At 50.5% G+C, this 115,343-nt stretch carries 104 protein-coding genes, 2 tRNA genes, 1 CRISPR repeat array, 1 riboswitch and 1 other annotated feature (2 of these 109 running past the window's edge); of the genes, 86 read left to right on the top strand and 20 right to left on the bottom strand.

Going from position 1 to position 115,343, the window contains the following annotated elements:
• From SLIP_RS07130 to coaD, 25 genes are all read left to right on the top strand, one after another.
• Window positions 1-372: the 3' portion of a UbiX family flavin prenyltransferase gene (locus tag SLIP_RS07130; RefSeq protein WP_013175603.1), read on the top strand. Its footprint begins 249 nt before the window's first position; the window shows 372 of its 621 coding nt (coding positions 250-621); the start codon falls outside the window, past its left edge; its stop codon occupies window positions 370-372.
• Between the two features lie 321 nt (window positions 373-693).
• A riboswitch (cyclic di-AMP (ydaO/yuaA leader) is annotated at window positions 694-887 on the top strand.
• Window positions 888-1,262: 375 nt separating this feature from the next.
• Window positions 1,263-2,516, top strand: coding sequence for a glutamate 2,3-aminomutase (eam, locus tag SLIP_RS07125; RefSeq protein WP_013175602.1), 1,254 nt, complete (start codon window positions 1,263-1,265; stop codon window positions 2,514-2,516).
• A gap of 97 nt (window positions 2,517-2,613) precedes the next feature.
• Window positions 2,614-3,582, top strand: coding sequence for a polyprenyl synthetase family protein (locus SLIP_RS07120; RefSeq protein WP_013175601.1), 969 nt, complete (start codon window positions 2,614-2,616; stop codon window positions 3,580-3,582).
• A 14-nt stretch (window positions 3,583-3,596) separates the two neighbouring features.
• Window positions 3,597-4,352: a twin-arginine translocase subunit TatC gene (gene tatC, locus SLIP_RS07115; RefSeq protein ID WP_013175600.1), complete on the top strand. Its 756-nt coding sequence runs from the start codon at window positions 3,597-3,599 to the stop codon at window positions 4,350-4,352.
• Window positions 4,353-4,690: 338 nt separating this feature from the next.
• A complete protein-coding gene (gene fdnG, locus SLIP_RS07105) occupies window positions 4,691-7,918 on the top strand; it encodes a formate dehydrogenase-N subunit alpha (RefSeq protein WP_013175599.1) in 3,228 nt (1,075 codons plus the stop codon).
• Window positions 7,919-7,920: 2 nt separating this feature from the next.
• Window positions 7,921-8,784 carry a 4Fe-4S dicluster domain-containing protein gene (locus SLIP_RS07100; protein ID WP_013175598.1) on the top strand — a complete coding sequence of 288 codons (864 nt, stop codon included), beginning with the start codon at window positions 7,921-7,923 and terminating at the stop codon, window positions 8,782-8,784.
• Entirely contained in the window at window positions 8,784-9,467 is a 684-nt protein-coding gene (locus SLIP_RS07095) for a formate dehydrogenase subunit gamma (protein ID WP_013175597.1), read from the top strand. Before SLIP_RS07100 ends, SLIP_RS07095 begins: the two co-directional genes overlap by 1 nt.
• A gap of 119 nt (window positions 9,468-9,586) precedes the next feature.
• Window positions 9,587-10,420 carry a formate dehydrogenase accessory protein FdhE gene (locus SLIP_RS12095; RefSeq protein ID WP_013175596.1) on the top strand — a complete coding sequence of 278 codons (834 nt, stop codon included), beginning with the start codon at window positions 9,587-9,589 and terminating at the stop codon, window positions 10,418-10,420.
• A 49-nt stretch (window positions 10,421-10,469) separates the two neighbouring features.
• Entirely contained in the window at window positions 10,470-10,655 is a 186-nt protein-coding gene (gene tatA / locus SLIP_RS07085) for a twin-arginine translocase TatA/TatE family subunit (RefSeq protein WP_013175595.1), read from the top strand.
• A gap of 11 nt (window positions 10,656-10,666) precedes the next feature.
• Complete coding sequence (locus SLIP_RS07080) at window positions 10,667-11,350, top strand: precorrin-2 dehydrogenase/sirohydrochlorin ferrochelatase family protein (protein WP_013175594.1); 684 nt, start codon at window positions 10,667-10,669, stop codon at window positions 11,348-11,350.
• Entirely contained in the window at window positions 11,326-12,639 is a 1,314-nt protein-coding gene (gene hemA, locus SLIP_RS07075) for a glutamyl-tRNA reductase (protein ID WP_013175593.1), read from the top strand. Before SLIP_RS07080 ends, hemA begins: the two co-directional genes overlap by 25 nt.
• Window positions 12,611-13,543, top strand: a complete 933-nt coding sequence (hemC, locus tag SLIP_RS07070; protein ID WP_041432840.1) for a hydroxymethylbilane synthase — start codon at window positions 12,611-12,613, stop codon at window positions 13,541-13,543. Before hemA ends, hemC begins: the two co-directional genes overlap by 29 nt.
• A gap of 5 nt (window positions 13,544-13,548) precedes the next feature.
• Window positions 13,549-15,072 (top strand): uroporphyrinogen-III C-methyltransferase, encoded by a 1,524-nt coding sequence (cobA, locus tag SLIP_RS07065; RefSeq protein WP_013175591.1) that lies wholly within the window; start codon window positions 13,549-13,551, stop codon window positions 15,070-15,072.
• Between the two features lie 17 nt (window positions 15,073-15,089).
• Window positions 15,090-16,262, top strand: a complete 1,173-nt coding sequence (locus SLIP_RS07060; protein ID WP_013175590.1) for a radical SAM/SPASM domain-containing protein — start codon at window positions 15,090-15,092, stop codon at window positions 16,260-16,262.
• Window positions 16,263-16,274: 12 nt separating this feature from the next.
• Window positions 16,275-17,249, top strand: coding sequence for a porphobilinogen synthase (gene hemB / locus SLIP_RS07055; RefSeq protein WP_013175589.1), 975 nt, complete (start codon window positions 16,275-16,277; stop codon window positions 17,247-17,249).
• A gap of 227 nt (window positions 17,250-17,476) precedes the next feature.
• Complete coding sequence (gene nirJ2 / locus SLIP_RS07050) at window positions 17,477-18,496, top strand: putative heme d1 biosynthesis radical SAM protein NirJ2 (RefSeq protein ID WP_013175588.1); 1,020 nt, start codon at window positions 17,477-17,479, stop codon at window positions 18,494-18,496.
• Window positions 18,483-18,947: a siroheme decarboxylase subunit alpha gene (gene ahbA / locus SLIP_RS07045; RefSeq protein ID WP_013175587.1), complete on the top strand. Its 465-nt coding sequence runs from the start codon at window positions 18,483-18,485 to the stop codon at window positions 18,945-18,947. Before nirJ2 ends, ahbA begins: the two co-directional genes overlap by 14 nt.
• Window positions 18,940-19,401, top strand: coding sequence for a siroheme decarboxylase subunit beta (ahbB, locus tag SLIP_RS07040; protein ID WP_013175586.1), 462 nt, complete (start codon window positions 18,940-18,942; stop codon window positions 19,399-19,401). The genes ahbA and ahbB overlap by 8 nt, the downstream gene beginning before the upstream one ends.
• Before the next feature lie 25 nt (window positions 19,402-19,426).
• On the top strand, window positions 19,427-20,719 hold the full coding sequence (hemL, locus tag SLIP_RS07035; protein WP_013175585.1) for a glutamate-1-semialdehyde 2,1-aminomutase: 1,293 nt from the start codon (window positions 19,427-19,429) through the stop codon (window positions 20,717-20,719).
• 26 nt (window positions 20,720-20,745) lie between these two features.
• On the top strand, window positions 20,746-21,531 hold the full coding sequence (locus SLIP_RS07030; RefSeq protein ID WP_013175584.1) for a CheR family methyltransferase: 786 nt from the start codon (window positions 20,746-20,748) through the stop codon (window positions 21,529-21,531).
• 277 nt (window positions 21,532-21,808) lie between these two features.
• Window positions 21,809-22,564, top strand: a complete 756-nt coding sequence (locus SLIP_RS07025; protein WP_013175583.1) for an electron transfer flavoprotein subunit beta/FixA family protein — start codon at window positions 21,809-21,811, stop codon at window positions 22,562-22,564.
• A gap of 19 nt (window positions 22,565-22,583) precedes the next feature.
• On the top strand, window positions 22,584-23,537 hold the full coding sequence (locus SLIP_RS07020; RefSeq protein ID WP_013175582.1) for an electron transfer flavoprotein subunit alpha/FixB family protein: 954 nt from the start codon (window positions 22,584-22,586) through the stop codon (window positions 23,535-23,537).
• A gap of 104 nt (window positions 23,538-23,641) precedes the next feature.
• A complete protein-coding gene (locus SLIP_RS07015) occupies window positions 23,642-25,771 on the top strand; it encodes a heterodisulfide reductase-related iron-sulfur binding cluster (protein ID WP_013175581.1) in 2,130 nt (709 codons plus the stop codon).
• A gap of 389 nt (window positions 25,772-26,160) precedes the next feature.
• On the top strand, window positions 26,161-27,000 hold the full coding sequence (locus SLIP_RS07010; RefSeq protein ID WP_013175580.1) for a 3-hydroxybutyryl-CoA dehydrogenase: 840 nt from the start codon (window positions 26,161-26,163) through the stop codon (window positions 26,998-27,000).
• A gap of 110 nt (window positions 27,001-27,110) precedes the next feature.
• Window positions 27,111-27,608 (top strand): pantetheine-phosphate adenylyltransferase, encoded by a 498-nt coding sequence (gene coaD, locus SLIP_RS07005; RefSeq protein ID WP_013175579.1) that lies wholly within the window; start codon window positions 27,111-27,113, stop codon window positions 27,606-27,608.
• A 19-nt stretch (window positions 27,609-27,627) separates the two neighbouring features.
• Here coaD and SLIP_RS13020 read toward each other — a convergent pair whose 3' ends face one another.
• From SLIP_RS13020 to SLIP_RS06975, 6 genes are all read right to left on the bottom strand, one after another.
• Window positions 27,628-28,500: a peptidoglycan-binding protein gene (locus SLIP_RS13020; RefSeq protein ID WP_013175578.1), complete on the bottom strand. Its 873-nt coding sequence runs from the start codon at window positions 28,498-28,500 to the stop codon at window positions 27,628-27,630.
• Window positions 28,501-28,836: 336 nt separating this feature from the next.
• Window positions 28,837-28,923 (bottom strand) — tRNA-Leu (locus SLIP_RS06995).
• 113 nt (window positions 28,924-29,036) lie between these two features.
• The gene (locus tag SLIP_RS06990; RefSeq protein WP_013175577.1) at window positions 29,037-29,789 is read right to left on the bottom strand and encodes an SIMPL domain-containing protein; all 753 of its coding nucleotides are present in this window, start codon (window positions 29,787-29,789) and stop codon (window positions 29,037-29,039) included.
• A 20-nt stretch (window positions 29,790-29,809) separates the two neighbouring features.
• Window positions 29,810-30,841, bottom strand: coding sequence for a zf-HC2 domain-containing protein (locus SLIP_RS06985; RefSeq protein ID WP_013175576.1), 1,032 nt, complete (start codon window positions 30,839-30,841; stop codon window positions 29,810-29,812).
• Window positions 30,819-31,418: an RNA polymerase sigma factor gene (locus tag SLIP_RS06980; protein WP_013175575.1), complete on the bottom strand. Its 600-nt coding sequence runs from the start codon at window positions 31,416-31,418 to the stop codon at window positions 30,819-30,821. The genes SLIP_RS06985 and SLIP_RS06980 overlap by 23 nt, the downstream gene beginning before the upstream one ends.
• Before the next feature lie 140 nt (window positions 31,419-31,558).
• A complete protein-coding gene (locus SLIP_RS06975) occupies window positions 31,559-31,972 on the bottom strand; it encodes a hypothetical protein (protein WP_013175574.1) in 414 nt (137 codons plus the stop codon).
• A gap of 257 nt (window positions 31,973-32,229) precedes the next feature.
• Here SLIP_RS06975 and SLIP_RS06970 point away from each other — a divergent pair, with 257 nt between their 5' ends.
• Both SLIP_RS06970 and SLIP_RS12395 read left to right on the top strand, forming a co-directional pair.
• Window positions 32,230-34,374 (top strand): ATP-binding protein, encoded by a 2,145-nt coding sequence (locus tag SLIP_RS06970; RefSeq protein WP_013175573.1) that lies wholly within the window; start codon window positions 32,230-32,232, stop codon window positions 34,372-34,374.
• Window positions 34,375-34,646: 272 nt separating this feature from the next.
• Complete coding sequence (locus tag SLIP_RS12395; protein WP_013175572.1) at window positions 34,647-35,252, top strand: magnetosome magnetite crystal formation protein family; 606 nt, start codon at window positions 34,647-34,649, stop codon at window positions 35,250-35,252.
• A gap of 32 nt (window positions 35,253-35,284) precedes the next feature.
• Here the strand turns inward: SLIP_RS12395 and SLIP_RS06960 are convergent, their stop codons facing one another.
• Window positions 35,285-35,497 (bottom strand): hypothetical protein, encoded by a 213-nt coding sequence (locus SLIP_RS06960; protein ID WP_148216540.1) that lies wholly within the window; start codon window positions 35,495-35,497, stop codon window positions 35,285-35,287.
• Between the two features lie 81 nt (window positions 35,498-35,578).
• Between SLIP_RS06960 and SLIP_RS12390 the strand changes: the two genes are divergently transcribed.
• The 3 genes from SLIP_RS12390 (at window position 35,579) to SLIP_RS06950 (ending at window position 37,312) form a co-directional block, all read left to right on the top strand.
• Window positions 35,579-35,683 carry a copper amine oxidase N-terminal domain-containing protein gene (locus SLIP_RS12390; protein WP_083761985.1) on the top strand — a complete coding sequence of 35 codons (105 nt, stop codon included), beginning with the start codon at window positions 35,579-35,581 and terminating at the stop codon, window positions 35,681-35,683.
• Between the two features lie 89 nt (window positions 35,684-35,772).
• Window positions 35,773-36,981 carry a zinc ribbon domain-containing protein gene (locus SLIP_RS12085; RefSeq protein ID WP_013175570.1) on the top strand — a complete coding sequence of 403 codons (1,209 nt, stop codon included), beginning with the start codon at window positions 35,773-35,775 and terminating at the stop codon, window positions 36,979-36,981.
• An 88-nt stretch (window positions 36,982-37,069) separates the two neighbouring features.
• Window positions 37,070-37,312 (top strand): DUF433 domain-containing protein, encoded by a 243-nt coding sequence (locus SLIP_RS06950; protein ID WP_013175569.1) that lies wholly within the window; start codon window positions 37,070-37,072, stop codon window positions 37,310-37,312.
• A 78-nt stretch (window positions 37,313-37,390) separates the two neighbouring features.
• On the opposite strand, the gene SLIP_RS06945 is transcribed toward SLIP_RS06950, so the two are convergent.
• From SLIP_RS06945 to SLIP_RS06935, 3 genes are all read right to left on the bottom strand, one after another.
• Window positions 37,391-38,185 carry a radical SAM protein gene (locus SLIP_RS06945; protein ID WP_242649088.1) on the bottom strand — a complete coding sequence of 265 codons (795 nt, stop codon included), beginning with the start codon at window positions 38,183-38,185 and terminating at the stop codon, window positions 37,391-37,393.
• A gap of 476 nt (window positions 38,186-38,661) precedes the next feature.
• Window positions 38,662-38,737, bottom strand: a tRNA-Lys gene (locus SLIP_RS06940).
• 178 nt (window positions 38,738-38,915) lie between these two features.
• A complete protein-coding gene (locus SLIP_RS06935) occupies window positions 38,916-39,452 on the bottom strand; it encodes a hypothetical protein (RefSeq protein WP_013175567.1) in 537 nt (178 codons plus the stop codon).
• A gap of 331 nt (window positions 39,453-39,783) precedes the next feature.
• Here SLIP_RS06935 and SLIP_RS06930 point away from each other — a divergent pair, with 331 nt between their 5' ends.
• From SLIP_RS06930 to SLIP_RS06910, 5 genes are all read left to right on the top strand, one after another.
• The gene (locus tag SLIP_RS06930; RefSeq protein ID WP_013175566.1) at window positions 39,784-40,623 is read left to right on the top strand and encodes a DegV family protein; all 840 of its coding nucleotides are present in this window, start codon (window positions 39,784-39,786) and stop codon (window positions 40,621-40,623) included.
• A 22-nt stretch (window positions 40,624-40,645) separates the two neighbouring features.
• Complete coding sequence (locus tag SLIP_RS06925; RefSeq protein ID WP_013175565.1) at window positions 40,646-40,942, top strand: phasin family protein; 297 nt, start codon at window positions 40,646-40,648, stop codon at window positions 40,940-40,942.
• Between the two features lie 68 nt (window positions 40,943-41,010).
• The gene (locus tag SLIP_RS06920) at window positions 41,011-42,654 is read left to right on the top strand and encodes an ABC1 kinase family protein (protein ID WP_013175564.1); all 1,644 of its coding nucleotides are present in this window, start codon (window positions 41,011-41,013) and stop codon (window positions 42,652-42,654) included.
• Window positions 42,655-42,877: 223 nt separating this feature from the next.
• On the top strand, window positions 42,878-43,321 hold the full coding sequence (locus tag SLIP_RS06915; RefSeq protein ID WP_013175563.1) for an NUDIX hydrolase: 444 nt from the start codon (window positions 42,878-42,880) through the stop codon (window positions 43,319-43,321).
• Window positions 43,322-43,353: 32 nt separating this feature from the next.
• Window positions 43,354-43,899: a macro domain-containing protein gene (locus tag SLIP_RS06910; RefSeq protein WP_013175562.1), complete on the top strand. Its 546-nt coding sequence runs from the start codon at window positions 43,354-43,356 to the stop codon at window positions 43,897-43,899.
• Between the two features lie 99 nt (window positions 43,900-43,998).
• On the opposite strand, the gene SLIP_RS06905 is transcribed toward SLIP_RS06910, so the two are convergent.
• On the bottom strand, window positions 43,999-45,282 hold the full coding sequence (locus tag SLIP_RS06905) for a serine hydrolase (protein WP_013175561.1): 1,284 nt from the start codon (window positions 45,280-45,282) through the stop codon (window positions 43,999-44,001).
• 200 nt (window positions 45,283-45,482) lie between these two features.
• Here SLIP_RS06905 and SLIP_RS06900 point away from each other — a divergent pair, with 200 nt between their 5' ends.
• From SLIP_RS06900 to SLIP_RS06850, 11 genes are all read left to right on the top strand, one after another.
• Entirely contained in the window at window positions 45,483-46,856 is a 1,374-nt protein-coding gene (locus tag SLIP_RS06900) for a 4Fe-4S binding protein (RefSeq protein ID WP_148216538.1), read from the top strand.
• Entirely contained in the window at window positions 46,853-47,524 is a 672-nt protein-coding gene (locus SLIP_RS06895) for a methylenetetrahydrofolate reductase C-terminal domain-containing protein (protein ID WP_013175559.1), read from the top strand. The genes SLIP_RS06900 and SLIP_RS06895 overlap by 4 nt, the downstream gene beginning before the upstream one ends.
• Complete coding sequence (locus SLIP_RS06890) at window positions 47,511-48,419, top strand: methylenetetrahydrofolate reductase (RefSeq protein ID WP_013175558.1); 909 nt, start codon at window positions 47,511-47,513, stop codon at window positions 48,417-48,419. Before SLIP_RS06895 ends, SLIP_RS06890 begins: the two co-directional genes overlap by 14 nt.
• 326 nt (window positions 48,420-48,745) lie before the next feature.
• Entirely contained in the window at window positions 48,746-49,750 is a 1,005-nt protein-coding gene (locus tag SLIP_RS06885) for an NAD(P)-binding protein (RefSeq protein WP_013175557.1), read from the top strand.
• Window positions 49,751-49,846: 96 nt separating this feature from the next.
• Window positions 49,847-50,059 (top strand) — a binding site (T-box leader).
• A gap of 65 nt (window positions 50,060-50,124) precedes the next feature.
• A complete protein-coding gene (locus tag SLIP_RS06880; protein ID WP_013175556.1) occupies window positions 50,125-50,631 on the top strand; it encodes an Lrp/AsnC family transcriptional regulator in 507 nt (168 codons plus the stop codon).
• Entirely contained in the window at window positions 50,628-51,824 is a 1,197-nt protein-coding gene (locus SLIP_RS06875) for an aminotransferase class I/II-fold pyridoxal phosphate-dependent enzyme (protein WP_013175555.1), read from the top strand. Before SLIP_RS06880 ends, SLIP_RS06875 begins: the two co-directional genes overlap by 4 nt.
• Before the next feature lie 107 nt (window positions 51,825-51,931).
• Window positions 51,932-52,408 (top strand): hypothetical protein, encoded by a 477-nt coding sequence (locus SLIP_RS06870; protein WP_013175554.1) that lies wholly within the window; start codon window positions 51,932-51,934, stop codon window positions 52,406-52,408.
• A gap of 88 nt (window positions 52,409-52,496) precedes the next feature.
• The gene (locus SLIP_RS06865; RefSeq protein ID WP_013175553.1) at window positions 52,497-54,095 is read left to right on the top strand and encodes an MBL fold metallo-hydrolase RNA specificity domain-containing protein; all 1,599 of its coding nucleotides are present in this window, start codon (window positions 52,497-52,499) and stop codon (window positions 54,093-54,095) included.
• Between the two features lie 270 nt (window positions 54,096-54,365).
• Window positions 54,366-55,541, top strand: coding sequence for a DnaD domain protein (locus tag SLIP_RS06860; RefSeq protein ID WP_013175552.1), 1,176 nt, complete (start codon window positions 54,366-54,368; stop codon window positions 55,539-55,541).
• A gap of 178 nt (window positions 55,542-55,719) precedes the next feature.
• Window positions 55,720-57,081: a replicative DNA helicase gene (locus tag SLIP_RS06855; RefSeq protein ID WP_013175551.1), complete on the top strand. Its 1,362-nt coding sequence runs from the start codon at window positions 55,720-55,722 to the stop codon at window positions 57,079-57,081.
• Complete coding sequence (locus tag SLIP_RS06850; protein WP_013175550.1) at window positions 57,078-57,416, top strand: hypothetical protein; 339 nt, start codon at window positions 57,078-57,080, stop codon at window positions 57,414-57,416. Before SLIP_RS06855 ends, SLIP_RS06850 begins: the two co-directional genes overlap by 4 nt.
• Window positions 57,417-57,557: 141 nt before the next feature.
• Here the strand turns inward: SLIP_RS06850 and SLIP_RS06845 are convergent, their stop codons facing one another.
• A complete protein-coding gene (locus SLIP_RS06845) occupies window positions 57,558-57,974 on the bottom strand; it encodes an Hsp20/alpha crystallin family protein (RefSeq protein WP_242649152.1) in 417 nt (138 codons plus the stop codon).
• 297 nt (window positions 57,975-58,271) lie between these two features.
• Between SLIP_RS06845 and speE the strand changes: the two genes are divergently transcribed.
• The 5 genes from speE to yyaC all read left to right on the top strand — a co-directional run bounded on the left by speE (window position 58,272) and on the right by yyaC (window position 63,247).
• A complete protein-coding gene (speE, locus tag SLIP_RS06840; protein ID WP_013175548.1) occupies window positions 58,272-59,117 on the top strand; it encodes a polyamine aminopropyltransferase in 846 nt (281 codons plus the stop codon).
• Window positions 59,118-59,185: 68 nt separating this feature from the next.
• On the top strand, window positions 59,186-60,934 hold the full coding sequence (gene iorA, locus SLIP_RS06835) for an indolepyruvate ferredoxin oxidoreductase subunit alpha (RefSeq protein WP_013175547.1): 1,749 nt from the start codon (window positions 59,186-59,188) through the stop codon (window positions 60,932-60,934).
• Window positions 60,934-61,548, top strand: a complete 615-nt coding sequence (locus SLIP_RS06830; protein WP_013175546.1) for an indolepyruvate oxidoreductase subunit beta — start codon at window positions 60,934-60,936, stop codon at window positions 61,546-61,548. The genes iorA and SLIP_RS06830 overlap by 1 nt, the downstream gene beginning before the upstream one ends.
• A gap of 16 nt (window positions 61,549-61,564) precedes the next feature.
• Entirely contained in the window at window positions 61,565-62,668 is a 1,104-nt protein-coding gene (gene hisC, locus SLIP_RS06825; protein WP_013175545.1) for a histidinol-phosphate transaminase, read from the top strand.
• A gap of 6 nt (window positions 62,669-62,674) precedes the next feature.
• Window positions 62,675-63,247 (top strand): spore protease YyaC, encoded by a 573-nt coding sequence (yyaC, locus tag SLIP_RS06820; protein WP_013175544.1) that lies wholly within the window; start codon window positions 62,675-62,677, stop codon window positions 63,245-63,247.
• Between the two features lie 48 nt (window positions 63,248-63,295).
• Here yyaC and SLIP_RS06815 read toward each other — a convergent pair whose 3' ends face one another.
• Together SLIP_RS06815 and SLIP_RS06810 are read right to left on the bottom strand one after the other, a co-directional pair.
• Window positions 63,296-63,541, bottom strand: a complete 246-nt coding sequence (locus SLIP_RS06815) for a spore coat protein (protein ID WP_013175543.1) — start codon at window positions 63,539-63,541, stop codon at window positions 63,296-63,298.
• Window positions 63,542-63,554: 13 nt separating this feature from the next.
• Window positions 63,555-63,743 carry a hypothetical protein gene (locus SLIP_RS06810; RefSeq protein WP_013175542.1) on the bottom strand — a complete coding sequence of 63 codons (189 nt, stop codon included), beginning with the start codon at window positions 63,741-63,743 and terminating at the stop codon, window positions 63,555-63,557.
• A gap of 121 nt (window positions 63,744-63,864) precedes the next feature.
• On the opposite strand from SLIP_RS06810, the gene SLIP_RS06805 reads away from it, so the two are divergent.
• A complete protein-coding gene (locus tag SLIP_RS06805) occupies window positions 63,865-65,232 on the top strand; it encodes a WD40 repeat domain-containing protein (protein WP_013175541.1) in 1,368 nt (455 codons plus the stop codon).
• A gap of 79 nt (window positions 65,233-65,311) precedes the next feature.
• Here SLIP_RS06805 and SLIP_RS06800 read toward each other — a convergent pair whose 3' ends face one another.
• Window positions 65,312-65,536 (bottom strand): hypothetical protein, encoded by a 225-nt coding sequence (locus SLIP_RS06800; RefSeq protein WP_013175540.1) that lies wholly within the window; start codon window positions 65,534-65,536, stop codon window positions 65,312-65,314.
• A gap of 226 nt (window positions 65,537-65,762) precedes the next feature.
• On the opposite strand from SLIP_RS06800, the gene SLIP_RS06795 reads away from it, so the two are divergent.
• Window positions 65,763-67,694 carry an NAD(P)/FAD-dependent oxidoreductase gene (locus SLIP_RS06795; RefSeq protein ID WP_013175539.1) on the top strand — a complete coding sequence of 644 codons (1,932 nt, stop codon included), beginning with the start codon at window positions 65,763-65,765 and terminating at the stop codon, window positions 67,692-67,694.
• A gap of 90 nt (window positions 67,695-67,784) precedes the next feature.
• Here the strand turns inward: SLIP_RS06795 and corA are convergent, their stop codons facing one another.
• Window positions 67,785-68,765 carry a magnesium/cobalt transporter CorA gene (gene corA, locus SLIP_RS06790; RefSeq protein ID WP_013175538.1) on the bottom strand — a complete coding sequence of 327 codons (981 nt, stop codon included), beginning with the start codon at window positions 68,763-68,765 and terminating at the stop codon, window positions 67,785-67,787.
• Between the two features lie 270 nt (window positions 68,766-69,035).
• Between corA and SLIP_RS06785 the strand changes: the two genes are divergently transcribed.
• The 11 genes from SLIP_RS06785 to SLIP_RS06740 all read left to right on the top strand — a co-directional run bounded on the left by SLIP_RS06785 (window position 69,036) and on the right by SLIP_RS06740 (window position 79,889).
• Entirely contained in the window at window positions 69,036-70,976 is a 1,941-nt protein-coding gene (locus SLIP_RS06785) for a transglycosylase domain-containing protein (RefSeq protein ID WP_013175537.1), read from the top strand.
• Window positions 70,977-71,142: 166 nt separating this feature from the next.
• The gene (locus tag SLIP_RS06780; RefSeq protein WP_013175536.1) at window positions 71,143-71,985 is read left to right on the top strand and encodes an MBL fold metallo-hydrolase; all 843 of its coding nucleotides are present in this window, start codon (window positions 71,143-71,145) and stop codon (window positions 71,983-71,985) included.
• Between the two features lie 30 nt (window positions 71,986-72,015).
• Entirely contained in the window at window positions 72,016-74,472 is a 2,457-nt protein-coding gene (locus SLIP_RS06775) for a Lon protease family protein (protein WP_013175535.1), read from the top strand.
• Window positions 74,469-74,780: a hypothetical protein gene (locus SLIP_RS06770; protein ID WP_013175534.1), complete on the top strand. Its 312-nt coding sequence runs from the start codon at window positions 74,469-74,471 to the stop codon at window positions 74,778-74,780. The genes SLIP_RS06775 and SLIP_RS06770 overlap by 4 nt, the downstream gene beginning before the upstream one ends.
• 64 nt (window positions 74,781-74,844) lie before the next feature.
• The gene (locus tag SLIP_RS06765; protein WP_013175533.1) at window positions 74,845-75,054 is read left to right on the top strand and encodes a B-box zinc finger protein; all 210 of its coding nucleotides are present in this window, start codon (window positions 74,845-74,847) and stop codon (window positions 75,052-75,054) included.
• A gap of 33 nt (window positions 75,055-75,087) precedes the next feature.
• On the top strand, window positions 75,088-75,321 hold the full coding sequence (locus SLIP_RS06760) for a hypothetical protein (protein ID WP_013175532.1): 234 nt from the start codon (window positions 75,088-75,090) through the stop codon (window positions 75,319-75,321).
• The gene (locus tag SLIP_RS06755) at window positions 75,291-76,061 is read left to right on the top strand and encodes a hypothetical protein (protein WP_013175531.1); all 771 of its coding nucleotides are present in this window, start codon (window positions 75,291-75,293) and stop codon (window positions 76,059-76,061) included. The genes SLIP_RS06760 and SLIP_RS06755 overlap by 31 nt, the downstream gene beginning before the upstream one ends.
• Before the next feature lie 66 nt (window positions 76,062-76,127).
• Window positions 76,128-77,822: a methyl-accepting chemotaxis protein gene (locus SLIP_RS06750; RefSeq protein WP_013175530.1), complete on the top strand. Its 1,695-nt coding sequence runs from the start codon at window positions 76,128-76,130 to the stop codon at window positions 77,820-77,822.
• Window positions 77,823-78,099: 277 nt separating this feature from the next.
• Window positions 78,100-78,273, top strand: a complete 174-nt coding sequence (locus tag SLIP_RS12385; protein WP_013175529.1) for a DUF2197 domain-containing protein — start codon at window positions 78,100-78,102, stop codon at window positions 78,271-78,273.
• A 12-nt stretch (window positions 78,274-78,285) separates the two neighbouring features.
• Window positions 78,286-79,056: an alpha/beta hydrolase gene (locus SLIP_RS06745; protein WP_013175528.1), complete on the top strand. Its 771-nt coding sequence runs from the start codon at window positions 78,286-78,288 to the stop codon at window positions 79,054-79,056.
• A 263-nt stretch (window positions 79,057-79,319) separates the two neighbouring features.
• A complete protein-coding gene (locus SLIP_RS06740) occupies window positions 79,320-79,889 on the top strand; it encodes a TVP38/TMEM64 family protein (protein ID WP_013175527.1) in 570 nt (189 codons plus the stop codon).
• 15 nt (window positions 79,890-79,904) lie between these two features.
• Here the strand turns inward: SLIP_RS06740 and SLIP_RS06735 are convergent, their stop codons facing one another.
• Together SLIP_RS06735 and SLIP_RS06730 are read right to left on the bottom strand one after the other, a co-directional pair.
• The gene (locus SLIP_RS06735) at window positions 79,905-80,774 is read right to left on the bottom strand and encodes a CBS domain-containing protein (RefSeq protein ID WP_013175526.1); all 870 of its coding nucleotides are present in this window, start codon (window positions 80,772-80,774) and stop codon (window positions 79,905-79,907) included.
• A gap of 114 nt (window positions 80,775-80,888) precedes the next feature.
• Window positions 80,889-81,248, bottom strand: coding sequence for a hypothetical protein (locus SLIP_RS06730; RefSeq protein ID WP_013175525.1), 360 nt, complete (start codon window positions 81,246-81,248; stop codon window positions 80,889-80,891).
• Window positions 81,249-82,224: 976 nt separating this feature from the next.
• Here SLIP_RS06730 and SLIP_RS06720 point away from each other — a divergent pair.
• The 19 genes from SLIP_RS06720 (at window position 82,225) to SLIP_RS13115 (ending at window position 111,383) form a co-directional block, all read left to right on the top strand.
• The gene (locus SLIP_RS06720) at window positions 82,225-82,890 is read left to right on the top strand and encodes a hypothetical protein (protein ID WP_013175523.1); all 666 of its coding nucleotides are present in this window, start codon (window positions 82,225-82,227) and stop codon (window positions 82,888-82,890) included.
• A gap of 45 nt (window positions 82,891-82,935) precedes the next feature.
• The gene (locus SLIP_RS06715; RefSeq protein WP_013175522.1) at window positions 82,936-84,198 is read left to right on the top strand and encodes a hypothetical protein; all 1,263 of its coding nucleotides are present in this window, start codon (window positions 82,936-82,938) and stop codon (window positions 84,196-84,198) included.
• 1 nt (window position 84,199) lies between these two features.
• Entirely contained in the window at window positions 84,200-85,774 is a 1,575-nt protein-coding gene (locus SLIP_RS06710; protein WP_013175521.1) for a Cas10/Cmr2 second palm domain-containing protein, read from the top strand.
• On the top strand, window positions 85,767-87,014 hold the full coding sequence (locus SLIP_RS06705; protein ID WP_013175520.1) for a type III-B CRISPR module-associated Cmr3 family protein: 1,248 nt from the start codon (window positions 85,767-85,769) through the stop codon (window positions 87,012-87,014). Before SLIP_RS06710 ends, SLIP_RS06705 begins: the two co-directional genes overlap by 8 nt.
• Window positions 87,007-87,855 (top strand): type III-B CRISPR module RAMP protein Cmr4, encoded by an 849-nt coding sequence (gene cmr4, locus SLIP_RS06700; protein ID WP_013175519.1) that lies wholly within the window; start codon window positions 87,007-87,009, stop codon window positions 87,853-87,855. Before SLIP_RS06705 ends, cmr4 begins: the two co-directional genes overlap by 8 nt.
• Window positions 87,848-88,270, top strand: a complete 423-nt coding sequence (locus SLIP_RS06695) for a type III-B CRISPR module-associated protein Cmr5 (protein WP_013175518.1) — start codon at window positions 87,848-87,850, stop codon at window positions 88,268-88,270. Before cmr4 ends, SLIP_RS06695 begins: the two co-directional genes overlap by 8 nt.
• On the top strand, window positions 88,267-89,277 hold the full coding sequence (gene cmr6, locus SLIP_RS06690) for a type III-B CRISPR module RAMP protein Cmr6 (RefSeq protein WP_013175517.1): 1,011 nt from the start codon (window positions 88,267-88,269) through the stop codon (window positions 89,275-89,277). Before SLIP_RS06695 ends, cmr6 begins: the two co-directional genes overlap by 4 nt.
• 4 nt (window positions 89,278-89,281) lie before the next feature.
• Window positions 89,282-89,800 carry a 3'-5' exonuclease family protein gene (locus tag SLIP_RS06685; protein WP_013175516.1) on the top strand — a complete coding sequence of 173 codons (519 nt, stop codon included), beginning with the start codon at window positions 89,282-89,284 and terminating at the stop codon, window positions 89,798-89,800.
• Window positions 89,801-89,882: 82 nt separating this feature from the next.
• The gene (locus SLIP_RS06680) at window positions 89,883-91,529 is read left to right on the top strand and encodes a Sec20 domain-containing protein (protein ID WP_041432824.1); all 1,647 of its coding nucleotides are present in this window, start codon (window positions 89,883-89,885) and stop codon (window positions 91,527-91,529) included.
• 340 nt (window positions 91,530-91,869) lie between these two features.
• On the top strand, window positions 91,870-93,588 hold the full coding sequence (gene cas8a1, locus SLIP_RS06675) for a type I-B CRISPR-associated protein Cas8b1/Cst1 (RefSeq protein ID WP_148216536.1): 1,719 nt from the start codon (window positions 91,870-91,872) through the stop codon (window positions 93,586-93,588).
• Between the two features lie 15 nt (window positions 93,589-93,603).
• On the top strand, window positions 93,604-94,695 hold the full coding sequence (gene cas7i / locus SLIP_RS06670) for a type I-B CRISPR-associated protein Cas7/Cst2/DevR (protein WP_013175513.1): 1,092 nt from the start codon (window positions 93,604-93,606) through the stop codon (window positions 94,693-94,695).
• Window positions 94,696-94,712: 17 nt separating this feature from the next.
• Complete coding sequence (gene cas5b / locus SLIP_RS06665; RefSeq protein WP_049765026.1) at window positions 94,713-95,420, top strand: type I-B CRISPR-associated protein Cas5b; 708 nt, start codon at window positions 94,713-94,715, stop codon at window positions 95,418-95,420.
• Between the two features lie 33 nt (window positions 95,421-95,453).
• Window positions 95,454-97,736 (top strand): CRISPR-associated helicase/endonuclease Cas3, encoded by a 2,283-nt coding sequence (locus SLIP_RS06660; RefSeq protein WP_013175511.1) that lies wholly within the window; start codon window positions 95,454-95,456, stop codon window positions 97,734-97,736.
• Complete coding sequence (gene cas4 / locus SLIP_RS06655) at window positions 97,717-98,256, top strand: CRISPR-associated protein Cas4 (RefSeq protein WP_013175510.1); 540 nt, start codon at window positions 97,717-97,719, stop codon at window positions 98,254-98,256. Before SLIP_RS06660 ends, cas4 begins: the two co-directional genes overlap by 20 nt.
• A 28-nt stretch (window positions 98,257-98,284) precedes the next feature.
• Window positions 98,285-99,295 carry a type I-B CRISPR-associated endonuclease Cas1b gene (cas1b, locus tag SLIP_RS06650; RefSeq protein WP_013175509.1) on the top strand — a complete coding sequence of 337 codons (1,011 nt, stop codon included), beginning with the start codon at window positions 98,285-98,287 and terminating at the stop codon, window positions 99,293-99,295.
• 5 nt (window positions 99,296-99,300) lie between these two features.
• On the top strand, window positions 99,301-99,567 hold the full coding sequence (gene cas2, locus SLIP_RS06645) for a CRISPR-associated endonuclease Cas2 (protein WP_013175508.1): 267 nt from the start codon (window positions 99,301-99,303) through the stop codon (window positions 99,565-99,567).
• A gap of 24 nt (window positions 99,568-99,591) precedes the next feature.
• Entirely contained in the window at window positions 99,592-99,789 is a 198-nt protein-coding gene (locus SLIP_RS06640; RefSeq protein WP_013175507.1) for a hypothetical protein, read from the top strand.
• Complete coding sequence (gene cas6 / locus SLIP_RS06635) at window positions 99,786-100,562, top strand: CRISPR-associated endoribonuclease Cas6 (protein WP_013175506.1); 777 nt, start codon at window positions 99,786-99,788, stop codon at window positions 100,560-100,562. Before SLIP_RS06640 ends, cas6 begins: the two co-directional genes overlap by 4 nt.
• Before the next feature lie 213 nt (window positions 100,563-100,775).
• A CRISPR array of direct repeats spans window positions 100,776-110,902; the repeat unit is 30 nt; unit sequence GATCCAATCGAACCATAGTGGGATTGAAAC.
• A 235-nt stretch (window positions 110,903-111,137) separates the two neighbouring features.
• On the top strand, window positions 111,138-111,383 hold the full coding sequence (locus SLIP_RS13115; protein ID WP_423218583.1) for a DUF6431 domain-containing protein: 246 nt from the start codon (window positions 111,138-111,140) through the stop codon (window positions 111,381-111,383).
• 14 nt (window positions 111,384-111,397) lie between these two features.
• Here SLIP_RS13115 and SLIP_RS12595 read toward each other — a convergent pair whose 3' ends face one another.
• Entirely contained in the window at window positions 111,398-111,514 is a 117-nt protein-coding gene (locus SLIP_RS12595) for an ATP-binding protein (protein ID WP_423218568.1), read from the bottom strand.
• On the opposite strand from SLIP_RS12595, the gene SLIP_RS12080 reads away from it, so the two are divergent.
• The 3 genes from SLIP_RS12080 to SLIP_RS06620 all read left to right on the top strand — a co-directional run bounded on the left by SLIP_RS12080 (window position 111,482) and on the right by SLIP_RS06620 (window position 114,994).
• Window positions 111,482-112,519, top strand: coding sequence for a type II TA system antitoxin MqsA family protein (locus SLIP_RS12080; protein WP_049765025.1), 1,038 nt, complete (start codon window positions 111,482-111,484; stop codon window positions 112,517-112,519). The two genes, SLIP_RS12595 and SLIP_RS12080, sit on opposite strands and share 33 nt — an antisense overlap.
• A gap of 368 nt (window positions 112,520-112,887) precedes the next feature.
• Window positions 112,888-114,387, top strand: a complete 1,500-nt coding sequence (locus tag SLIP_RS12075) for a stalk domain-containing protein (RefSeq protein ID WP_013175503.1) — start codon at window positions 112,888-112,890, stop codon at window positions 114,385-114,387.
• Between the two features lie 298 nt (window positions 114,388-114,685).
• Complete coding sequence (locus SLIP_RS06620) at window positions 114,686-114,994, top strand: hypothetical protein (protein ID WP_041432819.1); 309 nt, start codon at window positions 114,686-114,688, stop codon at window positions 114,992-114,994.
• A 126-nt stretch (window positions 114,995-115,120) separates the two neighbouring features.
• Here SLIP_RS06620 and SLIP_RS06615 read toward each other — a convergent pair whose 3' ends face one another.
• Window positions 115,121-115,343, bottom strand: the 3' portion of a protein-coding gene (locus SLIP_RS06615) for an ATP-binding protein (RefSeq protein WP_049765023.1). Its footprint extends 107 nt past the window's final position; the window shows 223 of its 330 coding nt (coding positions 108-330); its start codon lies beyond the right edge, outside the window — the gene reads right to left on this strand; it ends in the stop codon at window positions 115,121-115,123.

Genomic DNA, 115,343 nt, shown 5'->3' with positions numbered 1-115,343 from the left:
CCGGCCAGTGGTTCTTTCCGGGTGCGAGGCATGATAATCGCCCCGTGTTCTATGTCTACTCTGGCGGGGATAGCTAACGGTCTTTCTGCGAACCTGGTCCAAAGAGCAGCAGATGTGGTGCTTAAAGAGCGACGCCCGTTGATTATGGTTCCTCGCGAGACTCCTCTCAGTGCTATACACCTGAAAAACATGCTGGAATTGGCCCGGCTAGGCGCATCAATAGTTCCGGCTATGCCGGGTTTCTACCACAAGCCGCAGAGTATCCAGGACCTAGTAGATTTCGTGGTCGGGAAAGTACTTGACCTTTTGGAAATAGATCACGATTTGTTTCGGAGGTATGAAGGTGGCAGTTCTTCGGGAATTAAGAATTAAGAATTGAGAATGAAGAATGAAGAATGAAGAATGAAGAATGAAGGACTAGTGCTCTGGGGCGAATGCGAAAACGTTTTTTGCCTGGGGTTTTGTCGGCCTCGCCTAGCGTTGAGGACCGGAACCAAGAATTTGTTGGTTTTGACACGTGAGGCGGGCTTATGGTAGATTAAAACTAGCGTGGATGTTTGTCTGGAGTGTAAGCCATTGTTTCTATGTCGATGCCAAATCGACATTAAAGACCTTGGGAGGCAGCAGGAGGTAGGTAAGGCTTAATCGCATCGGTTCTTTGCTGATAACGTTCAATCGGATATAACTACAAAGCTTGTCTGATCGCTGAGTCTTCTTCGTTAGAAGAAGAGCGGGGGAACCATTTCATGTTTGGGGTGAATCCTTGCGGGCACCGGCTCGAACGGCAGGAATTCTTTGAAACGGCTAAGCGTTCGGCCAAAGCAGGGTAGGGCTATCCCTGAGCCCGAATCCGTCAGCTAACCTCGTAAGCGTCATTTGGGGGAGACAAGGTCGTTTATCCCATGAAGACCAAAGGTTTCCTTTGGCCTTTTTGCTCTTAAAGAGGGAGGAGCGTTGCTTGCTGAATTATATTTAATAAGCAGTTTACGCGCTCCTTTTGCCGAGGTACTTTAATCCCTGTATTCTGGCCTCTGTCTTTCACATCCGGTTTTCCTCGAGCGATCATTCGATGATTTACATAACATAACGTCTAAGTAGATTTCCCCCAATATTCTCGCTTACATGAAACGGTGTTTTATCGACACCGGAATATAAAAATAGTGAAGTACTTTTGTAACAGGAACTCGTACGATCCTGAGTGGTAATAGATTACATAAATGGAAAGACATCGGAGTTGAGATGACCTTGGTAGGGAGGGATGAATGATGCCGAAAAAAACGGTTATGGAAGCGGAAATGTCACGGGCCATGGCTCGTGCAGCGGAGTTAAAACAGGATGCCCTGGAGTATTTGAAGGTACGCGACCAGATTCCTTGCGGGATGTCGCCTGAGGTTCAAGCTTGGGTCCAAGTGCGGAAACGAAGAATACTCCAGGTTTTGGGTGGAACCGAGAAGGATTGGAATAACTGGAAGTGGCACATGCGTAACCGCATCAATGACGTAAGTGTTTTGACGAAGATACTGGATATCTCAACTTTTGAAAGCAGGGGTATTACCAAGGTTGGGAGAACGTACCGGTGGGCAGTATCTCCTTATTACCTTAGCTTGGTCGGAGATGACTACCTAAACAACCCTGTTTACCTGCAGGCGGTACCTGACCCCAGGGAGTTGTTGCCAAAGGGCGAATTGGATCCAATGGACGAAGCGGGAACTTCGCCTGCCCCGCGTATTACCCGGCGTTACCCGGACCGGCTAATAATCAACGTAACTAACCAGTGTGCCATGTTCTGCCGTCACTGCCAGAGAAGGAGGAATATAGGTGAAATCGATCAGCATGCTAGCAGGGAGGATGTTCGAGCTGCTCTACACTATATCTCGGGCAACCCCGAGATCCGAGACGTGTTGATCACGGGGGGTGATGCACTGCTGTTGAGCGACAGGACATTGGACTGGATCCTTACGGAGTTGGACAGGATTCCCCACGTGGAGATTAAACGCATCGGAACCAGGATTCCGGTCACCTTACCGCAGAGGGTTACTCCTGAGCTCTGCGAAGTGATCAGCAAGCATCCTCCCATATATGTCAACACTCAGTTTAATCACCCGCTGGAAGTTACTCCTGAGGCTAAACAGGCTTGTGACATGCTCGTTCAAGCCGGGGCTGTTTTGGGCAACCAGGCAGTTCTACTGCGTGGAATCAACGATTGTCCTGTTGTCATGAAGAAGTTGAACCATGAGCTTTTGCGTATACGGGTACGTCCTTACTATATATTCCATCCTAAAGCGGTGCGCGGCACCAGTCACCGCTGGGTAAGCATCGAGAAAGGGCTGGAAATAATGGAAGCATTAAGGGGACATACTTCGGGATTGGCGGTGCCAACCTATATAATCAATGCTCCGGGCGGATTTGGCAAAATACCGCTTATGCCCCAGTATCTTTTGAAGTTGGAACCGGATAAAGCCGTAGTCCGGACCTGGGAGGGCAGGATAGTTGAAGTACAAAACTGCTGCTTCTAAGTAGGCTAATCAGAACAGGTTTTGGTTGAGGGACTTGTCTCAAAACTATATAATTAGACTGGCTATCTCATATTAAGTCAGTCTAAGGAGCAAACGCATGAATTCCCTGGATTTATTTCGGGACATAGAGCCACAATTAGAAAAGGTCGAACAGGAGCTGGTAAGGGCCATTACTACCGAAATATCCCTTCTTAAAGAGGCTTCCGTGCATTTGGTGAAGGCCGGTGGGAAACGTCTCCGACCGGCATTCGTGCTTCTTTCTGGAAGTTTTTACTCTTCCTCACTTGATGGATTGATTCCCTTAGCTGTTGCCCTCGAACTCGTGCATATGGCTACCTTGGTTCATGATGATGTGATCGATAATTCCTTCACGCGTCGCGGTCAGAAAACGGTAAAGGCGTGTTGGGGTAACCGCGTATCCCTGTATTCCGGCAACTACATCTTGGCAAAGTCGTTGAGCCTCATCGCGGCCTATGAAAGGCCGGATATAATAGATATCCTGGCGACGGTCAGCATGAAGGTCTGTGAAGGAGAAATCATCCAGATGCTCAGCTGTTTTGACGTGGGACAGGGCTACAAGGACTACCTGCGCAGGATCGAGCGCAAGACAGCGTTGTTGATGTCGTTGAGTTGCCAGACAGGCGCGCTGGTCGGTGGGGCTCCGGCGGACAAGGTTACCGTTTTGAGGAGGTTCGGTTACTACCTGGGAATGGCTTTTCAAATCACGGACGATGTCCTCGATTTTGTAGCCAGCGAAGAGGTACTGGGAAAGCCAGTGGGAAGCGATATCAGGCAAGGGATAATCACTCTTCCGGCTTTGTACGCCTTGCGCGAAGGGAAAGATAGTCAGCTCTTGGCCTCGATTTTGTGTTCACCGGAAAGGTGTAAGAATGAGGCCGAGGATGCCATCGATATGGTATTGTCAAGCGGCGGAATTGATTACGCTTTAAAGGTAGCCTGTTCATACGCGGAGAAAGCCCGTTCTCTTTTGAAATCTCTTCCCGATGTACCGGCGAGAAATGTCTTAGACCGGATAGCGGAATTCGTTGTTACTCGTGATTTTTAGAAGGAGGCTTACTGGTGTTCAAGAAGCTTACTCCAGATGAAAAGGTAACATTAATGCGCCACTTGGAAGACCTGCGCAGGGCCCTGCTGGTATCGATCATAGCCATAGTTATCGCCGCGTTTGCGTCCTTTTACTACAGCGATCAAATACTGGCCATAATCCAGAAACCTTTGAAAGATGTGGGCATGGGGCTGAGTTTGGTGTACATCGGCGTAACAGAAGGATTTTTTGTCAAGATGAAATTATCGCTTCTTGCCGGGCTGGTCATCGCATTCCCGGTTGTGGCGTGGGAGCTCTGGAGCTTCATTGCTCCTGCCCTTTACCCCCAAGAGAAACGATACGTCTATACCCTGTTTCCGATTATTCTGGTGTTGTTTGTAGCCGGTGTTTTATTTGCTTATTTTACCCTACTAAAGATGGTTTTGGCTTTTATGGTCTATATCTCCGGTGATCTCAAGCCGATGATTACAGTGGACAAGTATCTTTCTTTTGTTCTTACGCTTACTATTCCGTTTGGACTGGTCTTTGAACTGCCGGTTATCGTGTTCTTCTTGACCAGAATAGGGATCCTCCAAGCCAGTACGTTAGCACGTAATCGGAAATATGCCCTTCTCGCTATTTTCATCGTCGCCGCTGTTTTGACTCCGGGTCCTGACCCGGTTTCTCAGACCATGATGGCAGTGCCTGTCTATCTGTTGTACGAGATAAGCATATGGGTTGCTAAACTGGCGCGGCCCAAAAACAAAGGAGCAGTTGTCGAAACTAGTTGAGATCAGCGTTTAGATTTGGGGAACCAGCTGTTACGTTGAGACAAAAAATCTAATTAATTCTTGTCTCCGAAAGAAGGAATTATTGTCGTAACGTAGAATAAGTGAGAAGATGTGCGTTCCCTTGAATCCCTAAGGTCGGTGTGTGGTGTATAACGAGTTCTCAGGTAAAAAGCCTCTTGTCAGGGGGGGTGAGGAAAGGACGGGAGGGGCTTTACCATATAGTGCCGCAGTGATCAAAGCTTATAAAACACCGTAAACACCGAGGTAACGGCCCCAACAGGCATCAAGCTACTGACAGTTGGGGGCTACTCACAACTGAAGAAAGGAGAGACTAAGGCGTGAAGGTTACGCGGAGACAGTTCCTGAAGATAACCGGAGCAACTGCAGCGACCTTCGCCGTTGTAGACCTGGGGTTTAACCTGAAGGTAGTGGCAGCCGAAGTCAAGGAGTTCCGCATCAAGGATGTGACTCCCATGCCGACGATCTGCCCGTACTGCGCTTCTGGTTGCGGACTTCTGGTCTACTCGGAAAGGGATGCTTCAGGTAATTACGTCAAACTCCTAAGCGTTGAAGGAGACCCAGATAACCCCATTAACCGGGGAGGGGCCTGCGCCAAGGGAGCTGCTCTTTTCAACCTGCGGGAGATCTATGATGAAGCTACGGGGAAACAGGTGCCTAATCCCAAGAGGGCAACTAAACCTTTGTACAGGGCTTCCAAGAGCGACAAGTGGGAAGAAAAGGATTGGGATTGGATACTAGACGAGATAGCTAAGAGGGTTAAAAAGACCCGGGACGAGAGCTTTATTTATAAGGAAAAACTGGAAGACGGTACCGAGATAATCGTTAGCCGCACGGAAAAAATCGGGTCGATGGGAGGTTCAGGCCTGGACAACGAAGAGTGCTACCTGTTGAGCAAGCTGATGCGGGCACTCGGAGTCGTTTATCTTGAAACCCAGGCCCGTATCTGACACTCGTCCACGGTGGCAGGTTTGTCACCATCATTCGGACGTGGTGTTATGACCAATCATGTAGTAGATATTAAGAACTCCGACTGTGTGCTTATCATCGGTGGTAACACGGCGGAAAACCACCCGATAGCCATGAAATGGGCTTTGAAGGCTCGTGAGGAAAGAGGGGCCAAGATCATCCATGTCGACCCGAGGTTTACCCGCACTTCGGCTGTAGCCGACATCTATGCACCTCTGCGTTCGGGAACAGATATAGCTTTTATCGGTGGGATGATCAAGTACGCGCTGGACAACGAGCTGTATAGCAAAGAGTACGTGTTAAACTACACCAATGCGTCTTTTATAGTAGCTGACACTTACAACTTTGATCCGGAGACAGGATTGTTTTCCGGCTACACGTTCGACGAGCAAAAGAAGATCGGGCAGTACGACCAGAAAATGTGGGATTACAAGCGAGACGAAAAAGGTATGCCCCTGAAGGATCCCACTCTGACCGATCCGCGCTGTGTATTCCAGCTTTTGAAACAGCACTACAGCCGGTATGATATCGACACCGTGTGCAGGATCACCGGTACTCCCAAGGACAAGTATCTAGAGGTTCTCAAGACGTACTGCGCCACTGGTGCTGTCGACAAAGTAGGCACCATCCTGTATGCGATGGGAACCACCCAGCATTCGGTGGGCAGCCAGAACTGTCGTATTTATGCTATCCTGCAGTTACTCCTGGGCAACGTAGGCCGGCCGGGCGGCGGGGTCAACGCGATGCGCGGGGAAAACAACGTGCAGGGTGCTACCGATATGGCCTTGTTGAACCACTACATCCCTGGATATGTAACCTGTCCGACCAACACCGCCGATCACAAAGATCTTCTGGCCTTCTTGAAGAAAGAAACCCCGGGGGCGGCCAAAGTCGCGGCTACTAACCTGGACGAGTTCAGGGCTGCAGTAGCGGCAGGGATACCGAACTCCGGTTTCCGCATCAACACCTCCAAGTGGGTAGTGAGTATGCTGAAAGCCTGGTGGGGCGATGCTGCTACTCCAGATAACGACTTCGCTTATCATTATCTGCCCAAGCGCGATGCCAAGAAGAACTACTCCCATATGGGGATGTTCGAGGCCATGTACAACGGCGAACTGGATGGACTGTTCATCAACGGTGGTAACCCGATCGTAGGCGGGCCTAATGCCAACAAAGAACAGATTGCACTTACCAAACTGAAGTGGCTGGTTGTACTGGATCTTTGGTTGCATGAAACGGCAGAGTTTTGGTCCTACACGGCATGGGAGAGGCCGGTAGAAAACGATAAGGTTCCTAAGCTGAAGCCTTCTGATATTGAGACCGAGGTCTTCTTCTTACCTGCAGCCGGTGTTTACGAGAAGGAAGGAACTGCTTCCAATACTGGACGGTGGATGCAGTACCGCTGGAAGGCAGCTGACCCGCTGGGCGAGTCTAAGCCTGACCTGTGGATAATCAACGAGCTGGCCAAGAGAATTAAGAAACTTTACGAAGGCAGTACCAAGCCTCAGGACGAGCCTATCACCAAGCTCGTATGGGGTCCGTACGGTGAAGGCGAAGAGCCCGAGCCCATCAAGGTTGGTTTGGAGCTAAACGGCTATACTGTGGCCGATGGTAAACCGGTAGAGAACTTCACCAAGCTGGCTGATGATGGCAGCACGGCTTGCGGATGTTGGGTCTATTCTGGCTGCATGACAACTAAAGAAGACGGTTCCTTGGATTACAAGCCGATGTGGAGGAACAACACCGACAACTCCAAGACCGGTCTAGGTCTGTTCTCCAAATGGTCTTGGTCTTGGCCGCTGAACCGGCGCATAGTTTACAACCGTTGTTCAATTCGGCCTGATGGAACTCCATGGCCGGGCGATGAGGCAAGAGCGTTGTTCAAGTGGGATCCGAACGCGCCTGGCGATCCCAAGAAGCCTGGCACCATGGGAATGTGGGTAGGAGATGACGTGCCCGACTTCAACAAGTATCTTGCTCCTACAACCGAGCCGTGTGCTGCTATTCCGTACCTGATGCGGCCAGAAGGGGTTGCATGCCTGTATTCAACAAATGGCATGAAGGATGGCCCGTTCCCCGAGCACTACGAGCCATGGGAAAGCCCGGTAACGAAGAACCTTTTGAACGGCAGCCAGTTCAACCCCGTGGCCAAGGCCTGGGATCCCGACAAACGAGGTGTAGCGGACAAGTTCCCGATCATAGGTACAACTTATCGCGTCACCGAGCACTGGCAGACCGGAGCCCTTACCCGTAACCTGCCGTGGCTGGCAGAACTTATGCCCAATATGTTCGTAGAGATCAGCGAAGAACTGGCAAGGCTGAAGGGAATCAAGAACGGGGATAAGGTCATCGTCTCTACTACCAGAGGCGACATCAAGGCCGTGGCATTCGTCACCAAACGGTTAAAACCGTTTATTATCGACGGCAAAGAAGTTCACCAGATCGGTATGACCTGGCACTACGGCTTCAAGGGTTATGCCAAAGGGGACCCGGCCAACCGTCTCACGCCGCATGTGGGCGACCCGAACTCGATGATTCCCGAGTATAAAGCCTGGCTGTGCGATGTAAGGAGGGCGTAAGGATGGCGAAGCTGATAAAAGTCATAGACGTTACCAAATGTACCGCCTGCCGGGGCTGCCAGGTTGCATGCAAGAACTGGAACCAGAATCCAGCAGTCATCGAACCCACGAACAGTTACCAGAGCCACAAGGACACCAACGCCGAAACCTACACTCTGGTAAAGTTCACCGAATACGTGGATCCGGCGAAAGGTATCCAGTGGCTGTTCAGGAAACACCAGTGCATGCACTGCGACGAGCCGGCGTGTATGGAAGTTTGCCCGCGGCAAGCTTATTCCAAGAACGAATGGGGAGCCACGGTTCACGATCCCAGCCGCTGTATCGGTTGCCAGTACTGCCACTACGCGTGCCCGTGGAACGTTCCCAAATACCTGAAGCGGGAGGACATCGTTACCAAGTGTACCCTGTGCGCCAACCGGGTTCAGGCCGGGTTGGAATCAGGGAAGTTCAAGGCATATCCATTGAGCGACTGGCCCGAGCAGGGACAGGCAGCCGAACTGGGGACTTACGTACCGGCATGTGTCAAGACCTGCCCTTCGGGAGCCCTGCGGTTTGGGGAAGAGTCCGAGCTGTTAAGCTACGCTCACGAGAGGGTAAAGTACCTGCGGGAGAACGGGTATCCTGAGGCTACCCTTTACGGAGCCGGGTACGCTAACGTGGTGTACGTTCTAGGTTACAAGCCGGAGGTTTATGGATTACCGGCAGAACCGAAGACACCTGGTCAGATTGGTTTCTGGCAGAAGATAGTACAGCCTTATATAGGCTGGTTGATACCGCTGGCCTTAGGGGCCTCGGTGGTCAGCTTCTTCACCACCCGGTTCATAGCGGCCAATGAGGGCAAAGCCGAAGAAGGGGGGCATGAGTGATGCAGTGGTTGGTACCGTACAAAGAAGACGTACCTCGGGTAGAACGTTTTAACCTGACTGCCCGTATAACCCACTGGGGCCATACGGTAACCTACCTTCTGTGCCTGTTTACCGGTCTCATCCTCTTCGTGGATGGGGCGGACTGGCTGGCTGCTATATTTGGCGGTTACCGGGGAGCTGGGTTGGTGCACCGTATCGCGGCTGTGGGTATGACCATATTCGTGATTTACGGTGCGGTGTTCGGCATCAGGGGCTTAGGGAAATGGATTATGGACCTGTTCCGGTTCGGGGTAAATGATATAATCTTCTTGGTCCTCTTCCCGTTAGAGTTCTTCGGGTTCAAGGTGAAGATGCCGCCCCAGACCAGGTTCAACGGTGGTGAGAAGGGTAACTCGATAATCACCCCTACGTGTGTTCTACTCTTAATGCTGAGCGGGTATATCATGTGGTTCCCGCAGATATTCCCGGCCTGGCTGGTGAGCATATGCTACCCGGTTCACGACCTGGCCATGATATTCTCGGCCTTCATGGTGTGCATGCACGCTTACCTCGGTTCCTTCCACCCGGGTTCGGGCGAGTCTTTCTGGGGAATGTGGAAAGGAACGGTCAGAGCCGACTGGGCGGAACATCATCATAAGATCTGGTATGACGAAACCTACGGGGAAAAAGCTAAAGCTAATTAAATTATCACTACCAGCCTTGATAAAGAAGAATGGGGGGGGAAGCCCCCCTTCTTCCTTTACAAAGCGGGGCCTTTCTGGGATAATATCATCAAGTTCAGTACCGCTAGGGGAGTGTGAGTATGGATAAGTCGGTTCCGGTAACCTTACCGGAAGGGTTCGTAGAGTTTTACGAGGATGTGGAAAGCTGGCAGAACGAGTTATTTTTTCGTCTTAAGAAAAAGACAGACTCGAAAAAAGTCGATGCAATACCTTTACTGAAACGTGAGGACCGCCCACTTTTAGAATTTCTGGATTTTGAAGTCGATCTTACAGAATACCGCGAGGCATTTCTAAGTTTTGCTCAGTTGCTTAAGGATAAAAGAGAAAAGGCATCACTTTTTGTGGACCGAATTATGGATATCAAAGATGAACTAGATTATGGCGAACTGTTGACGCGGGCATTAGAAAATGATAAGAAGTACTTTTCCGGGCTGGAGAACGAAACAGGGGTTCCAGCAAGTATCATGACCATGATTAGCCAGCATGCAGTACGCCCATTCTTGCGGGTATTTGCTCTTCCCTACGAGCAATCGATACGCGAAGACGAATCGCTGGGGTGGGGCAAAGGGGTGTGCCCTGTGTGCGGAGCTATGCCGAGCATATCGCGGGTTCGGGCTACTGATGGCAGGCGTTTCCTCTTCTGTGAAGAATGTTTTACGGAGTGGGAACACCGCTACCTGGCTTGCGTCTACTGTGGAAACTCGGAGCCTTCTACCATCAAGTATTTTGTGGTAGATGGTGACGACGCCAATCAGGTCTTTGTTTGCGAGAAGTGTAAAGGCTATCTGAAGAATTATGATGAACGGAGGGGCAAAGCCCGCACCGATTTGTTTATTACCAACATTAAGACCATTTATTTGGACTTGCTGGCAGAGCAGAGAGGGTATGGACGCCGGGAAACCGACTTCAATTAAAATTAGCTGAAGCGGGGATATCGGCAAGTGATTTGGAGGAGGTCATTTGATGTTTGGGCTTATCGGCAACATTGGTCCATGGGAATTGCTACTAGTTCTGGTCATAGTCCTAATAATTGTCGGACCAGGGAAACTCCCACAGGTCGGACAAGCAGTGGGCAAGGCCCTTGGAAATTTCCGGAAGGCAAAAGATCAAGAGTTTGAAGAGCAACTTCAAGATAAAAGCGAGAAATAGGATTCGGGGTCTTGAGGAAGACCCTTTTCCGTGGTGAGGACGTGTACGGCACGAAACATTTGTTCCCAATCTTTCTAGATATTCAAGGTCGCGAGTGTTTGGTCGTAGGCGGCGGGGACGTGGCTCTGCGTAAGGTTAAGAGCCTTCTGCAATGTGGAGCGAGGGTCAAGGTTGTAGCCCCGGAAATGGCATCGGGGGTTCAGACGCTGGCTGGTGAGCCCGGATTGACCATGATCCGGAAGGGGTTCGAGGAGACAGACCTCGACGGGGTTTTTATGGTGTTTTGTGCCACGGACCAAGACGAGGTAAACGCGTCCATTGCCCGCCTTTGCGAAAGGCGGGGGATACTCGTAAACGTTGTAGACAAACCAGAGGAATGTACCTTCATAGTGCCATCAGTGCTCAGGAGGGGACCCTTATCCATAGCCGTATCAACTGGGGGTAATAGCCCCTTGTGGGCAAGAAGGGTGCGGGAGCTACTGGAGTCGGTTATTACCGATGAATACGGTGAGTTTACGGAAATGTTAGGGGCTGCTCGTGACCTCGTTAAAAAAACGTATCCCGATGATATTGCCCGGCGCCAGCAGGTTTTTCAGAGTCTTGTTGATTCGGATATATTTCAATTACTCCGGTCCGGTCAGAAAGAGAAAGCAAAGGAGCGGATGGAACAGTGTATATTCTCCTTACCGGGCTAAACCACCGGACTGCTCCGGTCGAGGTCAGGGAAAGGTTGGCATTTGCCCAACCGGTTCCGAGGGAAGTTTACGAAAGCCTTGCAAGGAACGAAGAACTGCACGGGATGGTGGTCCTTTCCACCTGCAACCGTACCGAGGTTTATGCGACGGTCAAAGACATAGGCGAAGGAGCTCAAGTACTGGAGAGGTTTTTGGCCGAGAGGGCGAAAATGACGGTTGAAGAACTTCGGCCCTATCTTTATCAACCCAACTGTTATGATGCAATCGGGCACTTGTTTCGGGTAGCTGCTGGGCTTGACTCCATGGTGATCGGAGAGACTCAAATACTGGGCCAGGTGAAAGATGCTTATGTGCGAGCCGTGGAAGTCGGGGCCTCAGATGGGATTTTGAACACGCTTTTCCAAAAAGCGCTGCACGCGGGTAAGAAGGTGCGGACGGTTACGGGGCTTGATCGACATGCGGTTTCAGTCAGCTATGCTGCGGTTGAACTTGCCAAGAACATCTTCGGCACACTGGCGGGCAAGACTGTTCTCGTGATCGGGGCCGGGGAGATGAGCGAATTGACGGCAAGGTATCTGGTAGATAACGGTGTGTCTACGGTAATTGTTTCCAATCGGTCTTACGATCGGGCTGTTTGCTTGGCCGAGAAGATGCAAGGCAAAGCAGTGCATTTCGATGAGTTGCCCCAGTGGTTGGCACTGGCTGATATAGTTATAAGCTGCACTGCTGCCAACCACTATGTCATAAAGTACGAAGCTGTTGCCCCGGTTTTGCAGGAGAAGGTCGGGAAAAAGACGTTCATGATCGACATCGCGGTTCCGCGCGACATAGACCCGCGAGTTGGCACCATCGAGGGGGTGCACCTGTATGACATAGACGACCTGGAGAAAGTAGTCGACGCTAATCTTTTACAGCGTAAGAAAGCAGCCCGTGAGGCTGAACGGGTGCTGGAGCAAGAACTGAAAGAGTTCAACGACTGGCTTGACACGCTGTATGTGATTCCAGTGATCAAGGCTTTAAAGGAAAGAGGGGAAGCTATCAAAAGGGCTGAAGTGGCCAGGGCTTTGAACCGCTTGGGTAAGGTTAGCCCGCGCCAGGAGAAGGTTATAAACGCTTTGGCGAGTTCCATAGTTAATCAATTGCTGCATTTTCCCATAATCAACTTAAAGGAGGCCAGTCTTACCAATCAGGGGCATTTATATGCGGAGATAACTAAGAAACTATTCGAGCTTGAGCTTGAGGATGAAGGGAACAACGCTCATGGCAGTGAAGGTAAGAATAGGGACTAGAGGAAGCCGCCTGGCTTTGTGGCAGGCCAACTACGTGGTAAAGAGGCTTCGTGATTGTTTTCCAGGGCATGAGTTCGAGATTACTGTTATCAAGACCAAAGGAGACAAGATAACCGACGTGGCTCTGTCCAAGATCGGGGACAAGGGCCTTTTTACTAAAGAAATAGAAATGGCTTTATTGAGAGAGGAAATAGACATTGCTGTGCACAGTCTGAAAGACCTCCCAACCACATTGCCGGAAGGAATCAGGTTAGCGGCGGTTTTAGAAAGGGAAAACCCTCTGGATGTCTTGCTTTCCTTCAAGGGGTACAGCTTGTCTGGGTTGCCGCGGGGGGCTCGCATCGGCACTTCCAGTTTAAGGAGAACAGCTCAGCTGAAACGGCTGCGGCCGGACATCGAAACGGTTAACCTGCGGGGTAACGTGGAGACCAGAATCAGAAAAATGGAAGACGAGGGGTTAGACGGGATTGTCTTGGCTTATGCTGGGGTTAAACGAATGGGTTTCTTACACCTGGTAACGGAGATCTTGCATCCGGACCAAGTGATTCCAGCGGTTGGACAGGGAGTCATCGCCCTTGAGATAAAGGAGGATGGAAAGGTAGCGGAAGAACTGGTTAAGCCCTTAAATCATCAACCCACCTGGGCAGAAATAACAGCTGAAAGGGCATTCTTGAAAGCTATAGAAGGTGGTTGTCAGGTTCCTTGCGGTTGTCACGCGTCTTATCAAGAAGGATATTTGACGGTAGACGGCCTGGTAGCATCGCTGGATGGTCAGGTCGTGTATCGTGACCGCGTAAGCGGCTCGGAGGCTTTCGCCCAGCAACTGGGAGAGGAATTGGCGAGGCGGATTCTAGCTATGGGCGGAGGTTCTTTACTGGAAACAGTGAGGTGTATGGGGGATTAGAGATTATGTCAACTGAAGGAATGGTATACTTAGTAGGCGCAGGGCCGGGTGACCCTGGGCTTTTTACTATAAGAGGAAAGCAGTGCCTGGAGCGAGCGGATGTCGTAATCTACGACCGACTGGTAAGCATGAGGATACTCGGGTATGCGCCTGCAAAGGCCGAGATGATATACGTGGGCAAGGCTTCCAGTGAGCACACGCTGACCCAGGACGAGATCAACCGTTTGCTGGTTGAAAAAGCTCAGCAGGGAAAGACGGTAGTCAGGTTGAAGGGGGGAGACCCGTTCGTTTTTGGACGCGGTGGTGAAGAAGCTTTATACTTGAGAAAGCACGGGGTTCCCTTCGAGATTGTGCCTGGGGTTACTTCAGCAGTGGCGGTTCCGGCTTATGCGGGTATCCCGGTTACTCACCGCGAGATGACATCGACCTTAGCCATCGTAACCGGGCACGAACGGCCGGACAAAGATGCTACTTCTGTACAGTGGGACCGGATCGCGACCGGGATAGGTACCTTGGTCTTCCTTATGGGAGTAGAGAATCTGGCTCACATTGTCCGAAATTTGCTGGCATATGGTAGAGATAGTGGTACGCCTTGTGCCGTCATCCGGTGGGGGACGCTGCCGGAGCAGGAGGTCGTAACCGGAACATTGGCTGACATCGAAAAGAAGGTGCAAGAGGCGAACCTTCTACCCCCTGCTATCTTAGTGGTGGGGGAGGTGGTGCAGCTGAGACAGGAGCTTATGTGGTTTGAGAACAGGCCTCTCTTCGGGAAGCGCATTGTGGTTACCAGATCAAGGGAACAAGCCAGCCGGTTGTCGTCTATGATTGAAGCTTTAGGCGGGCATGTCGTTGAGATTCCGACCATCAAGATAACTCCCAGTGCAGACATGTCGCCTCTTTACCGCTGCTTCGATGTGATCAATACCTATCACTGGCTCATATTTACCAGTGTAAACGGCGTGCAGATATTCTTTGATGAGATGCTGAAGTGCGGGAAAGATATTCGGGACTTAAAAGGCTTGCACATCGCGGCCATTGGTCCGGCTACAGCCCAAGCCCTGAAAGAAAAGGGTTTGGTAGTTGATGTTGTTCCAGAAGAGTTTCGAGCCGAAGGCATCGTCAGGGATATGAAGGGCCGGATCAGACCTGGTTCAAAAGTGTTGTTACCTCGTGCGCGCGGGGCCAGAGATGTGCTTCCCGAGGTTCTGAGGGATTGGGGAGCAGAAGTTACGGAGGTGCATCTCTATCAAGCGCTTACGGAAAAAGTCGCACCCGAGCACCTGGAAGCCTTACTTACGGGACACGTCGATGCGATAACTTTTACCAGTTCGTCTACGGTCAAGAATTTTGTTAAGATATTGGGCGACAAAAACATAGAAGAGGTAACCCAGACTGCCAGGGTCGTTTGTATCGGACCAGTAACCGCAGCTACCGCCCAGGAGATGGGGATGAGGGTAGATAAAGTAGCATCAGAATACACTGTTCCAGGTCTGGTGCAGGCCTTGGTAGAGATGTTTCAAGAAAGTTAGGGAGGTTTCAAGATTCGATGATAGGGTTTACTAAGCTCCTATGCGGCACGGCGACAGTATCCGAAGTGATTAAGTGCCGGGCCGAGGGTACAGCTCCTCCCCAGTTGCTTCAGTTTTCGGACAGCTCGCGCCCGTTGGTGGTCTGGAATACGACTAATCGTTGTAACCTTCGCTGTCGTCACTGCTACATCAGTGCCGAAGATCGCAGGTTCGACGACGAGCTGACTAGTGGGGAAGCCCGGGAGTTCATTCGGGATTTGGCACAGATGAAGGTGCCGGTGCTCTTGTTTTCGGGGGGAGAACCTTTGCTACGTCATGACATCTTTGAGTTAGGGCACCTGGCAGCTGAGTTGGGACTGAGGCCAGTTTTGTCGTCTAACGGCACCCTGATCACCGGCAAAGTGGCGAAACGGATCAAAGACGCCGGGTTTCAATACGTGGGTATTAGCATCGACGGTGCTCCTGGCACGCACGACTACTTTCGGGCCAGAGAAGGAGCTTTTGCTGAGGCTCTGGCGGGGATTCACGCTTGCCTTGCCGAAGGGGTTAAAACCGGTATTCGTTTTACGGTAAACAAGTGGAACCAGAAAGACCTGCCGGAGATTCTTGACATAGTGGCACGGGAAGGCATCCCCCGTTTCTGCATGTACCACCTGGTTTATGCGGGGCGAGGGGCCGAGATTATGGCAACAGACACCTCAGCTGATGAAAAAAGAAGGATACTAGACCTGCTGGTCGAAAAGACCCTTGAGTTACACGCCATGGGGGCGGAGGTGGAGATACTCACGACCGACAACCATGCTGACGGTGTGTATCTCAAGAACTATATAGAGAAACATTATCCACAACGTGCCCCAGAGGTATTGACCTTGCTCGATATGCACGGAGGCTGTTCGGCGGGGACCAAGTTTGCCAATGTCGACCCTCGGGGCAATGTACATCCGTGCCAGTTCTGGCAAGATTATAATCTGGGTAATGTCCGTGAGACGCCTTTCAGCCAGTTATGGACTGGAGATGACCAGCTTCTCGTACAACTGCGAAACAAAAGGGTTCACCTGAAAGGCAAGTGCGGACGCTGTCAGCATAATTCTGTCTGCGGGGGGTGCAGGATTAGAGCAAGGGCTGCCCACGGTGACGTGTGGGCTGAAGATCCGGCTTGTTACCTCGAAGAAGACGAGATAAATGGCTAGGGGGGATGAGGGTTGGCTTTTCCAATCACACGGATGAGAAGACTGCGCAAGAACGAAGCTTTGAGACGTATGGTACGTGAAACCAGTCTATCGGTGGATGATTTTATCTACCCGTTGTTCGTGGTTTACGGGGAGAACAAAAAAATTCCCGTCACATCCATGCCCGGGGTTTACCAGCTTTCATGCGACATGCTCGAGAGCGAGATTCAGGAGACGGTGGACCTTGGCATCCCTGCTGTCCTGCTCTTCGGGATACCTGAAAACAAGGACGCGGCAGCGAGTTCGGCTTACGATGACAACGGTGTGGTACAGCAGGCGGTGCGGCTCATCAAAGACCGCTGGCCAGAACTCCTGGTTATTACCGACGTTTGCTTGTGTGAATACACGGATCACGGGCATTGCGGGGTAGTCACAGGCACAGGAACGATCGACAATGATGCCACCCTTGAGCTACTAGCCCAGGAAGCCCTGTCTCATGCCAAGGCTGGAGCTGATATAGTGGCGCCTTCGGACATGATGGACGGACGCATAGGATATATTCGGGAAGCTTTGGATGCGAGCGGTTTTGCCGACACCGCGGTGATGGCATACGCAGCTAAGTATGCTTCGGGCTTTTACGGGCCTTTTAGGGAAGCGGCAGAGTCGGCCCCCCAATTCGGCGACCGCAAGACCTATCAAATGGATCCGGCTAACAGCCGGGAGGCTTTGCGCGAAATCGAGCTAGACCTAGCTGAAGGGGCGGACATCATCATGGTTAAGCCGGCCCTGGCATACCTGGATGTTATCGCTCGGGTTAGAGAGCGGTTCAATCATCCCCTGGCTGCCTATAACGTCAGCGGAGAGTATGCTATGGTGAAGGCGGCTGCGGCCAACGGATGGTTAGACGAGGAAAGGATAATGATGGAGGTGTTGACCGCGATCAAGCGGGCTGGGGCTGATATCATCATTACCTACTTTGCCAAAGAAGCGGCGCGCTTGCTAGGGTGAACAGCGTTTTTAATAGACGCAGAGTAACGCAGATGTTCGCTGAAAATGTTTGTTGACTTCGATAAATCACTGTATTGGGTGAATCAAGGGTTTCCTCAGGTTTTCGACTGCAAATGGAGATGCCGGGATAACCCGAACAACGTTGAAAGGTAACTGATTCATCTTCAGATTTTATGCGGATCAGCGCTTGTTAGTGGTCTTAGAGTCCGACTTGGGAGGAACAGTTGATGTTAGTTTCCTGGAACACTACCAATCAATGTAACATGTTTTGCGACCACTGTTACCGGGATGCCGGTCTCAAGTTGAGTGAAGAGCTAAATACTGAGGAAGGCAAAGAGCTTATCCGTGAGATAAAAAAAGCCGGTTTCAAAATCATGATCTTTAGCGGTGGTGAACCGTTGATGAGGCATGATATTTTCGAATTAGGGGATTATGCACGCCAGCAGGGGCTGAGGCCGGTCTTGGGGACGAACGGTACACTTATCACCAGCGAGGTGGCGACGAAGCTGAAAGAAGCTGGATTTGCCGCCTGCGGAGTGAGCCTTGATAGTTTGGATGCGGCGAAGAACGATTCTTTCAGGAAACTGGAAAATGCTTTTAACCTTACATTGGAAGGTATCGATAATCTGAGAGAAGCCGGGGTTCCGTTTCAGATACACACCACGGTTATGGACTGGAACGTGGGCGAGCTCGAAGCTCTGACCGATATGGCGGTCAAGCTGGGAGCGGTTGCACATCACATTTTTTTCTTGGTACCTACGGGGCGTGGGTTGAACATCGAAGAGGAGGCTCTAAGGGTCAGGGAATACGAGCAAACCTTGGCTCGAATAATGGAGAAACAGAAATCGGTTGATATTGAACTGAAACCGACCTGTGCGCCCCAGTTTATCAGGGTTGCGGACAAGAAAGGCATCCCCGTGAGGTTCAGCAAGGGATGTTTGGCGGGTATTTCCTATTGCATAATAAGCCCTCGTGGAGATGTGCAGCCATGTGCTTATCTGGATCTTCGACTGGGCAATGTGCGGGAAACACCGTTCAGCCATATCTGGAACGAAAACCCGGTATTGCAGGAACTCCGAACCATGGATTACAAGGGCAAGTGCGGTATCTGCGATTACAAGGCTCGGTGCGGCGGTTGCCGGGCTCGGGCATATTACTACAGCGGTGGAGATTATATGGCTGAGGATTCGTGGTGTCTGTACCGCCCGCGCGAGACGAAGGAGCAAGAAGCGTATGGACAAGGTTGACAGGAAGATATTAGAGGTTGCTCAGCAAGAGTTTCCTTTACAGGTCAGGCCTTGGGCAGAAATAGCCGCTGAGATAGGAATCAGCGAAACCGAGCTGTTAGACAGGATACGTAAGTTGAAGGAACTCGGGGTGATAAGGAGGATCGGAGCGGTTTTTGATTCGCGTAAGCTCGGGTTTTACTCCACGCTCTGTGCAGCCAAAGTAGATCCTAAAAAATTAGAGGAAGTTGCAGCCTATATAAATACGTTTCCAGGGGTTACCCACAACTATGAGCGGGACGACGAGTACAACTTGTGGTTTACTCTGACTGCCAGTTCTTCAGCCGAAGCTGAGCGACAATTACGGGATATCGAAGAGAATTGCGGGATTAAGATCATGCGTCTGCCCGCCCGCAAGGTATACAAGATTGAAGTGGTGTTTAACATGGATGGGGCGGAGGATAATGGATAGCTGGGTAGAGACCTTGATAAAGCGGCTTCAGGGAGATATTCCTCTGGTTACGGAACCGTTTGCCGAAATCGCGCAAGAAACAGGACGGTCTCAACAAGAATTAATAGGAATCATAACCAGACTCAAACAGGATGGGGTTATCAGGCGTTTTGGCGCTATTTTGGGCCATCGGCAAGCCGGGTTTGCTCACAACGTTTTGGTTATGTGGGAAATACCGGAGAATATGGTAGATGAAGCAGGGAAATACATGGCTTCTTTTCGCGAGATCAGTCATTGTTATCTCCGGGAGACTCCAGACCACTGGCCATATAACATGTATACGATGATTCATGGCCGGAGTGAAGAGGATGTGAACAAGGTAGTAGCGGACATAGCTGCCAGGTTTGAACCTTCTCGTTATCGTCTGGTCAGGAGTGTAAGAGAATTCAAGAAGACAAGTATGACCTACTATTAACAATTGAGAAAGAGGGGTGCAGGGGATGGCGGCTGGACCGAATTCCCTTTTGCTTTGGGAGGAAGCCAAGAAGTATATCCCGGGAGGGGTGAACAGTCCTGTTCGCGCTTTCCGGGCAGTGGGGCAGGATCCCTTGTTTATTGCCAGGGCCAATGGGGCCAGGGTCTACGACGTGGATGGGCGAGAGTACCTGGACTATGTTTGTTCCTGGGGGCCCCTAATCCTCGGGCATGCCAATCCGGAGGTGGTGAAGGCAATTGCGGCAGCAGCTGCCGACGGCACCAGTTATGGAGCCCCTTGTGAGAAGGAAGTGAAGCTGGCTGGTATGATATGCCAGGCTTTTCCCTCTATCGACAAGGTAAGGATGGTGAATTCGGGGACGGAGGCAACCATGAGCGCCATAAGGCTGGCAAGGGCGTACACCGGTCGCAGCAAAATAGTAAAGTTCGAAGGCTGCTATCACGGGCATGCTGATAGTTTCTTGATCAAGGCCGGCTCCGGGCTACTGACTGCTGGCATTCCTATAAGTCCGGGGGTACCGGAGGACTTTGCCCAGAATACTCTGGTAGCCGAATACAACCATCTCGATTCAGTAGAAGAGTTGTTTGATCAGAACCCGTTCGAGATTGCGGCTGTCATAGTAGAACCGGTGGCAGGCAACATGGGCCTGGTTTTGCCCCAGCCCCAGTTTCTGTCTGGTTTGCGGGAGATTACTCAAAGGTTTGGGGCTTTGCTTATATTCGATGAAGTCATAACCGGCTTCAGGGTTGCTTATGGCGGGTTTCAAGATGTAATCGGAGTTAGGCCAGATTTGACGTGTTTGGGTAAGATAATCGGCGGCGGGTTGCCGGTAGGAGCCTATGGGGGTAGGGAAGACATAATGAATTTGGTGGCCCCAGAGGGACCGGTGTACCAAGCAGGAACGTTGTCAGGAAACCCCTTGGCCATGGCAGCGGGTATCGCAACCCTTGAACGACTTCAGGACGGGAGTATTTACAAGAAACTGGATGAGTTAGGCCGGGTTCTGGAAGAAGGAGTACGCTCAATTCTAGCCGATAAAGGAGCAAAAGTTGGTCTGAACCGACTCGGTTCGATGTTTTCGTGGTTCTTTACCGAAGAGGAAGTTCGTGACTACCCGAGCGCACTGACCTCTGATACAGCTCTTTATGCCAGGTTTTTCGCGAGCATGCTTTCACAGGGCATAACTTTGCCGCCTTCGCAGTTCGAAGTCTGCTTTATTTCAGCCGCTCACACCAGACAGGACATCGCATTTACCTTGGACGCTTTTGTTAGGGCTATCGATGAAGCGGGTGTTTAGGAAGGGGAAGGTCTAGTTTGAGCTTAATGGAGGAGAACCTGGGATGGGACTGGTTTATTAAGAAGTTCCATGAAAAAAGCGGGATCGATCTCGCCGCATATAAAAGACCGCAGATGGAGCGGCGGATAGGAAGCTTCATGCGGTCGGTGGATGCCCGCAATTACGCTTCTTTTATAAAGGTATTAGAAAACGATCCTGTTGTTTACCGAAAATTCTTGGATCACCTTACCATCAACGTGTCGGAATTTTTCCGGAACAGCAACCACTGGGATATTTTGCGGAAAGACATCATGCCCGCACTTATCCGGCAGCGTGCTCAGGTGCGCGCTTGGAGCGCCGGTTGTTCAACTGGTGAAGAACCTTATTCCTTGGCGTTACTTTTTCAAGAACACTTTCCGCAGAGATTCGAGAAGATATTGGCCACGGATATAGATCAGGATGCTTTGGAAAAAGCTAAAACCGGGTTGTACTTGCCGAAGTCACTGCAGGCGGTTCCGCAGGCTTGGGTTAAGAAGTATTTTGAAGAGGTTAATGGATACTTTCGCATCAAAGACGAATTAAAAAACTGCGTTCGCTTTGAAAGACATGATTTATTGAAAGACAGGTATCCCTCTAACATGGATCTTATTCTATGCCGCAATGTAGTTATCTATTTCACAGAAGAGGCTAAAGAGAAATTATACCGCCGCTTCGTAGATGCACTGCGCCCAGGAGGGGTACTGTTTATAGGGAGTACTGAACAGATATTCAAGGCTAGGGAGATAGGTTTGAAAAGCGTGGCGACTTTTTTCTACGAAAAGGCAGCGGATTGACTCCTGGACCTATGGGCATTCAGTTAGATTGAGGTTTGGGGCATACCTAGAAAAAAATTTCACTTTCCGGCTGAGAACAAAGAGGAAATATGAAAAATCTATAGAAGTATTTGTGATGGGTGATTTCTGCTTCGGGCTTCGTGCCGGTGGCAATGCTGAGGCAAGAATATATAAACTCTTGTGGGGGTGATGCCTTTACACATTGGCTTAGGGATTCTGGGGGCACAAAGGGAACGCGAGTAGAGTACATCTCACAAAGAAAGAAGGAGGAATGACCTTGAAAGTTCTGGTATGTGTAAAGCAGACATTTGACACCGAAGCCAAGATCGAATTAAAGGATGGCAAGATTTCTGATGCTGGTATTAACATGATAATCAATCCCTATGACGAGGTAGCTGTTGAAGAGGGCATCAGGCTGAAAGAAAAAGGCATAGCTAAAGAGGTAGTAGTAGTCTCGGCTGGTGCAGACAAGGCTATCGAGGCTATCCGTACTGCACTTGCCATGGGAGCCGACAGGGGAATTCTTATTCAGCAGGATCTGGCTGCTGACGAATTTGCACGGGCCAAGGCTCTGGCGAAAGCCATTGCTGACGAGGGTGCAAACCTGGTTTTGGCCGGACACGTGGCCGCAGACGATGGGTCTTCTCAGGTACCGACCAGAATCGCTGAGATTCTTGGCTGGCCGCACATCAATGTCGCGACTACTCTGGACATAGCTGACGGAAAAGCTACGTGTAAGTGTGAAGCAGATGGCGGAACTACCGTGATCGAGGTAGCCCTCCCTGCTGTCATCAGCACCCAGGTGAGTTTGAACGAGCCTCGTTATCCTTCCATGAAAGGAATAATGCAAGCTAAGAAGAAACCGGTCAGCACCGTGGCTGCCGAAGCCGTCGAATCCAAGACCAAGGTAGTCGAGTACTCGTTGCCTCCTGCTAAGGCAGCTGGCAAAAAGGTTACCGGCGAGCCGGCTGACCTGGCCAAAGAAATCGCTAACTTCATCAAGAACGATGTTAAAGTCGAAATCAAGAAGTAGGTAAAAGGAGGGTAACTGAATGGCTGGAACATGGGTATTTGTCGAACAAAGGGATGGGAACGTTCGTAAAGTCACGTATGAAATGCTCAGCGAAGCCCAGAAGTGGGGCGATGAGGTTTCAGCAGTAGTTTTTGGCAAAAACGTGGCCGGGCTGGCTCCTGAGTTTGCCAAGTACGGTGCGGCCAAGGTTTATGTTGCTGATGCGGATGTTTTTGCTCAGTACAATACCGGAGCTTTCGTAGCACAGATGGCAGCGATGATTGCTGAGTACAAACCCAACGCGGTTCTGTTTGCCCACAGCTTCAATGGCAGAGACATGGCTTCAAGGCTGGCCCAGAAGCTGGAATTAGGTCTGGCTACTGACTGTATAGCGGCTGACATCAGCGCGGGCAAGGGTGTTTTCACAAGAGCTATCTATGCCGGTAAGGCTTTGGCCAAGGTCGAAGTGGCCGGGTCTCCAGTATTGGCGACGATTCGTCCTGGCGTTTGGTCACCGGCTGAGAAGGCTGCTGCAGGAGAAGTCGTCAATGTAGCAGTGGCTGCGGGTGCTGGGGACGTATACCAGAACGTGAAAGAGTTCATCCCCAGCGTGTCGGCTAGACCGGAGCTCACCGAAGCTGATGTCGTGGTATCGGGCGGCCGCGGCTGTAAAGGACCGGAAGGTATCGCCCTGGTCGAACAACTGGCTGACCTCATGGGAGCGGCGGTCGGCGGGTCTCGTGCTGCCATCGACTCCGGATGGTTGCCCCATGAACTGCAAGTCGGGCAAACCGGTAAGGTAGTCAACCCCACACTGTACGTGGCAGCGGGTATTTCTGGTGCCATTCAGCACTTGGCCGGAATGTCGTCTTCCAAGTACGTGGTTTGCATCAATACCGACGAGGAAGCTCCTATCTTCGGTATTTCCGATCTGGGAGCAGTCGGCGACCTGTTCAAGGTTATCCCCGCTTTGATCGATGAGCTCAAGAAGTAGTCGTCTATCATCTTGAGCGGCGAGGAAATGAATGGCTGGATATGCGTGGCTTAAGTCCCCATATCCAGCATTCATATTGATAAAACTGGGGAGGGAATATTTGCATGATTTTCGGTTACGAACCATTAGAGGTCTACGAAGTACCTATGCGGGTAGTCGGGGCCAATGTTCCCTACGAATGGTTGATTTATATCTTCATGTTTATCCCCTTAGCAGTGTTTTGTTATGGACTCTACAAGAGGATCAGGGTTTGGCTGCTGGCTAACGGCAGGATCAACCGGGCCGACAACTTCTGGAGCAGGTTATGGTCGTTGATCAAGTACAGCTTTGGCCAGGCTAAGGTAGTCAAGAAACCGTTGGCCGGTTGGATGCACTTCTTCCTGTTCTGGGGGTTCCTTGTACTGTTCCTGGCAGCAGGAGTCGACGCTATGCACTTCTGGCTGCATTGGCCTAAAGTTGAAGGTGGCGCCTATATCGGTTTTTCATGGATAGTTGACGTTCTAGGTTTTCTGGCGATGATAGGTATTATTGTTCTGGCCTTTATCCGCTATGTTCAGAAGCCTGACCGTTTGAACGATACTAAATCGTCAGATGGGTGGGTCATTTTCCTCATTTTCGCTATCCTGTTTACCGGGTTTCTGATTGAAGGATTGCGCATCGCGGCTCAGATTAAGCTGGCTACCAGGATCGACGAGATCCTTTACGAGGCCAAAGCCTCACCGTTCGGCTGGATGTTCGCTCACCTGTTCTCCGGTATGTCACTGGACGGAGCACTGGTATGGCACCGCTTGCTGTGGTGGTTCCACATGACCTTGGCCTTCCTATTCATAGCTCTGGTTCCGTTCACCAAGCTGTGGCACATCTTTGTTAGCATGGTAAATTACTTTACCAGGGATATGGGGCCAAGTGCCTGCCGTATGGTTTACAACATTGAAGAAGCTGAGAGCTTCGGCGTAGAAAAGATCGAAGACTTCACTTGGAAAGACATCATAGACCTTGATGCCTGTATCCGCTGCGGGCGTTGTCAAGAGAACTGTCCTGCTTATCTAACCGGCAAGCACCTCAATCCTAAACTGACCTTGATTCAAGCTATGAAGCAGCACTGGGATGCCAAGGCTCCTTACCTCATAGCCGCTAAAGATGCCGGGCATCATGCTGATGAGGCAGCGGAAATGGCCATGACGGCAGAGGCGGATGAGGTAAAACCGGTCATGGAGCAGAACCTTATCTATGATGTCGTCACCACAGATGTTATTTGGGACTGCACCAACTGCCGTGCTTGTATGGAACACTGCCCGATGTTCATCGAGCATATTCCTAAAATAATCGAGATGCGGCGTAACCTGGTAATGTGGCAGGGTGACATGCCGGGTGAAGCCCAGATGGCGTTCACTAACATGGAGCGTAACTACAACCCGTGGGGCGTAGGCTTTGCCAACCGGGCCAACTGGTTGAACGAGCGCAACGTCAGAGAACTGGTCAACCTGGTGCCTGAGGACGGAGAGGAATTCGAATATCTTCTCTTCGGCGGCTGCGCGGTTGCATTTGACGACCGTTACAAGAGGGTCGGGGAAGCTCTAGTTCGAGTAGCGGCTCAAGCCGGGATCAAGCTTGGTTACCTGGGTACTGAAGAATACTGCTGCGGCGATTCGGCGCGCCGTTTGGGCAATGAGTATCTGTATCAGACCTTGGTCAATTCTAATATCGAGTCATTCAATAATTACGGGGTCAAAAAGATTATTACTCCGTGTCCTCACTGCTACAATGCGCTGAAGAACGAGTACCCGCAGCTTAACGGCAACTATGAAGTGTATCATTCTTCCGAGTTCCTTGCCAAGCTTATAGCTGAAGGGAAGATCAAGCTGAATAAGTCCATCGGGGCTAAGTTGACTTACCATGATTCTTGCTTCTTAGGCCGTCACAACAAGGTTTACGATGAGCCCAGGGCCGTTATTAAAGCAACCGGGTGCAACCTGGTCGAAATTGAAAGGTCCCGGGAATACGGTTTCTGCTGTGGCGCCGGTGGAGGCCGGATGTGGCTTGAAGAGCATGCAGTTGAAGGGTACAAACGTATCAACGATACCAGGACTGATCAACTGCTTGAACCGAATCCGGAGATGGTCATCACTAACTGTCCTTTCTGCCTGACGATGATTAACGACGGGGTAAAAGGAGTAGAATCCGAAGCCAAGGTACTGGATCTTCCTGAATTAGTCTGGCAGGCAATGCAATAGAAGGTAAGGTGGAAAGGTAAAAAGAGGGATCCGCTTTCGGGTGGATCCCTCTGCCGTTTTTTGGGGCTTTGGGAGAACCGGCGGGAAAAAATTGTGGAGTCTAAAGAAGGAATTCACAAAGCAGCGTAGAATTTGAGTTATTGTGACTGCAGAAATGCGGAGCAGGTACGGTTCCGGATTTCGGGGAACTTAAGGCAGAGGCTGCCATCGAGATGATAGATAACAGCGGCCAGCAAGGTCGGGCCAACTGCTCTGCACATACACCGACGGTTGTCGGACTGTGGCGATATTCTGCAGGAAAGGAGGGGAGTGAGGAAAGCAGACACTAAGGTAGAACCGGGGCTAGGTAGAGATATCATAGTTAATTTGGGGTAGGGAGGTAACGAGAAATGAAAATAATGGTTTTAGGCGCAGGTACTATGGGAGCTGGGATTGTTCAAGTCGCTGCTCAAGCTGGGTTCGAAGTAATCGTACGTGATATTAAACAAGAGTTTGTTGACAATGGTATAAAAGGCATCGACAAGGGTCTCAGCAAAATGGTCGAAAAGGGCAAGATGAGCGCAGATGACAAGAACGCGGTGATGGCCAGGATTAGCGGTACGGTCGACATGGCTGCGGCCAAAGATGTGGATGTGGTAATTGAAGCTGCTATCGAGAATATGGACATCAAAAAAGCGATTTTCAAGGAACTGGACGAGATCTGCAAGCCTGAATGTATCCTGGCTTCTAACACATCAGCTCTGAGCATAACCGAGATAGGAGCAGCAACCAAGCGGGCAGACAGGGTAATAGGCATGCATTTCTTCAACCCGGTACCGGCAATGAAGCTTATCGAGATTATCAAAGGGGCTTCTACTAGCCAGGAAACTTTTAATACCATCAAGGATCTTTCAATTAAGCTGGGCAAGACCCCGGTTGAGATCAACGAAGCTCCTGGCTTTGTTGTCAACCGCCTGCTTATTCCAATGCTGAACGAAGGTATGTATGCCGTCATGGAGGGGGTTGCAAGCCCCGAGGACGTGGATACCTCCATGAAGCTCGGAGCAGGGCATCCTATGGGTCCCCTCGCTTTAGCAGACATGATTGGGCTAGATATATGTTTGGCTATCATGCAGACTTTGCATCGCGAGTTTGGCGATGACAAGTATCGTCCTTGCCCGCTCTTGGTTAAGATGGTCCGTGCAGGGAAGCTGGGGCGTAAGACCGGAGAAGGTTTCTTTAAGTATTAGGAACGAAACTAAAAGGGCCTGCGTGTGTCACCAGGCCCTTTTTTTATCGTTATCAGCACGTGCTCAGTGGATAGACTATTTGTAGGGAACAGATTTGGGGGAGGATCGCGGTGAGGATTGCAGTATATCCAGGCAGTTTTGATCCCTTTACTAAAGGCCATGTAGATATCCTTGAACGAAGCAGTAAGCTGTTCGACCGCATAATAGTTGCTGTTGTTTCTAACGTCCACAAGAAGAGCCTGTTTACCCTGGAAGAGAGGGTGGACATGATCCAGGAAGCGACCAGACACGTCCCCAACGTTGAGGTTGACTGGTTCAGCGGACTGGTTGTCAACTATGTGAAGGAAAAAGGAGCCTGTGCGATTATCAGGGGACTACGTACTGTAGCCGATTTCGAGTATGAAATGCAGATGGCCATGATGAATCGATATCTTTTGCCGGAGGTCGATACCGTTTTTATTATGTCAAGCAGCGATTATTACTACATAAGCTCATCGGGAGTGAAAGAAGCCGCGCTTTTAGGTGGCCCAGTCAGCGGCTTGGTCCCTCCCAACGTAGAACAAAGATTGAAAGAAAAATTAACCGAACTGCGAAAAGAAGCAAGATGACTGGCTTCGGTTGACTTTCTTAATCAGGCAATACGTAGACTTTGACGTTCTGTATTCCCCAATCGAGTGCTTCGCTATGAGTGTCGAAACACAGATCGATTCTATTTCCCTTGATTGCGCCACCCGTGTCCGCGGCAATAGCCTCGCCGTATCCTTCAACGTACAATCTCGTTCCTAACTTGATTACGGTAGGATCAACGGCTGCTATACCGCGCCCGAGAGGCAAGCCTAAAGCCGAGGGGCGCCCGCCCCAAGGGTAGTTACACTGGTTACAGGGGCAGTAACCGGTAGCCTTCATGTCAAGTACTTGGATATACCTCATAGGCTCACTTCCTCCACGACTGGATACAACCGAAGAATGGGTTTCTTTATATTGCGCTAAGGCCTGCCTGGTCAGAGGCCCGACAATGGCGTCTGCTTCAAGGCTATTTGCTTTTTGAAAGGCCAGAACTGCCTTGCGAGTTTCGGGACCGAATTTGCCGTCAGCGTCGCCAGTCAAGTATCCTCGCTCTTTCAGGGTCTCCTGAAGTCGAGTAACATCGGCACCGGTGCACCCTTCGAATAACAAACGAGGCTGATAAGCGTCTAAGGCCCTGCGAGTCTCGGGTCCGACAATGCCGTCCACCCTGCACGCGTTTTCCTGTTGTAAGGCGAGCACGGCTTTCTGGGTTTTCACACCAAATTTTTGGTCGGCAGGACCGCAGTAATATCCTTTCAGATTAAGGGTGTTCTGCAGACGAGCGACATCCTCTCCCTCGCAACCTACGTATAAATTACGTTGCTGAGTCTGAGCCAGTGCTTGTCCCGTCAAAAAAAACCCCACAAACAAAAACGATGCCAAACATAAGCCTAAAAGCCAACCTATGTAACGGTCAACCTGTCTTGTCTTCATCAGGGTTCCTCCTCTCACCCGCATGTTTTCCTATGTGTAAAACCACAATCGGTATTGTAAGTCTACCTTAAGTCGATTAGAGCGGACAACCTTGGTATCATAGCCTGTGAGCTACAATACAAAGCAGGCGGGTAATGGTGAGCTCTCTTGGACCAGATTTGGCGTGAGATGTTCACTGAGACGTATTCATCAAAGGGTGGAATTATTATGAAGCGTGATGAAAACACAAAACGTTAAAAGGCTATGGATTGCAGCATGAATTACAATAAATAGAATTTGTGAGCGAAATACAATAAAAAGACTTCCGGAATAATTGTCCGGAAGTCCCGATTTTCTTGGTGCGGCAGAAGGGACTTGAACCCCCACGGCCTTGCAACCACTAGATCCTGAATCTAGCGCGTCTGCCAATTCCGCCACTGCCGCCTGTCGTCGGTTTTTAGGCAAGGCTGAGCTCTGCCTGCAAACATAATTCTAGTATACACCCAAAACCTTTGTCAAGCTGTTGTAGTTGGCCCTGTAGTAGCGGCACAACAAGGCTACTTGAGTTCGAAGGTTATGTTTACAGTTGCGGTAACTTGCAGCTTGCCAGGCTGGATAGGAACATCACCGGCGCCGTAACCGCTCGTCGCTTTCAATGCCTGGAATGGCGGCGAGGGGTTATAACTGCTGGTGCTTTCAGTCACAGAAACAACGCGTCCCAACTGCACTCCCAAAGCCGCAGCTATGGCCTGGGCTTTAGCGTTTGCCTGCTGGCACGCCTTCTTAAGTGCCAGGTTGACTGCTTGTGACGAGTCTTGCTTCTCGTATGAGATGCTAACTACTTCGTTGGCTCCCGTCTTTAACGCGCTGTCTACAATTTTTCCCAAACGGGCGAGATCCTGCACGGTCACGGTGATTTCATTACGTACCTGATATCCGACGATGACCGGGGGTCTGTCTTTGTCATTTTCCCCGGGATAGGAATATTGCGGCCAGACCGAGAAATTGCTGGTTTCGATCTGGTCGGATTTGATGCCGTCATCGGTCAGGGCGGCGACGACTTTATTGGTAGCAGCTGTGTTCCGATCTAGAGCTTCAGCCAGCAGTTTATCCGTAGTGACAACTGCCAAAACTACTTTGCCTTCATCGGGGGCTACAGAAACAGTTCCAAGACCCGAAACGACCAAGGTCGGAGTGGGCGGGGTGGTCTCGGCGGTGGCTGGTGCAAGCTGGGGTTGACATAAACCGATGAACACTAACAACGCAGTCAACAATAGCGTAGTGACCGTCAGCCTATGAAACTTTCTCATCGATACCCGACCTCCTTTTCTCATTTGCAGCTACCGGCGATGTGGGCCAGCTCTTCTACAGGCAACGTGCCGCTTACTTCTACCCGATAGCACTGGTCATCGACACACACGGTACAGCTTACCACAGACTCATTGTTTTGCACTCCAGCTGCTTCAGACCTGTTTTGTTGCTTGGTCTCGGCAATGCTGCTCTTCGTTGTCGTTTCCGGCACCGGTTCTGAACCGCTGTCGGACAAAGTATTTATTTCGCTCGGAACGAGGGGGGGTGTTTCCTTATCACCTCCTGTTGGACGGACCAGCACGTGGATTTGGGATCCGTCCTCAGTTGCGTAAGTAAGGCTGAGGGTACCGGTGGTGTCACTTTCTGCCTTGGCCAAAGAGTACCCCGCGGGAATGTAATAGGGATGCACGACGGTAAAGCGACTCGCCATATTTGTCGGTAACGCCTGAGAGGCGAACGAAGGTGCGCTCCGACCATTGGTGCGCAGATCGGTTGGTGTCCGGCCGTAGTCCGGGGTATTGAGCTGGGGCTCTGGATTCGCAGTTGTTTCGGCTTCGCCAGGCACGGCCTTTCGTTCTCGAACACCAGCGGTTAGTTGTTGAGCCTCTGGAGACTGTCCGGATCCTACCGAGATTGACTGAGTTGCCGACTGCTTGAGATGGGAGGGACTTTGTCTGGATTTGAATACTGACGGAACCGGCGATTTAACTATCAACGCCAACAACATAAGGACAGCCACTATTCCACCCACCATCCGCGGATTGAAAAGGCCTAACAGTTTTGAAAATCTGTCCCTTACCGTGCGCGAGCCGTACGCCGCTTTGCCGCAATGCTCGGTGACACGGAGCATGACTTTTTGGTAAAAGTCGCTGCCAACAGGCGGGATATCGTCGCTGAGGCGAAGAACCTCGGTTTCCATGCTAGTTATAGCGAAGTTATTGCGGCAGCTCGGACAGTTCTCTAGGTGTTTTTCAATCTGTGAACGTAGGTAAGGGTGAAGCCGCCCATCGCAGAATAGGTACAGCATTTTATCTACTTGCTGACAATTCATCGCGCTGTCTCCTTTCATCCCGACGTTCCAGCAGCACCTTGCGAAGGGATTTGCGAGCCCGATGCATTTTAACCTCTACGTTTTCCCGCGTGATACCTAAGGCGTCAGCTATCTCCTGGTTAGACATATCCAGTTGATAGCGAAGAATCAGCATTGCTCTGTAACTTTCCGGCAACTGAAGCAGTGCTTCTTTGAGGTCTAGTTTCAGTTCCTCGCGGTCGTAAACCACAGCCGGGTCGTTATAATCGATGTTGAGGAACGGGTCTGCCCGATTGCTAATATTATCCTCGAAATTTACCAAAACCACCTTCTTCTTTTTGCGCAAACGGGTAATACAGGTATTGACAGTGATCCGCTGAATCCAAGGAGCAAAGCGCCGGGAAGTATCGAACTGGTAAAGCTTTTGGTAAACGGTAATGAAAACTTCCTGAGCAATGTCTTCGGCTTCTTCCCGCTGGTTGGTCATGCGGTAGGCGATGGTGAACACCTGCCGCTGATATCTATGTACTAACTCTTCGAAAGCCTGTAGGTTTCCTTGCACAGTTTCGTGGACCAGCCTTTCATCGCTAGGAGCCACTCTTCTTGCCTCCTCACAACCCGTTCATTAATGATTACGGGAACGAACAGTCAAAGCTTACACCGGAATAAAAATACTGCCTGTACAGGCAGTTTACCATATAACGTCAATTGTTTGGTGGCTGAATTCCAATGGAGTCCTTATAATCGAAACCGGGTTTCCAGTGTTCGGAAACATCCTAACAGATAGTGGGCGGCAAAGAAACTATAGGCCAGGCATCCGACCTGAATAGCAAACGGCTTGCCGAAGCACAGGAATCCGAGTACGGTAAGGGTGCAGGCGGCGCAGGCACCAAACCCGAATTGGAACGCGGCTCCTCTCCACCGAGGACAGTCTCCACCAACATGGCAGTATAGAATAAACAGCCAGGTCATTCCTAATAGGTTCATGGTCATGAAAATAAAGCTGAAGTCTAGTTGAAACCACATGAAAACAACAAACACCAAGCCCGTTAAACCCAGCTTTAAATGTATATCTTGGGCCACCAGGTTCCAAAGGTATGCATGAGGCAAAATGTTGTCGTGGCTATAAGGGGAATCCCAGCGTCTATTCACGATTCGAGTTCTCCTTGAGCTTAATCGGTATCCTTGTATCTAGGTTGGTCCTTTTTCTGTTCTCCTATTCCGCCATCTCTTACCATCAAAAAGAAGCGCACTCACTTCTTTCGCGAAACCGACGATACAGAGACAGATGGGGGCCTTACCTGCCCAAACGTGCCACCGCAAAGTCGCAAGAGCAAAAAGGAAAGAGCTGGTCTTTCTCGAATAATTTTGGCAAAAGGAATTCCAGATAGATTCTGAGAGGTGGCGGGATGATCCGGGTAGAAATGCTGGGCCGTTTTAGTATTCTTGCTCCGGATGGAGAGGTTTCCCTTCCCACTATCAAGGTACGCATGCTAGCGGCGTACCTTTTCTGGCAACAGGGTTCATGGGCCAGACGGGAACTCTTACGCGGCATGCTTTGGGGTGACGTTGACGAGGATCGGGCAGCGAGGAACCTCCGCACGGCCTTGTATCTGATGCGACGAGCCTTGGCCACAACGGGTACCCCGGATAACCTCTTGGAAGTTAGGCGAGACGCGGTGCGTGTGGTGGCCCGGCCGGACTGCATGGTGGACGCACGGCTTTTCGAGCACAAGGCCTTAGCGGGATTGCGGGAAAATGACTGGGAAGTAGAACTGTTGATGGAAGCCGCTTCCCTTTACCGGGGACCGTTTCTCGAGGATCTGGATGCGGAATGGAGCCTTCCTGAGCGCCGACGTTTGGCCGACCTGTACTTAGCCGTCCTCCGGGCTCTGGTGCATCGCCTATCTGCTTTGAGTTTCCACGAAGCAGCCGTTTCTTATGCTACCCAGTGGTTGACTGCGGATCCCCTTGACGAAGCTGCTCACCAGACCCTGATGCGCCTCTACGCGACCTTAGGTCAACCCAGACGAGTATTAGAACAGTTCGAGCAATGTCGAGAGGTGCTCAAAAAGGAACTGGGCGTCTCGCCCAGTGACGTTACTGTGGATCTCGTACACAAGCTGGTACCAAACGGCGAAGAGAGTTCCACTACGCGCTCGCAGAAAAGCGCTTCCAGCCGAAGGCCAACAAATTCCGGCATCGGTAGCCGAGAGTTGGAAGAGTTACCCATCGGGGAAAGGCTTTCTACCGATCCTTTACGGAATGCCCGGTTGCTTCTAGTTTCCGGCGAGGCAATGGCCCTGATGGGAGAAACGAAAGAAGGCATCAAATCGCTGGAAAAAGCTTTGACCTTTTTCGACCGTTTTAGTATCCTGGCGGCCAGGGCTCGCCTGATGCTGGGAGAAGCTCTGATATGGCTTTCAATCCCCCTGACCCCTAAATTGGACAATTCGTTGCGTGATAAAGGATTACGTTACATAGAAGAGGCCCTGCAGTATTACAGGGCTAACGGACCGCCTGCGGACCTGGAGCGGGCCTTGCAGCTAGGGGCGCAGGCCTGCTGGCTAGCAGGCCTGAACAGCCGGGCGGTGGAACTGGCCCAGGAGGGGTTAAGTCTGGCCGTAAAACTAGGAGATCGGGAAGCCGAAGGCCGCTTGGCAGCTGTGCTGGCCATATGTCTTCGGGAGAAACATCGCTTGGCCGAAGCGGTAGCGGTTTTCGATCGGGCGCTTCAAAGCATACCTTATATGGGCACCCCTTGGGAGATACTTTGGATGATTTTCCAACGAGGGATACTTTCATACATCATCGGCGATTTAGCTGAAGCAGAACGCTTTCTGCAGGAAGCGCTGACTATAATCCGAGCCACTACCTTCCCGTCCTTAATGGTGAAGGTGGGGGAATGCATGACCAGGTCGATGATGATTGTGGTCTTACATTACCAGGACAAACCCTCGGAGATGGACGGGTTTCTAAAACCGGAAATGGACAAATACAACCCGGAGCCTTTCGTATATCTGAACACGCTGTTTGCAGCGAGCGAGGCACGCCGTTCTCTCTTGCCAGGTGTAGAGGGATGGCTGCGGGCGCGGCTACTTAACCTTCCTAGCCCAATGATCGCTTGTACCATCCGTTCGGTTGTGGAAGAAATGCTCGCTGCGGGGCTATTCAGGGAAGCAGCTCGCTGGGCCGGGGTGGGAATAAGATTGGCTCGCATTCGAGAATGGGGGGCTTTTGAGGCATTGTTTTACTGCCACAGATCGGTAGCTTTGCTCAAGCAGGGGCAGCACGCAGCAGCGGCGGTTTGCCGGAAGCGGGTCGAACAATTGGCCGATCCGTTTGACCGCTGGACTCGAGCCTGGCTCGCCCGGGTTGATGGCTTGCTCTCCTGGGCGCAGGGCCAACCCGCAGGGGCCAGACTGTACTTAGGAGAAGCCAAACGTCTTTTCCTGAGAATCGGTAGTCGATACGATGCGCGCCAGGTCCAAAACGACCTGAGGAACATATCAAAAAGTGTCGATGTCACCTCTACTTTTTCAGACGAGTTCTAGTACGGTATTGTGGCCAAACAATTAACGGTGAAAACGGCAGGTTTCGTTGCGGTAGAGTCAGGAAACCTGCTTTCTTGTTTTTGTAAGCCAATCAGGTGGATGGATAATCCTCGTTTTTGACGTTTTTTTGACGATCATTCATTTATTCTGAAAATGTATGGGTTTATATGTGCTCCCTAAGGCTCGGGGTTCATTGCTGTATGGTTGTTACCGTTTCCCGAAGACTAAAAAAACCGTTAGTTGGATAGCGGGTTTTTAAGAGGAGGGGGAAGATGTTCTGCGGTCAATGCGGTAAAGAAGTGACGCCAGGTGCACGGTTCTGCGCCGAGTGCGGAGCGCCATTGGATCAGCCCTCAACGACTTCGTATTCGTCGGTTTTGGGGGAAAACACTTCTCAAAGGGAAGGACCGCGGCACCCGGTTTCGGCAGCGCCGGAACCAAGTAACGCCGGATTATCTGATGAGGAGGCACCGACCGGTCCTCTCGGGTCCGAACAGGAAACGGGGACTCAACCGCCGGTAGGGGGAGCCGGAACCGATACCGGCCTTCCGAGAAACCTGGCGGCACTCTTATCTTACGTTCTGGGCTGGCTCACCGGACTAGTGTTCTACTTTATCGAAAAAGATTCCTTTGTTAGATTTCACGCCATGCAGTCCATTCTCGTTTTCGGAGGCATTACAGGGATATACGTCATTGTTTCCATCTTGTTTCCATTAGGGTTGTGGAGGATATGGGGCATCGTTCACGTCTTTACAAGCTTGCTCTCGCTATTGTCCGTTATCCTGTGGGTGCTTCTTATGGTGAAGGCTTACCAGGGAGAACGGTATAAGCTACCGTATATCGGTGATTTGGCAGAGCAGTATGCAGAAAAACGGTGAACAGGGAAGCAAGTTGGTACAACTGCACTGCGTTAGGAGGGATCCAAAGTTGGTTTCTTTCCCACATCACGGGCGAGGTTTTGTTGGATAGTTATTTTAACAGTGCTTGCCATTACTATCTTTCCAATCGGGTATTCACCCATGGCTATCGCCCAGTCTCCGGTTAAACGGCAGGTACTGATTAACGATCCGTCATTTGTAATGCTCACCGCCATATCGAATCCATCAGGGCAGCCAGACATCACCTATAACCTCCAGGTGAAGGCCAACGACCGGGCCTGGCCGGTAGAGGTTTCGCATTTCTCGTTCGATAACAGCCAGCCGTTGTGCTTAATGGCCGCACTCTGGTCCCCCTGCGCTTTGTCAGCGAAGCTCTGGGGGCCGAGGTCAACTGGAATGCTGCTACGCGGACTATTTCTATCATGCCTTAGTTGGAGAGGACCTAAGAGCCCATTGAAACATATAAATAGAGCGAGAGTAAGAACAATCGTGAGTGATTTTGGATAGGGGGTATTTTCATATGTTCTGCCCACAATGCGGTGCCAAGGCTGACACAAGGGCGCGCTACTGTGTGAACTGCGGATCGCCTTTACCGGCCGGGGAAGCGCAAACCTTGGCTGACGAGGCTACTTCCCTCGGGTCTGAGATTGTTACTTCCAACGGCTCTATCAATTCTGGCACACTTGATAGTTCTGGTTCTCCTGAAGTTACAACTTCAGGCCATGACGGCGGGGGCACGACACCTCCTAGGGCTAATGTTTCAGCTGTAGGCTTATTCTTTCAGACATTGCCGTATGTTTTTCTACGCATCATAGCGTACCTGGCATTTGCCCTGGTTTTACTGGTCTTTTTGGGCTTGATGGGTGCCGTAGGGTTACTAACAGCTCGTTTCTTTCAGAGCGCAGGGCTACCGCTCGCGGTAGTTGGGTTGATTGCCTTCATGGGCGCATGGGCACTAGCTGTTTTGGCCCAGAGGTATGTCTTGTATTTAGTAAGAATCGCTCACGTTGCCGTCATCACCGAAGTTGTTACCAAAGGTCGTTTGCCAGAGGGCACTAATCAAGTCGCTTACGGAAAAGAGAAGGTGCTTAAGCATTTCGGTAGTGCGAGCGCCCTGTTTGTGGTTGATCAACTGGTTGCAGGAACGGTGCGGCAGGTTCTCAACTGGCTGACTCAGGCAGCCGGGTGTCTAGCGAACATTCCGGGTTTGGGCCTGATCATTGGGATCCTGCGCCGAATTCTGAACCTGGCGGCTACCTATATCGACGAGGCCGTGATGAGCTATATCCTACGCCGCGAAGACGAAAACGTATACCAGGCGGCCTGCGACGGGGTCGTGCTGTATGCCCAGAGCTGGCGGCAGCTTCTGGGCACAGCCACCTGGTGCGTGCTGATTGTGACCTGTATTTGGGTGGTGAGCTTCCTGTTGATACTTTTCCCCCTCCTGGGAGTGGCTAAGGGCCTAACTCCGGAACCCGGGTTGCAAGCTCTTTATGGTTTTGTTGGACTATTGGCCGCGTTCGTTCTGGCAAACGTAATAAAATGGGCCTTGATTGACCCTATAGCTACTGTTGGAATGGTACTTACCTACAATCGGGCTATTCAAGGGCAAGTGCCATCTCATGATCTGCGGGCTACTATCAACAGCGTATCCGGTCGATTCAGGGAACTCGTGCACAAGGCCACCTCCACTCCTCCAGGGGATTCCGGACCTCCGGTAAGTGGGTAACGGGAGAATTTACTTCCCAGATGCTCAACGTCTTGTGTATTGCTTACGGTCGTGGTAGTATGGAACCGCGAAGGAGGGATAGGAAGCAATGGACAAGTACCACGGTTTGGTCGTCTCGGACCCAAGAGTGATGATGGGCAAACCGGTGATTGCCGGGACACGCATTACCGTGGAGCTTATACTAGAAAAGCTGGCCGCAGGCGAAACGGTGGAACAAATCTTAGATGCCCACCCTCGGCTTACCAGGGAAGCGATCCGAGCCGCTCTGGCCTTTGCAGCTGAGGCCTTACGGGCGGACGTTGTTTACCCCATAGGTGAGACGTCCAAATGAAATTCTTTTTTCGGGCTTCAGGGCACTTGCTGCCAAATGTACTCTGGGTAATTTCTCTAAATCCTGTCTCCCGAGGCCTTACCAGAGCGAAAACATCGCCCGATCCATTCGGAGGGCACGGGCGAACTCGACTACGTGGGCGTATTCTTCACGGCGGATCCTGCGGGCGAGCTCCGGATAGTGCGAGGTCCTATACGCTGGGTGGTACTGAGCCATGATATTGACGACGGTGTTAGGAGATATATCTTCAGCCAAGAACTTAAGGACAGCTTCCGAATCGGCCAGGTTGTTTGGAAGGACCAGGTGCCGTACCAAGAGTCCTTTTACCGCCAATCCTTGGGAATCGAATCTAAGATCTCCAACTTGGCGGTGCATTTCCCTGATCGCGGCCTTAGCGACATCGAAGTACGAGCGGCACCCTGTGTATTTTCGAGCTTTTTGATTGTCGGCGAATTTGACGTCTGGCATGTAGATGTCGATGATGCCGTCCAATAGTTTCAAGGTGGCTACATCTTCATACCCACCTGTGTTGTAAACCAGAGGAACCGCCAATCCTTTGGGCACTGCCAGACAAACTGCCTCCACGATCATGGGAATAACGTGGGTGGGTGACACTAAATTGATATTATGGCATCCCCGACGCTGCAGGGAAATCATTATGTCTGCCAGGGCTTCGGTTGTTATTTCTTCTCCTTCTCCCAACTGGCTTATTTCAAAGTTTTGACAAAAGACGCACCTCATTACGCAGTAAGTGAAGAATATGGTTCCAGAACCTTTAGATCCTACGAGAACGCTCTCTTCGCCGAAATGGGGACCGTAGCTGGCCACAACGGGGTTAGAGCCTGTACGGCAAAAGCCCCGTTCTCCCGCCACGCGGTCCACTTCGCAATGGTGGGGGCAGGTATTGCAGCAGCGAAGGCGGCTTTTAAGCTCCTCAACCCTGGCCCGCAACTCGCCGGTACGGTATAGGTTTAGGTATCCGGCAGTAAACAGCTCTTTCTTGCTAATTTCAATCAGCCCCTTTAGAAGTAAGTACTATAACTATTATTTTTTACCCTGTGAGTCCAGCAGATCCGAGGTTATTTTTAAATCGGCTTTTCGAGAAAGTAGCTGTTATTCCCAGTCAATCTGCCGGCAACTTGTTTTGGGGAAGTTGAAAGCATCGCGTGAAAAGGTGTCAATAGAGGAATTCTTCGACTATTTCCTTGAAGGGAGGTGTTGCCGGTGACGAGGCTTAATTGTCCTCATAAAAAATCGCCTCCATTTTCCCATGAAGGCGACTTTTTTGATAACAGGTTACTATACATATCTTAACTCCGTGTTAAACACACAAAGCCTATTGTTGGAATTGGTGGGCCATGAGGGAGTCGAACCCCCAACCTTGTGATTAAGAGTCACCTGCTCTGCCAATTGAGCTAATGGCCCACACCACTAAGCTGCAGAGACAGTATATCATAAAGGGATAATTCTGCGCAAGACCGTGTACCTAACTTTGTGTTTTACTAATATGTGTTGCCGGCACCTTGCTACAGTTCAATCAAAGCGTTTTTCGGAACGTGGACTGCCTCGGTGTTGCGCCAAATCACTACGGGTTAGTAGCGGTTTAGTGTCCTGGATCCCGGCTAACCACTATTCTGGTCACCACGCCGTCCTGGCAATGAAAGGTTATGGTTCCTTGGCCATATGACCCGTAAACCAAGTCGTAGTCGACATCGTTTCCTTCCAGCATAACCTTTGAATAGTGCTCCCCATAGGCCTGAATAACTTTATCAATTCCATCACCTATTTGGATTCCCCGGGCAGTATAAAAACCGGGACGGGTAGTATCGAAAATCCACACCGTATCCTGCTTTTTAGGGAATCTGAGGCGGAAATCTCTGCTTGGCGGCTCATACACGGTGCTCATTCCCAAGAACCGACCTTTTCCAAAGTCCCTTTCTACCCTGGTCAGGGTATCGGTTCCGACTCGAATAACCGCTGTCCCGTTTCTGATCGAAAAATCGTTTTCGTGTAGCTGTAGAGCTTCTTGGGCGTATTCTACGTGGGCTGTCGGGCTGGACAAAGTGATGCATAGCCCCGCTATCACTGCTATGAGCAGCAAACCGACAACCAACCAGCCTTCTCGTTTCCGGGTGTTCATTGCTTGCCTCCTATCGTGAGTTTATATAGTGCTTCGCCGCGGCAAAGGGCGATTCCTTCACTACCAGAACAGAACTTGCTGGAAAATCGGAGAAGGCACCGGAGAAGAAGGTATTTATACCCCGGGGGTCTAATGTCTAATATACAAACCGTATACTGAGAAGCTGATCCCAGGTTATCATGGGAGGGGTTGCTTGTTCTTTGGTGGGAATTATAACGATCTACCGATTACACATTGTAATTGACAGACTATGGGTATTGGCGAATAATTTTTAGTAGTGTCAGTGACTCCCGGTTCTGCCGTGGTTACGGGAGAGGAGAGGGGTAGAGATGTGGCTATTGTCGTGGTTACCGATAGCACCGCTTATCTTCCTCAGGCAGTAATAGATAGTTACCGAATTAAAGTGGTTCCGCTGAACGTTACGCTGGGGATGGAGGTTTTTAAGGAGGGAACAGTTTACTCCAACCGCGAGTATTACCGGCGTCTCCGATCGGAAAAAATCTTTCCTACAACGTCTCAGCCTTCTACCGGTGATTTTTACGAGGCGTTTTCCCAGACTGATCCAGGGGATACTATACTGGGTATTTTTATTACGAGTAAGCTTTCGGGCACTGCTCACACGGCGGAAATGGTCAAGGGGATATTTCCTGACCGTAGGATTTTTGTGGTGGACTCACGATGCACTGTCCTGGCCATGGCGTTTCAGGTATTGAGGGCATGCGAGATGGTGAAGACAGGCTTTGCGATAGAGGACATCCTGGATGAATTGAAGAGGATACAGAGCCGTTTCGGCATATACTTTATAGTCGATGATTTGGAATATCTTTTTCGAGGCGGTAGACTGAGCAGGGTTGGGAAGCTGGTCGGCAATATACTGCAGATAAAGCCAATACTGTTCATTTCTCTTGCTACTCAAGGGGCCATTCAAGTTTACGACAAGGTTAGGACCAAGATCCGGGCTTTGGAAAGGATAGTAGAGGATTTCCGGCGGAGACTCGAAAAAGGGTTGATTGAAAAAGTGGGTGTTTGCCATGTCGACTGTCCAGAGGACGCGGCCCACCTGCAAGCGCGAATAGAGGCTTTGTGGGGGGCACCCGTACCGGTATACGAAGTAGGGCCGGTTATAGGGTCACACGTAGGGCCGGGTGCGATGGGAATATGTTATTACTAGTATTTTAGAGAGGGGTGGCACTGTGAATTGGTTGCGTAAGGCTATGTTTTTAGGGCTGGGAATGCTGTGCGTTGCTAAGGAGACAAGTGAAAGGATTATCAACGAACTGGTAGCCAAGGGCGAGGTCAGTGAAGAGGAAGCTAAGAAGTTTGTGGACGAGCTTTTGCAGAAAGGAGAAGAATACCGCCAGGAGGTCAAGGGGTTCATTCGCCAGGAGGTTGAGAAGCTCAGGGGTGAGCTGGGATTGGTGACCAAGTCTGAGATCGACGAGATTAGGGAGCGATTAGATACTCTCGAGAGAAAAGTTGAGAGCCAGTGAGGACGGACAGCTATCTGTCCGTCTCTTTTCTATTCTTTTATCGGTCGATGCGGTAGGGAGGTAAGTAGTTGAGAATCAAGCATTTGAATCACATGCAGCGTTACCGACAAGTGTTGAACATACTGGGTCGCCACGGTTTCGGGTTTGTGTTTGACCGCCTGCCTGTCAGGAATAGAAAGTCTAAAGAAACGCGGAAAGACACGTACCTCACAGGCCCAGAAAGATTACGTTCGGTTCTAGAACAACTAGGTCCTACTTATGTGAAGCTTGGGCAACTCCTCAGTACCAGGCCTGATCTGATACCGGCAGAATACATAAGGGAGCTGGAAAAACTGCAGGACAGCGTGCCTCCTTTTCCGTTTAAGCAGGTGCAACAGGTCTTGGACGAAGAGGGGTTGAGGACGGAGGATGTTTTTGCCTCTTTTTCCGAGGAGCCACTGGCTTCTGCCTCGATAGGACAAGTCCACGAAGCGATTCTAAAAACCGGAGAAAAAGTGGTGGTCAAAGTACAACGCCCGGGGATCGGCAAAATCATTGAGAACGACCTGGAAATCCTCTATGAACTGGTCGGGATGTTGGAGAAGCACACCAAGTGGGGGCGACTGTATCAGCTTACCGACATACTGGACGAGTTTGCCAATGCCCTGCGCAAGGAAATAGACTTTGCCCAGGAAGGTCGCAACGCTGATAAGTTCAGGGAGAACTTCCGTCAGAATGCAAACGTGCTTATTCCCAAGGTGTATTGGGAGTACACTAGCCGCCGGGTGTTGGTATTGGAGTACATCGGCGGGGTTAAAGTATCGGAGTTTGAGCAGCTGATACGGGCTGGTTTTGATCTGAAGCGAGTTGCAAACCACATTGTGGAGGCTCTTTTCCAGCAGATATACGAGCACGGGTTCTTTCACGCTGACCCGCATCCTGGAAACATTGCCATTGCTCCAGGAGAGAAGGTCATATTCTATGACTTCGGTCAGGTAGGGACTGTGGACGAGGTGTTGATCGAAAGGTGCATGGACCTGGTCATGGCCATGGTCCGTTACGATGTAAACGGGGTTACACGGGCTTTGCTTCAGGTAGGTATTGCTACCCGTCACGTTAACCGGGAGGAATTACGACGGGACGTGTCTCGCCTGCAACAGAAGTATTACGGAATGCCCTTTTCCCAGATTCACGTGGGAGAAGCCCTGGGGGAGTTGGTGCAACTGTCTTTCAAATACCAGGTAAGGGTTCCGCCCGAGCTTTCTTTGATGGTTAAGATGATGATGACCATCGAAGGGTTGTTGAGCCGCCTGGATCCCGGTCTCAGCGTTGTTGAAATCGCTGAGCCTTACGGGAAGGCTATTCTTAAAAAAAGGTTTTCTTTGGACCGTATCAGGCAAGAGGCTTCAGAAGTCTTACTGGATCATTATATGGCTGCCCGCAACTTGCCCCGAGAAATAGAGTCGATTATGAACATGTTGGAAGAAGGGGAACTGAAGCTGAAGTTGGAACACACTAATCTGAACAGGGTACAGACGGTGCTCGATATCATATCGAACCGTATTTCCCTTTCAATTATTATCGCCTCGATCATAGTCGGGAGCTCGCTGATAGTTGCGGGCAACCGAGAAGGCTTTATCCCCGGAGTGCCATTGGTGGAGATCGGTTTTGCGACTGCTGTTGTGTTAGGTTTGTTTTTGGCGTACTCGATATTGAAAAGTGGCAGGTACTGAGTCAGGGCTTGTTGTTAAGCATTACATTTTCCCTCGGAAAGGGCCTTAATCAGTAACAGGCGGGACAGGGGAGAGCGTTATCGAACCTGGTGCTTTTGTTGTGGGCAAGCTTAATGCGAGCCCTTTTTTATGGAGACACGTGTGGATTTTCGACGGTAGCTCCGGGATAGTTTGAGGGTGTATCATAAAAATTGAGGGACTTTACGAGGGGGATGCGGTTGCTTTGATTAAGATAGGGGTAGGAGCCTTGGTGTTAGATGAAAACAGGCGAGTGGTTCTGGTTAAGCACGGCTACAGGAGTTACTGGTACGGGAGGTGGATTCTTCCGGGAGGGATGCTTGAGCCGGGCGAAACCTTGGTCGAGTGTGCCCGGAGGGAGGTGAGAGAAGAGACTGGACTGGAGGCTGAAATAGGGGACCACCTCATAACCTTCGAGCGCGTGGTTAAGGATAAAGACGGCGTCCGTCTACATGTCGTTTACATCGATTTTTGGGCTTATACTTCTTCCCGTGACTTGGTTCCTGGGGATGATGTCAAGGAAGCGATATGGGTTCCGGTTCAAGAGCTGAGTTACTACTATCAGGAGTTGCATCCCGACACCCGCGTCATACTTGAAAAAGCGGGGTTTATAGACAGGGGTGGGATACCAGGCCGTATGCTGAAGTGACGTAAATTCTACTGAGGGAAGGGTGGTAAAGGGTGGTTTCTTGGCAGATTGGAAATAACGTGCTGGAAATCGTACAAGGGGATATCACCGAACAAGATACGGATGCGATTGTAAATGCTGCTAATTCCCGGCTCGCACCGGGGGGAGGAGTCTGCGGTGCGATTCACCGGGCCGCAGGTCCAAAGCTGGCCATGGCTTGTGCTCAGATCGGCGGCTGTCCCACCGGGGAAGTGAGGGTGACTGAGGGCTTCAATCTGAAAGCCAAGTATGTTTTTCATGCCGTAGGTCCGGTTTACCGGGGAGCACCTGAAGATGCCGAGCTCTTGGCTTCCTGCTACCGGGAGAGTTTGAAAAAAGCCGTGGAAATGGGTCTTGCCAGCATATCCTTTCCTGCCATCAGTACCGGAATTTTCGGGTACCCGATACGGGAAGCTGCAGAGGTAGCCTTGAACTGCATTGCCGAGTTTCTTCGGACCTGTTCCGCCGGGCTTAAGGTTCGCATGGTCCTTTTCAGCAAACCGGATTTCGAGGTTCACCGCGAGGTGCTACATCATTTAATGTCAGGCCGAGAAGGATAAGGAGAGAAGCAGCACTTATACAGGAGAGTGGAAGTAAAACTAGCGTATTTGATAACGTGAACTGTTTCAACCGTGGCAGAGGGCAGTCGATAACGGGCGTCATCTGATACGCGCGGTCCTTGACCTGCTACTGACAGATCTACCTCTTGCCCTTTGACGGTTTTTAGCCACGGTTACAAGAACCCACAGGACGGCAAAGGCCAGGCTCAGGCGCAACCACCAGCCGGCCAGCCCCGGGGGAGGAGCGGGCCAGGCCTGACGGTTGACTACCGGCACCTTGCCAACCACCTTGCCCTTTTCTTTGAATATCATTTCTCCAACCTGAGTTCCTGAGGGGAAAGGACCGTGAACTGAATTCAGGTGCAGCTCTCCCACCGGGTTCGACTTGGTTCCTGTACTCACGACTATGGTCAAGTCTCTGGCAGCCACGAGGTCAATCTTCTTATTTTTCTCGACTTGTAGCACCGAAACCAACTGGTTCTTTTTGGCGAGTCGGAGGCATTGAAAATGGCTGAACCCGTAATCCAGCAGAGCTATGGCATCTTGTTCGGCTACGGATCCGCGCGGTTCGTCTAGGACAACCGCTATAAAAGACTGGCCATTGCGGGTAGCTGAAGCGATGAGAGTGTTGCGGGCTTCAGTCGTGTACCCGGTTTTCACCCCGTCTGCTCCCGGGTATTTCCACAACAACTTGTTTTGATTAATCAAGGTAGTTTGCCAGTCTTGACCGTTCCAGGGACGGGTCTTGGTGGCCACTATTTTTCGGAAGTCCGGGTTTTGCAATGCAGCGCGGGCAATCACGGCCAAGTCCCGACTGGTAGTGTAGTGATTGGGGTCAGACAACCCGTTAGGGCTTACAAAATGAGAATTTCTGGCCCCGAGAGCAGCCGCTTTCTCGTTCATGAGGCGGGCAAAGCCTTGCTGTGAACCGCCAAAGTGTTCTGCTATAGCCAATGCAGCATCGTTGCCGGAATTCAAAAGCATTGCATATAGGAGGTTCTCGAGGGTTGCCTCTTCACCTTCTACCAGGTATACCCTGGTGCCTTCTACCCGGGGCGGGTTAGGGCCCACCTTTATCTTATCGTTCAAGTCCCCTCTTTCGAGAGCGATTAAAGCAGTCAATACCTTGGTCAGACTTGCTGGAGCCATGCGCTGATCAGGATTCTTGGCCCATACGATCTTACCGGTAGTAGCTTCCATCAGCACGCAAGAAGGAGCCTGAACCTGAGGATTCTCGCTGGCCAACGCGAGTTTGGGATCGAAGCCCAAACTCAGAACCAAGCAAATCAATAAAACGCCAAAAGGGATGGTTCTCACTTTGCATGGTTGTTCGACCCTGAAAACAGTTTCATACTTGAAGAGAAATCGAATCCGGCCCAACATTTCCCGTTACGGACTCCTTTCTGATAACTGGTGTCATGCCGGTGCGCGGCTCGTTTAATTATAAAGGTTGATGACAAGGGTTGAAAAGCCAGTTTGTGAATATTCTCATATTGCTTGCCCGCTAGGAACGCTTGTTTTATGATTATATAAGCTAACATCCAGGTGAGGCGATACCATTGGGTTACTATGAAGAACACAAAGTGAACCCAAGAGTGTTGGTTTGGGGTGGCAGCCAGCGGGCGGAAAAGCTCGCCCGGGCCATAGCCAATCAGCAGCCCGTGGTTTGGGCTTATCGAAAGCCTGTGCCCTTTTCAGGGAGAACTGTCGGGATTCAGACAATATGGGACAAGGATTTGGCCTATCTCAAGGGGAAAATAGGCCGCTTTACTGTGGGCTTGAAAGGGACGGAGGTTGAAGGGGTAGAGGTAGGAGCGGTGATATTAGTTCCGGATCCATCCCGACCGGTGTTGAATTTTCCAAGCTGTCATGAAGCAGCGGGCTACTCGGTCTTGGTTGCCCTTATGGGGGTATCCAGGAGAACATATTCGGAAGCGTTGCCTGAAGTGCTGAAACTGGCCGAGAGAAGCCGGGTATGGGTGGTAACCGATGATATTCAGACAAGTTTCGACGGAGGAGAAGACCTGTATACGGAAGCTCGTCGCAGGGGAGTCGTTTTCGTACGCACAGATCGGGTTCCGTCAACAATTCCGATACCAGGGCTGGGGAGAAGGATTGAAGCTACGGTTTTTGACCGGGATTTAGGGCGTGAAGTGTGTCTGGAGGCCGACTTTTTGGTAGCTCCGGTTTGGGTACTGGGCGATGACATGTCGGTATACTTCAGTCGGTTGGGTTTGATGGATTTTGACTGGGGCGATTACCCAGGAGGAACCAACCGGGAAGGAATATATATCTTTCCAGACCCGGAGGGGTTCATGACTGAGGCGGAGGAAGAGACCGTTATCCAAGCCCTGGCTGCGAAAGTAGCAGTACTGGCCCGGGGGCGTATGCGGGGGGAGAAACGGTTCGAGATAAATGCAGAGCGGTGTGCATATTGCCTCACCTGCTACCGGAACTGCCCGCATATGGCCATAGAGTTTCGGCGGGATGACCGGTACGCAAATCTTTATGGAGAAGCTTGTTTCATAGATGATTTGTCTTGTCGGGGTTGCGGGCTCTGTTACGCCTTATGCCCGGCCCAGGCGATAACTGAGATTGGTACGGAATCCCTGCCAAAAGCGAAGCCGGCGATACTGGCTTGTGAAAACGCGGCGGGGCTAGTTTTGAAACAAGCGGGGACAAAGTACGAATACCAGCTGTTCCCTTGTGCCGGCGCTATCGGCGAGAACGAGATGCTGCGAGTTCTGGCGGCCAACGGCGGGAAAAGGGACCTTTGGATAGTGACTTGCATTAAGGACAAGTGTGAGCACGGGCATCAAGACATGAAACTCCGAGGCAGAGTAGAAAGGCTGAATAAACTGCTGGCGAGACTGGGGATTGAGGCCCGGGTAAACCTGATGCGAATGTCGGCCGCGAACAGCCTGTCTAGGTTTGGGGTAACGGGGGAGAGAACATGATTGTCGGGCAACAAAAACCGGTGGAGGATTTAATCGCAAAACTGCAAGGCTATCACAGGATACTGGTCTTGGGATGTGGCGGGTGCGTAACTGTTTGTCAAACCGGAGGGGCCAGGGAAGCGGAAAAAATGGCCCACCTTTTGCGGATGGCATTGGGCCCAGACATCGAGATAGAGTGGGACAGTGTCGCTCGCCAGTGCGAGTATGAATTTTTGGATCCGGTGCGAGAAAGGCAGGAATCGTTTGATGCCGTTTTGTCTCTCGCCTGTGGGGTTGGGGTGCAGGCATTGGCAGAAGTCCTACCTGTGGTACCGGTCATACCTGGGTTAAACACGGTTTTTGCCGGGATGCCGGTGGCCGACGGGGTGTGGGAGGAGCGATGCCAGGCTTGCGGTGACTGTATCCTCGACCTAACCGGAGGCATCTGTCCGGTAGCTCGGTGCTCCAAGAGTCTGCTCAATGGTCCCTGTGGTGGTTCCCAAAACGGGAAATGCGAAATATCGGATACGGTAGATTGCGCCTGGCAATTGATATACGATCGGTTAGAGCGGCAGGGACGACTGGAGGTCTTGGAAAAACTGGTATTGCCTAAAAACTGGTCTAGGAGTCGGGATGGAGGCCCGCGCCGGATGATGAGGGAGGGGGTGGAGCCGCATGGCGAGGAGTAACTTGGAAAGAGTCATAATTGGCGGCCATTTCGCAGTAACAGCCGAGATCGGCCCTCCCAAAAGCTGTAACGCGGATTTCGTTCGCAAAAAGGCCAGGGCTCTGAAAGGGTATGCGGATGCTTTTAACGTTACCGACAACCAGACTGCCATCGTGAGGATGTCGAGCATCGCTGCCGGAGTAATAATCCAGAGCGAGGGGCTGGAAGCCGTTATCCAGATGACCTGTCGCGACCGTAACCGTATTGCCCTTCAGTCAGACGTGTTGGGAGCCGCTGCCTTGGGGATAAAGAATATCCTTTGCTTAACCGGGGATCACCAGAGTTTTGGCAACCACCCGGAAGCCAAGAACGTTTTTGACCTCGATTCCATCCAGTTGTTGTATGCGGTAAGGAACATGCGAGATCACGGACGGTTCATTTGCGGGGAAGAAATGAAGGTGCGCCCGGATATGTTCATAGGATGCGTAGAGAACCCTTTTGCCGACCCTTTCAAGTTCCGGGTCATCCGGCTAAAGAAGAAGGTGGAGGCAGGGGCCGAGTTTGTGCAGACCCAGTGCGTTTTAGAGATGGGGCGGTTTCGCGAGTTCATGAAGATGGTGGTTGAACAGGGGCTTCATGAACGGGTCGCGATACTGGCCGGGATCATGCCGATAAAATCCGCGAAAATGGCCAGATACATGCAAAAGAACGTGGCCGGCATGATGGTTTCGGAAGAGATCTGCCGGCGATTGGAAGAGGCGAAAGATGTGGAAGAAGAGGCTATAAGAATTGCGGTGGAGCAGGTCCAAGAGGTCCGTGAGATTCCCGGGGTCAGGGGTGTACACCTCATGGCTGTGGCGTGGGAAGAGGTTATACCGGAAATAGTCAGCAGAGCGGGGCTCTACCCGCGTCCGTAAGTAGAACCACAGATGGACACAGACCCGGCACTCAGCTCAAGCTTTGATAGATGAATATCGTTATCGAGAGAAGCTGGCACGTTGCACAATTTCGGCCAGCTGAGTGCCGGGCTGATATGCACAGATGGGCTTACGCTCACAAAAACATTTCTGGTTGTTTATTCTTGTAGTGTGACACAGCGAAGGGCGTCCTGAGAGTTTTCTGTTTGAAGCAGGCTACCCGTACAGATCGGTCAAAGGAATAGCGAAAAATAATAATAAATCAGTGTTAATCTGTGGCTATCTGTGTTTATCTGTGGCTAGAAAAAGGTTTTAGGTGATTGCGTATGCCGGAAGTGCTCATCATAGGAGGGGGAGTGGCCGGGTTGGAGGCTGCTCTTACCCTGGCCGAGCATGAAATCGAATCGGTTATAATTGAGAAAGAACTCCGCTTGGGGGGCAAGGCTTCTTTATACAACTGCAAGGCGGTTGATGGTGTGTGTCAGGCCTGTGGGGCCTGTCTTGCCGGGCAGAGGGTTCGGGCAGTGGAGGAACAAGAACTGGTCAAGGCTCTAGTCGCTGCAAGAGTGGCCGGGATGAGAAATTTACAGGACGGCCTTGAAGTAGACGTGGAGACTCCAAACGGACGTTTGACCTTTCAGGTACGAGGCATCATCGTTGCGGCAGGAATTGACACTTTTTCCCCAGCACTGCGGGCCGAGTTCGGTTATTCCCACCTGCCAGGGGTGGTTACCGCTCTGGAAATAGAGGGCATTATCCGCGAATCCCCGGAAATTCTGGGGGAAAGCCCTCGCTTGGCCTTTATTCAGTGCTTTGGGTCGAGAGAAGTAGGAGCCGGTGTTCCGTACTGTTCGCGAGTATGTTGTTTATATGTACCCAAGCTGGCGGGGCTCGTGAAGGGGGAGCTACCTGGGAGCCGCGTCGATATATATTTCATGGACCGGCAAAGGTATGAGGCTTTGTATCGGCCGAAGACCTCATTTTGCACCCATATTCGGGCTATGCCGTCTAAGGTTCACCTCATGGGTAGTAAGGAATTGGAGGTTATCTATGATGACCCCGAGACCAGAAAACCGACAGCAAGAAGGTATGATTGGGTAGTATTGTGTCCGGCCCTGGTTCCTGGGAAAGACCTCCCAAGCTTAGCGTCGTTGTTAGAACTTGGAACCGGCCGGGGCGGGTTTTTGCAGGTTGGAGCGGGAGGTACTACTAACCGAGACCGGGTCTTGGCTGCCGGTGCGTGCACGGGTCCCATGTCCATAATAGAAAGCATTGCTAGCGGTCGCGCTGCTGCCGGAAAGATGGCTTCCGAGCTGAGGCGACAGAGATGACTGAGAAAATTTAGGCCCGGGGAAAAAGTTTTTTTACCTGTTGACGGTACAAGCGGCCAAGTGTTAGTATTAATTTTAACATTAGAGCAGAATACAGCTATCACGATGAATGGGAGAGTAGTCGGCAAACCTTCATCCCAGAGAGCCGGGCCAGGTGAGAGCCGGTATGAGGTTGCAGATGAAAGCCCCCCAGGAGTGCCGGTGAAACCGGGGTCAAGGTCAAGCCGGACGGCAGCCCACCGTTAAAGGGTAAGAGCGGGCTTGTATGCCAATCAGGGTGGTACCGCGGGAACAACTCTCGTCCCTTGTCCGGATGAGAGTTTTATTTTTTATAGAGGGGTCGAGACGCATCGATCAAGGAGGTAACAAGTAAGATGAGCGTTGAGCGCGACAGGGAGATCGAACGTAAGATACTGAAACTGTACGAGAAGGACGCAACTGCCAGCCATCAGCGGATCGCGACCATGTTAGGTGTGTCCGAGGAAGAGGTAAGCGAGACTGTTGCACGGTTGAAGAAGGAAAAAATCATTCTCGGGTACAACGCAGTCATAAATTGGGACAAATGGGGAGACAACGGGGTAACAGCCATGATCGATGTTAAAGTCACCCCGGAACGGGGGGTTGGTTTTGACAGCATCGCGGAGAGGATTTCTCGATTTCCGGAAGTGAGATGCGTGTATTTGATGAGTGGGACTTATGACCTTTCGGTGGTAGTGCACGGCGAAAACTTAAAAGACATCGCTATGTTTATTTCCGATAAGCTGGCTCCTTTAGACGGAGTCCAGAGTACCGTAACTCACTTTGTTCTCAAACGCTATAAACAGGACGATTTCTTGCTGAGTGATGAAGAAGAAGACCGGAGATTGGTGGTGAGCCCATGAAGAGCATGAAAAAGTATGTTGCCGACACTGTAAGTTCGATTCCGCCTTCAGGTATCAGGCGGTTCTTCGACCTGGTTTCGCAGTCACAGGGGGTTATTTCATTAGGGGTAGGAGAGCCCGATTTCGTCACCCCTTGGCATATCAGAGAAGCTTGCTGTTACTCTTTAGAAAAAGGTTATACCATGTACACATCTAACCAGGGACTGTTGGAGTTGCGGGAAGAGATTGCAGCCTATATGTATCGGACCATAGGTGTCAGGTACGATCCTGAAGAAGAAATACTGGTGACCGTCGGGGTTAGCGAAGCGGTGGACCTGGCGTTAAGAGCCTTGATTAACCCGGGGGACGAGGTCTTGATACCGGAGCCTTCTTACGTGTGTTATGGTCCGATTACCTCTCTGGTTCACGGCAAGCCAGTAATGCTAAAGACTACGGCCGAAAACGAATTCAGGCTTACGCGCGAACAGTTGGTGGCTGGCCTGAGCCCGCGGAGCAAGGTTTTGGTACTCCCGTATCCCAACAACCCCACCGGGGGCATCATGGGATGGCAAGACCTGGCTGATCTGGTAGACGTGATCGTAGACAATGATCTCATAGTGGTGTCGGACGAGATTTACGGCGAACTGACGTACAACGGCAGGCATGTATCCATAGCCTCGTTACCCGGTATGAGAGAAAGGACCATCGTGTTGAATGGTTTTTCCAAGGCTTTTGCCATGACCGGGTGGAGAATAGGTTACGCTTGCGGAGACGGTGACCTGATAGCGGCCATGAACAGGATTCACCAGTACAGCATGCTGTGTGCTCCTATCATGTCGCAGATGGCAGCTATCGAAGCTCTGCGTCACGGTGAACATCAAATGAGGGAAATGATTCAAGAGTATGACTACCGGCGCAGAGTGATAGTGAAAGGTATGCGCGACATCGGCCTGGACTGTTTTGAGCCGCGGGGCGCCTTTTATATTTTCCCCTCGATTCGGGGAACCGGCATGAAAAGCGAAGAATTTGCCGAGAGGCTGCTGATGGAAGAAAAGGTAGCGGTAGTTCCGGGAAACGCTTTTGGCGAGTCGGGAGAGGGCTTTGTCCGTTGTTGTTATGCTGCGAGCTTGAATAACATCGAGGAGGCCATTGAACGGATGGGCAGGTTCGTGGAAAGGAACAGGATAAGGGCAGCCGAATCGGGGCGGAGATAAGTCGAATGACCTTGAATAGTGCGAGATAAATGTGATATTAGACAGGAGGATTACCGGCTAAACAGATAGAACCCCTCTTAGTGTAAAAAGCAAAGGGGGTTCTATTTATGTTCTTAGAAATGAGTGCCCAAGAAATAGCTCTTCTTTCGAAGTTCAATCTCCTTCACCCTCAGACCAAGCAGGAGATTCAGGAGTACATGAATTACACCCTTTTCAGACAGTACCAGCGTGAGCTTTACAATGCGTTGCTTGCCAGCGCTGCTATCAGCAACGGGCTGAATCAGATCGTGCGCATGTGTGAGCGCGAAGAAACCGATGCCGAAGAGATTTTAACCAAGCTAAAACAGGTGAAGTTCTATTTTTATCAAACATACGAAAGAGTAAAGACTAAATATGAAGGAGTACTCGTGGCCATACATGCTGAAGACAGCCTGCTTGATTTGGGGAGGATTGGATTTGAAAATATTTTGGAAGCCATATACTCTAACGACAAGCAACAGGTGAGAAGAGAGACCGAAGAGTTTATAGGAATGTTGAGAAAACTGGCCAACCGCGGTGACAAAAGAAGGATAGTAGCCGTTTGACGTTGAAAACACTATAAGAAAACCAAACAGGCAGGTTGAATGCTTAGCAGATGAGAATACTGCCTACCTAGCAGAAGGAGAGAAGCGGATGAAGCTGAGGTTTTTGGGAGCGGCGCGAACTGTAACCGGTTCTTTTTTCTTTATGGAAGTGAACGGCATAAGATTTGCCATAGATTGCGGCATGTTTCAGGGAGGCAAAGAGGTAAGAGAAAGGAATTATCAGAACTTCGTAATAAATCCCAGAGATCTAGAATTTTTGATCCTTACTCACGCTCACATCGATCATTCCGGTCTTATTCCCAAATTGTGCAACTTAGGGTTCAAGGGTCCCATTTATTGCACGTACGCGACTGCAGAACTGGCAAGTATCATGCTGCCCGACTCGGGGCATATTCAAGAGATGGAAGTCGAGCGAAAGAATCGTGGTTTGACAAGGGCAGGGAAACCGGTTCTGCGTCCTATATATACCGTGGAGGAAGCTGAGAAGTGCTTATCCCAGTTTAGACCTGTCAACTACGACGAAATGATTTCTCCGGTCAAAGACATTCAATTCCGGCTGCGGGATGCCGGACATATTCTGGGGTCGGCATTGGTTGAGTTGTGGGTAACAGAACCACAAGGGACTATTAAGGTGGTCTTTACCGGGGATATAGGCAGGGTAAATCAGCCTTTCGTAAAGGATCCAACTCCCATCGAAAACGCGGACTACCTGGTTATGGAGTCTACTTACGGGAACCGTTTGCACCAGCAAAACTTTGACCGGCAGGATATGCTGAGAGAGGTCATACAGTACACGATGGCTAAAGGAGGAAATCTCATAATCCCGTCTTTTGCCGTCGAGCGGACTCAGGACCTCCTTTTCGATTTAAGCGTTCTCTACCAGAAAGGGGAACTCTCACCTGATATCCCGATCTACATAGACAGTCCTTTAGCCATTGCTGCTACGGAAATATTTAGAAAAATGGTGGCAAGTTGGGACGATGAAACCAGGCTTATGCTTTACCAGGGTAAGGACCCCCTGGATCTGCCGAATCTCAAGTTTTCCCGTACCGCCCAGGAGTCAGCCAGGTTAAACGAGACGTCGGGGGGGACAGTCATTATTTCCGCTAGCGGGATGTGCGATGCCGGACGAATAAAGCATCACCTCAAGCACAACCTATGGCGGCCGGAGGCCACTGTACTGTTCGTGGGGTACCAGGCTGAGGGCACTCTGGGTCGCCGGATTCTTGATGGCGAAAAGCTGGTTCGCATTCATGGAGAAGAAATAGTGGTGAAAGCCGACATCAGGGTGATAGAGGGTTATTCTGCGCATGCTGACCGCATAGGCCTCCTTTCGTGGCTCAAGCATTTCAAGAACATGCCAAGCGGTGTTTTCCTGGTACATGGCGAGGAGGATGCACTGCTATCTCTAGCTGAAGCGGTTCGGAAAGAATTAGGTCTTCGGGCTGCAATACCCAACTGGCTTGACGAAGTGGAACTTGTTCCTCGGGTGGAAAGCAAGGCAATGGGGGTTGAGGCAGGACTGGCGGACCAGAAAGAGCATCTAAGCGAGGCTCTACAGGCAGAGGAAATGTACCTCAAGGTCAGGTTAAAACTAAACGAAATGTTCCAGCAACACTGGCAAAGAGGAGATTACCAGAGCATAATCGAGTATCTCAGCAAGATAGATAACACCTTTTCCACCTGAGTCCTCCGGGTACGGGCATGTTTTCTCGGTGTCTTCGATGTTGCCGGTGATTATTGGCTCGGGCGAAGGGGGACTGGTCATTAGGCGAATAAATTTAACGAAAGTCATGGCAGACAATGGGCGATTAGGAACCAATCACACAGCTGAATTTTGTCTTTTTTTGTAGCTATTCTGCGGTTGTTGGTACATGTCTGCTGTGCTATAATGCACCTACCCAGACATAAAACGAGGAACTGTAACGTGTGAGTTGTGCCTTCAGGAGGATGGATTATGGGCGCTACGGACGCCACAATGGAGTTGCTGCGGTGGGGGTTTGTACAGATACCTGCCGCGCTTTATTATTATGCAGGAGAATTGGACTTGGACGCCGAAGACATCGGCATTTTAGGAGCATTCTTGTACACGTATTGTTGCCGTTCGAAGCCGCTGTGGCAGAGAGGACTTGAAATCGGGCAGGTTATGCAGTGTTATCCTTCACTGAGCAAGAGCAAACTTGCTTGGAGGCTGTCAAAATGGGTTAGGTTGGGATTGGTCGAAGTCGAAGAATCGACATTAGGTGGCGAGTTTAGAACGAGACGGGTTTTTCTTGAGCCTCTTTGGAGCAAGCTCGAGGAAATGGTCATAAGGGATCATCCTGAACTTGATAGCCTTGGATGGCGAGAAAAAGAGTTGTTGCGGCAGGAACTGCAAGCCAAGAACCAGCGGGTTCATGAATTGGAAAGGTTGCTGGAAAGAGGAAGGGCTGGGCTGGACCAGATTTCAAGCACGGCGAACAAAGAACTTAGAGTGGTTATCGATTTCATCGAACAGAAAACCGGGAATCTGGTTAGTCCGGAGATGTATAAAGAAGCAAACCGATGGCTGGATGAGCTAAAGTGTCGTCCAGAATACGTTATCATGATGCTGGAACTGTGCTTTGAGAGAAAGATATACAATCCACGCGAAATCACGGCCATTGCTAGGGGGCTAAGGGAGGCTTCTATCTCTAACTTGGGCGGGATGGAGGACTATTTCCGGCGGATAGTAGACAAGCCTGGTTATTCGCGGTCGCGCTGGCAAGACTTTGCGGTCGAGATGGCCGAGCTCGGCAGCTTTACCGGAATTGATATGCAGGCCGAGGCCAGGAGAAACATGTACGAAAAATGGAGAGTGCAGTGGGGCTTTTCCCACGAGGTGATCATGAAGGCCGGAGAGATCATGTGCCAGCGAACCAGAAGCGGTGGTCTCGAATACATGGACCGGGTACTGGCCAACTGGAGGGAGAAGGGCATTACCACGCCGGAAGAGGCAGAAAGAGAAACCAGTGAGTTTAAAAACCGCAAGCAGAAACGGGATTCTCATGCCAGTGCACCCAAGACGATGAGGACTGCTAAAGACAAGGATGAGGTCGAGATATTCGTAGTTCCGCAGGTGCTGGAGGAATTGAAGAGCAAAGTTCCAGGATAGCCTGCATCTATCGGGGATGAAAAGCAAGGACGATATGGATAGAAAGAGAGTCCCGCCCAGCGGGACGTTTTTATCATTGTTGCTCTACTTCTACGTCTTGAAATCAGTGACCATCAGCGAAAATCTGTGTTCGTCTGTGGCTATTCAAAGTTGCCGTTTTTAGAAGGGGATACGGGAGATGGCGGTAAGACGATTTGTGCCGGAAGAAAGGCTCTCCGACCTGGAGAGCGAACGCCGGGTTATATCTGCCATGTTGCACTCCGAGGAAGCGTGTATTGAGGCTTATGACTCGCTGAAGATGCAAGACTTTTACCACCCTAAACACCAGGTGGTATTTGAGCTGGTATGTAGCCTGTATGAACAGGAAATACGGCCGACCTATGTCGAGCTGCTTAAAGAAGCCCATAAACTGAACCTTTTTCGTGATCCCCGTGATATTGAAGAGCTGAAATACATAGTCGAACACTTTATCGATGATGAAAACGTCCGCTACTGGATTAAACGGGTAAGGGATAAGTCACGGCTCCGTAAATTTGAAGCTTTTCTGCGCCATTACTACCAGGTACTGATAGAGCGGGAAGTCGACGATGTCGAGCAATTGCTCATGGAAGCCGAAGGAGATCTGACTAATATTACGGCACTTGAAGTCGACGACAAGGTGGATACGCCTTACGACCTGGCTAGCCTCAGTTACCAAGAGGTAGAAAGGCGGTTTCTGAGGTATAAGGAAATTCAGGAAAAACACCGCGGGGTCATACCGTTGGACGGGCTCACTACCGGGTTTGACACGCTGAATCACATTACTTTAGGATACAAGCCCGGAGATTTGATCATAGTAGGAGCCCAAACCGGTCACGGGAAAACGGCTTTTGCTCTCCACACTGCCCTGGCAGTGGCGGTAAGGCAGCACCACAACATTTTGTACCTGAATACCGAAATGAGCCGGGTACAGATAGCCTTGCGTTGGGGTTCTATCCTTTCTAACATCGAGCAAGACCTTATCCGTCGCGGCGACCTGACGGAGAGCCAGCTGTCGAGGGTTCTGCAGGGATATTCCCTTTTACGGGAAAGTGGGTTCTACTCGTATCCATGCCCCAATTTGACCCCCGAAAAAACCATATCTATAGCCCGTAAATTCAAGGTGCAACACGACATAAAGCTGATGATCCTTGACTATGTGGGCAGGATGGACAAGATAACCAACAACTTAGCAGAATGGCAGGTTTTGGAACAAATTGTCAAAGCCCAGAAGATGTTAGCCCAGAACCTCAATATTGCCGTAATGTGTCTGGTTCAGTTAAATGAGGATGGTACACTTCAGGGGGCTAGACGGATGAAGAACGAATGTGACCTCATGCTGAAGCTCCTTCCCATTTCCAGGGAGGAGATGGAGGAAAACGAAGAGCTCAAAAAATATAAACGGGCTAACTATTACCTCTACATCGACAAGAATAGGGACGGCATCGGCGGGGTGTATATTCCGATCTACTTTGATAAGGCCAGGCAGACCATGCACGATGCGGAGAGGGTTTCCCTGTGACCTGGGGATTAACGAACCGGAGGAAACAGATTCAGGCCGAATTGGCAACTCTTATATACGAGTGTCACACCCAGGGGCGATTGTCGCCCGAAGAGATGATGTGTCTCTTGGATATCTTGGCGGCGCTTTTGGATCAGGGTGACACGGAACTGGCTAACCTTTTACGGAGGTGGGCAAGCAGCGGAATGGGGGAGAAGGACGCGCTCGACATAAACGAGATCATCAGAGTGACTTTGGTCAATACCGACTGGAAGGACGCGTTTGCACGTGCTAAAGGATTGGAATTGATTCGAGATTTGGTGTCAGAGCTGGAAAAGGAAAAGGAAAAGGGGTAGGGTAAGCAAGCCCTATCCCTTTTTTGTTCACAAGAGCCTGGTGACCGAAGACTCTCTTGACGACTTTCGTATAAAACGTCCGCGTGTTGTCGCCAAGACCCCGAAAAGGCGTGTTTGTTTATCGGCTAACTTTGGCTACGGTTACTGGATTTGCAGTTTCTTAGCCCGGCTGCGGTACTCTTTAGTTTTCGGGATCCTCACCTCCAGGATACCGTTGCGATAGGAGGCAGTGCTGCCTTCGGTGCTGATATAATGGGGCAAAGGCACGGTTCGGTAGAACCTGCCAAAATAGCGTTCCGACCTGTGGATGCCGTGATCCGATATGTCTCTTGTTCGTTTTATTTCCCCTGAAAGGCTCAGCTGGTTGTCGGTTATGGAGACGTCGATATCGTCTTTGGATTCAACGCCTGGTATCTCGGCGGAGACAACGATCTCGTTGTCGGTCTCGTACATATCAATTCGGGGAAGCTGGGTCGTTCGCGGGAAATCGAACATGTTTTCCAGTTCCATAGCCAAGTTGCGCCAGGGTAGGTTTTCCCTGAAGGGACTCCAGCGCATTAACGACACGTTATCACCTCCTTTGAGTCTTGAGCTTGTGATTAGTTTTGCTGGCGAAAGACTAAAATATTCGCTAAAATCGGAGGTAAGTTGCAGGATTAACACCGGTGAATGTCTAAGAAATTCTACCAACAATTACTGTAAAAAGAGCGGGCTGCGTCGCGCTCTTGCGTGGGCAGGGGCAACAGGCGGGATAGTCTTTTGATATCGACAAACGGTGGATCGAATTCACCAGCGACAGAGTAATTGCAAGAGAAACCGTCGCGGGCTTGTATTCATAGGGAAAGGGGTGATGGCATGGACGCTTGGTTGCACGAGGGGCATACTAAAGGGTACACGGTGAGCTGGCGCCTGCGCGACGTGATTCATGTAGAGAAAACGCCTTACCAGGAGCTAGCCATTGTGGACACCTATGAATGGGGCAAGGCTTTGGTGCTAGACGGGTGTATTCAAACCACCGAGGTAGACGAGTTCATATACCACGAGATGATCACTCACGTGGCAATGATGGCCCATCCCGAACCCAAGAGAGTGTTGATAATAGGTGGTGGAGACGGAGGGGTATTGAGAGAGGTTCTCAGGTATGATTCGGTTGTAGCGGCGGACTTGGTGGAAATAGACGCACGGGTTGTCGAGAATTGCCAAATTTATTTGCCTGAAATTGCCTGTGGCTTTTCGGATCCCCGGGCTAACATCATCATAGAAGATGGTTTACAATACGTTAAGAAACCAGAAAGGAAGTACGATGTAGTCATCGTGGATTCGTCAGACCCCGTAGGTCCAGCGGTAGAGTTATTTGGGGCTGCCTTTTATCAGGATGTATGCGCCATCATGGAAGAAGACGGGATCATGGTGGCCCAAGCAGAATCTCCGCTTTTTTTTAGAGACACGTTCGTACAGGTATTTTTGAATATGCGCCAGGTATTTCCCATCGCGCGTGTTTATCTGACCTCTGTACCCACGTACGTTAGCGGTTACTGGGCGTTCGGCGTGGGCTCCAAGAAGTACCGGCCAGAGGAAGTTGCAGAAGGGCGCCGTACGGTGGGCGGATTAAAGTGGTACACACCCGATCTTCACCGTGCAGCCTTTGTTCTGCCCCGCTCTGTCAAGGAAAGCCTTGAAACCGCGGCTGAGGCTAGATGAGGACAGATTATCGAATTGGTTGGAGAAGGTCGGCGAAGAAGTATAAGATGAGGATTAGGGGGAGCACGATGAGAAGATTGATGATCGGCAACGAAGCTATTGCTAGAGGAGCATATGAGGCCGGGGCCACAGTGGCTACCGCTTATCCGGGTACGCCCAGCACCGAGATACTGGAGTTTTTCAGCAGGTACGATGGGGTGTACGCGGAATGGGCTCCCAACGAGAAAGTGGCTTTCGAGGTAGGTTGTGGAGCCTCCATTGCCGGGGCCCGTACCTTGGTGGCTATGAAACACGTCGGAGTAAACGTCGCGGCTGACCCGCTTTTCACTTTTGCTTATACAGGGGTAAACGGCGGTTTGGTCTTGGTGTCTGCGGACGATCCGGGGATGCATTCCTCGCAGAACGAGCAAGACAACCGGGGATACGGTAAGTTTGCCAAGCTGTTGGTTGTTGAACCTTCAGACAGCCAAGAAGCTAAAGACTTTGTTTTTTCGGCTTTTGAGCTGAGCGAGCGGTTTGACACCCCGGTTATGTTGAGGATTACTACACGCCTGGCCCATTCTCAAAGCATGGTGGAGGAGGGCGAGCGGCAACAGGTTGATCTGAAACCTTATACCAAAGACGCTGCCAAATACGTCATGTTGCCGGGGCACGCCCGGTTGCGCCACCTCGAGGTTGAAAAGCGGATGGCTGCCTTGCGTGAATACGTGGAGGAGAGCCCTCTAAACCGGATAGAGTGGGGAGATCGAGCCCTCGGTATCGTTACCAGCGGGGTGGCTTACCAGTACGTGAAAGAGGTTATGCCCGAGGTATCGGTTCTTAAACTGGGTACGGTCAACCCTTTGCCCGAGCAACTGGTACGTCGGTTTGCAGCCGAGGTTGACCGTTTAATCGTGGTGGAAGAATTGGAGCCTGTGATGGAGGAGCAATTGAAAGCATGGGGGATCAAGGCAGAAGGCAAGAATTTCCTCCCGCGTACCGGTGAGTACAGCCCAGAACTCTTGGAAGAGAGATTACTGGGGAGAACTACGAACACTGCTTACACGCTGGATACGACGGTGCCCGCCAGGCCACCCCTGTTTTGTCCGGGATGCCCGCATCGGGGAGTCTTTTATACCCTGGGCCGGATGAGATTGACTGTTTGCGGGGATATCGGTTGTTATACTTTGGGGGCACTCAAACCCTTGGCTGCCATGGATACCACCATCTGTATGGGAGCGAGCATAGGCGCAGCCCTGGGTATGGAAAAGGCCCGGGGACCCGAGTATGCCCAGAAAACAGTGGCGGTGATCGGCGATTCTACATTCGTGCATTCAGGTATCACCGGGCTCATCGATGTCGTGTACAATCGGGGAATTTCTACTGTGTTGATTCTAGACAACGGGACCACGGCCATGACCGGTCACCAGCATCACCCGGCGACTGGCCGCACCATCGACGGGGTAGAGACGGCAAGGTTGGACCTGGAGGCGGTTTGCCGGGCAGTCGGGGTACAGAGGGTAAGGACCGTGGACCCACTGGACTTGAACCAACTGGAAGCAGCCTTGAAAGAAGAGCTCATTTCTGGACAGCCTTCGGTTATCATCGCCAGGCGACCTTGTGCCCTTCTCCCTGATGCCGGTCTGGGAAAAAAGATGTACTACGTGGACGAGGAGGCTTGCAAAGGATGCCGGCTGTGCATCAAGATAGGGTGCACTGGTATTTATTGGATAGAAGAAGAAAGAATAGCCAGGATTAATCCCAACCTCTGCGTTGGGTGTGGCCTTTGCGCTCAGATATGTAAGCTGGATGCCATCCTGGAAGGGGGTGGGCGGTAATGGCAGGGCAAGCGGTTACCAGTGTCATGATAGTTGGGGTCGGTGGGCAGGGCACCTTGCTGACCAGTCGGGTTTTGGCCCGGGTGGCCGTAAAATTGGGACATGACGTCAAAGTGTCGGAGGTTCACGGAATGGCCCAGCGAGGAGGGAGTGTGGTCAGCCAGGTCCGGTTCGGGCCTAAGGTTTATTCCCCGATCATAAAACGGGGAGATGCCGACATCGTTTTAGCGTTTGAGAAGCTGGAGGCGGCCCGCTGGTTGGGATACCTCAAACAGGGCGGGTTGCTGATAATAAACGATGAGAGGGTGGATCCTCTCCCGGTCATGAGTGGAGAGGCTAAGTACCCCGAGGACATTGCTCAAAAGTTGTGTCAGGTTGTTCCCAACAGCGTGCTGGTCGATGCTACTGGGATTGCCGTGGATTGCGGTAGTGCCAAAGCGGCCAACATGGTCTTAGTGGGCCTGTTGAGCTCGGTTATGGATATAGACCCCGAATTGGTAGAAGAGGCTATTCGCGAGTTGGTTTCGCCAGCTGTTTTGGACCTGAACCTGCGCGCTTTCCATGAGGGCAGGGCTTTTTGGGGTAACAGGGCTTCGACGGCCTATATCGGTTGATTAGGGGGAAGGCTAGATGGCAGGATTTGTCGAGAGAAACGCACGCAAGGAAGTATTTTCATTAAAACCTTATGTTCCGGGAAAGCCCATCGAAGAAGTGGAGAGGGAACTAGGCCTCAAAGACATCGTAAAAATGGCTTCCAACGAAAACCCGCTCGGACCGTCTCCCCGGGCTAAGGAGGCGGTTATCAATGTGGTCGAGGACCTGAATATTTATCCCGACAGTAATTGTTTTTACCTGAAAAAGAAACTAGCGGAAAAATTCGGCTGCTCGCAGGATTGCTTTATGATAGGCAATGGATCGGATGAACTTTTGCGATTGATAACGGAAACTTTTGTGCAGCCGTCAGATGAAGTGATTTACGGGGATCCTTCCTTTTCGGAGTACGAATTCATGACCCGCATCATGGGAGGCATGGTGAAGCCGGTTCCTCTGCAGGATTTCACCTACGACTTGCAGGCCATGAAGGCGGCTGTGACCGAAAATACTAAGATAATCTACGTGTGTAACCCTAACAACCCTACGGGTACCGTGGTTACCCGTCAGCAACTGGAGAGGTTCATGGATGGTCTGGATGAGGATATCCTGGTGATTTTCGATGAGGCTTACTACGAGTATGTGGATGACCCCGGGTTTCAGAGTGGGCTCGAATACCTCGACCGCGGCTACAACGTCATCGTTTTGCGGACGTTTTCAAAAATATACGGGTTGGCTGGCTTGAGGATCGGATACGGGATTTCTACGCCGGAGATTGTCGCTGCCGTGAATAGGGTCCGGGAGCCCTTCAACGTGAATCTGGTGGCCCAGAAGGCAGCTGTGGCGGCCTTGGAGGACGAGGAGCACCTGACAAGAAGCCGGGAGATAAACCGGCAAGGCAAGGAATACTTGTACCGAGAGTTGCAGGCAATAGGCTTACGTTATGTCCCAACGCAGGCCAATTTCATTTTTTTAGATACGGGGCTGGACTGCCGGCGGGTTTTCCAAGGGCTGTTGATGCAAGGGGTAATAACCCGGACCGGGGATATTTTCGGCTATCCTACTTACATTAGGGTAACTATAGGTACCGATGAACAAAATCTCCGGTTCATCTCCAGTTTGAAGCGGGTTCTGGAGGGTTAGGCTTGCATGACGGTCGTCTTCAAGAAGAAGTACTTCGAACCCGAGGCGGTTTCGGAGTTGGCGAAGGCTCTAGATACCTGTCTTCCGAAAGAAGGCGAAGTCGTGTTCATATGTATAGGTACCAATAGGAACATCCTCGATTGTTTGGGACCTATGGCAGGGACCATGATTAAGGATAAAGTACCCGAACTCGCGGTTTACGGCACTTTGGACGAGCCGATACACGCTCTGAACATGATAACAGCTTTGCGAAGTATCCGCAATCGTCACCGGGGAGCGGTTGAGGTGGCCATCGATGCTTCTTTGGGAAAGCCGGAGGAAGTCGGGGTGATTCAAGTTAGGTTGGGTAGCTTGACCCCGGGCAAGGCGGTAAACAAACGCTTGCCAGCTGTAGGTAGCGTAGCTGTAACCGGCGTAGTGGCCGCAGCCAACGACGAAGAAATAGGCTACGTAAAGACGGTGTCAGGGAGCATTGCCCCCGTGTATTACATAGCACGTACCATAAGCAGGTCTGTATTTGCCGTGAAAGAAGTGTTGCTGGCGCGGGCCGCACCCGAAGAAGGATGTGAAGAAGGCTGACGGTGATCGTCAGCCTTTATCCTCACGGATGTATTTGTTTGCGGTTGGCTAGACCATGATTTGAGAGCGTATCTGCTGGATATCCTGCATGCTGGCGGGTTGGGCGGGGGTGTAGAACCCTTTTTGGGCAGCTGCTTGGTACAGCCGGTATTGAAAGTCTTCGTCAGAGTTGCGTATCTGCTGGATAGTCTGCCTCAGTTGGGGGTTGGAGGTTTCTGAGATGACACGTTCATAGTTTAACAGGCTGCTCTTAACCATAGAAAGAACGTCATTCACCATGTCTTTGTCTTTCATCGTTTCATCTCCTTTATTGCAAGAATGAAGCTAGTTTTTGCTTGGTATTGCGGGCCGACTGGGACGATTGTTGGAACATCTGCTTGAACTCGGGATCAGTGCATTGCTGGGCATAGGTTTCTAGTTTCTTACATGCGGTATCGTGGGCACTGATGAGCTCTCGCAGGTTTTGTAGTTCCATCTGATTAAGGTGGTGAGTCATCGACTTTTATTCCTCCTTTCGTTTTTTGACCATCAGTAGTTTTTCCATTGAGATAGAAAATATTCGTCTGCTTTAAGCTTGGTAATGTATCGGCAACGGTGAGGGAGAGAGGGGAACTGCTGTGAATAGAAACTACGAGGAAAAGCTTTTGTGCAGCCTCAGATACCCGCTGCATTCATTATGTATTAGTCCAGATCGGAGAAGTGTAGCTTTTGTTGCAGGAGGAAGCGGGCGGGAAACGGTTATGCTTAATCAAAGGGAGCTCAAGACTACCGAAAAAGTGATTTCGGGTAGCCTTGTTTTCAGCCCTGATAGCCAGAGAACTGCCTTTGTTGTCAGAAGGGGAGATGGCCAGGCGGTAGTTGTGGACGGCAAGGAGAAAAAGGTTTACCAGGGTATTCTGGAAAACAGCCTGGTTTTCAGCCCTGACAGCCGCAGGCTTGCTTTTGCGGCTCAGGCAGATGAAGGACAGTTTATAGTAGTGGATGGTAAAGCGAGAAAGTATTATGAGGGGATTCTCCAGGGGAGCCTGGTGTTTAGTCCCGACAGTAAAAAGATAGCGTATGCCGCTGCCGTTGATGAAGAATGGCGGTTGGTAGTCGATGGCCGAGAAAAACTGGTCTGTGACGGGGTCGCGATGGGCACGGTCCTTTTTAGTCCCAACAGCGCTCGGATTGCTTGCGCTGCCCAGTTTGACAACAAGTGGTCAGTGTGGGTAGATGGGAGGTCGCAGTCTCTATACAACGCCATCGGCGGGAGTTCGCTCGTTTTCAGCCCCGACAGCCAGCACCTGGCCTACGCGGCTCTGATCGGCAGTAAACGGGTCATGTTGGATGGCAGGTATGCTCCCTGGCCCGGCAACAAACAGCTGGTTGTCCTGGACGGGGTGGAACAAAAGTATTATGACGCGGTAGCAGGTGACAGCTTGACTTTTAGTCCCGATAGCCAACATCTCGCTTATGCAGCCCAGGAAGGATTCGAAATAGTAACGGTCGTCGATGGTGCGGAGATAGGAAGGTATCAGGGCATAGGCGGAGAGACCATGGTCTTCAGTGCCGACAGCCGACACCTCGCTTTTGCGGTCAAAAAACAAGATAAATGGCTGGTAATCCTCGATGGTAAGGAAGGACCTGCTTATGACGGTATACTGAGGGGAAGCTTGATCTTTAGCCCTGACAGTAAACATTTAGCCTACGCCGCGCAAAAGGGAGAGAAAATCGTGATAGTAGTGGATCACGACGAAATAGCCGGGTATGATGCGGTTACTGGAGAGAGCCTGGTTTTCAGCCCTGACAGCAGCCACCTGGTATGGGCAGCCCAAGACGGGCACAGGCAGTATGTTGCGGTTGACGGGGCACCTGGTCCAGAGTATGCAGTGGGGTTTACCACAAAGGGACGTGGTATCGTGTTCGATTCCCCCACGCGGTTTCGCTACCTGGCGATCAAGGATAAAACCCACGTGTGCTTGATTGAGGAATCATTGCCATAGACGTCGATATACTGTAACCGGTTGAAAAACACAGAGACATTGATCAAAGCATAAACCTGCGTTAATCGGCGGCTGATTTCTAGAATGGCCAGTCGGCGATGTTTTTGGTAACCTCGATTTCTGATGGCTCCATCAAGCGCAGCATGGATTGGGGTATGAGGAAGCTGCGGGCCCGGTTCTTGATGAATACTAAAAATATAGGGTCGTCAGGGGTGTAATTGCCCCTTCTGCCAACGATCTTTCCGCTCAGGCCGTTGAAAGGGTGTCCGGATTTGCTGACCACCACCAGGTCACCTAGATCCATGGTTAATTCTCCCTTCTTTCATGAAAGCCCGCTCGCTGGCATTTCCGGCCAGAAACGGGCTGCTTGCAATACCCGCCGTTTTTAAACTACAGGCCGGTGCAAGCTGCTTAGGACAGGCTCCGGAAGACGACCGAGAGCCGATGTCATGGTTTGATTATACCACATTAATGCCAACTGTTTCGAAGGTATTGAGGGGGGTAGGGTAAAGTCTAGGGCAGGTGAGGATATGACGGGGTTAAAGTATTTGTTCCGGTCCGGGTTAATCGGTAGCCTGGCCGTCAGCAACCGGGTATTTCTGCCGGCGATGATCAGCGGTTTGGCTGGTGTAACAGGGGAGGTTAGCCCCGAGATGCTCGCTTATTACAATGCTCGGGCCCGCAGCCAGCCTGGAGTAGTGGTGGTAGAGATTGCGTGCGTTGATGCTCCTACTGGGAAAGCGGCCTTAAACCAGCTTCGTATCGATCATCCGCGATTTCTGCCGGGTTTGAGGCGGCTGGCCGAAAGGATAAAGAGCTGGGGGCCTTGCGCTTTCATTCAATTGCACCATGCCGGGCGGCAGACCACTCTGCTGGCGACGGAAGGGCAGACTCCCTTATCACCGTCCGCGGTTCCTGACCGGTCATCAAGGTACATCTGTAGGGAGATGAGCCTGGAAGATATTGAACTCATAAAGGACAAGTTTATAAAAGCGGCCGGGTTAGCGGTACAAGCGGGGTTTGACGGGGTCGAGATCCATGCAGGGCACGGGTATCTTCTGGGACAGTTTCTTTCACCGCACACTAACCGTCGCCAGGACCGGTACGGAAGGGATGCCACCGGCAGGGCGCGTTTGATTATGGAAATAGTGGATGGGATAAAGGCCGCATGCCCCGGACTGGTAGTTGGGGTTCGCTTTAACGTCGCGGATTTCGTTCCCGGGGGCATCGAGCCGGACGAAGGGGTTTATTTGGCGCAACTCTTGGAATCGGCGGGGTCCGATTACCTTTCCGTCACCGGGGGTACCCACGAATCGGGGCTCACCACGGTTGAACCGGCCTCCTTTCCGGAAGGCTGGAGGATGCGCTTGGCGGCCAAGGTAAAGAAGGCGGTATCGGTTCCGGTGGTGGGAGGGGGTGTGATACGTCACCCTGAATACGCCGAGCAGGTCCTGCGAGAAGGCTGGGTTGACTACGTGTTCATCGGGCGAGGCCAGCTGGCTGACGGAGAGTGGTTGACTAAGGCTAGGTTACAACAAAGCGACCGGATAAGGCCGTGCCTGTCCTGCAACACCTGTATTGCCCAGTCTTTCTATCACCTTGCCGTCACCTGTACAGTCAACCCCTACATAGGGCGAGAAACATGGCTGAACCGCCCAACACAAACCTCATGCCCGAGAAGGGTGGTAGTGGCCGGCGGCGGACCCGCAGGCATGGCGGCTGCCGCCTTATTGGCGGCCAAGGGGCATCGGGTCACTTTGATAGAAGCCAAGCAAGAATTGGGAGGGATGTTGACTCCGGCTTCGCGGGTTCCTCACAAAAGGCGATTGGCCGAGTTTAGGGACTACTTGGTGGGCGAGTTAAAGAGACGCGGGATAGACATCAGGTTAGGGCAGAGGGTTACTCCCAAACTGCTCAACCAGCTTCAGCCCGAAATAGCGGTGGTAGCCACGGGGTCAGTTCCAAGGCCGTGCCCCGGGTTGGCCCCAGGGGAGAATGTGGTCCAGGCTGTGGAGGTTTTGGCCAGTGGTGAACTGGTCAGAAACAGGCGAGTGGCTGTTGTTGGCGGCGGGGCTATAGGGTGCGAAACCGCTTTGTACCTCGCCAGGCACAAGAACCGGGTAATAGTATTAGAAGCTGGTGAAAAGCTGGCTCAAGGCCTTAATCCCATGAGCCGGCGGGATTTACTGGACGGTCTGGATGCAGCGGGCGTAGAGAAGGTTACCGGGTGCGTTGTGGTTGAAGTGAAAGGAGACATCGTAAGAGCCCGGGATTCTTGCGGCAGGATCTTTGATATTGAGGCTGAACTGGTGGTACTAGCCGTGGGGCTCGAACCATACAACCCGTTAAGTAGCATGCTCCGTACTTCGGTGCCCGAAGTTTATGTTATCGGGGATGCGGTTAAGCCGCGAAACATAGCTGCTGCCATCTTTGAAGCCGAGACCCTGGCTAGAAGGTTATAGCGGACTGAGCCGGGTTTGGCAGATAGTGCCCAGGAATAAAGCGCAAGAAAAAGGGTTCTGGACATCTCGCGTTCCGGAACCCTTTTTCGTTTATATCCAACGATTCCGCCGGAAAATAAACAACATAAACCCGGCCAGCAACCCCATGCCTCCGAGGATGTGCCAGAAATACATGGGATTGTCTTGAAGAGGTATGTGGACGTTCATCCCGTACAAGCCGGTGATGAAAGTCAAGGGGATCATGATTGTAGATACGATAGTCAAGACCCTCATGACCTCGTTGGTACGCGTGTTGACGATAGAGTAATAAATTTCCATCGAGCTCGTGACCAGGTCGCGGAAAGTGTCAACCGAGTCCAAAATACGGTCTAGGTGGTCTATTACGTCCAGATAATAAGGTTTGTTCTCTTCGCGGATAATAAATGGGTAACGTCCATGCATATTGGCGAACAGTCTTCTCTGTGGCAGAAGAACCTTGCGCATAAGGAGTATGGTACGGCGCAATGCTAGCATTTCTTCGTTTATTTCGTGATGAGCACTGGTGAATATATCGTCTTCCAATTCATCGATACGGTCGGCCAGTCGTTCGATGATAGGAAAATAATCGTCTACGATGTTGTCAATTATGCTGTACAAAAGGTAATCAGGACCTCGATTCATGAACTCAGCGCTGTACCGGGAAACGCGCGCTACCTTACCAACTGCCCATAGAGCTACCGGATGTATGGTTACTATATAGTTCGGGCCTAAAAAGACGTCGAGTTCGATGCTGGCTATTTCTTCTTCGTCGTCACTCGCTTCTTCATAGTAGCGGAGGGCATGAAAAACAAAAAAGCTGTAATCGTCGTAGCGGTCGATTTTGGCCCGAGGGTTTTCCTGCAAGCAGTCTTCAATGGCCAGGGGGTGAAAGTTAAAAACCTGGCCCACATACTTAAGCTCTTCTTCGGTGCAGTCATAGATATCTATCCATAACAGGTTACATGGGGAACTGAGCAGGGCATCTTTATCTGCCAAGTCGACGTCATGGTACATAGCATTCTCGGCGTGGTTATAAAAGTAGGTCTTGATCAAAGGGGTACCCCTCCTTTCTATCGGAGGGTCCGGCTCACGAGGTGGTAAAACGCGACCCTCCTGGTTTGTAGATTGAGGATGGTATAAAGCTGTGCACATTTTCGCCAGGGTATGGGATCCATCTTACCACCGCCCTTTGCTGTCGAGAATAGTCTTAGCCCATAACCAATATACGGCGGGCATGTAGCCTTGTCAATACGGCCCATCTGCTAATTCAGTAGGGATAGAGTTTTTTCTTCCTGGGAAAATTAGGCATGAGGTGGATTGACGGTGCGGAAGATTACGCTATGGCTCGTGATGGTTCTGAGTGTGGTGCTGAGTGCCGGTTTTACATGGAAACTGCCTGAGCTTAACGTTCCTCAGATGTCTATAATCTATGACATTAATGGGAGAGAAGTAAAAGGGATATACCAACAAAACCGCATCAGCGTGGGGTTGAATCAGGTGTCCCCCTACCTGATTGACGCGTTTATCGCGGTCGAGGACAAGAACTTTTACCGGCACCACGGTATTGATCTAGGGGGGGTCCTGCGTGCTTTGCTCGTTGATTTGCGTGAATTGCGGGTGGTAGAAGGAGGTAGCACCATAACCCAGCAGACCGCGAAGAACCTCTTCTTGACCCAGGAGAGGACCTTAACCCGGAAGATAAAGGAGCTCTATTACACTTTTTTACTGGAGAAGCAGTACACGAAGGATGAGATACTGGAAATGTACCTCAACACCATTTATTTCGGCAACGGGGCGTACGGGGTGGAGGCCGCCGCCCGTACCTATTTTGCGAAATCGGCGTCGGACCTGACCCTGGCTGAAAGCGCACTTTTAGCAGGGATACCTGCTCGTCCCAGCCGTTTCAACCCGTTTGTAAACCCTGAAGCCGCTAAATCCAGGCAATCGGTCGTTCTCGAGCGCATGGTTGAAGAAGGAAAGATAAGCGAGGAGGAGGCGAAACGAGCTCTACGCCAACCACTTCAGTACCGCAGGGCCAGGTTCATCAAAGGGGATGCCCCTTATTTTGCCGACATGGTTATAGATTACCTGGTCAAGAAGTACGGGGCCCGCATGGTTTACCAGGGCGGGCTGAAGATATACACTGGTTTAGACCTGGATATGCAGGAAGCGGCGCAAGAAGCCTATGACGACACCATGAAAGATAAAGACAAGGACCTACAGGCGGCTTTGGTGGCGGTTGACGCCAGGTCAGGGTATATAAAGGCCATGATAGGGGGGAGGGATTTTGCTCAGAGCCAGTTTAACCGGGCCATCAACGCTTACCGACAGCCCGGTTCCGCTTTCAAGCCATTTTTGTATTCGCTGGCCATAGAAGAGGGGTACACTGCGGCCTCTACCTTTACCTGCGATTGGGTCGAATTTCCACAGCCTGACGGTACGGTATACCGGCCAACTGACTATGGCGACCAGCCCTACCACTACCGGGACTTCACTCTAAAAGAAGCCATAATGGTGTCGGATAACGTGGTATCGGTCAAACTGAACAACAGCGTTGGCCCGAAACGATTTGCAGAATGGGCGAAGAAATTCGGTTTCAGCGGTAAGATCAGACCCGTGCTTTCGCTGGCTCTCGGCACATCTGAAGTAACCCCTTTGGAGATGGCGTCGGCTCTCACCGCTTTTGCCAACGGCGGCGTTAGGGCTGAACCGGTAGCCATCATCAAGGTGTTGGACCGAAACGGACAAGTGCTTGAAGAGCACCACCCGCGACAGTCCAGGTTGGTCTCGCCCGAAAACGCATACATAATAACAGATATGCTGGAAGGGGTATTAGAACCGGGAGGCACCGCTTCTCACCTGAAAAGCTTGGTGGGGAGACCGGCGGCGGGGAAAACCGGGACCACTCAAGAATACCGGGACGCCTGGTTTGTAGGTTATACCCCACAGCTGTCGTGTGCGGTATGGGTCGGTTACGACACCCAGACCAGAACCGTAGACCTGCCTGGAGGGCGCATTGCGGGTCCTATCTGGGCAAACTTTATGCGAAAGGCCTCCGAGAAGCTTCCGGTCGAATACTTCCCCGTTCCGGACGACATCATTAACATTAATATCTGCATGGATACTGGATTGGTGGCGACGGAATCCTGTCCTAGGGTAATGAAAGCGGCCTTCGTCAAGGGGACAGAACCGAACGAAATGTGTTACGTTCACCAGTCTTGGTGGGATCTGATTCCAAACACGGCTATTGATTTTGAGCCATAAAAAGGGGAAAATAGTTACAGTTTTGACGCTAGGAAAAGATAAGATGCTCGACCTAAGCCTTGATCCGTCAGTTCATCGTTTAGCAGGAAATGTTCGGGCAACTGGATAATTAATCACCTATTCACGGAAAAAGCGGGCGAATTAGGGGCAAGAAGGGGGGAACGGGATGCGGGTCACGGTTACAATTTTGGTGGAAAACACCACCCCAGATTCACGACTGGTAGGGGAATATGGATTTGCAGCTATGGTGCAGGTGGAGGACTATCGTTTCCTATTCGATACCGGTTCTAAAGATGCCTTATTTGTCAATGCCAAAAGGATGGGTGTGGACCTGGACTTCTTAGACGACATCGTGATCAGCCACGGGCATTTCGATCATACCGGGGGCTTGGAGGCCTTGCTCAAGATGCGGGGCGGGCGGCGGGTTATTATTCATCCCGACGCGTGGTTACCCAAGTTCGTGGCAGGCCTGCCCGGTTTCGACGAGCCCCGTTTTATAGGGATGAGGGTTACCAGAGAAGAGGTGGCGAGGCTCGGCAGCACTATTGTCGAAAATTCTTCGGCGTACGAGCTGAGGCCAGGGGTACTGGTATCGGGAGCAATTCCCCGTACCAATTCTTATGAAGACACAGGCGGGCAGTTCCTGCGTCGCAGGAATGAAGCCGATGACTACGAGACCGACCTATTGGTCGATGACCAGGCTGTAATAATAGACCACCCCGAAGGGCTGGTAGTAGTTAGCGGGTGCGCTCATTCGGGGCTAATCAACACCTTGGAGTATGCCCAAAAGCTGACAGGGTGTAGCAGGATCCAGGCATTCATAGGAGGAACTCACCTTATGTCTGCTGGCGAGGAGAGGCTAGAGAAGACTTTTCGGGCTTTAGAGTCATACGATATACAAAGACTGGTCGTTGCCCATTGTACCGGCTTCTACGCGGCAGCTCGGCTGTACGGGCATTTCGGGAACAAGGTGAAAAAAGGGGAGACGGGATTCCATTTTAAGATATAGGGTTGGTAAATGAAGGCGTTTTGAGGAGGGGTGACTACACTGAGTAAGCTGAAACCTAAGGATTTGAGGAAACTGTGCGATCCTAAGGACTTCCCATTCGCATCGACAGCAGAGCTTGAGCCTCTTGAAGGAATTATTGGGCAGGAGAGGGCAGTCAAATCGGTTGAGTTTGGTTTGGACATAAAGAGCGAAGGCTACAACATCTTTCTTGCCGGCATCAGCGGCACCGGGAAGGTTACCCTGGCGAGGAACCTGGTTGAAAAGAGAGCACAACAGGACCCTGCTCCCTTCGATTGGTGCTACGTTTTTAATTTCCGCAATCCCGATCGCCCGCGGCTTCTGCAGTTACCGGCAGGGAAGGGCAGGCGACTCGCTCGTGATATGGACCGGTTGGTTAACAACCTGCGCAAAATGATTTCTAAAGCCTTCGAAAGCCAGCATTTTGAGATGCACAGAAACAGAATTCTAGGAAGTTTCCTCGATAGCACCAACCTTATGTATCAGAAACTGGAGAAAATGGCCCAAGCTGAGGGGTTTACTATTTCCCGCAGCCAGCACGGGATAAGCACTATTCCGCTGCGAGACGGGAAACCGCTGGACCAGGAGGAGTTTGCCACCCTCGATGACGAGACCAAACAAGAACTGCTGGAGCGGAGCAAGGCCTTGCAGGAAAAGATAAACGAGGCTATGCGCGAATACAAGGAACTCGAGCGGACCGTGAGGGAGAAAATGCGGGTGCTGGAGGTAGAAACCGCGCGTAGTGTGATGGTTCCATACTTCGCGGCGTTATACGAGACTTACCGGGAGCATGCTAAGGTTATTTCTTACCTAGAGGAGGTTCACCAGGACGTGCTGGAGAACCTGGAGTTGTTTGCAGGACAACAGGAAGAGATGCAGTTTCCGGCCGCACTTTTTCGCCGTATAGACAAAAAGGCCGCATTTAAAAGGTACAAGGTCAATGTGCTTGTAGATAACGAGGGACGGGACCACGCGCCTGTCGTTTACGAGACAAACCCTACTTACGCCAACCTCTTTGGCACCATCGAGTACGAGAGCGAATTCGGCATACTGTCCACTGATTTCACACGGGTTCGGGCAGGAGCAGTTCACCGCGCCAACGGAGGGTACCTTATCCTGCACGTGACCGATCTTTTTAAGAACTTTTTTGTTTGGGATACCCTGAAAAGGGTTCTCAAGAACCGGGAGATAACCATAGAGAGCGTTTTGAAGACTTTTAGCGTAACCAGCTCGGAAGTACTGGAACCGGAACCCATGCCGGTCGAAGTCAAGGTGATTCTCATCGGAGAACCGTTAATGTATTATCTCCTGTACACCTATGACGAGGAGTTCCGCCAGCTTTTCAAGATCAGGGCAGACTTTGAAGTGGAGATGCCCCGGACCGGCGAGCACGTTTCCAAATACGCCCAGTTTGTGAGTTGCGTGGTTAGGCGGCACGGGTTGCGCCATTTTACTAGAGAAGCGGTAGCCAGGCTGGTCGATTACGGCACCTGGCTGGCTGAAGATCAAAAGAAACTAACCACGTTGTTCGACCGCATAAACGACATCATTTTTGAGGCCAACGTATGGGCTTCCCGAGAAAAATGCGAGCGCGTAGAAAAGCGGCATGTTCAAAAAGCGATAGACGAAAAGCGTTCCCGCTCTGACCTTTTAGAGGCCAAAGTCCTGGAACTCATAAGTGAGGGAACGATCATAATAGACGTTCACGGGGAGGCAGTCGGGCAGATCAACGGTCTGGCTGTGTATTCGTTGGGCGATTACTGGTTTGGCAAACCATGCCGCATAACCGCCCGCACCTTCATGGGTGAGAAAGGTGTAATCAACATCGAGCGGGAAGTGCGGATGAGCGGGAGCATACACACCAAAGGGGTCTTAACCTTGGCAGGATACCTGGGGGCCCAATACGCCCAGGACAAACCGCTTTCCCTATCCGCCAGCTTGACTTTTGAGCAGACGTACGAGGGGATCGAAGGTGACAGCGCTTCGGCCGCGGAGCTGTTTGCCATACTTTCCAGCCTTTCGGGAGTTCCTATCCGGCAGGGGATAGCGGTGACCGGCTCTATTAACCAGAACGGAGAGATCCAGCCCATAGGAGGCGTAAACCAGAAAATCGAGGGATTTTTCAAGGTATGTAAGCTAAAAGGACTGGATGGGCGTCAAGGAGTTATCATTCCCAAGCAAAACATAGCTAACTTGATGCTGCCGGATGAGATAGTAGACGCAGTTAGGAAAGGAAAATTCTCGATCTGGGCCATTGGCCATGTTAACGAGGGCATCGAGATACTGATGGGAAAACCTGCCGGTAAGAGGGAGGCAAATGGAGATTTCACTAAGGACAGTGTCCATTACCTGGTTGACCGGCAGTTAGCTAAGTGGGCTGAGCGCAGGACCAGGGGCATTGGCCGCCAGGGACAGGCAGAAGTTTTGCCCCGAGGAAGACGGATCCGGCCAAGGAGGGAAGGGAAATGAGCAGGCGATGGGGGTGGGCCTTCTTAGCGTTGGTACTCTTGACGGTTGGAATAGTGGCTGGTTGGAGCATGGAATGGAATGGACTTATCAGCAGCGATCAAGCCGACGAACACAAACCATTGATAAAAGTGGAAATTCACTTCAGCGATGGGTCGATGCTGGTCGGCTACGTTAAAGAACTCGGCGTGTCAAAGGAGGGCACGGTTTATGTAGGCGGGTCATCAACCAACTACCTTTATGATGCGGGAGGTCATGTCATAGGGGTATTCAATTATAGCCACGTGTCGTACATGAAAGTCATTAAATGACCCATCCACGGTTATAATTTAGATTACGATTAAAGAAAATATAGGAAAGAAGAAGGAAAAATGGATGAAACGTCGAAGCCAATCTGTTAATAGCATAGATTTGATGGCGGGCATGCTCCTGATTTGTGACCAGCACCCGCAAAGACAGGCTTTGCGCAAATGCTTAATGTGCGGGGTTCTGATGTGCTCGGAGTGCATGGCTTTTGGTCTGCAATTCGGGCTTATCATGTGCGAGGATTGTGTTGGGCGGTTGCTGGTGTTGTCTTGGAGCTAAAAGCAAAAGACTGTTGCTGGAAGGAAGGCTTACATGCAGGATACCTGTTCGGGTTGGGATTGGCTTAAAAGCAGGGATTATGAAAAGGCTGTGCGAGATTTTCACGCCCGCATTAGTGGTGGAGGAGGCGATTTTTCCGACTATTGGGGTTTAGGAAAGGCTTCCTTTTTTGTTGCCGAGGAGCGGGGAATGGCTCGGCAATACCTGAAGGAAGCTCTTTCTTTGGCACTGAAGGAGTGGAAAGAGGGGGGATTCCATATGACATAGTTGAAGCGATTGAGAAGGATTTGGACCGGGCCGAAGGTAGCTCAGGGGAACGGATTCTTCAGCGTGGGCGGGAGTACATTCTGGGACTCCTTCGCTTGACCGGGGCCATGCCTTTGCCGGATGCTGTGGCTGGGGTGGAAAAGCTGGCTAACCTTAAGCTCGTGCCGTGGTGGGATCGGTTGTTGGAGGAAATAGAACGAGATCCAAGACTCATCATTTCATCCGGAGATATCGTACACCTGCCGGAGGTTAAAGACCCGCTCTATATTTTGGAGGCTAGAAAAAAGTATGAAGTGGCCTTTTCTTTCGGCATGGACGATCTGGCGCGCGCTTTGCACTTTGATTTGTGGCAGGAAGTGAAGCAAGGCTTGGAATCTGTTTTGAACAGCTTCAGCGGTGGCAATCTCAAGAGCGAACAGGTGATACGAATCGCGTTGAATAGCCGTACCCTTAGCGAATTGCTACAGCAGATGGATCTTCTGACCCGGATGTACGATCTAAGGTATGTCATGAGCAACTGGTACCGTGTTCTTTACAACCTGTGGGTTCAGATGCCGAGATGGGAATTCGGTTTCAAATCGCTGGCTGAGATCGATGCCGACGATATGCTGTTGGGTGAAATAAAGGTGAACGACGTGGCCAGGATTTTAGGGCTTGTAGCCGATGAAGAGGGCAATCTGTTCTGCCCGAAGTGCGGGGAGAAGGTAGCACTGGCAGAGGCACATCATCACTTGTCGTAGGTTTTGCAACACTGGTTGTGATGGAAAGTAGCGGGCGTATATCGTGGGAGAGGGGAGATTACGAGAATGAGGCTCAACGTGGGAACCAGGTTGATGCTGGTTTTTACTCTCGTCATCGTTATAGTTACGGGGTCTATAGCGTATTACGCTTCTACCGCCTTTAAGAACGAGATAATAAAGGCGGCCGAACAAAAGCTCGATTCCGACCTGAATATGGGGCTCGAGTTGCTGGATCAAAAGTACCCCGGGCAGTGGTCGATCGGTTCTGATGGCAAGCTCTACAAAGGCGATGTTTTGATGGATGAGAATTTTGAGATAGTCGATCTAGTGGGGGAAAAGACCGGGGATACCTGCACCATCTTCAAAGGAGATACCAGGGTTTCGACCAACGTCAAGGCCAACGGAGTGCGGAAGGTGGGTACTCAGTGCGCTCCTGAGGTGGCACAAGCGGTTTTGAAAGAAGGGCAGAAATTCGTGGGCGAAGCCGACGTGGCCGGTACCCGCAACCTGACTACATATGTTCCTCTAAAGGACGCCCAAGGCAAGATCATCGGAATGTTTTACGTAGGGGTTCCGGCTACCCCATATGACGAGATGGCTGGGCGCTTGGCCCGGAACATGCTGTGGGGCACTTTGATCGGTATCGTGCTTGCCGGTGTGGCTGCTTTCCTTCTGTCGCGCAGTGTTGCTGGTCCCTTGCAAGTGATTGAGGAGAGCATACAGCGGGCTGCGGAAGGCGACTTGACGCGTAAGGTTGAAATGGATGCAAAAGACGAGATCGGGAGAGTTGGAGCCTCACTCAACGTGATGATCGATAAGATATCTTCGGTCATCGCCCAGACCCAGAGGTTGGCTCAAAACGTCGCCGGGGTTTCGGGGCAGTTGAAGAAGAGGTCAGATGCCAGTGCCCGTCTCATGGAGCGGATGAGTGCCAGTTGCCAGGAAATGGCGGATAACGCGGTCCTGCAGATGGATATGGCCCAGCAGACCCGAGATATAATAAAAGAGATGTCGGCCGGTATTCAACAGGTGGCCGTTGGAGCTCAGGAATCGTCGAGCGCTTCAGTGCAAGCCAGTAAGACAGCGGAAGAAGGCGGAATTCAGGTCGAGCAAGTGGTGCGCCAGATGGAAGTAATAAGCAGCACGGTAAATTCAACGGCCGGTATCGTCCAGGGTTTGGGTGAAAAATCGCAGAGGATCGGGGAGATAGTCGACGTTATCACCGGTATTGCCGAGCAGACTAACCTTCTGGCTCTTAACGCTGCTATCGAAGCGGCTCGAGCAGGAGAACAGGGGCGTGGGTTTGCGGTCGTAGCCGAAGAAGTTAGAAAACTCGCCGAGGAGTCGGCAGAAGCGGCGAAGAAGATAGCGGTGTTGATAGGCGAGATCCAGCAGGAAGCTGGGCGCGCGGTAAAAGCGATGGATGACGGGACCCGGGAGGTAGCAAACGGTATCCAGGTTGTGGCTAAGTCCGGGATGGCCTTCCAGGGCATTATCGATGGGATCAAGAAGATATCCGAACACGCTCAAGAGGTCTCGGCAGCCAGTGAAGAAATGGCAGCGGGAACAGACACGGCCCTGCAGGCGGTTAACCGGACGGCTGAAGTGGCCCAGAAAACGGCTGAGGCTGCAAAGCAGGTAGACACTCTGGCGGGAGAGCAGCTGGCGGGACTGCAGGAGGTCAACGCCTCGGCCGAGGAATTGAACCGGGTAATTGCCGAACTGGAGAAATCTATCGAACTCTTCAAGGTAGCGGGTTAAAAACCGGGTCATCGGGCTATGGCACCCTTCCGGCACGACCGGCGGGTGCCTTTTTCGTTGAGAAGCCGCTCTCCAAAACCTAGGCCCTAGCCAGGCGTATAGAAAATGACGCGCGAGAGCCCTCAAGGAACCGTTATTTTGCGAATATCGTCAAAAATGTCTGATATTCGTTGTAAATCTGTGTAAATCCGCATTAATCTGTGTCTATAAGTGACTATTATTTGCCCGCGTCGATTACAATTAGGTAGGAGAGGAATTGTGAAAGGGGGAGCGTTTGATGCCACTGGTTACTCGTTGTGCCCTGTGCGGGAAGAAATATGAGATTGCAGAGGATAATCCGGCCTACCAGAAGCTAGTTGCTAAGCCTTCCAGCACTTACATCTGTGACATGTGCAAAAACCGGGTGAGGTTCGAGTCGGAAGACCAGCAAAAACCGAAGAAGCCGATGTGAGAGGTGAAGGGGATGAGTTGGGATAAGGTTTTCATCCCCAACCGGGAAGGGAAAAGGTTAGCGGCTCTGGTTTTTGAGCCTGAGGATAGGGCTAGGTGCCTGGTGGTGGCCGCTCACGGCTTTCGCGGGAGTAAAGAGAACGGAGGCCGGATCTACAGCCTGGGCCAGAAATTGGCTGAACGCGGAGGTAGTCTCGTGGCCTTCGATTTTGCCGGTAGCGGTGAAAGCGAGGGGGACTTTACCCAGGTCACCTTGTCAGGGCAGGCAAACGACCTGAAGGACGTGGTTGACTGGGCGTGCTCCCGGGTTGATAAGCCGCTGGTGCTCCTGGGACGGAGTTTTGGCGGTAGCACTACTTTGGTCGAGGCCAGTAAAGACGAGCGTGTGAGGGGTGTCGTGTTGTGGTCAACCCCGGTTTTTCTGGTAGAGACTTTTTCGGCGATGATGCCGGAGCAGTTCGAAGCCATGAAGAAAGGGCTGGAAGTGAGTATAACCGACGATTGGGGAGAGTTTAGGCTCGGGCCCGGTTTTGCGGCTGATTTATATAACCATAATATGGTAGAATATATTAGCGGGCTGAGAGACCGCCCGGTGCTCATCGTGCATGGGTTGAAAGACGAGGTGGTGAGCCCGCAAAACGCCCGGTTTTTGGGCGAGGCCTTGAGAGAGAATGCGGAAGTTCACCTGGTCGAAGGAAGCGACCACAGGTTTACCACCAGCCACGAAATCAGAGAAAACCTAACCCTGGCATGGCTGGAGCGGCATTTCCTGAAAGAGGCTTAGAAAACAGTATTATCCATAGCTAGAGGCAGGCATTTCTCCGCGTATACTGTTAGCGGGGGAATCAGCTTAAGCGTGGCCAGGCAACTATCCGAAGAGGCCCCCCTCGAGTTGGAAATTTAGCCTGCCTGCCACTGCTTGAGTCTTCGTCGGTTTCCGTTTTCCTAGTATTCTGAATTTATTCTGAATTTATGCCAACGTTGCCGGGAAGCGGGATAAGACCTGACCTTGTTGCAAGCTGTATCGTTGGAGGAGTCAAAGAGCCTGTGATTGAAAGTTTCAGCATGGCTGAGGTTACAAAATACATTAACAATTTCCATGCCCTGGCTCCGGGAGTGGCTTTTGGGCTTTTTTTTATTCAGGCGGTTTTCCCCGTATTCCCTTACGTTATTTTGGCTGGGGCCGCGGGGATGCTTTTTGGTTTTTGGGAAGGCTTTCTTTTAGCCTGGCTGGGAGCCTTGAGCGGTGCCTGTGCCGCTTTCGTGATGGCTCGCCGTTTGGGTTATGATTGGTTCAGTCAGAGGATGTCGCAGCGTTACCGGGTGGACCTGGAAAGTATAAACCCCCACTACGGTTTCTGGAGCATCGTCCTGGCCCGGATCATTCCGGTCGTTCCTACTCCACTCATCAACGTGGCTGCCGGGGTAGGAGGCGTGTCCTTCCGCGTCTTCACACTAGCCTCCGCCATAGGCAAACTACCTACGGCTTTTATCTATACGGGATTAGGTTATCATTTCTACCGAACACATGACCTCGTGACCACGATAGCAGGGCTCGTTCTGGTACTGGCAGCAGGCTATCTCGTTGTCGCTTATCTGAGGCGGAACAGCAGTTGATAATTTCACCAAGACCTACTCCACGACTTCCACTTCTTCCATGGTGAGAACCCGATGCCCTTTCTGTTTAGCTTGGGTGGATCCGAGGCTGGCTAGATTGACGAGATCAACCACATTGAGCCAATTCTGCTTGTCCTTGTCACTTGCAGATCGGCGGCCGGGTACTATACCGGCAGAAGCCGCCAAAGCCAGTCCCCGGTTTTGCAGTCCCGGCCAGGTTACGTTGCTAATGGCGTCGAGAAGAGAAAAACACAACTCTTGTGCCTCTTTTACGTTCCTCGAGGTCACCACCACAAACTCGTCGCCCCCATAGCGGCACAAGTAATCTACTTCTTCGGCAGTGCCGCTATTGAGAGCCTGCGCGACCTTTACTAGGATGCTGTTCCCTTCGGCGTGGCCCAGTTGCTTATCGATTTCTCCAAAATTATCGAGGTCGATAAAAATGACGACTGCTGAAGAATTGGTTTTGAGCAGTTTCTCTGCTGCATAGTAGGCGTAATCGGCTGTAAAAAGGCCAGTAAGAGAGTCGACGGCTTTACCGAAGTGGATAAGCAGGCAAGATTTCGTAATGATCCCTAATAGCCTGCCTTCAGCCTCCACTACCAGCCTCTCGATGCAGTAGCGGTCAATTTTCTCTTTTGCCTCCCAAATAGAGCAATCAGGGCTGATGGTTATGACTTCTCTGGTCATAGCGTCTGCCACAAGCCGGTTAGGATGGGAATTGCGAACATCGCGGGAAGTCAGAATACCTACCAGCATCCCTTCCTGGACCACAGGGAGCCCGCCCACTTTGAACCTCTGCATCAACTGAACCGCTCGAGCGACACTAGCATCCGGCGACACTGTAACCGGATCGCGTACCATTATACTCTTAAGCGTACCCATGTTTTCACAGCGGCCTGCCCAGTACCGCTCCCCTCCCCATTAGATTATTAAAGAAACTACAGAGCTGACTCAAGAACCGTCTGGCAAGAGCCGGATAAACTACCGTTTTTGCAGTTATAGGCTGACCAAGCGACTTACCTGAATCACCGCGTTAATCCCTATCTTGATGATCATGGAATCATCCGCGATTCTCGAACTCTCTTCGAGGACTATGGGAATAAGGCTCTCTTTAGGGACCACATTAAGCAGCGACTTTCTTATTACGGCTGCTTCAAAAAGTTCATGGTCGAGAACGAACAACTCGTATTGATCTGGGGACAAAGCTTCTACCATTCTCTTCGCTGCTTCGGCACCGATGGGAGCTTTCCTCCCGACAAGCAGAACGTCCTGCATAGGCGGAAACTCAAACTGGGCCAAACGCAAATTAATTTCTGCTTTACGTACTGGTTCCGTGGGAGCCAAGGCTTCCGACATCGCATTGCTCCTTTCTTTTCGGGAATCAAGCGAAAGCTCAGTGATGGCAGACACCAGTAATCGATTCCGATGAACCTAAGCTCTCCCAACGAGATGCACGTGAAAATTAAGCATGGCCAACGTGCATCCTCCTACATGGATCGGACTCGTCAGCATCCAACAACAGTTTAGCAATTTAGGGAAAGAAATGTCAAAAACTCAAAGAGCCGGTCCCAGGCCGTAACCCCCTCGCACGGAACTCCTAAAATTCGATGGTTACCGGCTTCACCAGAGTCACATTAGGTCGTAATTTGTCGAAATTTGACGACAAATTTTGGAAGGAATCGAGAAGGGTGAGGGAGAAATTACAATCGAATGTGTTTCTCCTTTTTGTGACAATACATAGCGTAGGACCCTTCCGAAGCTGGGCCGTGGCTAAACGATGCCCTATTACAAGAATCTTTAATTCAAAAAACATAGCCGGAGGATAAACAGGATCAAATAGGGAGGTGAGGCCAACTTTATGCCACATGTACACTGGACAGGCAACCCTCCTATGGATGCCGGATTGACGGCATTGGGAGCAGCGGCAGGGGTCAGCGCTGGAAGGATTGGCTGGCTAGCAACCTGATCAAGCTCGTGGGCAAGGCTTGGGAAGCTGAGGTGGAGTGGAGGGTAAAAGAAGGAGCCGTCTATGTCCGGACAGCAGCCGAAGCTGGGCAACAGGATATTGAAAAGAAATTCCAGGTGTAATTAAATTAGGAAACAGATGCCGAAATGGTTAAGAGGAATGAGGATACATGGCATAATTGCAGTTGATGCGCACAACACTGTCCCAGAACAGTAGTCGTAACGGTTGGAACTGTGCGGACCGCGTCAGTGAACGACATACTACTACATAACGGGAGTGTTTGCGGGGGTTTGAAAGCTGCTACAAAAGCGAGCGGTACGCATTCAATGGCAGACACTAATGAATGCAACAAAGGGGGATGAGACGGTGAGCGAATCGAGTAAAGGCCTTACAACTTACAGAATTTTTTTGGGAATGTTGGCTCTCATCATAGTGCTCGGGGTTGGTTTTGCTTTGGGCATGAGATTCGAGCAGCGGTTTGCAACTGAAACGATGACTACCGGTGTCGCTGACAATGGGGAGCTTCCCAGCAGCAACGGCAAGAGCGATAGCGTAGAATCGAAAAAGCATAACACACCGGCCACCGTTTCAAGGGATGTTTCCAACGAAGCTGGGGACTCGAAGGAACCCAAAAGCAAGGGGTTGGCGCAGGACAATGAGGGAGACAATACGGTAGACCTTTTCGAAGATTTGCGCCCCTTTACGGGAAAAAGAGCGACCGGGGTAGTGATTAGCGGTGTAAGTTACAATTCGGGATATATCGCCGAATACTATAATCCTCCCGTGCGGTGGAACCTGGATGGCAATTTTAAAACGGTGAAACTCGCGGTCGGGGTGCCTGACGACGCTTACTACTCTGAGGGGAGCTTCGACGTGTTGCTGGACGAAGAGATTGTGGGTCGCTATGGGGTGTCGAAGGACGGCGGTTTAAAAGAGTTCACTATTGATGTTGCCGGGGGACGAATACTCGTAGTATCAGGTTCAAGTCACACCGTTGCAGTCGTAAAGGCAATCGGGGAAAAGAAAGAATAAGACACCTTCAAGCCTCTGGACATTACAGTGAGAGGAGGCAGTATTTTGTACAAAGTGCAAATACGTCTTCAACAGCATACACCTATCATACACTTTCAGGGCGATCAGCCGGGGGCCTGCCTGCGGGCCAGCGAGGTGAAGACCAAGCTGGACAGGTACCTGGTTATGAATTTCGGGTCGGAATTCAGAAACGAAAGCGGAAAATTCATTGAGGATTATTTTGTCGACAGGCAACATAAGGCGCTCGATTACAAGATGCGTATTTATTTTGTGGGAAACTCAACAGAAAAACCTCCGTTGCACGAAAGAACGGATAAGAGCGGCAAAACTAGATATAACCCCACTGTATCATCTTACTATGCCCCCGCTATAGATGAAGACAAGAAAAAGTACGAGCATGTCAAGCTGGTAACTTATGAATATATCGTTGTGGACCTTTTCAGTTTTCACCCCGGTTTGCTGGACATTATCAAAAAACACATCCCTGCCTTCTTCGCCGTCACCAATTTTGGCACCCGCAGCAGCAAAGGTTTCGGGTCATTCTCGGCAAGAAGTATCGATGATACACCGGTAAACGGAACGAGTAAGGCTCTGCTTAAAGGCAGGACTTACATAGAGTTTCAATTTCGAAATAACCCGAAGGACAATACACGAATAATGGAGCACGCTTATACTTTCTACCAAGTACTGAAATCGGGGATTAACCTCGGAATCGATAAAAAAGAAGGCAAAGAGCGGTACGAACCATCATTCTTCCTGAAGAAATATATGGCAAAGAAGGGGATAGGCAGCGAAAAGGCGTTTATTAAGAAGCACATATTAACGCCAGAGGAACTAAGAAAACTTTCTGGAAGAAAGCAAAATTCGCCTTACAGCGATTTCCGGTACGTGCGGGGGATGCTCGGCGTTGCGCCTTTCATTGTTTTCCGTACGGGTAAACAGAAGAGCGATGAGATTAAAGTGCGAATATATGACCAATCGGACGAAGTAGAACGCTTCAAAAGCCCCATCACTATTAAAATCCTTGGTAACACTGCGTATTTCATCGCTGAGAAGATTCCTGAGGCCATGTACGAGCGCGAATTCGCATTTACCAGAGAAGCATCTCGCGATTCCGAAGGAGGCGACGAAAGAAGAGGAATTAAGACCCCCTCGAAGAGCGAATTCGGCCTTGACGATTTGCTCCGTTCGTTTGCCAGCGAAATCGAAAGCCGAAGGAAAAGTGTTGGTTCGGTTTCAGTGCGAAAGTATAAGGACGCGCTTGGGGATTTGCTTAAAGTTACTTTTGTTAAGGGAGAGAGTGTGTAAGATGACTTGGTTTTTTGGAATCACCATTGGGCCGATTTACGGGACCATGTCTCTTGCCCGGGATACCGGTGGTCTGTGGGCAGCGAGCTACTTGTTTTCCTATATATCCCACTGCCTGGTGCAAAGGTTGCGGGAGTTCCCTCGCGTCAGCGTATTTTCTCCTAATCCTGAAGCAAACAGGATTAATAAGCGGGTGGGGGCTTTCTCCGACCGAATATATTTCGCATACGATGGAGATCCGGAAGCCGACGGATTCTTCGAGATGTTGGAGAGGGTTAAGAACGAGGCGGTAGAAGAAATTGTTGACGATATTTGGAACAGTCTGCGCTCGAAAACTCACAGCGACCAGTTGCTCAAGGAAGAGGTGCGGGGTTTTTTGCGTCAGTATTTGCAGGTGTACTACGTAGCCATAGACGACAGTTGTTTGTACGGTGAGCCTGTTTTAAAAGTGTTGAACAAGCTGTTGGATGCTGCGGAGCTCCGGCCTCCTTACGTTTTCAAGAATGAGTCTCCGCACCTTATGGCCCGGTTTTTGAATAACGAAACCGTGAAAAAATCCCGTATGTTTGCAGGAGCTTTTGGGGTTGGCAAATTTGTTTTTCCCTCCCTTACTGACATCGCTAAGACAGAAACAACAAGAAGAAAAGAAAAAGATGGCAAAAGCATTCTCGAGGTTGTCGTACAGAAGCTGTACGCCGGCCAGAGTCCTAATTCGGATTTTTGTACAATCACAAATACAAATACAAAAGATCCCAAACCCCGTATGCCCAAATTTGCGAATTACTATGCGTTGGTGCAGGCAGACGGCGACGGTATAGGTGGGCATATTACGAGTCTGGCAGACATAGGTGAAATCAGCAACACGTCACGAACGCTTCTGGAGTACGCCGATTCAGCGGTAGGAATTATGACACAGTACGGAGCCTTTCCCGTTTATGCCGGAGGAGACGATTTGATGTTTTTTGCTCCCCTTATGGGGTGGTGCGATGGTGGCCACCCTGTACTCATCTTAAATATGCTGCGAACACTTGACGAAGAATTCAAGAAGAGGCTTGGAGACAGATTTTCCCTATCTTTTGGGTTGGCGGTTGCCTATCATAAATATCCGCTTTACGAGGCCTTAGAAATAGCTAAAGCTCAGCTCGATAAAGCAAAGCGTTACAAGACAAAGAATGCTCTAGGAATAAGCCTGACGGTTCATAGCGGTCAGTCCGCACAGCTGTTGCTTACAATGAATAACACGTTACTCTTAGACCTAATAGAGACTCTGTGCAATCCGCTGACCGAAGAAAATGTCGATTTTCTGCGATCGGTAGAGAGAAAACTAAGACAGCGGAGAGCTGTGCTTTTGCAGATTCTCGCTAGCAACAGCAGAGAAGAACGAAGCTCCCGCTTATCCTGGTGGTTTAGCCAGGAGTTCGAAGGACATGGAGCTACTTTGAAACTGGTTCAAGATATCTTGGGAAAAAACCTCGATGAGTTTTCTTCTCCGCATGAAGCTCTGGAAACAACAGAGGCGGTGCTTAGCTTCGCAAGGTTTATGGGGGAATGGGAGGAGGCGACTCAGGATGCCTGAGTATATATTTAGGTTTTATCCACTGCAACCTTGGTTTTTTGGGGGAGAGCGGGGATTCAGATATGGGCCAGATGCTGTCGACTACCCAGGGAACTTGAATTACTTTGTGAAGTCAAATCTCATTCCGCAACAAACGACCCTGCTCGGCGTGGTGAAGTATATTCTATTAAAAAGCCAAGGCGTAGAAGTCAAGACCGATTGGAGGTATTCGGACGAGGAGTGGGAAAAAATAAGCTCCATAGCCGGGAGCGGAATGATTAATGCGGAAGAGGAAGGTGAAAGCAGGTTTTTCGGAGCAGTTGAAGAAATCTCGCCTCTTTTGTTAAACATGGATGATGTTTACTGGTTGCCGGTTCCTCTCGACCATCTGGGAGAGAACGACACGAAGTACACGCCGATGTCTTATGTGTGCTTGGACAGCAAAATAGCTAGGGGCAATTTCGGGAGCATAGGGTTCTTGAAAGAGTATAACGCGAAGAAAGGGTTATTCCACGGGTGGATGAACGTCTCAACCGGAGAGTTGTTGAGTGACGACAAGATATTTGTTCAGTGTACAAGAGTTGGGATTGAGATTCCTGAACAGCTTAAAAAAGTAACAGGACAGCAAGAGGAAAAAAAGTTTTACAAGCAGACCTACATATCCTTCCGCAAGCAGAACTCATGGGGGACTCAAGGCGGTTGCCGAGAGGTTGGATCTGACCACAATTTCCGCCGGGACGAAGGTGGATTCCCCGACAGGTTCGCAGTCTTTGTCAAGTTGAGGGACGGAATCGAGATCAACTGCAAAGGAGGTTCTGCCAATTTTGAGGTGATGTTAGGAGGGAGAGGAGGCCTTTTCGCGGTCGAGGTAACGGAGGACAAGGAATGTTGTTACCCCGAGATCGAGCGTGAATATTACGCGCGAGTCCTCGATGCCTCTGACCAATCCAGAATAGTGTTGATCTCCGACACTCTAGTGTCAAACGAAGTCTTGAACCAGATAGCTGAGTACGCAGTGTATGAGACTGTTGACTTCAGGCCTTTTTCGATCGATATTTCTCAGGCTCAGTCCAGAGTAAAAGCCGGTAAGGCGGTTAAAAGTCTGTGGGACCGCAGTACTGTTGCTTATCGGCTTCTCAAGCGAGGAACGGTGATTTATCCTAAAGAAGGAGTTAGTGGGAAAGAGCTTGATAATTGCGTTATGCAGAGATTGGGCTACAACAGGAAAATCGTGATAGGTGGGGAGAGAGGTTATGCTTAAAAAGTTTTTCATTATTGAGTGCCTGACAAACATGCATGTGGGGACCGGGAGCACGTCTGGCGGTACTATCGACCTGGAAGTGCAGAGGGACGAAACGACCGGATTCCCGGTCATCTACGCTTCCAGCCTTAAAGGAGCGCTGAGGGAACACTTTGAGCAGCATGTCTATGCCGGCTCCCAAAATAAGGTCGACGAGATGTTTGGGGATCCAAATACCAAAGGTAAGCTTAGAATCCTTCAGGCTCTGATGCTGGGGCGACCAGTACGTTGCCAGGAACAACCGTGGATCTTGGTTACTATGAAGGAGGTATTGCAGGAGTTTGTCGACCTTTACGAAAGGCTCGAGGGGGCGACCGACCCCGTGGGCAACACCTGTCTAAAGGGCCTGCGGGATTTTCTAGCCAACAAGGACAAGTCCCAAAATAACGGGCGGTCCCAAAAGATTAACATCGAAGGCGAACTCGCCAGTCAGCCGGTACTGAAGGGGCGGTCATGGATAAAATGCTTATTTGGTACCGAGGATATAGTGATACTGGAAAAAGAACAATGCAGAATCTTTAGAGAACTGCCGGTAGCTGCCCGCAACCACTTGGAGAACGGTATAAGCAAGAATTTGTGGTACGAAGAGTTCGTTCCCCATAAGTCGAGGTTTTTCTTTGCCGTTCTCGCCGAAGAAAGCGACGAGGCGATTCTCGAGGATTTTGCCAAGAAAGTTCAGCAGATGCCGGTACAGATAGGTGCAAATGCGACCGTCGGTTACGGTTATACCAATATAATGGAGCTAAAAACGGGGGCAGACGGCGCAGAAAACTGTACTGGGGGGGAAGGTGTAGATGCATAACGTTCACCTAGTGCAATCGTACATTCCTGCAGCCGAAAAGGCTGTCAGGGAAATACTTGTGGAGAACGGCAAAGTAAAAAAGATATATAAGTCCTATATGGCCGCCTTCGGCCCCACTATCGTGCAGATGGGTTTGCTTCCCTGTATTGCCTTCTATTTGGGCAATAGCCAGGGCGAAGGGGATAGGCGCGTTATCGTTCATTTGATAGCGAAGGTCGTGGGGTCGAAGGACGGACATGAATTGTACAAGCAACTAGCGAGCAGCTACGAAAATGATATGTCAAGTTTCTACCGCACGAAGCAGCAGGTCGAGGCGGCGGCTGTGGCGCTGAAGCTGGCCATGCGTACCTATCCGGACGAAGAAAGCAACGAATCGAGAGAAGAAGAGAACAACGGGAGGGTGCAGGCATCATGAACTGGGGTGAGGGAAGGGAGAAGGGAAGAGGGAAATATGATTCCAGCGCGGGACCTGAACCCAGGAACTCCAAGTACAAGGTATGGGCTAAGACGGGGAACTACGGATATTATTATTACCGCGGTCTTTACGAAGGGTTGGAATCGCAACTCCTCATGGATAAGAGCCGCTATGTCCAGGACCAGATAGGACGACGGGTACGGTTTTTTCTGGAGCATAATAACGCGGATGACCTGCCGCCGGAAGGACAATTGGCCTCATTCAGAAGCAACCAGAGAAGAATGTGCAGTTTTGTTTTGCAAACTGCCTACCCGGGCTTGTTGATAGGGGCCGGGTACAGTCACGGTATAAGCAGCAAGAAAGATTCTGAGCCGGGGTTTGAAAGCGATTCTAAGGCGGAGCTTGAAAGCGATTTTAAGCTGGGGTTTTACTTTGATTACACAACGGGCCTTCCGGTGATCCCGGGTTCATCGGTCAAAGGGGTGCTCCGGAGTGCTTTTGGCGCTGGGCACAATAAAAGCGAGAAGTACAGGAGACAAAAGCACGAATATATTGCCGAGCAACTTAAGAAGGTAGGAGTTGAGGTGGCAACGGACGACATTGAGCAGCTGGAAACGGCAATATTCGAAGGGATTGTAAGCGGAACCCAGCTTCCCTTAGCCGCGCGGGATGTGTTTTTCGATGCATGGCCAATCGGAGGAGGGCGTGTTTCCGCTGGGAGACTGTTCTACGACGACTATGTGACTCCCCACATCAGAGACGGCAGAAACCCCGATGGAGGGTATTTCATAGAGGAGAATTCGGCCCTCAAAAACCCCACGCCCATCCGCTTTTTGAAAGTTGCTCCCGGCGTCAATTATGAATTCCGTTTCATGTTGACTGAGACAGCGCTTGGGGATATCAAGGTCGGCGCTGAGATTAAACTCGGTCTGTTCAAGAATATCCTAAAAGATATGGGGATAGGCGCCAAGACCCGTATCGGGTATGGGTATTTCCAGGAGGTCTGAACGGGTGAAATACTTCTTTGTAGACGCGGAGACAGACGGGCTATACGGTCCTGTGATCGCGGTCGGGGCAGTCGTTTACGACGATGGGTGGACTGAGCTTGGAACTTTCCAAGGTGCTGTAGACCTAGACAACTACATAATGACCGAGGAGTGGGTAAAACAAAACGTTTTGCCTCACATGAAGCAGATTGCGCCCCGGTATGAGTCCGAAAGTGAATTACTAGATGCATTTTGGGGTTTCTGGATTACGCATCGGGAAGGCTGCCTCTGCATAGCAGACGTGGCTTATCCCGTTGAAATGTCGCTGTTCAAGAAATGCGTGCTGAAAAACGAACAGGAAAGACGCTTCCAAGGACCTTACCCTTTGCTCGACTTAAGCACCGCGCTTTATGTCAAGGGGATTGACCCGCTTATCGACCGGGGGGCGCTGGTCTCCGGTGAGGCATTTACAAGGCATAACCCCTTAGATGACGCACGGTTGGCAGCTAAGTGCTGGAGGTTGGTCGTAAATGGAATGCTCTAGGAACTGTAAAGGCGCGTCGCCATACAGCTATCATACATTTTTGTTCCCTTTCAGGTGGGAACACAATGAAGGAAAGCACGATATGGACTTGTTCTACGAGTGCTTGCAAGACGGTAAGTGGGCTTGCTCAAAAGATGACCCGAGCCTGGTGAGATACATCGCCCAAAACTATCGATTCAGGCTATCTGATACCGATTTGGACGACAATCAAAGAATACTGCTCGCTTACAACGAATACAAATACTTTCACGCTTCTGCCAGGATAGCCATCTACGGCGAGGGAGACGGCAAGGAGATAGTGCACAATTACTTGCGGCGTTTTGAAAGCGGGTGTGATTCGCATATTCTGATTAAGAAAGATAATAAAGATAATAAAGAAAATATTGAATATTTACTCCACGTCAATTCCATCAACCTCAAAGTCTACAATACCGGCGTGGCTATTCTACTGTTTCAGGCGGAGTATTACGGTGATAAGATGGTCAATAACGAGGTGAAACGAACCCCGAACTTTGACGACGTCCTGGCCATAAACCAATACGGGAGGAGAGTATGTCCACCGTTTATTTCTTTAGAGGCAGGTGATAGTTGCCCTGAGCTCGCCGACCGGTTAACCCTGGTTATAGACGGGAAAGAAATCTGTGAGGATTTTAAGGTTGTTGTGAGTAACCCCGAACAGCACCTCAATTACATATCAAAAATTGTTATGGAAACACTGGGGGGGAATTTTTCCTTCCAAAAGCAGAGGAACTCGTCTAAGGCTTTGCGAAAGAGGACTTTCTTTGGAAGGTTTTGCCATGCACGGAAACGAGGAGAAGGAGAAAAGACGATCTACATAGAGCCTATAATAGATGACCGTATGTTTGTGATTTCGGTGGTAAGGGATAACCAGCTCGCTGAAACGATGAGAGAGTGGCTTGCTTCGGAGAACAGGTACTTTTACGAAGACGACGTTTTCGCCGAAAACAGCCTGAAGCTGTACCAATTTATGTTCGTTGACACGAAAAGCCCGAGTTGCGCCGACAGAATCATGAGACGTGACTTAATCAAACGGCATTGTTACTCGAGGTGGGTGGAAGAAGGCACCTTGTACGGGATAACCCACCAGGGTTTTGTTTGCATCACGAAACAAGACGACGATTTCAGCAAGAATGTGATAACTGCTCACATGCTTACCCTCTACACCCAAATGCTCATGTTAGTGCTGGCTCAGCGAGTTTTCTTCGTTCAGTTTAATAATGAAACTTCGAATATTTCGCACAATTTACTAGAAACAACCGGAGAAGACTTTAACGTTTTCAAGTATAACGTGGATGACTTGATCAGCTTACAGGAAAGATACAATTCTTTTAAAGCACGGATTATGAACTTCGAAGTAACGGCTCAGGAACAGGGAATCGAGATGTACAAGATGATGCAACAGGCGCTCTACATTAGTGAGGAAGCTGCGGAACTGGACGCCCAGCTCAATCTTGTCCAGAACACGGTGAACACCATCATGGAGCGAAGACGAGAGATACAGATGGCAGTGCTTACTGCTCTTGGCACCTTAGCAGCTGCTGTAGGCATAGACCAGATATTGCTGGTCTTAGCGTTTTCAGTTTTTATGCTAGCTGTTACTTGGTTGAGTTTCAGAGGCAAGCAAAAATTGCTTATTTTCATCGTATTGGTTGTCATAGTGGGACTGGCAACTGCTGTAAAATTTGGTCTCCTTGGCTTTTACGGATAGCAAATATTTTGCTGTTTTGGCGAAGCCCGTGGGTGTATTCAATTGATGGGTTGAGACCGGGGTTTGAGTGTTAGAGAGGACATGCGGAACGCTATTACAGTTGGCAAGGTGTCCAATGTCAAGAACACCCGGCCAGATAACAGGTGCGGCGAAACTAGCATAGTGCAAAAAGGTGTACTGAGCATTCGAAGGGAATGAAAACAACGGCTACTTCTGAAAAGTAAGGCCCTGGTTCAGAAGTAGCGTAGAACTTCACGGACGAGAATCTTTAATTCGAGAGGTGCAGTCCGAGTACATGCCGAAAGGGGTTGAACAGGGAAAGGGAGGTGAAGTTGAATTTATGCCACATGTACACTGGACAGGAAACCCTTTTGTAGATGCCGGGTTAGCGGCGTTGGCAGCAGCGGCGAGGGTCAGCACGCTGGAAGAGTTGGGGGCCGAGCATATCGAGCAAGCCGTAAAGGAGTTGGAGCGAGTCTTGCTCAGCGACCAGGCACTGGGGATTGGTGTGGATAAGGCGTTTTCCGGTCCTAAGAAAGCGCTGCGGCAGGTGTTTCCGAACAGCGAGCTCGACAACCCCTCGAACTGGAAGGGTCGAACACCGAAGGAAAAGGAAGATAACGCGCGACGCAAATTCCAGGATGCTTTACGATCAGAGCTGAACAAAGCGAAGCAGTGCCTGGAGCTTGAGGAGGCAGGTGAGACTTGCTTTGCTTGCGGTGAGCGGCGCCCGAAGATCGCCATGGAAACGCGGCGCAAAGACAAGATGCCGTTGTTCGAGGGAATAGTCAACTTTTACCCGGGCTTCTCACATGGGGTTCGCGTATGCGGTTTGTGCTCTCTGGCTGTGCGGTTTCTGCCGTTGTCAACTATGCTGGCAGGCAACCAAAACCGGCTCTGGTTTTTACACTCTCAGCACCTAGGCTTAGCGGCTACCGTTGCCCGCAGGTATGGGTGGGAGCATTTTGACCGACTCATAACAGGCAATAAAGCCCTGGATTTCTATGGTTCGTGGGAGACGGCTGGCGAAGCAGGAACAGTGGTTTATCTTTTCTGCGAACTGCTGAACAGTTTCCCGGATCAGTTACGCGCGATATACCGAAGCGGATTACCCTCGACCGCCTATGTTTTTTCCAACGACAACCGCGGGGGCTTTGTCCAGGCTATTCATGTTCCTAACGAACTCCTCGCCTTTCTTGCTAAGCTCCAGATTGAGTCAAAGAATGCTTTTAAGGACTTCTGGGAGGGGCTGCTGAAGGTACGCGGAGATTTGAGGGAGGATGAAAGGAAAACCCGTGCAGGGTTCGTACGGAGCATTTCTAACCGCATGATTGCGGGCGAGAATATTGTCGGGATGTGCTTGACCAGCGATCCGCCTAATTTGCAGGGAGGCTGGTTGGGACACCGGCTGTATCTACAAGAGGTGAGAGGAATGGCACCCGAAAAACTGGCAATCCTAGAACGGCTGGGTATCAGTATTGCTGCTAGTGAGGACGCGAAGAAACTTGTAACGGAACTGGTGACGGCGCAGTATCATCAACTGTACGGCTTACTACTGGGTTACGTTAGAAAAGGCTGGTTGAGTCACCAGGAATTCTATTTCTTGCTTCCGCCGAATGCCCATAAGGTTGCGGGCGAGATTCGCGACGTCCTCCTGGCAGTGGTCTACGAGTGGCAGCACTGCCAGCAGGAAGGAAAGGAGTTCCCCAGAAGTACTTTCGATAAGGCGGAAGCTAGTCCTGACGAAACGTTGCGCCGCATCCAAGAAATCGGGCGCCGCTTGACGAATAACCTGCCGAACCTGCAGCGTTGGACCAAAGAGCTTACGAGTGCACGTTATGCCGAGCGGATTCGAGGTGTATACCTCAACGCTGTTCGGCATGGCGCTGTCGGTTTCGAAGACTATGTATTTTTGGCTCCGCTTCAGGACCAACGGGCTATGTGGCTTTTGCGGGATTATCTTTTGGCGTTTCTTTTTGATGTAGGTCGGGTGGAACTGCCCGAAGATGAATATCCGGAATTCGGTGCCGATGAGGTAAGGGAAATCGAAACTTTTTAACGGAGGTGGGGAGCGATGTCTTATCCCATAGTTACTGGTACGGTATTGGTGGAAGCAAACGGGGCCGCTTTGAACAATGGAGGGCAAGAACCAGGTGCCCGCGTGGACAACGCCATCGTGGTGAAACAGATCCGCGTAGGGAGGCTGCGTTATCCTTACGTGTCTGGCCAGGCCTGGAGGAGATGGTGGCGCGAGGTCCTTTATGAAGACTTCGGGTGGCAGCGAAGCCCTATCACCACGATCAAAAAGCCTCAGCAAGCTTTTACGGCCGGAGACCCTATTACTTTCGAAGAGGACGATATATTCGGCTATATGGTTGCCAGGAAACGAGCCCAAAAGGGGAAAAAAGGAACAGAGCCAGAGGAGAACGGCGAAGCTGCCAGCCAGGCAGGGACTTATCGCCGGATATCTCCGCTTAAGAACAGCCTGCTCGTTTCTGTACTCGCCAACGTGATCGACAGGGATTTTGGCCATTTTACCCGGAATCTCCCAGTAGACGCGGACCCCTTGCTTTTCGAGGCTGAGCACTACACCACTTACCTGAACGGCGTATTCACCGTATCTTTGAGCGATGTGGGGCGTTTCGAAGTAGGGGAGATGCGCGACCTGCCGGAGGAAGCTGTCAAGAACAAACAAGACTTGACCAATGAAGGGGAACGGGGCTATGTCCTGTCCCAAGAGAAACGTATAAAACGGGTAAAAGATGTCATCGACGCCTTGTCCCGGTTGCGGGGTGGAGCTCGCCTTGCCCGAAATCTGTCCGACGTTACGCCGGTTGCGGTACTGATTGGTTTTTTGGACGGCGGGAATGCTCCCTTCCAGAGACTGTTCGAAGCAGATGCCAACAACGAACGGGTGGTGCTTAACCTGAGTAGACTTCGGTCAGTATTGAGCGACTACAGAGAAAGGCTGCTGAAACCGGAGGAAGGCAAAGCTGTATACCTGGGCTACTACCCCTCGGTGCTGGCTAACGAGGCTGAAGTGGCCCAGGCTTTAGAAACCGATGAGGTCTTGAAGGCTACGGTAGCGCTGGTCAAAACCCCTAAAGACGCCTTAGATAAGGCGGCGGCTGCAGTTAATCAAGTGTTTACGAAACACAGCCTGTGAGTCCGGGGTGTGGAAAGATGGATGCAGTTCGAGTGGTTTTAAGGGCCTACACTGCTTCGTTTCGGGTGCCTGGCTTTTACGGATACCAGCTGACGCTTCCAGTGCCGCCGCTGGCTACGGTCTACGGGATAATTGCGGCCGCCGTGGGAAGATGGGTCTCTCCTTCTGATGTTGAGTGGCTGGCCTATGCCTGCGATTACCAGTCCAAGGGGAAGGATCTTGAGGCTATCTACCAGTTCGAGCGAAAAGACGAGAAATCTGTGCCTGTTCTCAAACCTTACCCCAAAAGCCGAACCGTAATTGAAAGAGAGTTTTTATTCATGCCTTCGTTGACGTTGTACTTGCCACCCGAGTGGGAAGCTGCGTTTCTAAGACCTCGTTATCCTCTTTTATTGGGACGGAGCCAGGACGTAGCGACAGTAGAATCATTGAAGCTTGTCAAGCTCGAGTTTCCGGACGAAGGACAGGTAAAAGGGGTTATACTCCCGATTGAACTGGTATCGGACCAAGGCAACCGCGTAAAGGCATGGCTACAAAACCTCCCCTTAGCTTTGACAGGTGAGCCATACCGCAGGCTGTTGGGCATGAGAATTTTTGGCATAGTGGACGCCCAGGGAGGTTCCTCCTTAATCAGGACCCGTAACTGGCTGATCAGAGATTCGAATGATGGTCGGGTCGTGCCTATCTATCGCCGGGAGTGGGTTGCCTGGTACAGCATCCATTAAAAACAATTCTTGCGATGTGGAAGGTAAGAACACATGTGTGCAAACGAGCCTTTTGCCAAGTCTGGTGAAACCAGCACGAGCCTCAGCCTGCACTCGCGCCAAGTTGCCGACTATGTCAGATCTGTGGCCAGGGCTTATAAGTGCCACTGGCAACAGCTGCTAGGCGAGAAGAACGCAGAGCAACTAGCTCGTGCGTTGGTTATTGCCGCGCTTGCCCATGACTTGGGCAAGGCTGCCTGCGGGTTTCAAAGAAGCCTTCAAGAAAGGAACTTTCGCTGGGAATTTCGACATGAAGTGCTGTCAGCGGCTCTTCTATCATGCGGAAACCTTGACGACTCGACAAAAATGCTGGCCTTAGCTGCGGTTCTCACCCATCACCGGGACCTGAACGATTCAGGCTTGCTCAACGATGCGTGCCTCGTAGCCTTACCTGAACCGGATATTTTGGAAATGGTTCTCAGGAAATTCTCGGAAAAAGCTCGGGAATTAACAACTTGGTGGGGATGGTTAGAGAATTTTTGCGGAAAGGAGCCTGAGCTTCAGCACATAGTTTTCCCCGAAAAGCCGGAGGAACTTGTGGCTCCCGATATGTGGGTAGAGCGTTTGAAGGATGAAATCGAAGGTATTGAGATGTTTGCGGATACAAGAGCGAATGAGTTGCTTTTGGCCAGGGGCTGGCTTATGGCTGCCGATCATGCTGTGAGCGCGGGTGTAGGCAATTTCAATGATGTACTGCCGCGATTTCCGAAACCACCTGCTGTGCGGCCATTTCAGCAGCGCCTGGCCAGCCATACAGGACACGCTTTTTTAGAGGCTCCCACCGGGTCGGGGAAGACCCTGGCCGCAATGCTGTGGCTCGAGAATAACCGGAAACACGGAGAACGCGTTTTCTATCTTTTGCCTTACCAGGCCAGCATTGAGGCGATGGCCCAGACTTTAGAAAAAGCATTAGGGCAGGAATACGTTGGGGTTGTGCATTCGCGGGCTCTCGATTACGCGTTTCGCGAACACTTCGAAGTGAGCGGTGATTACGAAACTGCAGCCCGGTTGGCTAAAACCGAAACGGAGCTCAACCGTTTGGTACACAAGCCTCTTAAAGTCGGCACGCCTTTCCAGCTGCTGAAGTGGTTTTTCGGTATCCCGCGGTTTGAAATCGGGCTGAGTGAAATGATAGGTGGTTTGTTCGTCTTCGATGAAATCCATGCTTACGATGCCCACACCGCGGCGCTCATTGCGGAGATGGTTAGGGTGCTAAGGCAGATTGGTGGGCGCTGTTTCTTCATGAGCGCTACGTTTCCGCCTTTTCTCAAGTCCATATTAGAAGAAGCTTTGGGAGAAACGGTTCGTGAATACGGGATTACCCGGGATGAAAAGGATCCATGGACGCGCAAACTTCTCGCGCAAGCACGCCACCGCTTGCGGTGGCACGAGGAATCGCTAGACGATTTAATCCCCGATATCGTAAAAGCAGCAAAAGGTCGGAATCGGGTGCTGGTTGTAGCCAACCGCGTGGCTCAGGCCCAAGAATTGTATCGCAGTTTGAAGGGTAAGATCCAGGATGTTTACCTTCTGCATAGTCGTTTTACCCGTCGTGATCGCGTCGCTTTGGAAAGAGAGATCATAGGATCTTTGGGAGGTCTGAGTTTCACAAACGTGCGCGTCTTAGTTGCAACCCAAGTGGTAGAAGTCTCTCTGGACGTCAGTTTCGATACGATTTTTACGGAATTAGCTCCGGTAGACGATCTCTTGCAGCGCTTCGGGCGGGTCAACCGTTATGGCGAGCATCCTGGGGGAGTCGAGGTCCACGTAGCCCGTGGGTATAATGCAAACAAACTGCGGTGGGTGTATGACCTGGAACGCCTGGAGGCTACTTTGAATACCGCCCCCGCTGACGAAGCGGAACTCTCAGTAGAACTGGCCAGAGACTGGGTTCTTAGTGTTTACAAAAACGGCTGGACCGAAAAAGAACTAGACCGGTTTCGGTCAGCCCAGAGCGCTTTCCGCAACGTGCTGAAGGCTCTGCGCCCGCTTAATAATTCTCCTGAAACAGGGGAGCAGTTCTATGATATGTTCCAGGGTGTGGAAATCCTGCCCCGCGCCCTATTCGAGGAATATGACCAGTACCGGAGCCACAAGCAGTACCTCCTGGCTGCTCAGCTCCTGGTGCCGATTCCAATTGGGACGTTTTGGAAGCTGAACAAGGCGGGAAGGCTTACGCGGCTGAATGATGGTACTCTCGTGGCTGATGTTGCCTATGATCGAGGGCTAGGGTTGCTTCCTGAGGAGATTGACCTGGATGTCCAGTTTATCGCTTGAGAGCATCAACGATGAAGAATTCGAAAGGTTGCGGACAAACGGCATCAAGATCAACTATTGGGCAGTCTGCAAACGTAAGGTTTGGCTTTATAGCAAAGGTCTACGAATGGAGCCTCTCTCCGAGCGTGTTACCCTCGGTCGGCTTTTGCATGAACAAGCCTATCCTGACCTTGTTCGCCGGGAAGTGCTCTTGGATGATCTCATCAAGATTGATGTCATCGAAGCGGAGAGCAAGATACTGGAAGTGAAGTACTCTCGCAAATTCAAAGAAGCCGCGTTGCTCCAGGTGTCTTATTACTTGTATTACCTCAGACGAATGGGTGCTGGCGATCTCACAGGGGAGCTACGGTTTCCAAAAGAGAGAAAAAAAGAACAGGTGAGTCTCTCACCAGAGATAGAATCTGCGATCATGGAAGCGTTGCGCAGCATCGCAACTATTGAAGCCATGGATTCACCACCTGAGGCAGACTTTACCACGGTCTGCCGTGTTTGTGCCTACTGTGAATTGTGCTGGGGGTAACGATTATAGTAAAGGCTAGGTGAAGGCTGTGGGGCGCACTTACTACATTTTGCGTAGCGGGCGTCTGCGTCGACGGCAAAACACACTGTATCTCGAACAAGAAGCCGAGGAAGCGAAAGTCAATCGTCAAGCTATTCCTATCGAAGGTGTGGACGACATATATCTTTTCGGCGAGGTGGATCTGAATACTAAGCTTCTCAACTTCCTTGCCCAGAACGGAATAGTGGTTCACTGCTTTAATTACTATGGTTTCTACACGGGCAGTTTCTATCCGCGAGAATCAAACGTCAGCGGGCATTTGCTCGTGAAACAGGTAGAGCATTACTTGGACCTTGAAAGACGGCTCACCATCGCCCGTGAATTTGTTGCCAGCGCTCTTTTTCACATTAGGAGGAACCTAAACTACTACAAGACCAGGGGAAAACCGGTGAGTGACTGCGTAAAGGTGATTGAGGAGTGCATGGCCAGGCTCGAATCGTGCAAAAGTATCCCCGAACTGATGCGGGAAGAAGGCAGGGCACGTGAGGCTTACTACCATGCTTTCAACGAGATCGTGGATGTGGAAGAGGAATTCGAAAAGCGGGTTAGGCGGCCTCCAAACAGCATGCTTAACGCCTTGATGTCATTTGTCAACACTTTGGTTTACACGGCAACGCTTTCTCAGATATACGTGACTCAGCTTAACCCAACTATCAGCTACCTACATGAGCCTTCGCACAGACGGTTTTCTCTGGCTTTGGATGTTGCCGAGGTATTTAAACCTCTGGTTGGGGACCGGGTTTTATTTCGATTATTGAATAAGGGAGTGATCAGCGAAAAGGACTTCGTGGGAGTGGGGGACGCTCCAGCGATATATATGACAGAAGACGCGAGGAAGAGAGTTCTTCGCGAGATGGAAGAAACATGGCAAACGACCGTTTATCACCGCGTGCTCAAGCGTAAAGTGTCGTATCGCCACATGATACGGCTGGAGGCCTATAAGATAATCCGGCACCTTACGGGTATGGAGCCATACAGGTCCCTAAGAGCGTGGTGGTAGCTGAGATGTACGTGGTAATTGTTTATGATGTAGAACAGGAAAGAGTCGCCAAAGTATGCCAGTACCTGAGACGCTTTCTACACTGGGTTCAAAACAGTGTTTTCGAAGGAGAAGTGACCGAGGCCCAGCTAGAGCGTATAAAGCAAGGGCTCCACAAGCTCGTGGACGAGGAATACGATAGCATATACATCTATTGTTTGCCTCATGAGAAATACCTAAAAAAACAGGTATTGGGAATAGAAAAGGCGCCGATAGCACAGATACTGGACTAGGCAACGATGGTGGAAGCATGAGAAATGCCTCTGTACTTTCACACATTTGCGGTTGCGGGCGGTGAACGAAGGAACTATACTGTCCACTGCAGGTTTGATGGTTTGGTCTTTGGTTGCTCTGTTGAAAGTGAGGACGTGGTTCGGGACAACCGTGTAAGAGAGCTTGTCATCTTCCTGTCGTTTTTGGGGGTTGGTTTCTTAATCGGGGGGATAGTGGCATGAGGTTGCACGTAATCTTTAGTTCTGATGGTCCTATTAAGCTGCCCTGGAACTACTTGCACCTATTGCACGGATACTTGTATGCAGCCATTACCAGGACCTATCCAGACGTTGGGGTATTTTTACACGAGCAGGGTTTTGTAGTGGAGGATCACAAGTACAAGATGTTGGTTTTTTCCCGCTTGTTTCCTAAAAAGGCGGCTGGGATAGACGATGGTCTGATTCTGCAACCGCCCTTTCACTGGTGGGTATCTTCACCATTGAGCCCTGCGATGGAAGCATTGGCTGCCACTATGCTGAAGGAAGGGACAGCACTGATAGGCGGCGTGGAGTTGAGGATAAAAAAAATCGAGGCAGAGCCCGTTCCAGAATTTACAGGACGAGTATTATGCGAGATGATTTCGCCTTTGATTGCCTCCACCGGTATTGTTAGGAATAGGAAATTGCACAAGCGGTTTTTGTTGCCTTCGGAGCCTGATTTCTGGAGGGTGGTGGAGGATAACCTGAGGCGTAAAGCAGTCGCACTAGGATTATCAGTTGTGCATACGGATGAAATGAAGTTTGAGGTTATTGGAAACTGGAAATCCCGGCTTTTCGAAGCTCAAGGCACCTGGGTTCGTGGATATGAAGGAAGTTTTATCATCATGGGAGCAGAAAAACTGTTCGCACTCGCGTACGAGGCTGGCCTGGGGGAACGTAACAGCCAGGGATTTGGCATGTTCCGAGTTGTTGAGCAGAAAGGCAAGGAGGGAACGAAGCAGGGTAAGAAGTGTTAAATCGTATGTGGAGATGTGGTATAATTGCAGTCGATCGAACATGCTTTGAGGCAAACGAAGGTGAGACTTAAAGTTGCCTAACGTGAAAGTGCCGTAGACATGGTAAATTTGGCCTTTGACATGTGCAGTCGATCTCCTGGCACAAACCGGTGATCGGGGATCGACTGCAGGAACAATCGGAGCAACGCTTAAAAAATGCGGGTTTTTGGCTTGGATCCAATCGAACCATAGTGGGATTGAAACAAATGACACAGACTTTTTGACCTGAGAATTTGATTCTGATCCAATCGAACCATAGTGGGATTGAAACTTTGTTTCTTCCCACCTCCGAATTAAAGCCTGGGCAGATCCAATCGAACCATAGTGGGATTGAAACCAAGGACGCGCAACAGAGCAAGCCCGGCTCGTGTGACTTGATGGATCCAATCGAACCATAGTGGGATTGAAACCGGAGACCGGCACCGTGGACCATGGTAACGGATCTTAGATCCAATCGAACCATAGTGGGATTGAAACCTCTTTCAGTCTCCTCTCTCTGGCCTAGGTTAGGAGGATCCAATCGAACCATAGTGGGATTGAAACTTCTAATGCTGTCAAATCCGGCATAGTAGGCTGCCAGGATCCAATCGAACCATAGTGGGATTGAAACTCTGATTGGCTTAACGTGCTTTGTTCGCTTAGTTTAGATCCAATCGAACCATAGTGGGATTGAAACCCCTTTCGCATACATCGGTAATAAACCTGATAGCCAGATCCAATCGAACCATAGTGGGATTGAAACCTATCTCGAATGGACAGGAGGAGAGGAGAGGAGGGGGATCCAATCGAACCATAGTGGGATTGAAACCTCGAGCGAGTGAGCAGGAGGAGAGGAGAGGAGGGGGATCCAATCGAACCATAGTGGGATTGAAACTTTTATGATCGTCTGCATATCGAGCAAACTGTAGAAGATCCAATCGAACCATAGTGGGATTGAAACTGTCTTTTCGGCTTCCCTCTCAACCTCTGCATTTTTGATCCAATCGAACCATAGTGGGATTGAAACTGACTTGCAGTTTTAGAATATCGCTTATTCTACGGCGATCCAATCGAACCATAGTGGGATTGAAACCCAGCACAGGGAGAAACTGCTGTGGATTGTATTGGGCGATCCAATCGAACCATAGTGGGATTGAAACGGTGTTGCAGGGGAAGAACCGCAAAGAACAGGAAGCGATCCAATCGAACCATAGTGGGATTGAAACTCGTATACGACAATCTAAAAACAGCAGTTGCCCGGGATCCAATCGAACCATAGTGGGATTGAAACGAGCTTCAGTATCTTTACGAACTCAAGGTTGGCTTTTGATCCAATCGAACCATAGTGGGATTGAAACCACACCAAAAAGACCATCCAGGAGGTGTTCGAACAAGGATCCAATCGAACCATAGTGGGATTGAAACTGCTATTCGGGCCCAGGACGTTCCCCCATAGCCAGAGATCCAATCGAACCATAGTGGGATTGAAACACTCTATATAACACTCAAGGCAGTAGCCGTCTTTTTGATCCAATCGAACCATAGTGGGATTGAAACGAGCACGACAGGAGAAGCATCGCGACCCCCTTTAAGATCCAATCGAACCATAGTGGGATTGAAACTTCTGCTCTGTACGCCGAATAAGCTAGGATTGCCATGATCCAATCGAACCATAGTGGGATTGAAACTTGAGGAAAAACCAAAGGGATTTGCGGGGCTAATGGGATCCAATCGAACCATAGTGGGATTGAAACGGAGGATTATGACCAGGCCAAACAAAGATTACAGCCGATCCAATCGAACCATAGTGGGATTGAAACTGCCGGGTACACATCAAAGGGTATGTGAACGAGGTGATCCAATCGAACCATAGTGGGATTGAAACTCATCGGATATGAAGTAAAGATAAGGCCCAACAGAGATCCAATCGAACCATAGTGGGATTGAAACCTCGCAGGTCGTCATCCATGAGGACCGCGTATGAGTGATCCAATCGAACCATAGTGGGATTGAAACATATTTTCTCCGAAGTTACACAGTTGGCCGAAAGAGATCCAATCGAACCATAGTGGGATTGAAACTTCTTCGCCCATTCATAGCACCTCCCGGAACTTCTTGGATCCAATCGAACCATAGTGGGATTGAAACGAAGTCTGACTTCCACCTTTAGTCCTCCCTTTCGCAGATCCAATCGAACCATAGTGGGATTGAAACGGTTCACATTCATAATCGTGTAAGCAAAAAGCGCAGGATCCAATCGAACCATAGTGGGATTGAAACTAAGCATAGTCTCTGTAATCCGGCGGCGAAGGAATAGATCCAATCGAACCATAGTGGGATTGAAACCATTAAAAAGGTCACGGGAGCGAGCGAGGAGATGAGGATCCAATCGAACCATAGTGGGATTGAAACTGTGATTGGTTTCCCTCCTTTCCTGCTAGCAAATAAGATCCAATCGAACCATAGTGGGATTGAAACTGGGTATGCGAATGCTTCCGCCTATGCGGGTATGAGGGATCCAATCGAACCATAGTGGGATTGAAACTAACGGGCATCCCAATATAGCTCGGTTATGCTTCTTGGATCCAATCGAACCATAGTGGGATTGAAACAATCTTCGGTGATGAAAAAATGACCACGGCTCTTTTGGGATCCAATCGAACCATAGTGGGATTGAAACGCAAGACTCACCTGGCAATAGCTCTGGGTATCTCAGCAGGATCCAATCGAACCATAGTGGGATTGAAACTCGTCAATTTCGATTTCTAATTTCACTTTCCTCGACGATCCAATCGAACCATAGTGGGATTGAAACCATAAGAAGAATGAGCCCGTAGTTGCGGATATCGAGATCCAATCGAACCATAGTGGGATTGAAACTAACGTCCTAGCTCCGACTTCGTGCGTGTGCTCGTGGGATCCAATCGAACCATAGTGGGATTGAAACGCACAAGAAGGAAAGGGTGTCGTCTATTGCATCAAAGATCCAATCGAACCATAGTGGGATTGAAACAGAAAACCATCCAGAAGGTAGAATTTCCCAGCTTCAGGATCCAATCGAACCATAGTGGGATTGAAACGTGAATTCCTATTTACCTGGGCTGAGAGAGTGGGAAGATCCAATCGAACCATAGTGGGATTGAAACCGTGTATGCGTGAGGGGCTTTAAGCCCCCGGCAAGGGATCCAATCGAACCATAGTGGGATTGAAACTGAGCTACTCATCTTCACAGATGAAGAGGACGCCAGGATCCAATCGAACCATAGTGGGATTGAAACTTTTGTTATTTGGGGGAGCTTCCTCCCCTCTTTCAGGATCCAATCGAACCATAGTGGGATTGAAACCTGGTGATTACCAAAAATGGGCATTAGCCGCACGAAAGATCCAATCGAACCATAGTGGGATTGAAACCCACAATCAGGGAGTGACCGCTACTGCCGCCCTGCGATCCAATCGAACCATAGTGGGATTGAAACACGTCGCCACCATGCTGGGATAGGGAATGGACGGAGATCCAATCGAACCATAGTGGGATTGAAACTAGAAGTCGACAATCGCATCAAAAATATCTATACTCGATCCAATCGAACCATAGTGGGATTGAAACACTCGATGGAGTTTGCCTTGTTTCTCCGCTGGCAACTCCGATCCAATCGAACCATAGTGGGATTGAAACCTGTAAAGTCATTTATAGCCCACTCCTGCCACAATAGATCCAATCGAACCATAGTGGGATTGAAACGTACAAAGCAACGCCCGGAGGCACACCCGATCAAGATCCAATCGAACCATAGTGGGATTGAAACGTTAGTAGCAAGAATCATGCCAACCAGAAATTGGTAAGATCCAATCGAACCATAGTGGGATTGAAACACGCGGCGTGTTATTATGATATCAGAAGCGCGGCGCGATCCAATCGAACCATAGTGGGATTGAAACATACGGCACTGTAAGCGTCATACAGTGCCATTCTGCGATCCAATCGAACCATAGTGGGATTGAAACTCAACCAGTCCTCTGTAGTACTGGCCTATCTTCCAAGATCCAATCGAACCATAGTGGGATTGAAACAGTCGATACTGTATCTAATTTCGCGGTTCACCGCTGATCCAATCGAACCATAGTGGGATTGAAACCGCTGTGGTCAAAGAATACTGGGAAGCTCCATCTTTGGATCCAATCGAACCATAGTGGGATTGAAACGGAAGCGAGGATCACGAAAAAGACGGTAGTAAGTGTGATCCAATCGAACCATAGTGGGATTGAAACTTAACTAGTTGCGCTTTACCTTCATCAATATATCGGATCCAATCGAACCATAGTGGGATTGAAACGCATCAAAAGTCGCCTCCTCTACAGAAGTGGATACGGATCCAATCGAACCATAGTGGGATTGAAACACGGCACAATGGAAATTAATCGTGCGCGTGGTACTGCGATCCAATCGAACCATAGTGGGATTGAAACGTAATCTTGGATTTGATAGTATGTGTCTACTAGATAGATCCAATCGAACCATAGTGGGATTGAAACTAGCTGCTATTTGCACCGCTTCTCTTTTCATGTCTTCGATCCAATCGAACCATAGTGGGATTGAAACATGGCAGTGGTGGGAAAGTAAAATACTGCGGCGGAGATCCAATCGAACCATAGTGGGATTGAAACCACACCTCGCATGTATGACTGCCCCTGCCCTTCTTGGGATCCAATCGAACCATAGTGGGATTGAAACTTTGTCCAAGCAAACATAAATTGGTCTGAAATTCATCGATCCAATCGAACCATAGTGGGATTGAAACCGCCTGCTTCACCCTTCCTAAACCAGCTCAGGAAAGGATCCAATCGAACCATAGTGGGATTGAAACATTTTCGGCGTTCTTTTTTTTTGCTGGGACGAATTTGATCCAATCGAACCATAGTGGGATTGAAACTTCCAGTCCAGGTCGCTGGGACGGCACCAGCTGTCATGATCCAATCGAACCATAGTGGGATTGAAACCTTCAAGATAGCGGACTTCCGCCACATCGAAGCCGGGATCCAATCGAACCATAGTGGGATTGAAACGGCTGTTCTTTTTGCTTACTGAGGGATTCAATTCTGGGATCCAATCGAACCATAGTGGGATTGAAACCTCTGGACTGTATAGAAGTATGTCCTCGTCAAGGAGGACGTGATCCAATCGAACCATAGTGGGATTGAAACGCGGCAAGCAAGGTAACTTCCTTGCTTTCTCGTATGATCCAATCGAACCATAGTGGGATTGAAACCGTAGCCGCTGGCGTTCAGGCAGACCATGGCCCCGGCGATCCAATCGAACCATAGTGGGATTGAAACGAACTTCGCTTCCACCAGGGTGGCGGTCTGTGCCGCCAGGGGGATCCAATCGAACCATAGTGGGATTGAAACCGCAACGTCAAGGCCATCATCGCGGCTCTGAAAGCGATCCAATCGAACCATAGTGGGATTGAAACGGAGAATACCATGAAACTGGCGAAGGAGTTCCAGGGGGATCCAATCGAACCATAGTGGGATTGAAACGGTCCTGTCCGACGGCGACCCGAGGACGGCCCAGGGCGATCCAATCGAACCATAGTGGGATTGAAACCAGCGGTGGACGACGTGCAGGCTCTAGTCAACAAGGATCCAATCGAACCATAGTGGGATTGAAACGCGCTACTTCCTGCGCTGGAACGAGCTGGCCCTGGGATCCAATCGAACCATAGTGGGATTGAAACGAGTGTGCCTTACCAGCCCGCCCTCCCCCGCGGCAAAGATCCAATCGAACCATAGTGGGATTGAAACATTCAACTGTCCAGAATGTAAAGCCCATAAACTAAGATCCAATCGAACCATAGTGGGATTGAAACCTTCAGACAGAAGCTCTTTGACGCAGTTTCTTTTGTGGATCCAATCGAACCATAGTGGGATTGAAACCGGAGCGCTGTATGAAAACGGCCGTAAAACCTATGAGATCCAATCGAACCATAGTGGGATTGAAACTGGGGAAAGGTTGCCGGCCCGTGGCCAGTGTTACCTGGATCCAATCGAACCATAGTGGGATTGAAACTAAAACAAACTCAGGAGATCCCTTATCCGGTGTTCGGATCCAATCGAACCATAGTGGGATTGAAACTATCTTTTTTTCAAGAGAATAGTCCCAGTGGGAAGGATCCAATCGAACCATAGTGGGATTGAAACTGCTTTCTCATAAATCCAGCGCTGGACATGCTCCATGATCCAATCGAACCATAGTGGGATTGAAACTGGCTGTTTTAACGGCTCTGGGGCTTTATGTGTTCGGATCCAATCGAACCATAGTGGGATTGAAACTAACCTAGCTAGATACATTCCTTTTTATATATTTATGATCCAATCGAACCATAGTGGGATTGAAACCCGTAAGCAGCTACCTTCTCGCTTGTTTCAGGCAGAGGATCCAATCGAACCATAGTGGGATTGAAACTAAACTTAAGTGCTGAAGAAGTAGCAGGGATTGTTGCAGATCCAATCGAACCATAGTGGGATTGAAACTTTGACTTGGTTCGGGTGCAAGATGGGCTGGTGTTGCGATCCAATCGAACCATAGTGGGATTGAAACCTACCTGGCATATAAGAAAATAGTTGCACAGTACAAAGATCCAATCGAACCATAGTGGGATTGAAACGTGGATGTATGTAGTCCGGTTCTCCTCCGAGCCGGACGATCCAATCGAACCATAGTGGGATTGAAACGCCGCGCAGGAGGGGAAACAGGTAGATGTCTACCTGCCGGGCGATCCAATCGAACCATAGTGGGATTGAAACGGGTCAGGTCGGCATTGATGTCGGCCTTAACTACGATCCAATCGAACCATAGTGGGATTGAAACACGGCAAGCCTCGCTGCGTGGTCAAGGTGGACGACGGATCCAATCGAACCATAGTGGGATTGAAACTGCTGACCGCCTTGGGAACCCCCAGGTTGCGCCTGGGATCCAATCGAACCATAGTGGGATTGAAACGGTCCAGACTGGGAATTAGGGTATCCCGAAAGAATTTGATCCAATCGAACCATAGTGGGATTGAAACGAGCCCTGCCAGGGAATCTGTGCCACACAGGCCGGGGATCCAATCGAACCATAGTGGGATTGAAACCGACTTGGGGCTTAGCTTTTTGTCTAGTTATATCGAGGATCCAATCGAACCATAGTGGGATTGAAACATGGTACCGTCCTAGCGACCTAGACTGGGGGCACGAATATGGATCCAATCGAACCATAGTGGGATTGAAACATTGTTGAGAGCCTATCATACCAGCTTTATAGTTTTCATGATCCAATCGAACCATAGTGGGATTGAAACGACCCCGTCCGGGAGTGGCTGGAGAATGCTGGGTTTGGATCCAATCGAACCATAGTGGGATTGAAACCGGGGAAGATAATTAACAGCGAGGAGTTAGAGGAAATATTAGGATCCAATCGAACCATAGTGGGATTGAAACCCGTTTTCATTAGACGATCGTCTTTGCTCATTTCCAGATCCAATCGAACCATAGTGGGATTGAAACGGGTGGTAGGAAAAGGATGCAAGGAGCGTGAAGTCTGATCCAATCGAACCATAGTGGGATTGAAACCGCCGGGCTTCGCAAGACGAAGCCTTGGCAAAATCTGATCCAATCGAACCATAGTGGGATTGAAACGGGGATTGACTTCTGTGGCTACCGGATATGGCCCACTGATCCAATCGAACCATAGTGGGATTGAAACCTTTCAGACTCCCAGTCTAGCAGTCTAGCAGTCTAGGATCCAATCGAACCATAGTGGGATTGAAACCTTTTGGAGCGGCGCTATATCTCGGACAGTTACGCCGATCCAATCGAACCATAGTGGGATTGAAACCATACCACCTGCTGGAGCCCCGAAAAAAGCTGGAATAGATCCAATCGAACCATAGTGGGATTGAAACGTTTTCTCCCACCATGAGAGAAAAGTTTTAATCTTGGATCCAATCGAACCATAGTGGGATTGAAACAGGGTCAATAACGAGCAAAAGAAGGTCTCCGTTAAGATCCAATCGAACCATAGTGGGATTGAAACTGGGCTGAAAACTGGAAAGAATATTGCCGGGACAGCGATCCAATCGAACCATAGTGGGATTGAAACGGGCTTAGTGCCCCGGCTTTTTTATTTTTTTTCTTGAGATCCAATCGAACCATAGTGGGATTGAAACGGTGGCGTTAGCCCGGCAGGAGGCTAAGATAGACGGATCCAATCGAACCATAGTGGGATTGAAACCCATCGTATCCTCCGTAATGAGGATGTTCACGGATCCAATCGAACCATAGTGGGATTGAAACGAATCTTGGGCGAGAGAAAACGCATTTGGGCGTACAGGGATCCAATCGAACCATAGTGGGATTGAAACCTAGCATAAGGGGCGCTGTTCATGGCCGAGCTTTTGATCCAATCGAACCATAGTGGGATTGAAACTGAGACCTGCGTATACGTCCAATTCCTCCTGAGACAGATCCAATCGAACCATAGTGGGATTGAAACATAGAGCTCGGTTATGCTTCTTGTGGTCTTGACCTCAAGATCCAATCGAACCATAGTGGGATTGAAACCTATCTGCGGGCTGGCTCTGTCAAGTTCCTGCTCCGATCCAATCGAACCATAGTGGGATTGAAACAGCAGCCTCCCTGGTACTTACACCTTCTTCTTTGCAGATCCAATCGAACCATAGTGGGATTGAAACTATACGGAACGCCCAACTCATTTGCCGCGTCGGTAGATCCAATCGAACCATAGTGGGATTGAAACTGGAAGAAGGTAATAAAGATGACTGAGCGGGACTGGGATCCAATCGAACCATAGTGGGATTGAAACGGCTGAAGATAATCTGTTCATCCATGATTGGGATGAGATCCAATCGAACCATAGTGGGATTGAAACTGAGGCTACCCAGGAAACTGGTAACAGTTTCCTGGGATCCAATCGAACCATAGTGGGATTGAAACGCGTTCATAGTTTTAATGATGTAACTGCCAACCTCGGGATCCAATCGAACCATAGTGGGATTGAAACGAGTGCGCCCGGCCTGGACGGTCCCCACCAAGGTAACGATCCAATCGAACCATAGTGGGATTGAAACCATATCCTCCAGACTTTCCCGGTAGGTAGCATTTATGATCCAATCGAACCATAGTGGGATTGAAACAGTAACAATGCTGATTTTCTAGTATGGATTGCTGGGGATCCAATCGAACCATAGTGGGATTGAAACGTTGCCTAAGAACCGTTACCATGGTCCGCGATGCCGATCCAATCGAACCATAGTGGGATTGAAACGTATAACTCCGCATTTTTAGCCGGACCTTATCTCCGGATCCAATCGAACCATAGTGGGATTGAAACTATTTTTGAGCTATTGGAGGCTTTGCCGGAAGGCAGGATCCAATCGAACCATAGTGGGATTGAAACGAGGAATTGGGAGTGGGGCACAGACGAGCGGGGCCAGATCCAATCGAACCATAGTGGGATTGAAACATAAGGGGATACACTACTATGGCCGCAGGACTAATAAGATCCAATCGAACCATAGTGGGATTGAAACGTGGCAGAGCAGGTTCGGAATTGCGAGCCTTTTGTGATCCAATCGAACCATAGTGGGATTGAAACTACAAAGCGAAGTTTCGACCGCTCGCGGAGGGTACGCGATCCAATCGAACCATAGTGGGATTGAAACCTGGGCTATTGAAGATATTAAGTGGGTAAAGGAAAAGATCCAATCGAACCATAGTGGGATTGAAACTTTGGAGTGGGACAGGCAGGGTTTCGAGAGGATGGGGGATCCAATCGAACCATAGTGGGATTGAAACTGTCAGCATCTCCTGGCGGTGCTCGCGGTTTAACTGCGATCCAATCGAACCATAGTGGGATTGAAACTTTAACAGTTGTTCCTTGATGGTGCTTTTCCGCTCCGGATCCAATCGAACCATAGTGGGATTGAAACTAACTAAACTGCGCTGCAGCTCAGGGAAAGTGCGGCGATCCAATCGAACCATAGTGGGATTGAAACCAGGAACGCTGGTCCTGGTCCTATACCTGGACACAAGGGATCCAATCGAACCATAGTGGGATTGAAACTATATCTCAAACTTATCTTTGGCCCGCCAGGTTTCGATCCAATCGAACCATAGTGGGACTGAAACACGTACTGCGTCACTGCTTCGCTACAAGGCTCTTGGAGATCCAATCGAACCATAGTGGGATTGAAACATGTCGTTCTCGTTCCGCGGTTGCGATTTAGAGGTAAGATCCAATCGAACCATAGTGGGATTGAAACGGAAATGTCACTCGGGGAAGTTACCAAATGGCGTTAGATCCAATCGTGTTACAGTCCATTTAAAATGACCGAAAGCTGATGGAATTGCCTGTCCTGGAATTGCTAGATATAATGGCCATAGCTTGAAGAAAGGAAAGACGTCCCTGTTTGATGTGCTTCTGGAGCAAACAGAAGCACCAGGAACGTCCCCAGAAAAGCATGGTCATTATATCAAAATATCAGCTAATAAAGAAGCCTGAAAAGGGAGTTTTTTGTCAGGAGCGAGGAGCAGGTTTTTTGTCCGTGTTGTAAAGGGCGGTTGAAGGTAATCGGCAGCAGGGAACGAAAGTATGTTAACGCTCAAGGGCAAAAGATTTGTCTGGTCATCCGCAGAATGCGATGTGCCGATTGTAAACGGATCCATCACGAACTTCCATATCTTGTCTTTGTCAATCGAAAAGTTGACCCCCGTGCTCGTGAAAAAGTTGACCACCTGAGGTAAAAAAATAATACGAGTTATTCAGGGTTTGACTCGCGGCGTCTTTTCAAAGTCTGCTTGAGCCGGTAGCTTTCTCCGTTGGTGATCAGGATGTGAGCATTATGGGTTATCCGGTCCAAAAGGGCCGCAGTCATTTTTTCATCACCGAATTGTCTTCGGGTTATAATTGGGTTACCGGAAAAGAGGGACTCGCGATGAGGGGATATTGTCCGACCTGCAACAGCACTGAAGAACTCGCAATAATAAACAAAAAAGAAACCTACCCGGTAAAAGGAGAAAAAATTACGATCGATGCCCGCGTTGCCGTATGCAAAGCGTGCGGCACTGAAGTATTCGTCGGCGAGATCGAGTTCGAAAACCTGGAAAACGCTTACCGCATATACCGGGACAGACATGGAATTGTTCCTGCTGAGGAGATTAGGAGCTTGAGAAAAAAAACCGGACTGTCGCAGAGGGAGTTTGCAAAACGTCTGGGCTGGAGTCCGGCAACCGTTAACCGTTATGAAAACGGAGCTCTGCCTTCTCCTGCTCACAACACGGTATTGAAATGGTTAATGGAACCGGAAGGCTTCCGGGAGATTATGGGAGAAGCCGAAGGAGAGAAGAGAGAAGAACTGAACCTTGCCGAGGTCTGGATTGAAAAGCTGGCGTCGATCGGGCCGAGTATAGAAACCGGCTTTAAAAGATTCATGGCGGAAAAACTATTCAACATGTTGGTGTTTTTTACGATAGATAATCCGTTATCCAAAACGGCTTTGATGAAACATTTGTGGTTTTCGGACTTCAGGTGCTTCCGCGAAACGTCAACGTCGATCAGCGGAGCTCTGTATGCCGCTCTCCCGCACGGACCCGCATTGCACAAATGGGAGGTACTTCTCGGAATAGCTCAAGACCGGGGTTTTGTAAATATCGAAGTGGAGTATCTTGGCGAATTCGAAGTGGAAATGGTAAGAGCGGCGAGGGAGTTCGACGGGTCTGTATTCACACCCACCGAGATCGAAATAATGGGAGAGGTCAAGTCGGAATTCCAGGGGCTCAGCGCCCGAGAGCTTTCGGAGATTTCCCATAAGGAAGAAGCGTGGAAGAAAACCCCGGTAGGGACCATCATTTCGTACGAATACGCCCTGCAAATGCATTAGTCGTAGGTTATCCGAGACCAACCAGACTGCTAGTTTCTCTTTGCTTTAATATTGCTGGTTAATCGCGATTACAGCTGCGTATATGGTTATGGCAAGGCGGTAACCGGCTGAACAAACAGGGGTTCCGTCCTAGTCAAACCCGGCTTGGGGCTGCTTGGCGTTACGCCGGTTAAGCGGCAGCCCCGACCCGACTTCACAGACAGCGTGAAGCTTGTATCCGAACCACTTAACCGGGCTGCCGTTGATATCGCTTTTTATACCCCAGTCAGCGCTTCTGCTATCAGAAATTGGTTAGTGTGCAAAGACCTCAGATAGACAATTCCAACAACAAAAGGTTACGGGGTCGTGTCGAGAGGAGTGAAACTTGATTGTACAGGGCTAGGAGAAGTGAACCGTCTGCATCTCCAACTATGTATTTACTGGCTTTGATTCTTACCCTGACTACGGTCATCTTAGTTCTCATTCCTGCCAGGGCTTCCCCAGCAGACAGTGTTACAGCAGGTAGCGCAAAGGTAAAGATTTCTGGTGGAATTCGAAATGTACAGATGGTTTCGGTCGACCTTAAGGATCCTTCGGTAAGAATCGAGGCAGCGTTGGCGCAGAATAGGGTCGGATCCGTAGAGAACCTGGCTGACATGGCGATGCGTAAGCAATCACCGGACACCGAAGTACTGGCTGCGATCAACGGGACTTTCTTTCACGCGTATGGGGAACCCCCTACCCCATGGGGAACTATCCAGACAGAAGGCAAGTTTGTTCACATAGGTAATACCGGAACGTGCATCGGATTCACTGCGGATAACAAGGTACGCATGGATAATCTATATGTTTCCATAGATGGATATTTAGAGGACAGCGGAGACTGGGTTAACAACTGGTACGCATGGAACATTAACCATTCGTATGAGGACAGCAGTTCAATTGTGATATACACCCCTGAATACGGAACTAGGACACCGGATCATGACCTGACATCGATAGTCGTAGAAAACGGCACTGTAAGAGAAGTTGTCGGGGGAGCGGCGAGGATTCCTGCAAACGGGTTCACCGTGGTCACCGGCAATAATGTCATAATATCCCGATTTACTCCGGGCAAAAAAGCGGAATACAGGTTGGAGTTCAGCAGGGCCCGTAGTGGGGAGCCAGTCGACTGGGAAGGCGTATACACCACTATTGGCGCCGGACCGCGATTATTAAAGAATGGAACGATATGCGTAGCTCCGGAAGCTGAAGGTTTTACCGAGGCCAAGATTACCGCGAATCGGGGACAAAGGAGTTTCATAGGTGTCAGGAACGATCAGGTTCTTATAGTGGGGACTGTGCCGAACGTTACTGTCTATGAGCTTGCCGAGATCGCTCTTTCGCTCGGATTGTGCGACGCCATGAACCTGGACGGCGGGGCGTCTTCAGGGTTGTGGTACAGGGGTAAGTATTTGACAACGCCGGGACGATTGCTGAGCAATGCCCTGGTTGTTACGAAAAAAACGGGGTTGGAGCGTGTCTCGACCAATGTTCAAGTTGTCGTGAATGGCAAGAAATTGTCCTGCAACCCTGCTCCTCGCATCGAGAGTTCTAGGGTCATGCTGCCTATGCGGGTTCTGTTTGAAGCGGTAGGGGCTGAGGTCACCTGGAACGAGAAACTAAAAAGCGTCGTAGCGGAAAAAGGAGACAAGAACATCATCCTAAGACTCAACTCTTTTAAGGCAGAGATCAACGGCAAGACAGTTGATTTGGATGTCCCCCCTAGAGTTACCGAAGGGAGGGTGTTTGTTCCCCTGCGCTTCGTGGGCGAGGCTTTGGAGGCTGAGGTGGAATGGAGGGCAAAAGAAGGAGCCGTCTATCTCTGGACCGTACCCGAAGCGGGGTAACAGGATACTCGTGTCATTGTCAATGGACCTGTTGCCAAATCCAGCGATGCCTCGGGGGCAGTGCGACTCGTCCATCTCTTGCTGAGCCGCTGGTCTTTTGAATCACGCCATGTTTTGGTTTTAGGGTGTGATGTTCTACATTAACCGCAAGAATCCTACAATTCAGGGAGTTTGGCAACAGGTCCATGAGCAAAAGTGGCTCAGTCTTGATAAGCGGAGTGGTTCACTTCTATGTTGAAATCGCAAAAAATGATTGGTACGATATACAGACCAAATGGGATGAAAGGAGTGGATTTATGTGAAGAGTGCAAAGGAATTTAAGGTAATCGAGTGCCGGGGCACAGCTTATGAAATCGGCTTGCAGTGGGGGGAGGGCTGCAAAGAAAGCATTTTGAAGGTTTCAGAAAATCTCTTTAATGTAACGAGCCTGATGTACCAAGCCACCAGGGAAGAAGTCATTGCCAGGGCAATGAAGTTTTTTCCTTTAGTTCAAGAGTTTGACCCCTATCTGCTTGAAATGCTGAGGCTAATAGGACCTGAGTGTGTAGCTTCATCGTACCATGTGGGGTTGCACGGCGCAATCCTCGCGGACCTTTCATCTCCATAAGCACAGTCTCGGGCGACTATGTGCGCTGCCTGAGGCTTGTTCTCGCACGTTCCGTCTTTAAGTGTTAATATCAATCATAAATTAGGCCACATGCCGGTCAGATTTCAGGCTACCCGGGTAAAAAGATCAATGAGGTATTGTCCGCCTGGCAAGAGCCTGTTTAAACCGATAACTCTCACCATTGATGTTCAAAATGTGGGCCTTGTGAGTTAGCCTGTCCAGCAATACCGCCGTCATTTGCTCGTCTAAAAACACATCCGTCCGTTTTAGTAATTCAAGATTAGTGGTAATAATCAAGCTACCCCTATCATGTTTGGATGAGCACAACTGAAACAGCAGTTCAAGAACT

Source organism: Syntrophothermus lipocalidus DSM 12680 (genome assembly GCF_000092405.1).
GTDB classification, from domain to species: domain Bacteria; phylum Bacillota; class Syntrophomonadia; order Syntrophomonadales; family Syntrophothermaceae; genus Syntrophothermus; species Syntrophothermus lipocalidus.
Note: the sequence above shows the minus strand (reverse complement) of the source record. Positions and strands in the feature narration are given on the sequence as shown.

Bases quoted from the DNA above. Each gene is read 5' to 3' on its own strand.
- eam (WP_013175602.1), top strand. From the start codon at position 1,263: ATGATGCCGAAAAAAACGGTTATGGAAGCGGAAATGTCACGGGCCATG.
- SLIP_RS07120 (WP_013175601.1), top strand. From the start codon at position 2,614: ATGAATTCCCTGGATTTATTTCGGGACATAGAGCCACAATTAGAAAAG.
- SLIP_RS07100 (WP_013175598.1), top strand. From the start codon at position 7,921: ATGGCGAAGCTGATAAAAGTCATAGACGTTACCAAATGTACCGCCTGC.
- SLIP_RS07095 (WP_013175597.1), top strand. From the start codon at position 8,784: ATGCAGTGGTTGGTACCGTACAAAGAAGACGTACCTCGGGTAGAACGT.
- SLIP_RS12095 (WP_013175596.1), top strand. From the start codon at position 9,587: ATGGATAAGTCGGTTCCGGTAACCTTACCGGAAGGGTTCGTAGAGTTT.
- tatA (WP_013175595.1), top strand. From the start codon at position 10,470: ATGTTTGGGCTTATCGGCAACATTGGTCCATGGGAATTGCTACTAGTT.
- hemC (WP_041432840.1), top strand. From the start codon at position 12,611: ATGGCAGTGAAGGTAAGAATAGGGACTAGAGGAAGCCGCCTGGCTTTG.
- cobA (WP_013175591.1), top strand. From the start codon at position 13,549: ATGTCAACTGAAGGAATGGTATACTTAGTAGGCGCAGGGCCGGGTGAC.
- SLIP_RS07060 (WP_013175590.1), top strand. From the start codon at position 15,090: ATGATAGGGTTTACTAAGCTCCTATGCGGCACGGCGACAGTATCCGAA.
- nirJ2 (WP_013175588.1), top strand. From the start codon at position 17,477: ATGTTAGTTTCCTGGAACACTACCAATCAATGTAACATGTTTTGCGAC.
- ahbA (WP_013175587.1), top strand. From the start codon at position 18,483: ATGGACAAGGTTGACAGGAAGATATTAGAGGTTGCTCAGCAAGAGTTT.
- ahbB (WP_013175586.1), top strand. From the start codon at position 18,940: ATGGATAGCTGGGTAGAGACCTTGATAAAGCGGCTTCAGGGAGATATT.
- hemL (WP_013175585.1), top strand. From the start codon at position 19,427: ATGGCGGCTGGACCGAATTCCCTTTTGCTTTGGGAGGAAGCCAAGAAG.
- SLIP_RS07030 (WP_013175584.1), top strand. From the start codon at position 20,746: ATGGAGGAGAACCTGGGATGGGACTGGTTTATTAAGAAGTTCCATGAA.
- SLIP_RS07020 (WP_013175582.1), top strand. From the start codon at position 22,584: ATGGCTGGAACATGGGTATTTGTCGAACAAAGGGATGGGAACGTTCGT.
- SLIP_RS07015 (WP_013175581.1), top strand. From the start codon at position 23,642: ATGATTTTCGGTTACGAACCATTAGAGGTCTACGAAGTACCTATGCGG.
- SLIP_RS07010 (WP_013175580.1), top strand. From the start codon at position 26,161: ATGAAAATAATGGTTTTAGGCGCAGGTACTATGGGAGCTGGGATTGTT.
- SLIP_RS13020 (WP_013175578.1), bottom strand. From the start codon at position 28,500: ATGAAGACAAGACAGGTTGACCGTTACATAGGTTGGCTTTTAGGCTTA.
- SLIP_RS06990 (WP_013175577.1), bottom strand. From the start codon at position 29,789: ATGAGAAAGTTTCATAGGCTGACGGTCACTACGCTATTGTTGACTGCG.
- SLIP_RS06985 (WP_013175576.1), bottom strand. From the start codon at position 30,841: ATGAATTGTCAGCAAGTAGATAAAATGCTGTACCTATTCTGCGATGGG.
- SLIP_RS06970 (WP_013175573.1), top strand. From the start codon at position 32,230: ATGATCCGGGTAGAAATGCTGGGCCGTTTTAGTATTCTTGCTCCGGAT.
- SLIP_RS12395 (WP_013175572.1), top strand. From the start codon at position 34,647: ATGTTCTGCGGTCAATGCGGTAAAGAAGTGACGCCAGGTGCACGGTTC.
- SLIP_RS12085 (WP_013175570.1), top strand. From the start codon at position 35,773: ATGTTCTGCCCACAATGCGGTGCCAAGGCTGACACAAGGGCGCGCTAC.
- SLIP_RS06950 (WP_013175569.1), top strand. From the start codon at position 37,070: ATGGACAAGTACCACGGTTTGGTCGTCTCGGACCCAAGAGTGATGATG.
- SLIP_RS06935 (WP_013175567.1), bottom strand. From the start codon at position 39,452: ATGAACACCCGGAAACGAGAAGGCTGGTTGGTTGTCGGTTTGCTGCTC.
- SLIP_RS06905 (WP_013175561.1), bottom strand. From the start codon at position 45,282: ATGTTGGGCCGGATTCGATTTCTCTTCAAGTATGAAACTGTTTTCAGG.
- SLIP_RS06895 (WP_013175559.1), top strand. From the start codon at position 46,853: ATGATTGTCGGGCAACAAAAACCGGTGGAGGATTTAATCGCAAAACTG.
- SLIP_RS06890 (WP_013175558.1), top strand. From the start codon at position 47,511: ATGGCGAGGAGTAACTTGGAAAGAGTCATAATTGGCGGCCATTTCGCA.
- SLIP_RS06885 (WP_013175557.1), top strand. From the start codon at position 48,746: ATGCCGGAAGTGCTCATCATAGGAGGGGGAGTGGCCGGGTTGGAGGCT.
- SLIP_RS06880 (WP_013175556.1), top strand. From the start codon at position 50,125: ATGAGCGTTGAGCGCGACAGGGAGATCGAACGTAAGATACTGAAACTG.
- SLIP_RS06875 (WP_013175555.1), top strand. From the start codon at position 50,628: ATGAAGAGCATGAAAAAGTATGTTGCCGACACTGTAAGTTCGATTCCG.
- SLIP_RS06870 (WP_013175554.1), top strand. From the start codon at position 51,932: ATGTTCTTAGAAATGAGTGCCCAAGAAATAGCTCTTCTTTCGAAGTTC.
- SLIP_RS06865 (WP_013175553.1), top strand. From the start codon at position 52,497: ATGAAGCTGAGGTTTTTGGGAGCGGCGCGAACTGTAACCGGTTCTTTT.
- SLIP_RS06860 (WP_013175552.1), top strand. From the start codon at position 54,366: ATGGGCGCTACGGACGCCACAATGGAGTTGCTGCGGTGGGGGTTTGTA.
- SLIP_RS06855 (WP_013175551.1), top strand. From the start codon at position 55,720: ATGGCGGTAAGACGATTTGTGCCGGAAGAAAGGCTCTCCGACCTGGAG.
- SLIP_RS06845 (WP_242649152.1), bottom strand. From the start codon at position 57,974: ATGCGCTGGAGTCCCTTCAGGGAAAACCTACCCTGGCGCAACTTGGCT.
- speE (WP_013175548.1), top strand. From the start codon at position 58,272: ATGGACGCTTGGTTGCACGAGGGGCATACTAAAGGGTACACGGTGAGC.
- iorA (WP_013175547.1), top strand. From the start codon at position 59,186: ATGAGAAGATTGATGATCGGCAACGAAGCTATTGCTAGAGGAGCATAT.
- SLIP_RS06830 (WP_013175546.1), top strand. From the start codon at position 60,934: ATGGCAGGGCAAGCGGTTACCAGTGTCATGATAGTTGGGGTCGGTGGG.
- hisC (WP_013175545.1), top strand. From the start codon at position 61,565: ATGGCAGGATTTGTCGAGAGAAACGCACGCAAGGAAGTATTTTCATTA.
- yyaC (WP_013175544.1), top strand. From the start codon at position 62,675: ATGACGGTCGTCTTCAAGAAGAAGTACTTCGAACCCGAGGCGGTTTCG.
- SLIP_RS06815 (WP_013175543.1), bottom strand. From the start codon at position 63,541: ATGAAAGACAAAGACATGGTGAATGACGTTCTTTCTATGGTTAAGAGC.
- SLIP_RS06810 (WP_013175542.1), bottom strand. From the start codon at position 63,743: ATGACTCACCACCTTAATCAGATGGAACTACAAAACCTGCGAGAGCTC.
- SLIP_RS06800 (WP_013175540.1), bottom strand. From the start codon at position 65,536: ATGGATCTAGGTGACCTGGTGGTGGTCAGCAAATCCGGACACCCTTTC.
- SLIP_RS06795 (WP_013175539.1), top strand. From the start codon at position 65,763: ATGACGGGGTTAAAGTATTTGTTCCGGTCCGGGTTAATCGGTAGCCTG.
- SLIP_RS06780 (WP_013175536.1), top strand. From the start codon at position 71,143: ATGCGGGTCACGGTTACAATTTTGGTGGAAAACACCACCCCAGATTCA.
- SLIP_RS06770 (WP_013175534.1), top strand. From the start codon at position 74,469: ATGAGCAGGCGATGGGGGTGGGCCTTCTTAGCGTTGGTACTCTTGACG.
- SLIP_RS06765 (WP_013175533.1), top strand. From the start codon at position 74,845: ATGAAACGTCGAAGCCAATCTGTTAATAGCATAGATTTGATGGCGGGC.
- SLIP_RS06760 (WP_013175532.1), top strand. From the start codon at position 75,088: ATGCAGGATACCTGTTCGGGTTGGGATTGGCTTAAAAGCAGGGATTAT.
- SLIP_RS06750 (WP_013175530.1), top strand. From the start codon at position 76,128: ATGAGGCTCAACGTGGGAACCAGGTTGATGCTGGTTTTTACTCTCGTC.
- SLIP_RS12385 (WP_013175529.1), top strand. From the start codon at position 78,100: ATGCCACTGGTTACTCGTTGTGCCCTGTGCGGGAAGAAATATGAGATT.
- SLIP_RS06745 (WP_013175528.1), top strand. From the start codon at position 78,286: ATGAGTTGGGATAAGGTTTTCATCCCCAACCGGGAAGGGAAAAGGTTA.
- SLIP_RS06735 (WP_013175526.1), bottom strand. From the start codon at position 80,774: ATGGGTACGCTTAAGAGTATAATGGTACGCGATCCGGTTACAGTGTCG.
- SLIP_RS06730 (WP_013175525.1), bottom strand. From the start codon at position 81,248: ATGTCGGAAGCCTTGGCTCCCACGGAACCAGTACGTAAAGCAGAAATT.
- SLIP_RS06710 (WP_013175521.1), top strand. From the start codon at position 84,200: ATGACTTGGTTTTTTGGAATCACCATTGGGCCGATTTACGGGACCATG.
- SLIP_RS06705 (WP_013175520.1), top strand. From the start codon at position 85,767: ATGCCTGAGTATATATTTAGGTTTTATCCACTGCAACCTTGGTTTTTT.
- cmr4 (WP_013175519.1), top strand. From the start codon at position 87,007: ATGCTTAAAAAGTTTTTCATTATTGAGTGCCTGACAAACATGCATGTG.
- SLIP_RS06695 (WP_013175518.1), top strand. From the start codon at position 87,848: ATGCATAACGTTCACCTAGTGCAATCGTACATTCCTGCAGCCGAAAAG.
- cmr6 (WP_013175517.1), top strand. From the start codon at position 88,267: ATGAACTGGGGTGAGGGAAGGGAGAAGGGAAGAGGGAAATATGATTCC.
- SLIP_RS06680 (WP_041432824.1), top strand. From the start codon at position 89,883: ATGGACTTGTTCTACGAGTGCTTGCAAGACGGTAAGTGGGCTTGCTCA.
- cas8a1 (WP_148216536.1), top strand. From the start codon at position 91,870: ATGCCACATGTACACTGGACAGGAAACCCTTTTGTAGATGCCGGGTTA.
- cas7i (WP_013175513.1), top strand. From the start codon at position 93,604: ATGTCTTATCCCATAGTTACTGGTACGGTATTGGTGGAAGCAAACGGG.
- cas5b (WP_049765026.1), top strand. From the start codon at position 94,713: ATGGATGCAGTTCGAGTGGTTTTAAGGGCCTACACTGCTTCGTTTCGG.
- SLIP_RS06660 (WP_013175511.1), top strand. From the start codon at position 95,454: ATGTGTGCAAACGAGCCTTTTGCCAAGTCTGGTGAAACCAGCACGAGC.
- cas4 (WP_013175510.1), top strand. From the start codon at position 97,717: ATGTCCAGTTTATCGCTTGAGAGCATCAACGATGAAGAATTCGAAAGG.
- cas2 (WP_013175508.1), top strand. From the start codon at position 99,301: ATGTACGTGGTAATTGTTTATGATGTAGAACAGGAAAGAGTCGCCAAA.
- SLIP_RS06640 (WP_013175507.1), top strand. From the start codon at position 99,592: ATGCCTCTGTACTTTCACACATTTGCGGTTGCGGGCGGTGAACGAAGG.
- cas6 (WP_013175506.1), top strand. From the start codon at position 99,786: ATGAGGTTGCACGTAATCTTTAGTTCTGATGGTCCTATTAAGCTGCCC.
- SLIP_RS12080 (WP_049765025.1), top strand. From the start codon at position 111,482: ATGGGTTATCCGGTCCAAAAGGGCCGCAGTCATTTTTTCATCACCGAA.
- SLIP_RS12595 (WP_423218568.1), bottom strand. From the start codon at position 111,514: ATGACTGCGGCCCTTTTGGACCGGATAACCCATAATGCTCACATCCTG.